Below are 115,343 nucleotides of genomic sequence, written 5' to 3' on the forward strand. Positions count from 1 at the left end.
TATCGCCGTCCTTTTTACAGGCTGTAAAAACAAGTGCAAAAGCGGTTAAATATATAATTGTTCTATTCATTTTTTTAAGATTAATTCCAACCTGGATTTTGTACTACATTATTTCCGCTCAATGATATTTCCTGCAATGGAACGGGATATAAGTAATCCCTTTTCGGATCGAAAGTTCTTTTACTCGCATCTTCTACGACTAAAATTTTATCGGCATTCAGATTCAAAGAGGCAGCAGTAGTTCCTACCCACTCCGTAACGTTATATTTGGCACCCAGCAAAGTTTGCGGTAATACCGTTTCTGCAATTTTCCAGCGCAATAAATCTGTGTAACGGAAACCTTCCAGGCAAAGTTCTACTGTTCTTTCTCTCCTGATTTCTTCGCGCATGCTCAGGTTATTAGTGGTTACAAAAGCATTGGTTAATTTGACTGGTAAGCCTGCTCTGGTTCTTAAGGCATTCACGGTTAAGTTTAAATCAGCGTCGCTGATAGCGCCATCCATTTCGTACTTTGCTTCTGCATAAATCAATAAGACTTCCGCATAGCGAATAAGTGGTTTATGAACAGTTGCGTTATTATTCGTTGTCCAATCGGCCGAATTAAATCCCTTTTTTCCAGCAAAAGCAGATCTTGTTCCTAAGGAAGTTCCCGGCACCCAGGCTCTCTGATAAGATTGTTCGCCACTTCTGTAAACTAAAGTGGTAATCCTTGGGTCTCTGTTATCCAGAACCGTATTATAACTTACTTCGTCTTTTTCATTCACAAAAAAGGCAGATTTTTTAGCAGATGGCGTATTGTCTGTATTGTAAGCTGGTAAACCATCTTTATACAAGAACATGCGGATTAAATTACGCGTAGGTGCAATTCTTCCGTTTTCCAGATCGCGCGAGGTATTATGTGTTAAACCCAATGCGGCAGTTAAACCGTATAGTTTTACAAAAACATTCTCTGTATTGCCTGCTCCTTCTCCATCATGGGTAAACATGCCCTGGTAATTGGCAAAAAGGGTATGCCCCTGCCCCATTACTGAGGTTGCCGCTTGTACGGCAAGCTGAAGGTTTTGCTGATAATTCGGGGTGTTAAAGAACTTACCTCTTGTACCTTCGTCCAGTGCAACTCTTGCTTTTAAAGCCCATGCTGCACTTTTAGTCACTCTGCCATATTGAGCAGCTGGTAATGCAGCTCTGGTTGGTAACCAAAGTGCTGCGTAATCAAGGTCATCATAAATGGATTGTACAACCTTAGCACGTTCTGTACGTGGCATAGTTAATTCCGGAGACTCTATAGTCAGCGTTTTCAGCAGCAAAGGCACATCTCCGTACTTTTGCACTAAAGCCGCATAAGCATAGGCCCTGAAAAAACGAGCCTCTGCAAAATATCTGTTTTTAACTGCATCGGTAACTTGTGCTTTCCCTGCTTTCTCCAGGATATTATTTGCCGTAAAAATCTGTCTGTACGGAACTGTCCAGTCATCACTTGTACCTGCAACGCCACGGTTACCGTTACTGATCACGTTTAAACCAGACTGATTCACGTTATCGTCCCCACGATTGTCTACAGTATAACCAATCAGTTGCTCATACATTCTGTTTGATGCATTTATTAAATCATTTTCAGTGTTCCAGAACTGATCATCTGTGAAAGATGTTTCTGGTAATCTGTCCAGCTTTTTACAGCTCAGGTTAAGTAACGTAACCATCAGAACAAAGATTAGTATGTTATATTTTCTCATCTCTACGTTTTATTTAATGATAATTCCTTTATAAAGTGATATTTACTCCAAATGATACCGAACGATAGAAAGGATAAGTTGACGCATTTACATTTTTGTCGTTATCTCCCAGTTCAGGATCAAATACACTCAGCACTTTCGTTCTTTCAAATAAATCCTGTCCGGAGAAGTACACTTTAAGGTTCTGAATATATTTCCTGTTCACTTTAAAATTATAGCCCAGCTGAACAGTTTTCAGGCGGATATAATTTCCATTCTGAACCCATTTATCAGAAGGCCTGAAATTATGCGCACTTGTTTGATACATGCGTGGGAAAAAGGCATCCGGATTATCTGGTGTCCAGTGATCCTGATGTATAGTCCATGGCATGTTTGAAGTTCCAAGAATTGGCGACAATGTGTTCTCTTCAATGAAGAAGGAACGTTTCAGCACACCCTGGAAAAACACAGAGAAATCAAATCTTTTCCAGCTTCCGCCTAAGTCTATTCCGAAAGTATATCTTGGATTGGTATTACCTAAGTAAACTAAATCTCCCGGTTTTTCTGGTGTACCTCCACCTGCATCAATCACCCCACTGCCGTCCAGGTCTTTGTATTTCACATCACCTGGCCCCGGGCTGGCAAAAAAAGGATATTTCACTTTAGTTTTATAAGCATCTGCTTCTGCCTGAGTCTGGAAATAGCCATCAGTTTTATATCCCCAGAGACTGTTTAAAGGATATCCTTGTAACAAGCCAACTCTGCCTCCCGAACCAATAGAGTTTTTACCGTCATATTTAGTCAGCTTATTTTGATTGTCAGCAATGCTGAAGCCAATATGGTAATCACCATTTTTAAAGATGTCCCTCCATTTCACTTCCAGTTCTGAACCCCAGCTTTTTAATTCACCTACATTACTGCTTGGAATACCTACTCCAATAATGCTTGGCAGGTTTAAAGTCGCTAACATATTCTTATTATACTTTTGATAGTATTCAGCAGTAATGGTTAACCTGTTTTTAAATAAGCTGGCATCAATACCAATATTACTTGATTCTACGGTTTCCCATGTTTTATTTCTGGATGCTAAGTCTTTTTGAAACAAATACTGCGCTTTTGTCCCGTTAAAAACCAGGTTTGGCTGATCGGTGATAGTAAGTCCACTGGTGATTAAAGAAATATAATCATACAGACCTAATACAGAACCGTTTCCTTGCTGTCCCCATGATCCGCGTATCTTCAGGTTATCTACAAAGCGCACATTATTTTTAAAGAATGGTTCTTCACTGATGCGCCATCCTGCTGAGAATGCAGGGAAGATCTGGAAGCGGTTATCCGGAGCCAGACGAGAACTACCGTCACGGCGTACTACAGCTTCCAGGAGATATTTCCCATCATAGTTATAATTTAATCTGCCGAAAAGAGAACCAATTGCCCAGGTTTCGATTTTATCACTATTCGTTTTATTTGCAGGATCTCCAAAATTCAAACTAAAGAAATCATTACTCACCATATTGGTTGCACTTGCCGAAATTTCATCCTTACGGTATTGTTCAAATGAAGCACCAGCAAGTAATTTAAAGTTATGTTTATCAGCCAGCTGCAAGTCGTAAGTAAACTGACCTGTCAGGTTATCCTGGTAACCTTTATTCTTGGTCACATCAAGCTGATTTGGCGTATTGATAGAGTTTCTAATCGTATTTGTACTCTTACCGTACCAGATTAATGTTCTTTTCTCTGATCTTAAGTTATACATATCCTGATTTCTGGAAGCAGATACATCGAATGCCAGTCCTTTAACCACGTTTTTAATGTTTAAACTGATTTTCCCTGTAAAGCTTTCGTAACTGCTGGTTTTAACACCTGCATTTTTCTCTATATCAATAGGGTTCAATTGTAAATCACCATTATATTGTTGACCTGTTACGTCTTCGGCTGGTGTAAAAACGGGTTGTCTTGTCCGTATACGGTATAATAAGTCTATAATGTTACCTGAATCGTAAGAGTTTTCATGGATTGTTGAATTTACATAACCTGCAATCAAACCTACACTTACATATTTATTGACTTGTGAGTTTACTGATAGCCTTAAATTCTGTCTTGAATTATCATCAGGGCCATAGCGCAACACACCGTCACGTTTAAAATAAGATCCGGATAACAGGTAATTTAATTCTTGTTTTCCGCCACCTACAGAAAGCGCATAGTTCTGTGAGGCATTCACCTTATCCATTCCTTCTTTAATCCAGTCTGTATTTGCGTAATAATCCCAGCGATCTGCGGTTAAGCTTGGTCTGTAGTTAAAGTTTGGATTTTTAAGCCATTCTACTTGCTCATCTGTAAATTCCTTCGCTCCTGTTGCATTAAACCTGGCTTCATCAATCAGTGCTTGTTCATCCCAGGAGTTTAATCGTTTGGGTTGTCTGGCAGTAATATTCAGACTGTAATTGTTACTGAAGTTAATTCTTGTTTTACCACTTGTAGATTTTTTAGTAGTCACTAAAACTACACCGCCGGCAGCTCTTGCTCCATAAATAGAAGCCGCCGCTGCATCTTTTAAAACGGATATGTTTTCAATGTCATCGGGATTCACCAGGGCAAGATCCATTTCTACTCCATCTACTAATACTAAAGCTTTAGTATCATTGGCAGAAGAAAAACCACGAATGCGCAAGCCATAGCTTTCAGCCCCCGGTTTACCACTATTCCTGGTAATAGTCACTCCTGGCGAAATCCCCTGAAGTGCGGCAATTGCATTTGGAACTGGCCGGTTTGTTAATACATCTCCGCTGATCTGTGCTACAGAACCGGTAAGGTTTACTTTTTTCTGTGTGCCATAACCAATTACAACGACCTCATTAAGTCCTTGCGCGTCTTCGTCTAAAATTACATTGACTGATGATTTCCCATTAAAGGAAAGTTCTTTAGGAAGATAGCCTACAAAACTGAAAATAATTACGCCATTTGGAGTGGCTGATGAGATACTGTACTGACCATTCGCATTGGTGAATGAGCCAATCGTGGTATTTTTAATTTTGACACTCACACCGGGTAAAGGTAAGCCTTGAATGTCTTTTACTGTTCCTGTTATCTTTTGTTGTGCGCCGGCAGTGAGGGAAAGGCAGCAGCACAGGGAGATACAAAGAAAATAGCTGTAAAGTTTATCCATAATTTTTAAATATTTGGTTGATTTGCTTGTTTAACCCAATTTTTGAAATTGGAAAGACTATTGATTTACTTATACAGGAAGGGCTTGATTAATTGGAGCGTTAATGGACGATACATAGGGATGCAGGCATCCCGGAGAGAGGTTTAGGGAAAACGTCATATTATATTTGGTTTTTAGTTTGATTAGGAATTGAAATTAAACAACAACATCTTAAATGGTTTAAGCTAAATCGGCAAAAACGGGCTAAAGGCCGCTTTTTCATCATTTCAAGCGTTTGAAATAATTTGATTCTAATGAGCCGGATAAATTGATTTGTGCCTGAAAAGGTGTTATAATAGATTTAAGACGCTTTTATTTATTTTTCAAAGGATGTAACTTCAGACAGCCCTCTACCGTCTTATTTATATAAATTAACGCATGGTACTGGAAATTAAAAATCTCACAAAGAAATACAACAAACATAAAACAGGGCTTACAGACTATTCCATTACGCTCGAAAATGGAATCCTGGGTTTGCTTGGGCCAAACGGAGCAGGTAAGTCTACACTGATGAAAATTATATCAACAATCAGTAAGCCTACACAGGGTACTTTGTTTTTAGATGGTGTGGATATTGTCAAAAACCCAGACAATATTCGAAAAATCCTTGGTTATCTGCCTCAGGATTTTGGCGTCTATCCTAATCTTAATGCTTATGAATTTCTAAAATATATAGCCGCAATGAAAGGTGTCGGTGGCCGGGGTTTAACTCAGCGGATTGAAATGTTACTGGAAGGTGTTAATCTGATGGCTGATGCAAAAAGGCCAATTGGAACTTATTCTGGTGGTATGAAACAGCGCATCGGTATTGCTCAGGCCTTATTAAATGATCCTAAGATACTTATCTTCGATGAACCTACTGTAGGGCTTGATCCCGAAGAACGGGTAAGGTTTCGCCAGTTGATTACAGAACTGGCAGATGATTGTATTATTATCCTTTCTTCACACATCGTTTCAGATATTGAGACTATTGCAGATGAGGTTGCTGTAATGCAGGGCGGAAAGTTAATCACAAAAGGCAGCCAGCCGGATATTATAAAATATGCAGAAAATAAGATTTTTGAGGTTCTTATTGAACCGGTTTCGCTCGCTGCATTTAAAAGTAAATACAGCGTGATTGATACGGCCAGACAGACTGACCAGGTACGTGTACGCTATATTAGTGAGCTGAACGCGATTGCGCCTTTCTCCACTCCTGTTAAAGTTGGTTTAGAGGATGCCTATTTATTTTTAACTCAAAGCCACGTTTAGCCTGTGAAATATTTCTACAATCTCCTGCAAGCCGATTATTTACAACGTACACGTAGTTATTCTTTTCTGATCACACTGGTTTTTACGGTGTATATGGTTAATATGGGTTTATGGATAGCCATGTGCTTTGCTCCTTTAACTATCGCACATGCTTACTTACTGCCGGTTTTATGGTTTTTACAGGTTACGCGCTGGTCAGATCTGACGACTAAGGAGAAAACAAACAGGGTGCATTATTTCACTTTTGCAGCTTACAGGCCTTTATTCAGGATCTTACCGGCACAAATTCTGTCTGGTGTGTTGTTAGCAATTGTGCTCGCATTACCGGTAATTTTAAGATATGCAATTGCAGGGGATGTATATTCGATTGTTAATATTATAAATGGAGCGATATTAATCATTTCCTTAGCTGTATGTATGGGAATTATAACAGGTGGTAAAAAACTGTATGAAATTATATTTTTTATGCTCTCCTATGCGGTCGTGAACAAGCTGACGTTTATTGATTACCTGGGCAGCATGTCTCATGATAACAGGATAGGTTATACTTTAATATTAACAGGGTTAAATATGACTGCTTTATTGATCAGTTTTATGGTTAGAAACTATCAATCAAGGCATTTATAGGATTTTTTTTAGCAATTGCGATTATGTATATACCTGCTGATAGTATAGCGCACAGCAAATACAAAACTTTTAAAGAAAGAGCTTTGCAAATAAATGGTGTCCAAAGCTTTAGTTATTGTCAGCGCCCGCCACTATCCAATGAAATGAGTACAACGAGTTTCTCTTTCAATGGCCAGAAGAACAACGATTTCGAACTTAGAAGTTCTTCAGCAGATGCTGATTATTTTAAAGTATTTGATCTGAAACTAATAGCGGGAAAAGCATTTTTAAGTAGTGATACCGTGAATGGCTAGGTTGTTAATGAAAAGATCATGGCCATATTATTCCGGTTTTTTGCCGGGGTCATTATATTTATATCTTTCATAGGGTTATTCGGATTAATTTCTTTTGTAGCTACTCAGCGCACCAAAGAAGTAGCGATCAGAAAAGTATTGGGGGCATCAACTTTTGAATTGGTAAAGATGCTCAATGGTTCATTTTTACTGATGGTTTTTCTGGCTAATCTGGTTGCATGGCCATTAGCTTACCTATTGGTTTCAAAATGGTTATCTGGTTTTGCTTACCGCGTTGAATTAGGGATGTGGCCTTTTGCGCTCGCGTTCTTTATTTCCATGTTGATTACTTTGATAACGGTTAGTATCCGTTCTTATCAAGCAGCTGTTGCCAATACAATTGATGCACTGAAACATAAGTAATATTATTTTTTAAAATAATGAGTCAGTATCATAATACCAATTGGTATATTTAAATCTCAAAAGAAGGTTTATATGAAAAACGATACCACTCAGATCAGGCAGGGCCTGATCGATCAGCTTGGAAAAACAGTTACAAATTCTCCGTCGGCTTTTATGCTATGGCTTGCGCCTATAGTACGCGAAATAGAACATGGAAGTATGACTTTTGAATACACAGTCAGACAGGAAATGACCAATCCGATAGGCACATTGCATGGCGGGGTAACTGCTGCTATTATGGACGATATGATCGGTGCCACCATTATTAGTTTGGGGAGAGAATATTTTTATACGACGATCAATAACGTCATAGATTATTTTTCTACAGCAAAAGCCGGAGATGTGGTTACTGGAAAAACAATGGTTATTAAGGCTGGTCAGCAGATCATCAATGTTCAGTTTGAATTATGGAATCTTAAAAAAGACAGGCTTCTGGCCAGGGGTTATTCTAATGCACTAAAGACCGATCACAAAATAAATGGAGCATAATAGGATCAATTTGGTGATCTGTTTGTAAATTGAAGTTTAATCTTTTCTTTATGCGAAGTCTCCTCTCCTGCTGTGTATTATTATTTACCATCATTTCTTTAAAGGCACAGACTCCTGTGAGTAAAGTTGCAGCGTATTCCCGACGTGTAGATCATGTTCTTGATTCTTGTATTCAAAAGAATTTCAATGGAGCGGTACTGATTGCAAAGAATGGAAAAATTGAATATCTGAGATATACCGGAATCGCAAACCGGCATTATGATATTAAATTTTCAGAAAAAACGAGGTTTAAGATATTCTCTGTAACCAAAACCTTTACTGCGGTTTTAATTATGCAATTATATGAACAGGGAAAAATTAATCTTGATTCTACAATAGCTGCGTATTATCCGGAATATAAAGGTGAAGCGGCAAAAAAGGCTACGATACGGAATCTTCTGACTTATAGCAGTGGAAGAGATATTAAAGAGATGAGGGATCTTTTTGAAGCTTATAGTAATGATATCTGGTCTGTTGATGAGTTTATCAAGAAGTTTTGCTCTGAAAAGTTGATCGACACACCAGGCACTAAGTTTAATTACAGCAATGGGGATTATATTATCCTGGGTAAGATCATTGAAAATATATATAAGAAACCTTATGAGGAGGTTTTGAGGGAAAAGATATTAAGACCTCTTCATATGGAGCAGACTGATTACTTGCACCATAATGATATCATTGTTAATATTGACGAAGGTTATGCTAATGATGGTCAGGACACCACTAAAATTCATATGCCGACTAATCATTATATAGATAATCATTTTTCTGCCGGGGCGATGTATTCTACACCGAAGGATCTATTGATTTTTGACCAGGCGATATTTAACCATACGATTCTCAAAAAAGAAACGGTTGATTTGATGCTTACTCCTTACGAGAACCTTGGCTTTGTGGCGATTGGCTTTTGGGTCTACCCAAAGAAGTTTGGCAAGATTAATACGCTGTTCGCAGAAAGACAGGGCGCCGGATATGGACATAATGCGAACTGGGTACACTTGATTGATCAGGGATTAACTTTTATTTTATTATCGAATACAAATACGGTGGAGTTGAACAAAATGCGGTTAAGTGTTATTTCTGCTTATTTAGGGCAATAGATAAGTATTTTTAAAGAATCAAATGCCCTTTTTTCTTCGTTTAAGGACAAATTAACGGGATATTGGATAAATAATCCCGATTTTACAGATCAGAGATATAAAATGATGAAAATTATTATAACTAGAATTCAACACTTTAGCAGCAAAAACCAAAATATCCTGCTTTATTATCACTTAAAACGTATTTATTCAAATTAAAATGATACTTTTGCATCACTGAAAACGGAAACGCTTCCAGTATTATTCTGAAAAGAATGATGATTCCGTAGCTCAGCTGGTAGAGCATTACACTTTTAATGTAGTGGTCCTGGGTTCGAATCCCAGCGGGATCACCAGATTTTAAATCAAAATTTCAAACCCCCATCAAACAATTGTTTGATGGGGGTTTTGCTTTTCCGGCAATTTCAAAACCGATAACGATTTCCATATAAATACTAATAAAAATGAGACTATTTGTCTGGATTTTGATACTATTCGGTCGAATTCAGATAAGTTATTTATTTAATTTTAAAAATCCATTAACAGCAAGTTATCAATGAGCAATAATAACCTTTCTGCAAAGCCGCATTATCCGATATTGGATGGATTACGTGGCGTCGCAGCTATTATCGTAGTAACTTTTCACCTGACAGAGCCGCTGGGAACCGGGCATCTGGATATTCTGGTCAATCACGGTTATCTGGCCGTTGACTTTTTCTTCCTGTTGTCGGGTTTTGTGATCGGTTATGCTTATGACGACCGCTGGCATAAAATGACCATCGGCACTTTCTTTAAGCGCCGGATCGAACGGCTTCAACCAATGGTGGTGTTAGGAATGAGCCTCGGGGCAATCGGATTCTATTTTACAGATTCAACGATCTGGCCGCTCATTCATACCATTCCCCTATGGAAAATGCTGTTGGTAATGCTCATCGGTTATACTGTTCTGCCTGTTCCCTTATCACTGGATATACGAGGTTGGCAAGAAATGCATCCACTCAATAGCGTAGGCTGGTCGTTGTTCTTTGAATACGTTGCCAATATCCTGTACGCCATTGGTGTCCGGAAGTTCTCAAAAACAGTGCTGGGTATTTTTGTGTTGATCGCAGCTATAGCGCTTGCCCATTTGGCCATTACTAACCCCAACGGAGATGTTAGCGGCGGTTGGACACTAAATCCGGAACAGGTATTTATCGGTATTACCCGGACCATGTATCCTTTCTTTGCAGGCCTGCTGCTATCAAGGATAGCTAAACCCACCCGTATTAAACACGCCTTTTTATGGTGCAGCCTCATGATCGCCCTTGTCTTATATATGCCACGCATAGGCGGCGCTGAGCATGTTTGGATGAATGGGATCTATGAATCTGTATCTATAATCATTATTTTTCCGCTCATTGTTTATCTGGGTGCTAGCGGCGTAGTACATACCCAGGCTGAACGCAGAATATGCAAATTCTTAGGTGATATCTCCTATCCTCTTTACCTGGTACACTATCCTCTGGTATATTTTTACGTTGCCTGGATCAGCAATCATAAAGGCGTGACTATCGTGCAGGTATGGCCCTTTGCGCTATTGATCTTGATAGGTGGTATTGTTTTGGCGTATGCCAGTTTGAAATGGTATGATGAGCCAGTTCGCAAATGGCTGAGAAAAAAACTTGGATAAGCCAGGAAAATAAAACAAAAATGATTGATTAATGTTGTTTTTTTCCTTGAAGAAGAAAAACATAACATTAAAATTCGTAAATTTTCATTTCTTTATTTTATCAGAAAACACAGGCCATCAAATTACACTTATGAAACTGACTCTTCTCTCATTGTTATTATTGATTTTATGTTGTACTGAACGATTATCCGCACAGGAGAATCAGGCCTTTAGGAATGCGCCGAAAGTTATCAATGATCCCGGTAATTTTTACAAATATGCTGAGCATAGCCGGAAATTCTCAGGAATTCCAAGTATTACTGTCACCTCGAATGGCACTTTATGGGCCACCTGGTACGCTGGTATGACATCAGGTGAAGATGCAAACAACTATGTAGTACTGGCTACCAGTAAAGATCAGGGAGTTACATGGAAGGAAATACTGGTGGTGGATCCTGATGAAAAAGGGCCTGTCAGGGCATATGACCCGGAGATCTGGATAGATCCGGCTGGTAAACTCTGGCTGTTCTGGGCACAGACAATAGGCCTGGAAGGTTCTGTAGCCGGAGTGTGGGCGATGACTGCTAATGATCCGGATTCCGAAAATCCGGTCTGGACTTCGGCAAAAAGGCTTTCCGACGGAATAATGATGTGTAAACCAACGGTTTTGTCGACAGGCGAATGGCTTTTGCCAGTATCTACCTGGAGGTTAACTGATGAGAGTGCAAAAGTGGTTGTGTCTACCGATAAAGGAGCAAACTGGACTGTAAAAGGAGCCTGTAATGTCCCTGAAGCTGATAGAGAATTTGATGAGCACATGTTAGTAGAGCGTAAAGACGGATCACTATGGATGCTGCTCAGAACCAGATATGGAATAGCTGAAAGTTTCTCCAAAGACAAAGGTAAAAGCTGGTCTGTCGCAAAGCCCTCAGCCCTCCTTCATACCAGTTCAAGGTTTTTCATCCGCAGGCTGAATTCGGGAAATTTATTGCTGATAAAACATGGCCCGATAGCAGTAAAAACAGGCCGGTCACATTTAATGGCCTTTATTTCTAAAGATGATGGTAAAACCTGGTCAAGAGGATTGCTGATTGATGAAAGGGCTGGTGTTTCCTATCCGGATGCACAACAGGCAGCAGATGGCAAGATTTATGTGACCTATGATTACAACCGGACTTTGGATCAGCAGATCATCATGACTGTCTTTACAGAAAAGGATATATTATCGGAAGATTACGACGCCGCTATGGTGAAAGTGTTTAATGAGAGAAAAATGATTAGTAAGAAATAAATATTTTAACGTGATGAAATAAGCTTTACATAGCTATCAATGTCTCTCTGAAATTCCTTCCATCCCGAATAAATTGTAAAAATGATAGTTCCACCATCCTCTACTGAATTAAAATCATTTTTTTTATACCATGCAATTCTTTCTGTCATGGAATCTGAATATTCAGAAGAATTTGTCACTCCAAAATGCTCCCAGAAATATGTTTGCTCAGTTAACCGGTTCAAAATTTTAAAATCAACAAACCTTTTTTCTCCATTAATTAAAATTCTGAATTCATATTCAATGGTCAGGTAATTACATTTTAATAAATTCTCATAAATTATCTTTTCCTGATTGGACCTGAATTTAGTCCCGTCTGAAGCAATGACTTTCAAGTCATTCTTTTTGTAAGTCAGCCTGCTGCCAAAGGTTTCAACGCCTTTTCCCTTTTCCACAGCCTTATTTATTTCCTTGAAAAAGTACCATTGATAATGTATGTAGGTTGAAGTATCAACTCTATAATTGGGGATAATCTGTTTTAAAATATCATTATTATGCTGTCTTCTCAAAAACTGATTAAACATAGTTTGATTACGAAATAATCTTCTAAGATGCTCATCTTTAACTATACATTCATATACTGAATTAGACCTGATTTCAACTGGGGTCGCCCTGTCACACATCAGCTTATCCAGCCTTTCCTTAATACGTTTCAGAATTTTTATTTCCTCATGTAAATTTTCCATGTATCAGACTTGTGATTAAAAATCATTAAGCAACATTGAAAACTATGGTATGAAATAGTTGCACCAATAAATGTATTAAATTATTTCTAAAAAAGAAATTGTATTTTAAATAAATTATTTAATGATTTCATATTTTGAAAAATAAAACATTTTAGCATAGGCTTTATCAAAAAAATGACTCTGAAAACAACTTATGCTATTTTTTCTTAACGTCTTTATCTACTTGCTTCTCTGCATTTTTAGCTTTCTTTTCCTGTAGTCTTTTCTCTTTGCGCTGCTCTCCTCCGGATTTCTTTTGATCACGTTTCTCTTCCCGGATTACTTTATTAATTTTCCTGTTATAAACCGCAGTTAAAATTCCCTGCCCCGTCCTGCTGAAAAACTTGATTTTAGGCTTATCACTTGTACCTGTTACTGCCACCGGAATACCGATCCAGCCAGCAGGCGGCAGTCCTACTTTTACCAGGATATCCAGTAATCCATTAAAACTCGTAGTTCCACTGATAGAAGGTCTGAGTACAGAAACCTTAAATTTAAATTCATCAATATGGATCAGATTATCCTTAATATGTGTTACTATATTGACTCCTTTCATATCGGGATTATTAAAAGCGTCAGCCCCTACATTATCACCGATCACAGAAAGCATTTTCAAATTTTTCACTGCTACATCCCGTAGATTTACAACACCTCCACCCTCTAAAGAAGGATAGATAGGATTCATATTCTGATCAAAATCACCTTTTAATTTATAATCCAAGGATACGATTCCACTCACGCTCTTTGCAGAGGTAGCCATTTCCCGCACCATGTCAATTTCTTTGTATGCCCTTTGCACGTTAAAATCCATCACCTTAAAGGCAACATCAAAGTTGGCTGTTAAAGGCGACTCATCCTTATAACGGGCATCAATGTTCATTCTGCTTCCAATAAGGTCGAATAATGTATTTTTCAAAAAGATCTGACCGTCCTTTACAGCAGCCTTCCCCTGTAGCTGATTAATTTCTATCCCTTTAAAACCCACTTTTTTTGCATTGACTGCTAAGGAAACATCCAGATTTTTCGGAACGATCACCACACCGCTGCTTTTAGGATTTTCGGCTTTCGCATATTCAACTTCTAAAGATTTATGCGCATTGTCACTACTCTTCAGCGCCATAAATTCATCAACCAGGATATAATTGGAATGTGACGCAAAGTTTCCGTGAAGAGTTCCTTTTCGCTCGATAAAATAATTAATGGTATTTAACAAATAACCGTTCAATGAAAAGTCAGATTTTCCATAAGTGGCGTAAAATTTCCTAAACCACATTTTTTCATTCTCGAATTCGAAGTTACCTTCTTTAATGTAAAATGCCTTTGGCAGATATGCAGTATTCGCTTTTATGTTTTTCAGGATCAGTGTACCTTTATTATCAAGTTTGCTGTACTGACCAGTAGTCGCATAACTTTGCCGCCCATTCAAAGAAAGGTCTGCCGTAATTAATCCACTAACATCAAATCCTTTTCTTGAAAAGACCTGGTAGATCCGCCCAACATTCAATATCCCTTTAGCACGCACTTTATAAAGCATATCTTCAAAGTTCTGTAAATCTGCATCAACAAATACAGGATTGCCTTCAAAATCAAATTTGAAAGGAGAAAGTTTCACCCCAAGACTGCTGAATGTTCCATCAGTATTCTGGATGTTAGCTGTAAGATTAATATTCTTTATCGGGTTCGGATAAGCTGTTGTTTTTAACCAGCCGTTCTTCAGATCAAGGTATCCACTGGATTTTGGAAATAATTTTTTACTCATGCTAAAGATACCGTTTGCCTTAACATCAGCATTCATCAGGCCTCTGATTTCAAGATCTTTTAAACCTAATGCGTCATCCAGTGTCTGGAGATTGACAGCACCTTTTATAGTCGCATTTACGTCCATCTCACTTAACCCTTTAGTTTTAACAACTGCCCTGAAATTGCTTTTCTGTCCAAGATCAAAAGTCAGTTTTTTCAGATCCACACCCAATTTTTCCGGATCTAAGGCGGGGAGATCGATATTCAGATCAACATTCAGATTTTTCATAGGCACCGGAGCCTTAGTACTGGAAATGACACCATCTTTAACCAGCAAACGCGCTATAAAATCCGGCTTCAAATTCCTCGGTTCACTAAATTGTCCTTTCAAGCTGAAAAACAGATCGCTATTTCCCTCCAGCTTAGTGTCCTTCGCCCATTCAAGATATTGTGGTGGAAGTACAGAAATCATATCACGAATAGTGGTCTTCTCTGAAGCAGCTTTGATATCAAGGTCATATCCATCCTTAAGGATACTCAGGAAGCCTGTAAATTTTAACGGGAGATCATTAATTCTTAGTTCATTTTTTTTGAGCACAAAAGTTAATGCATTGGTATTAATTCTTGTAACTAAGTCAGCACGCAAAGATTTTTGTCTTGCATAATAGATCCTGTCAAGGCTAAAATCCAATTGATTTATCCTAAGATCAGTTTTGAGATCAAAAATATCCTCACTCAACCCACCTTTTCCTATATAATTAAGTCCTTTGGCATCCACTAATATTTTAGCCGCATGGTCATTATATTTAATATGCCAGTTCTTAAATTTGATCAGCTCCAATTTAATGGACGTACCTTTTTCACTAGTATCTTTTGGACCTTTAGCAGGTTTGGAAACGTAGACATTATAATTGGCCTGCCCTTTACTATTAACATAAACATTTGCATAAGCATCATTTACATAAATTTCATCAATCTTAACTTCACCACCAAAAATCAGATTTTTCAAATTGATTCCCGCTGCCACTTCTTTGGCTGACAATAAAGTATCCTGTTGAAAGGGTTTGGATCCCAGAAGTAATAAATCATCCACAGATACCGTAAGAGAGGGAAAATGCCGGAAAAATGTAAGATGTACCTTTTTATAATCAAGTTTTCCAGCCAGACGTTTATTAGCAAATATCTTTACCTGTTCAGAAATAGTTCCAGGGAACAGTAACGGAATAATAAACATCAGAAATAATATAGATGCTACAAAAATCCCAACCCATTTTAAAGTCTTCAAAACTAGCTTTTTAATCTTCTCCATACATTTATAATGATTTCGGTTTATCAGTAGGTATTACAGATATTCACAGCTCTAAAACTATAATTCTGGCTTAAAGTTTTAGCGGACAGCAATTATTCCGAAATTTACAGTGTAATTGAAACCAGGAATTAGCTGAGTTCAAACCATTCACCCGGCTCAGCAAGCAACATCCGGATATCAAAAGTTGTCAACTGGTGACCAAAACGTTCAATGGGATTTGATGTTTCAACATACATAGGCGGCTTATGAAGTGAGCCATAATGAATCGGTACCACAAATTTAGCCTGTAGAATGTGAGCTGCAACCGCCGCTTCTTCAGGAGTCATTACGGCTTCAAGAGGACTTGACGGCTGAAGTAAAGGGAAGTCAACTACCGACCATTGACTGGAAGAAATGCAACATCAAAAGGGCCGTATTTATTTGCAATACGCCACCAATAACCATGAAACAAAGTGTCGCCTGCATGAATAATCCGATGTCCGCCACATTCCACAATCCAGGATAACTGCGGATCACCAAACCCATCAACTGCCGGTGCAGCACATATCCGGAATGCGCCAACCTTCCGTTCTTCCCACGCTTCAATAACTTCAGTTGCAAGATTGTACTCCGCAAACTTTGTTTCGGCATGAAAAGTCAGAGCGAGATCGGCTTCAGTTCCAGTTGCACGTGCAGTACGAAACACTGGTGCATGGTCTTGCAAGGCCCTTTTTATTGCACCAGGATCAGCGTGGTCCGCATGGAGATGAGTCACAAGCGCTACAGATGTACCACCCGGGCGTGAAACTTCTGGGAAAGGCTCATCTGGACTGCGGAGCTGTACTAACTGTGAGGTATCCTGAATATAATCTATCACCAACGTCTGGTCATCGCTCTCGATCTCCAACCCTGACCAGCCTAGCCGGCGCATTCTTATCCTTGTCTTTTTCATATTTTCTTGTTTTGATTGACGTTTCAATACTGTAACCAATACTATTACAGTATTGATCAAAAAAAACTACTTGAATTTTTTACAAAAACCTGCTAATGTCATACTGCTCAGCCTATTAATTATTGCATTATCAGCCTGACTATACAATTCCACCAAGTGGCTATTAATTTGTTTTCCAATCTTGCAACCAGGATCAGGATGATTGGTTTTTCCAAGCAGAGGAGCAGTATTTACAGCTTTATAAATATCAGAAAGCAATATAAGATTAGCAGGTTTTGCAAGTGACGCTCCCCCGCCTTTCCCTTCCCTGGTTTCAACAAGTCCTTCCTTGCTTAATACACTTAATGATTTGCGCACCATAGCAGCGTTAATATTAATGCTTCCGGCAATATCCGTCGACGATAAAGTGCCTTCAGAAGCCAGTAAAGTCAATATATGGATAGCGGTGGCAAACTGGACATTATTCATACTGTATCAATTATTATTACAGTACAAAACTAGTGATTTATTTAACAGCTGCAACTTTTATATTTTAATGTCATTGGCCAGAACGTCAGCAACCTGCCAGAAATAATTTTTGAGATCAAAATAGAAATTGATAACATTTTGGCTTAACTGTATCAGGCTATTTCCCGGTTTCTACTGACCCAATAGGCCAGTCCAATAATGATTACCATCAGGGTAATAAAGGAAACGAACAAATTCATTATTGAATCAGAAGGTACCGGGCCAAAAGTATTCAATAGCTGTACTAATACAAGCAAAAAAGCCAATGTCCAAAGTGCCCACTTTCCAGCCTTATTTTTGGCTTTAGTGAAACTCACATAAACATATATTCCTGCTAAAAATATTGCCAGTTCAATAATCAAAGTGACTGCTGGATGATTCCACAGGCCAAATCCCACTTTATAATCTCCAAAAGGTGTTAAAGGTAAATCTGTAGTGTGTACAATCAGGTCAAGAAACCAGTGACTTAAAACACATAGACCAATAACGATGGTGCCACGGGTGTCCCGCTTGAATAACCAGTAAATACCGCCCACAACGATCCCCCATACCACTCCCATAAACAAACTATGGGTATAAGGGTAATAAAGAAACTCAAAAGCATTCGTCTTCGTATAGCCAGGGACAACTGCTACCTTTTCAACGTGAAATAGCAGGAGAAATGGCCAAAGGATGTCAACAAATTGTGTGGCAATAAACAGGATTGCCAATGAAACTTTTGGTGCCGCTTTTTTAGCAGCAAAGGATAGTCCGAAGTGTCCGATAAACATAATAATCAGCTTTTAATGGTTAAGCAAAAATGATTAAAAACAAGCCATAATGCTCTTGACAAAAATCAAGAAATCATTGAAAGCTTAATATCGGCTATATAACGAAAGAACAAACTTCATTAATTAAATGACCTTCTGAACTCTAAAGGAGATGTATTAGTTTTTGCTTTGAATAACTTGCTAAAAGATTGCGGATGTCCGAATCCAAGTTCATAGGCGACCTCGCTTACTGATAAATTTGTGGCAGATAGTTTTTCCTTCGCCTTTTCTATAATCTTGTGATGGATCAGATGCTGGGTATTTTGCCCCGTAAGCGACCGTAACATATCACTCAGATAACTCGGTGATATATTCAGTTTTTCCGAAAGATATTGCACGGTCGGTATTCCCTCATTAGCAGATTTTTCGCTATTAAAATATTCATCTAAAATATCATCCAATTTTTGTAGCAGATCATTATTTACCGCTTTCCTTGTTATGAATTGCCTTTTGTAAAAGCGATTCGCATAATTGAGCAGCAACTCGACCTGAGAAATGATTACATCCTGGCTAAAATCATCTATTCTGCTGTTTAACTCTTCTTTAATAATTTTAAAAATGGACATAATAGTAACCTTCTCCTTATCCGACAAATGCAGTGCTTCATTTGCTGCGTATGAAAAGAACCCATATTGCTTTATTTTTTTTGCCAGCGGATAATTCCACAAAAAATCAGGATGTATCAATAAAGTATATTGGGAACATATTTCTCCTTCATTGTTCCCATGGTTACCAATAATTTGATTAGGTGCAGCAAATAACAAACCGCCCTCATCAAAATCATAATAATCCTGACCATATTTCAACTTACCACCTATACTTGGCTTATAGGATATTTTATAAAAATTGAGTACATGAGATTGTGGCAACTTTGATAAGATGATCCGGTTTGTCGCCCCATCGATCAGGCTGATTAACGGATAGGCCGGCGCAGGTAAACCAAAGGCCCGGTGCATATCTGATAAAGATTCCATTTTGAGATGGATGTTTTCTTCCTTTTTCATTTATTAAAGTTAAGGCAATTATAACCGGCAATACTTTTGATTACCGGTTATGGTTATTTTTTTTACCAGACAATTACTTTGTGTTGCCCTGAGCAGCTGCGGAAACCTGGTCCCACTCTTCCCAGCTTGCCAGCCTCTCCGCATAGGCAGTTCGCGTCCATGGTAAATTATGACTGCCCAAATTGATTCGCAAAGGTGGATTCTCTGCATCAACAACTTTAAAAATCGCTTCAGAAGTTGCATTAGGATCACCTCTTTCCATTTCGCTTAAACTATTAAAAAACTGAGTTTTAAAATCCTGATAAATATCAAGACCTGCTGCAAATTTTAAAGACTCCGGACTACCGAATTCAGTTGCATAAGCACCTGGCTCTATAATAGTTACTTTAATTCCGAAAGCTTCGACTTCTGCGGCCAAACTTTCATGAATTGCCTCGAATGCCCATTTTGAAGAGCAGTAATAGCCGATAACCGGCAATACTACATGGCCAAGGTTGCTGGATGTCCCAAGGATGTGGCCCCCGCCTTGCTTGCGTAACAAAGGTAATGCTGCCTGGATAACAGCAACCGGACCTAAAACGTTGGTTTCATACATCGCCCTGATCTCATCTGCGTTAGCCTCTTCTATCGTTCCTACTAAAGAATAACCCGCATTGTTTAGCACGATATCTAACCTCCCAAAATGAGCGTGTGCCTGTTCTACAACAGTCTTAACCTGTCCGGCATTGGTCACATCCAACTCCAAAGTCAGCACATGCTCACCGTATTTTTCTTTAAGATCAGCAATACTGGTCAATTGACGTGCTGTTGCTGCAACTTTATCTCCCCGTTTAAGGGCTGCTTCGGTCCAGACCCTCCCAAAACCCCGGGAACTACCTGTAATGAACCAAACTTTATTTGTACCTGGATTATTATTTTGTTGTGTCATAATTTTAGCTTTCTAATTTAACACAACAAATGTCTGTAAATGGCACTCCCCCCATGTAGCTCAATTGAGGACAATTGTAGCCAAATTGAGGTATTTTAAATTGCTGAATACTTTTTAGGTTTCATTCCGTTATGCTGTTCAAAGACTCTTGAAAAATGGCTCAGGTTAGTAAACCCCAACTGATAACCAACTTCAGAAACTGTCAGGCGTTTTTCCCTGAGTAGTCTTGCCGCTTTCTCCATCCGCATAAACTGGTAATATTCAAAAATCCCTTTACCAAATGTCTGTTTAAACAGCTTTCGAAGTTTAGGTTCACTCATGCCCATTTCTCTGGCAAGTGCGGCAATATTTGGTGGCTCGGCAAGATTAGATTGCAAGCGGGTCTTAACGGCATATATAGCTTTGATATCGTTGATATGCATACCGCCGATTGGCACAGCCTCCCGCTGCATCAGCAGTGCAAAAATATGACAAAGCAACTCTTCGCATTTCAGCTTGCAGTAATGACTTTCCAAACTTTCCGGTACAGGCACATGCAGCATTTCATTAGCCGTTTTGATCATTTCGGATGAGATATCCATCTCCAGTACAAAGTTACCACTGGCCTGCAAAACGCTGGCTACCACCGGATAATCTATATTTCCGAAGAGCTGGTTCAGATATTGCCGGGAAACACTAATGGTTACACTTCCAAAACTGGTATTCGAAGGCATATCGATGATAGAAGAAACTGCCTGCGTGCAAATCAGGACATTTGCGCGTTCGGGCAATAATTTAACACCTGGCTGGACAATTGGAGGAAAAACGCCACTCAACATCAATACTACATATTCCTGCTCTTCCATCGCTTCATTTGTCCACTCTACCAGCACATCCTCTTTCAGGTGATAATTCCGGATCATCACCCTCAACTCATTTCCCCAGGAAAAACCAGTCAGGAAACCACCACCATAGTTTTCAGGAATATGTATAAATCGCCCGCGGACGGTGGCGCCCAGGGCACGGACAAAGTCAGACATCATGCCCGGTCCATTGGCTAATATTTTCATTCTCGACTATATTATTATTTATTTCAGCTATTTTAATCCTAAAGCTACACTTTATTCAGTAAACATGCAGATCAGCAGGAGAAAATATGTATCCGATATTCAGCGATATGTATAACTCCCCTCACCCTACTGCCAGTAATTTTACAGCATAAAATAACGAATATGAAATCTAAAATAATTTTAATAACGGGCGCATCCAGAGGACTCGGAAAAATATGGGCAGAAGCTTTTTTAAAACGTGGCGATAAAGTAATCGCTACTGCGCGGAATATTGATTCATTAAAGGATCTTGTAGCTACTTATGGGGAGGCAATATTGCCCGTTAAACTAGATGTAAACGATCGTGAACAATGTTTTGCTGCTGTGAAACAAGCAGATGAATATTTTGGAGGCATCGACGTGCTGATCAATAATGCAGGTTATGGTTTATTTGGTGCTATTGAGGAGACTACCGAGCAGGAAGCCAGAGATCAGATGGAAACCAATGTATTTGGTTTATTGTGGATGACACAGGCCATTATCCCGGTTATGCGGGAACAAGGTTTTGGACATATTATACAGATTTCAAGTGTACTGGGCGTTGCAGCAACACCGATTTTAGGTATTTACAATGCTTCAAAATGGGCACTCGAAGGATTAAGTGAAAGTCTTGCGGCTGAGGTTAAGGGATTTGGTATAGCTGTAAGCATTGTTGAACCCAATGCATTTAGTACAGACTGGAATGCAGCTTCAGCGGTCAGAACAAAATCAATTGCACTTTATGACGGCATAAAAGAGGCCTTAAATAGCTATTTCACACCCGGCATGATCGGCAATCCGGAAGCCACTGCACCAGCCATTTTAAAATTAGTGGACAGTGAAAAACCACCATTACGTTTACTTTTAGGAAAGCTCGCTTTACCGCGCGTTCAACAGGTTTATGCAGATCGGCTGGCGGTTTGGGAATCCTGGAAAGAGGTCTCAGCAGCTGCACATGGTCATTAATTAGTTAAATTGAATAAAGATACAGTATCTCTTAAGCCAGATGCTGTATCTTTATGAAGATGAAGCATTTTAATTCAAGCGAACCGCATCAAAACAGTGGGATGCCGATGTCGGAAAACACCTTACTCAGGCTGATTACCTGTGTGGATATATGTCCGGATACCTGCGGTATTGCCAAAAATGAATATACCACTGATTTTTATACGATTGCATTTAAGAAAGTCATATCAGGCAGTCTTTATTACGGCCGGACAAAATACGATCATCAGGGAGGTTCTATGACTTATTTCAAACCTGGTCAGGCCGTTGAACTTAAGAATATCAAACTTGAAGGAAGTGGGTTTACAATCATGTTTCACCCCGATTTCCTGAACGGGGAGCAATTACATCAACTTATCAAAAAATATAGTTTTTTCGACTACGAAACCAATGAGGCCCTTCATATTTCATCCCGCGAAGAAGAAATTATGTGGGAACTATTCCGGAAGATTGAAACGGAATATCATAACAATCAGGACGAATATAGCAAAGAGATCATCCTTGGTCATATTGAAGCCATTCTCAAATATTCCCAGCGGTTCTATAAGCGTCAGTTTCTAAACAGGAACGAACTGACAGGTAAAGTAATTTCCAGATTTAATCAGGCAATACTACAGTATTTTGAGAACGGGGCATTACAGACCAACGGTTTACCCACCGTTACGGCTATTGCAGCACAATTAAAGATGTCTCCAGGTTATCTCAGTGACTTGCTAAGGCAGGAAACAGGAAAATCGGCAATTGACCACATCCACAGCTATCTGATTTCAGAAGCAAAAAACTTATTGGTTGGTGCCAATCTTACTGTAGCACAAATCGCCTATCAGCTTGGATTTGAAAACCCTCCTTATTTTTCCAGACTTTTCAGAAAAGAAACAGGGCTTAATCCTGTTGCTTATCGCAAACAGCATTAACAGACCAGATATGCTGCACCAAGAATTTGAACCCCCTGAAGAGTTACGCGACACTATAAAATGCTTTTGGTATAACAGAAGAGACGCCGAAGAATTAAAAGCTGATTTTGAGGTACTACCTGATGGTTACGCTGAAATTATTTTTCATTTCGGAGGTGCATGCAGCATTTCTTACCCTGGTGTTTTACAGCCATTGCCATCACCATTTATGATGGGACTGCTCAATCAACCTGTTCTTTTAAACGCGAAAAACCGTTTAGAGATTATTGCGATCAGATGCTTTCCATGGACCGTATTTGACTTACTTGAACTACCTTCCGGCAAAAACGGAGTCCACGTATTTGAACACCCTATCGCCCGGCTTCAACCCACACTGAGCAAATTGATTGATGCGGGTAAAATAGCTGAAGCATTTTTTCAGGTAAAAGAATACTTCCTCCAGGCATGGGCAAAAACCACTATTGAAGACAATACCTTGTTTAAAGCCGGAGTTGCGATGAGAGAAACAAAAGGCACTATGCCGGTAAGCGAGGTAGCAGCGGCAGCTCATGCCACAGTTCGTACTCTGGAAAGGAAGTTCAAACAGTCTTCCGGCCATACCGTAAAGGACGTGTCCGGTCTGATGCGTTTTGAACAGGTGCGAAACCAATTATGGCTTTGTCCGGATACTAACATAACCGGATTAGCTCATGAGCTGGGTTATACGGATCAATCCCACCTCAGCAGAGAATTCAAACGTTACAGCGGCACTACGCCAGCAGCATTCGCAAAAAAAGCAAAGAAAGGGAAACAAGTTGTAAGCACCGATTTTGTCGCATTTATACAAGCCTGAAGCCAGCGTATTCCAGAATTTTGTGTATCAATAATTCTATATGAAAGCTACACTTAAAAATAATAAATCAACACAAAATCAAGCTGTTTACGATGTGATCATTTCTGGCGCAGGGCCTGTAGGTCTGTTCCTTGCCTGTGAACTGGCGCTGGCCAAATGCTCAGTCCTTATTCTGGAAAAGGCAGAGGATCCACGATCACTCTTGAAACAATTTCCTTTCGGGATACGAGGACTTTTCGCGCCTACTATTGAATCACTTTACCGCCGCGGGTTGCTGGATGAACTTGAAATCCATAAGCATCTTAAAAATCCGCATTCAGGAGCCGTACAAGGTGCTAATCGTCAGGCAGGACACTTTGCCGGCATTCCATTTCATGATGGCAATATTGACACTTCCAAGTGGACATACCGCCTTGCCAGTGCTACAGAACCCAGTTTAATTTCTGAAATGCAGGAAATTGAAACTGTACTGGCCCGGCGCGCAGCAGCATTGGGTGTAGAAATCAGGCGCGGTCTTGCTATTACTGGTTTTCATCAAACCGCAGATGGAGTAACTGTTCAATCAGCTCATCAATCATTTCAGAGTAAATGGCTCGCAGGCTGCGACGGAAGCCGTAGCATTGTTCGCAAAACTGGTGGTTTTGAATTTGCCGGTACGGAGCCAGAATTTACAGGCTACACTACCCGGATTGATATCGCCGATCCCGAAAAGCTCAATCCGGGCCGAAACGTAACACCAACAGGCATGTATATGCAATCCCAGCCAGGATATGTAGTAATACAGGAATTTGACGGCGGAGCATTTCATACCTCAGAAAAACAGGTCACGCTTGAGCATATTCAAGAGGTTTTACGCCGCGTCTCGAATACCGATGTTACGATCACCACCTTACACACTGCAACCACCTGGACTGACCGGGCAAGACAAGCCACAACTTACCGCAACGGACGCGTAATTTTAGCCGGCGATGCCGCACATATTCACGCGCCACTGGGAGGACAAGGACTTAACCTTGGACTGGGCGATGCGATGAACCTTGGCTGGAAACTTGCTGCAACTATTCAGGAAAAAGCTCCGGAAGGCTTGCTGGACAGTTATTATACCGAACGACACCCAATCGGCCTACAGGTTCTGGATTGGTCACGTGCACAGGTTGCTATCATGCAACCAAGTCCGGCTGCCCGCGCACTGCATGCAATTTTCCGCGACCTGATGAATACGCGTGACGGTGCTACTTATATGGCAGCAAGAATGTGGGGTATTTTCACGCACTATAATCTTGGTGGCGACCATCCCTTAACTGGCCACAGCGTTCCCAACTTTGAATTCGAAGATGGCGTTAAAATTGGTGAACTAATGCACGATGGAAAAGCTATCCTTCTTGATTTTGACAGCAATGATGACCTTCAAACTCTCGCAAATGAATATGGTGACCAGATCAGGTATATTTCAGCAAATGTAAAAGACCGATTAACTGTAAGTGCCCTGTTGATACGCCCTGATGGGATTATTGCCTGGGCTTCTTCGAACAATATATCAGATTACGAAGAACTCAGGAAAGCTGCTGCCCGCTGGTTTGTTTTATAGTTGCAAAACGTACATCACTTCATCTGCGGATACACCGTCTGGCCAGGTTACTTCTTTTGTATAGGTATATTTAAAACCAAACCGTTGATTTGCAGCTTTGGAAATTTCATTGCCTGCTCTATGAGAAACAGTAATTGAACTGCATTTTTTCTCTCTTGCCCAGTCAATTCGTGCCTGATAAAATAACCTGGCCAGTCCTTTCCCCCGATGCTCCGGCCTAATGAAAGAGGAAAATAAAACTGCTGATGTTGCGTCATCTCTATCAATAGCCACACCAGTCAAACCGATTATCGAGTCTATATTATATAAAACAAATATGGCGCGTTTATCATTTTCTAATAAAGCGATCCAGTCATTTTGGCTATAAGTAACTTCTTTCAGGTAACTGCTACCAAACATTTCAGCATTACTTTGCAATGCTTCCAGTCTGATTGATTTATATTCTGCCCATTCCGAAGGCAGCAAACGGTGCAGAGAGTAATTATCTTCTGTATTACTTTTCATTGTTAAATATTTGCGGTTGATGCATTATAAATAAAAAATTGTAATTAGTAATCTTAGAACAACGATTTATTTCAAAATTTCTTCATATTGTATCAATTTACTATCATGGCAATGAAACATTTATTATTTATGTTAAACTTGCTATTCAGATAGCACAACCAAATATGAACATCAGTAAATCTATAACCTTAGTGTTTGCTTTGGTTCCTTCACTGCTTATTGCCCAGCCTAAAACCGGATCATCCTATAATTATAACCGTGCTCCGCTTGCTGCAAGTACTTATATACAACTCCCGCTGGGCAGTATCAAAGCTAAAGGATGGTTACTCAAACAGCTGGAGCTACAAAAAGACGGAGCAACAGGACATGCTGAAGAACTTTATTCAGAAGCTTCCGATCTTGGTGCAGGTTCTGACTGGCTTGGTGGCAAGGGTGAAAGCTGGGAACGTGTCCCCTACTATGTAAAAGGATTGGTTGCACTCGCCTATACACTGGATGATGCAGAGTTAAAGAAAAAGGCTCAGAAATGGATAAACTGGACTTTAGATCACCAACAACCTGATGGTACATTTGGCCCGGTAAAAATGAATGACTGGTGGCCCCGGATGCCAATGATGTATGCGATACAAAGCTATTATGAGGCTACAGGTGACAAAAGGGTCATTGATTTTTTTACCAGATATTTCAAATACCAGCTAAACAATCTGGATCAAAAACCGCTAACGGAATGGAGTAAATCAAGAACTGGTGATAATATAGAAATTGTATTCTGGCTTTATAATATCACCGGTGAAAAATCGCTTTTAACGCTTGCAGAGAAATTAAAATCACAAGCTTACCCATGGGCATCTATTTACACTAAGAATCAATTTTATTTTTATGGTGATGATTTCCATACCAAACATAGTGTCAGTGTGGGGCAGGCACTTAAATTCCCTGTACTCTATTCACAGCTGGAACAGACCGCATTTTACAGAGAAGCTACTGAAAAAGGGATTGCCCATTTAATAAGAGATCATGGTCAGGCATCAGGAATTGCTTCCGGAACTGAATTTCTGGCTGGAAAAAGTTCTTTTCAGGGAACTGAAACCTGTACTGTTGTGGAATGGATGCAAAGTCTGGAAACCGCAGCCAGAATAGTGCATGATGCACAGGTTGGAGACAGGCTGGAAAAGATTGCTTTTAATACATTGCCGGCACAGTTCAGCAGAGATATCAAATCTCATTTATATTATACACAGCCAAATCAAGTAGTCTGTAAACATGGAAACTCCGGCTTTGATGAGGATTATGATGGGGCGTTGCTTTTAAGCCCGTATTCAGGAATGGGCTGCTGTAGGTATAATATGCATATGGGCTGGCCGTATTTTGTAAAAAATAGCTGGACAGCAACTCCGGATAAAGGGCTGGCGGTAATTGCTTATGCCCCGGTTGAAGTCAACGCTTTTGTCGCAAACTCAGTTCCAGTTAAACTTCAAGTCGTTACTGATTATCCGTTTGAGGAAAAAATAAGAATTAAAATAGAGCTGGCAAAAACTGCTTTTTTTCCTTTGAAACTGAGGATTCCAGCGTGGTGCAAAAATCCACAAATTACTGTTAATGGTAAAAAATCGGCTGGCGTTAAACCAGATCAGATTTACACGATTAACAGAAAATGGGACACACAAGACGAAGTTGTACTCAACTTCCCTATGGAAGTAAAAGTAACTGAGCAGGTTAATAATTCTGTAACTGTAGAACGCGGTCCAATTGTATATGCATTGCAAATTGATGCAAAATATGATCAGGTTAAAAAACATCCGGTAAATGGTTTCTTTGATTATGAAGTGTCTGCTGCTTCTGCGTGGAATTACGGACTGGTTGTTAACCGGAATGACTTGGTAGGGTCTATAAAAGTTCAGCAAACTACAATGCCCGAAAATCCCTTTATCCAGGCTACTACACCAGTTAAACTGAAAATTTCAGCTAAAAAAATACCTGCCTGGACTTTGGCTTATAATCAGATGCATGCTTTAGAAGTACCAGCAAGCCCGGTTGCCTCTTCAGAACCAACAGAAGAAATTACACTTACCCCGTTTGGGAGTGAAAACATCAGGATCAGTAATTTCCCCGTTATTGGCATTCCCAAAAGTTCAGGAAAACAGTTTAAAGAAGATTTCAGCCACACAACGCTTAAAAACTGGTTGATTTATGGCGGAAGCTGGTATATTAAGGACGGGGCATTTCATTCTGCTTCCAATAAAGGTTCATGGGGATATGGGATACATGGGTCAAAAGCGATTGCCAGCGGAACACTGTTTGATGATCTGAGTTACGAAGCATTAATCCGGCTCAATTCAAAAGGCAATGCAGGATTATTGTTCAGAGTTACTGATCAGGTTATCGGCGCCGATGCTTACGATGGTTACTATTTAGGGATTAATGCATCGTCAGGAAAAGTGGAATTAGGTAAATCAGTTGATCAGAAATGGGTTTTATTGGCATCAAAAGACCAAAAACTGGAAACCGGAAAAGCATATAAAGTTAGAATAGAGGCAAAAGGCAGTTCTATTGAAGTGTATTTTAACGACAAAGCTACGGAACCTTTAATTTCAGTGACAGATACTACGTTTAAAAGTGGTACTATAGGTGTCAGAGCATATGATGCGCTGACAACCATTGATGATTTACTTGTTAAGGAGCTGAAGACGAGGAAATAGGTGATAGTTCTAACTACACCTGCGAATAAGGTGCAGGAACCAAAAAGCTATTACTGATTTTAGAAATCGTATTTGCATACTGAGGATCCCCTGCTAATTTTTTCCATTCAGGATCAGCTAAGAAGGCAGCCCAGCCTTTGTCATGTTCTTCCATACCGTTACATGTAATCATATACGTTATACGAGGTAACTTGTCACCAGCAATCACTTCACCAAAGAATACAGGATCCAGCTTCGCTCTTTTAAAAATAGAAAATTCCCCGTCATGGAACATCTTAATTTTCCTTTTTACAGCTTCTTCACTATAACCTTCATAAGTCCTTAATTCAAATATGCGGGCTTCACCTGATGGGATAACAATTTTGGGAAACCCATCAAATGCAATCATTAAAGAAGAAATAAAGCGGTTGTAGACTGGTTTATCGGCTGGTATGCTGTTATATGCAGCGCTATTTTTGATATAAGCTGCGTCCGCTTTTACTTTTAAATTTACAGAGATATAGTGATCAGGAGATGGATAAGGTATCAGTAAATAAACTTTAGCCGGTTCAGATTGCCGCCATTCCTTAAATACACCAACTGCTTTTATGCCATATTTATTCAATGCAGGAATTAGCGCTGTTTTAAAGTAATTGTCCATTTGCCCCTGATCAGCGCCAAAATGCATTTCATATTCACGCAATTCATATATTTCTTTTGATATCAGATCCTTATCATTGGCAATTGTAGGGTTAATGTTTAGCGCTAAACCGGCAGTAACCGCCATTGAAGATTGAAGAAATTTCCTGCGTTCCATATCGATTATGATTTAATGTGTAAATTGATCCGTATACCAATATATAATGAAAATAAATTCTTTTTGTAAAAGGGTTTATTTGTGATCATAGCTCATTTCTCGTTTTATCTGCCATTTCCCGTTCTTGTTTTCCCAAATTTCGGTAAACTTTGCAGTGGCTTCTAACTCTTCCTTTCCATTAACAGTGCCATAAAATTTGTGAACTCCAATAGCTAATGCGCCGAAATTACCTAAACGATAAACTTGCAGGCTTCCTTTAACCAGTTCACGTCTTGAAGAGTGTACCGGATCTGTGAAATTCCTTTTAAATGCAGCTAAATTATGTGCATAGTCTGATAATCCGCCCCTGTCATCATAAAATTCAAGATCGGGAGAAAAATGGCTCATGAAAGTTTCAAGGTCACGTTTATTATAAGCCGAAAACATAGTACTATCTAATCCGGACACTGTTTGATATAATGGGTCAACATGCTGAACTCCGTTATTTTGCGGTTGCGCAGCAGCTGACAAAGCGGCTATAGCGGTCAGCGTAATCAGTATGGTGTGTTTATATAAAGATTTCATATTCACTTTCCTGATTAGACCATCATCTTGATCAAAGGTTACACAGATTTCAAAAGTTAATCACTAATAATCAAACTCAGCTTTATGTTTTTTAATAAAATCAATCCATTTCACAGGCTGTTTTCCTGTAATTCCGAAGAAGTTATCAAACGTATCATCTGCACCGGGAATCGTACCTGCTGCATAACGTTTCCAATGGTTATATACACAATTCATATAAGCCATCTCCGCGCCCGAATCTCTCATTTGTTGCAGAAAGACTTCAGGAGAAAGCGGCTCATAGTGAAAAGGTTTCCCAACAACAAAAGTCATCAATTCTGCCATTTCATCAAAAGTTATCGCATCGTAACCTAACCTATAGGTTTGTTTGCCATGTATTTCAGGATGAGACAAAGACAAAGCAGCAACTTGCGCCACATCATCTACATCTACCCAACTCAATCTAGCCCCTTCAACATAGGCATGAATTATACCATTTTCAATTGTTCTTTTACCTCCATAACTCAATACATTTTGCATAAAAGTTTCCGGACGTAAATGCGTGTAAGAAAATCCGGACCACTCGATATATCTTTCTATCAACTGATGCCACGCCCAGTGTGCAACAGTAGTATCATCACGACCACAGGCCCCCAGATGCACTACATGCTGCACCCCTGCCTTTTTAGCATTATCTAATAAAACCTTGCTTTGACGTAACATATCAACGGTATAACCAGTAACTATCAAAACACGGTCAATATCTTTAAGTGCAGTCAAATGAGTACTTTCGTCATCAAAATCAAGGATAACTGTAGCAATTCCTTTAGCCGTAAACGGGGCTGCTTTCTCTGGAGAACGTACTGCGGCCACCAGCTCTACTTCTTTATTTGATAAAAGAAAATCGATTGTTTTACTACCTACCTGCCCGGTTGCTCCGGTGATTAATATTTTTGGGATTGTTGTATTCAGCATGAGAAATTTTATAAGGTTAAACTACCTGCATACAAAGGTAGCCTGCTCCCATACTATAAACAGTTGATCTAAAACAAGAAATTAACTTGATCTATATCAATCCTGGTTATTTACACAGCATAATTTTCTTCTTAATCCGGCTTAGGGTTTCCGGAGTGATGCCCAGGTAAGAGGCAATCAGATTCTGAGGTATTCTTTGAATGATTTCCGGACTGTACTTCGTCAGCCGTACATATTTTTCTTCCGCAGCGTCTGTAATAGAACTGATTAATCTTCGCTCTTTCGTAACCAGGCTATTCTGAAAAAGGAGGCGAAAATAACGATCCATAACCGGGACTTTTAAAGTCATTTCTTCGAAATCTGCGAGCGTGATTGTCAAAACTTCGGAATCTTCTATAGCATCTATGTTGAAAACAGCTTTTTCACCAGAAAAGAAACTGCTCATATCTGAGGTCCACCACCCCTCCCATGAAAACATATTCATATGCTCATCTCCTTTTTCATCAACATTGTAAGATCTGAGCAGACCTTTTACTACAAATGACATATACTTGCAGACCTCTCCTTCCTGAAGTAAATACTGTTTTTTCCGAAGCTTTTTATAGGTGAAAAAATCTTTAATAGTAATTTTCTCCTCTTCGGTTAGTGATACCTTTGCCAGAACATGAGAAAAGAAAACGTCAAACATATACAAATATAAGTGTTAATTTCAAGAAGCTATCTTTTGAGATAGCTTCCTGATCCATTACGATATAAGTATTGATTTAAATTTTTATATTATAAAGGATATAATACCGCAGTTGCCTGTTTATCTTTCGCCGATAAAACAGTAGCTCCGCTTCCACATTGTCCGCCATTCATTAAGGATAGCGCATCAGTTCCACCAACTCCTGGGACATCTATCGAAGTAGACTGGTTAGTATGCTTAATAGAAATGGTATGTCCGAATTCATGTGCAATAGTTCTTTGACGCTGTGCAAAAGAATTATTTTTGATCAGCTCCTGGTTAATCCAGACTGTATTACCTGCTTTACCGTTAGAGGTAGACAGATATGCCTGTCCACATGTAGTACCTCCGATTGTATTGTCTACTTTTATCAAAATATCATAATTATTATCTGTTACGATGACGAATTTAATTTTCGAGTTAGGCACTGTATTCCACTGCTGAATTGCTCCATTAATTTCCGCAGCCATACTTGTGATAGAAGCATCAACTTTGACGCGGATATTGGAACTATTCGTTACCAGGTAACCATTGTAATACTGTTCAGTTTTTGGCTTCCCGTTATCGTCAGGAACCTGCATATTTTTATCAAATACGATATCTCCGTCAACAATGTATCGAGCTCCATTTTCGACTATTTGTGCGTCTGTAAATCCAAGATTTTTGATGTAAGCAAGAACTTTATCTGTTTGCTTAGCACCCTGGTCCTGATTTGAAGGCATCTCATTTTTCTTCGAACATGAGGTAATTAAAATCGGAAATAGCGCAATCAGCGCGATGTTTTTAAATAAGTTTTTCATAGTTTAGGTTTTAGGTATATCGTAATGATTCTGCAATTTAACAATTACTATAGTAGTATATCAGAAAAAATACATTGTTTTATTTCATACCTTTAAATCATTTCCAATAAGAAATTATATAACCAGCGATTCCCTTAATCTGTATATGCCGCCTAAACGACGACTCAATCTCAAATTCCTGTTCCTCTCTTTATTCATCATTACTACAGTAACAGTAAATGCTCAATACACTGATAGCCTTTTATTAAACCAGCCAGTTAATAATTTCTGGAAAAGAGATGTTGTAAAAAAAACAACCGTTCCACTGATTTTATTTAGCGCTACTGCCTTTGCCTGGTCTCATCGCGAAACAGTCAGAGAAGTCAGAAACAGGTTTATTCCCGATTTCCATTACAGATATGATGATTATCTGCAATACGCACCAGCAGCAGCCGTGGTAGCTTTAAACGCTTTTAATGTTAAAGGAAAACATACGCCAAAACGAACCTTGATCTCTTATGCTTTTTCTATGGGAATTATGGGCGCAATGGTCAATGGGATTAAATCTACCAGTAAAATAGAACGGCCTGACGGGAGTTCAAATAATTCCTTTCCTTCAGGACATACGGCCACAGCTTTTATGAATGCAACTATGCTGGATAAGGAATATGGGCAATATGGATATCCTTTAATTGGTATCACCGGTTATGCAATGGCCACAGCAACCGCACTTGGCCGTGGTTTGAATAACAGACATTGGATCACAGATGTACTTGCAGGAGCTGGCGTAGGTATTATTTCTACAGAACTGGGTTATTTTGTAACTGACCAGATTATGAAAAACAGAGGCATGAATGCTCCCGTAAAAAACAACCCTGTCCCAATCAGCAATAATCCTAGTTTTGTAGAGCTACATGTGGGTTATGCAATTGCGACCAGTAAGAAACTCACAGGAACAGCACACGACAATATTTTCAATAAAGATGGTTTCAATATGGGTATGGAAGGTGCCTGGTTTCTCCATAAAAACATTGGTATCGGAGGGGAATTTGCATTTACCAGCTTCCCTTTGAACTCAGCCCATGCCAGTCTTGACCCTGATATTTTAGAAATCAGTAATGGTTTATATACGCAGGCCCTTGGTGTCAAATATTTGAATATTGGCCCCTATTTCAGTTTGCCTTTAGCGAATAACTGGTTCATCACTGCTAAAATAAATGCAGGGATCTCTTCCGGAAGTAACGGGAATTTTATCCTGGATATCAAACCAGAATATCAGGAAGAATTTGGAACAGCAGAATTACCCTATGCACGATATCAGCCAAAAACAGCAGCCAGCTGGTCTGTTGGCGTAGGTATCCAGAAACGCATTGGCAGGAATACTGCAATTAAAGCGTATACCAGTTATTTCGGATCTACCCACAAGTTTGACATAGATTTGCTGAATGATACAGATAACGATGGGCATTTGAGTTATCACCGTCTTCCGGAAAATGTTGGAAAAACCAAGTATAACAACATTACTTTTGGACTTGGAATTACTGCGTTTATCTGGTAAATTCAAGGTACCAGACTGGCACCCTGAATACTATACATTAATTTATTCTCTCACCAGTACGTCATGCGCTCCACCTTCTACGATGCTCACAGAAGAAACTAAAGTAAGTTTCGCATCTTGTTTAAACTTCGCAATGGATGTAAAACCGCAACTGCACATCGTTGATTTAATTTTTCCGACTGTAACGTCCAAATTATCTTTTAAAGATCCGGCGTAAGGAACATAACTATCTACACCTTCTTCAAATTTTAATCCAGTAGAACCGCCCATATCATAACGTTCCCAGTTTCTGGCGCGGTTAGAGCCTTCACCCCAGTACTCTTTCATGTAATTACCATTAACCAATACTTTATGGGTAGGGCTTTCATCAAACCTTGCAAAATATCTACCCATCATAATAAAATCCGCTCCCATAGCCAGTGCAATTGCCATATGGTAATCCTGAGCTATTCCACCGTCCGAACAAATTGGAATATAGATGCCTGTTTCTTCGAAATATTGATCTCTTGCTTCAGCAATTTCAATTAAAGCCGTTGCCTGTCCTCTGCCTATCCCTTTTGTTTCCCTGGTGATACAGATTGATCCACCTCCAACGCCAACTTTCACAAAATCAGCACCTGCTTCAACTAGATATAAAAATCCTTCTTTGTCAACCACATTTCCGGCACCAACTTTAACGCGGTCACCATATTCTGCTTTAATATATTCCAATGTTGCTTTTTGCCATTCAGAATATCCATCAGAAGAGTCAATACATAAGACGTCTACTCCGGCATTAACCAGTGCAGGAACTCTGTCTTTATAATCTCTTGTGTTAATACCAGCACCTACAATTAGTTTTTTAGTCTCGTCAGATAGTTCTAAAGGATTGTCTTTGTGATTATCATAATCTTTTCTGAAAACAAAAAATCTAAGATTATCATTTTCATCAACGACAGGCAGACTGTTTAATTTATGTTCCCAGATGATGCTGTTGGCTTCGCTTAGGGTAATTCCGATCTTTGCAGTAATCAAATCAGAGAAAGGAGTCATGAATTCTTTGACTTTCTTGTCCATTCCATCTGTACCTACTCTATAATCTCTACCAGTAACAATACCGATCAATTTACCGTCAGCAGTACCATTTTCAGTTATAGCAATTGTGGAATGACCTGTTTTCGCTTTTAAGGCAATAACGTCCTTCAATGTGTTTTCTGCGATCAGATTAGCCGTGCTAACTACAAAGCCAGATTTATGTTGTTTAACCTTTTCGATCATTTCTACCTGCTTCTGGATAGTTTGAGATCCAAAAACAAATGATAAACCGCCATTTTTCGCCAGCGCAATAGCCATCTGATCATCAGAAACTGATTGCATAATAGCAGATACGAAAGGTATATTGAGTTCTATTGTTGATTTTTCACCTTTCCGGTATTTAACCAGTGAGGTTTTTAAGGATACATTATCAGGTACGCAATCAAAAGATGTTAGTCCTGGTATTAAGAGAAATTCACTGAAAGTTCTCGAGGTTTCTTTTAAGTATTTTGCCATTTGCAAAGATAGACTCTTTAATGGAAAAAAACACAGAAATTTACGTTAGCATTTTGTAATTAATCGGTTAAATTTGCGGAATGAGTAACGGCGGGCCTTCTAATTCAATTTTCGACAAGATATTATCATTTATTGAGTACACTAATCAAAGTATTTTTCTAACCGGAAAGGCAGGAACCGGAAAAACTACACTCCTGAAAAGAATAAAAGAGGAGAGTTCAAAAAAAATGGTAGTGGTTGCCCCTACTGGTGTGGCTGCGATGAACGCTAAAGGCACGACAATCAATTCTTTTTTCCAATTACCTGCCGGTTCTTTTTTCCCGGGAGAAATTGGTTTGGAAGATTTACAATTGGGCATTACCTCCATTGACTCTATGGTCAATGATTTAAGTTACAATAGAGAAAAGACAGCGCTGTTCAATGAGTTAGAATTATTGATCATCGATGAGATTTCTATGGTTCGCTGTGATTTAATGGACATGATTGACGCTATCCTCCGTTCAGTGAGAAAAAACAATATTCCTTTTGGGGGTGTACAATTGTTGCTTATAGGTGATCTTTACCAGTTACCTCCGGTTACTAAAAGAGAGGAATGGGCATTTCTGAGCAGAGCTTATGCTTCTCCTTATTTTTTCGAGGGATATGTGATCCGTAGAAATCCGTTGTTACAGATAGAATTAACCACAGTATTTCGCCAAACAGAACCGGAATTCGTTAATATTCTAAATAGTATCAGAAATAATCAGATTACTGAGGCTGATTTAGCTTTGTTAAATAAAAGATATGATCCGGATTTTCTTGCGACGGATGAATTGAGCCCGATTATTATCACTTCACATAATGCAGAAGCGAATACTGTTAATAAGGCGAAATTAGACGAGCTTCCTGGTGAGGAGTATACTTTTACTGCTGAGACTAGTGGTGAGTTCAGAGATGCTGGTTTACAGGCAGAACAGACGCTGAAGTTAAAGGAAGGTGCACAGGTAATGTTCATTAAGAATGATACCGGGGATAACAGAAAATTTTACAATGGAAAGATTGGAAAGATCAAGTCTGTTAAAGATGGGGAAATTTACATTTCCTTTCCGCATGAAGATGATCTGTTACTAGAGAAGACTTCGTGGCAATCTTTTGAATATAAAACAGATACTGAAGAAGTTATTGTACAGCAGCAGGTTGGGGAATTTTCTCAGTATCCGATTAAACTGGCATGGGCAGTAACGATACATAAAAGTCAGGGTTTAACTTTTGACCATGCTATAATTGACGCGGGAAAATCATTTATAGCTGGCCAGGTTTATGTGGCTTTGAGTCGTGTGAGAACGCTTAATGGGTTGATTTTGAAATCGAAGATCAGCACGGAAAGTTTAAGGTCAAATACAGAGGTAATTAATTATATGAAATCTGTGCAGGATGATGAGCTGGATGATCTTCTGGTGAGCGGACAGGAAGGGTTTATCCTTCAACTGGTACTGAACCACTTTTCATTGAATAAGTTGCTGAGTGAGCTGGAAACGGTTACTTCGAGACCAGAAATTGTCAGATCAAATATCCCGGAATATGCAGTATTGTTTTCTCAATTGAGGAAATCAATTAAAAGTTTGATTGTTTTAGCTGATCGCTTCCAGGTTCAGGTGACTAATCTGCATAAACAAACTGGTTTTAACGATTTGCCGGCATTACAGGAAAGAATTGAATCGGCAGCAACGTATTTTAAAAAGGAGATTAATTTACAGGTTTTAAATCCTGTGAATAAAAATATCAGGATTAAGCCGAAAAACAAGGTTCAACAGGAGCTGCAACATCTTTTTCAGAAGTACAGACCGGTAGTTGAGCATCGGATTTCTTTGTTGCAGTTAGCACCAGGTTTGCTAAAAGAGCCAATTAAGGTTGAAAACTATGTTTCCTGGATTACGGAACATCATGCAAGAGCCAGTGTGAAGACAAAAACATCATCTGGAAATCAGCAGTCTACAACATTACAGTTATTTTAACGTCGTTTTTTTTATGAAGTATAGTGTGTATTAATATTTATTTTCTATCTTCGCACCTCCTTAAACAAGAGGAATTAATGATTCCGTAGCTCAGCTGGTAGAGCATTACACTTTTAATGTAGTGGTCCTGGGTTCGAATCCCAGCGGGATCACAGAGAATAGTATCAAAACTACGTAAAAGCTTGCAAATCAAATGATTGCAAGCTTTTTTGTTTACCGGGAATACCCAAAATATTCAGAAAATCACATAAAAAAAGTGAGTGATTCGGTGAGTAAATTTTGGGATATTCAACTCACCAGAATGAATGTAAATATTTGATTTACAAAAAGTTCACTCATTGAACGACTTGATGCGTTTAGACTGCAAGGCTAACTTTGTTTAACCTTAAATCAGTCATTATGAAAACGAATTTCAATCTGCTTTTCTATTTGAAGAAACCAAAAAACTATGTTAAAGGGGCTATCCCAATCTATTTAAGGATTACCGTAGACGGAAAACCTGCGGAACTATCAACTAGCAGAGAATGTGAACCCGAATTGTGGAATGCCAAAGCTGGACACATTGAAGGTACTAAAGAAGAGGCCAAAACCCTGAACAGCTATCTGGACAAGATGAAAGCCGGGGTTACTGCTTCTCATACACAGTTATGTAAGGAAGATGCAGAAATTACTTCTCAGGTGATTAAAAGCAAGTATCTCGGTAAAGCAGAAAAAATGCATACCATTTGCGAGGCTATCAAAATCCACAACAAAAACATGGCGGAATTGGTGGAAAAGGAAGACTATGCCGAAGGAACGCTAAAAAGATTTGAAATACTGGAAAGGCATGTTAAAGATTATTTATCCTTTAAATACCAGAAAAGTGATCTAAACATCAGGAGTATTGATTACGAGTTCATAGATGGCTTTGATTTCTACCTCCATACCTCAAAGGATAACGGGGCAAACACTGCAAGTAAGCATCTTAAAAATCTTGGTAAAATTGTACGTATCTGCCTAAAAAATAAATGGATTAGTAGTGACCCCTTCTTAGGATATAAGTTGACATCAAAACCCGTACTTCGGAATTACTTAACCCTGGATGAACTTCAAAGGATTGCAGATAAAAATTTCACTACTGAAAGACTTTCACAGGTACGGGACTTTTTCTTGTTTAGCTGTTATACAGGGCTGTCATATGCCGATGTGAAAAAGCTAAAACTATCAGATATACGTATCGGAATTGATGGGCAAAATTGGCTATTTAGTTATAGAAAAAAGACGGGTACACAGTTAGCTGTTCCCCTGCTGCCAGTTGCACTGGATATTTTGAACAGATACAAAAACTATCCATTTTGTATCAACTATGACAGGGCTTTGCCAATTTCCAGTAACCAGAAGATGAACGAGTATCTGGTAGAAATAGCCGACCTTTCAGACGTTTACCAAACATTGGGGAACCGGATTGCAAAGCGCACCTTTGCAACTACTGTAACCCTGTTGAACGGTGTGCCTATTGAAAGCGTTTCTAAAATGATGGGACATACTAATATACGTACTACCCAGCTTTACGCTAAAATGATGGATGAAAAGGTAAGTAAAGACATGGCACCATTGATGGCAATGTTCACAACAAGCTTTGAAGCAGGTATAAAAATGATGGAAGCAAAAGAAACAGCGGAATCACCGAATTTGACCTTAGTGCCGGAGCAGTATTACAAAGCAATTTAATCAATGATCATAAATACGCCCGAAGAACAATCTTTGGGCGTTTTCTATTTTAGACGGGACAGCACTGGGATTCTCACAGCCCAAAGTGGTAAGCAGAAAAACCAACGGCTACCACTCCGTATATGCTCCAAACGGGAACATGTGTGAAGGATTGTGCGATGGGGTTCCGTAGGCCGCAAATGAGTGCGGGGAGATTAAGCAGGTTTTAAATTAGATAGATATTAAGATTTACACGACTGGAAGGTAACTACCGGTTTCATCATCTTTTGAAAACTCTGAACCTATTGGCTCATCAAGAAGATGAATAAAGCTATCATCAAGGTTTAACACCTTTCCAATTGAGATGTATTGTAAATTTGTAACATCGTCAACGTATTCTTGCGTCTCATAATCGCTCATCATTGTCCAACCAGAATAATCTTCATCATCAATTTCTTCCCGGTATAATCTTCCGACAAGATACCCTTCATTCATGATATGGTTGGAAACAAAGCATTTTTTTGTGAATTTTTGAATCACCTCAGCTAAAGGATCTTCAACAATTAATTCTTCCAGCGTGTCATATTGAATAATATGCTCTCTCCTGAATACAATGGAATCTCCTTCACTTAAATCTTTAATATGAAACGGAGCGTTATCTAAAGTACCTGAATAATTACCATCTTCATCAACTGAATCCATAATAACCCACATTCTTTCCGCACTTGGGTCTTCGGGTTCATCAGATTCAAAAGAAAAGATTAGTTTCACTGTTGTTTCTCCAGGCTTTAACTTATCAATAATATCGTCAGATGGCCTATAGAAGGTATATGGCGCTTCCTCTCGAATTTCATTAGTGTTCTCTAATCTCCAACTAGGCATAAGATTTAATAATTTACAGGAAACTAATCCAATTTACGCTACTTGGTATTTTTATTTTTATGCTGGGCAAGCTTATTTATTATCTTTTTCTCAGTTTCAACCTGGATAACATTCAGTATTAGATTTGGATCAATATTGAAAATGTAAGCCATACGAAGAATCTCTGATACAGTAAACTTCTCAGGATCTGCTAATTTAACAGAGTACCGTTCCGAATTAATTCCAAGTTGTTTAATAACCTTGGTTGGGTATAATTCGGAGATGTCATACATTTTTTTGATTTTACTTGTTTCAAATAGTGCACCTATCGATGAAAGATCTTTTTCTGGATCATTATTAATAAGTTTCCAATTAGCCATATTCTTACGTTTTGAACTAAAGTCGTTAATTGGAAACTAATCATATGTTAAAAAGAACCATTAGTAATTTATAAAATACTTTTAGTTTGTTTTTGTGATGACTTATTACTAAGTTTGGATAATGATAGATTAAAAATTATTTTTAGCGTTTACTTCATAAAATATTGAAGCATTCGCACTTCGAGTCTCGTCTTAGAAACCTGAGAAATTTCAAATGGATACGAGAGGTAAGTGTAGTGCTCACGTCATAGGCGTGAGCCTGCTTTCCGTATCCGGGCTTCTCAGGGCCTCTAAGGCGGTAAGTGGGTTTCACGCCTTATTTTTTTGCGATCAACTCTCTTATATATGACTCATTTCACAGTTCAACCAACTAAAATGAGAATATATGGAAATGCACATCCTTTCAGCAGCAGATCAACAGGCAAACTATTTTAAAACGTTCGTCAAGTCCCTGGTTGAGAAATTTCAACCCTTACAGCTTTTCTGCTTTGCCAAAACCAATCTATTATCGGAAACCACTGGCTGTTTCCGGGATCAGGAGAATACTCATCATTGCAACTATTGTCTGTTAATGGTGACAGAAACCAGTGTCCGAATTGATCATGAGGTACAGGAGTTTACGAATGTACGCTACCGAAAAGGTAATGTTTCTATTATCTGTCATGGTCAGGAGTCCATTTTAGAGGCGATTAAAGCGAATAACAGATTTTTTATGACTGTTTATACTTCCGGAAAGCTTCTGTATTGTCACGATGGTATGAGCCACTTTGATTTTACCGGGAAATTTATCCCTACGCAATCAGCAAATAAGGCGCAGAAACATTTTAACCACCGTATGCCATTGGCGGAAGGTTTTTTACATGGTGCGGGAGAGTGCCTTGCCAAGAAGGATTTTAATATTTCTGCTTTCATGCTTCACCAGGTTGTAGAGCAATGTTGTATCCTCCTAATCCGGGTACATCTTGCTTACCGTTCAGAGGTACATAATCTACTTCGTATGCTACGGTTATGCGGTTCTTTTTCTGACAAACCCATTAAAACGTTTTTATCCGGTAACCGGGAAGATGAAAGGCTTTTTGACCTGCTGATGAAAAGCTATTCCGGTTCCCGTTATGGAACAGGTTTCTCTGTTTCGGGAGACGATGCCCAAAGCCTGTTTGATCGTACTTCATTTTTCGTAAGCCTAGTTAAAGATATGTGCAGGGCAAAAATTGAAGAGCTGGAACATGGAGGTCTCTTGTATAAAGAATTGAAAGGAGAAAGTGAGGTAACAATTGATTAAGGAAATGACCAACCCCGGAAAATATCATTACTATACACTGCCACTGGAAAAAGGCACGGTTAGATTAACCTTAGAGACCTTAAACAAACACTCTGATTTTAGATTTCCGGAGCGTCCATATCTGGTAATTAGAAAAAGGACAATATCGTTCCAGAATGAGGTGTTGATTTTAGGCATCCGTTTGGGAGAAGAAAAGGAAGAACGAGTATATATCAGGGTTTTGCAGGAAGAGTTAAGGGTCAGTTGCAGCGTGGACACTGATCATACCTATTTGAGCCGTTACGCCTATTTTGCTTTATATTCTTTTACTTGGTCGGGTGGTGGTTATAATTTTGGTAAATATTACTGGCCGGACTTTTTCGACGCCAAAACAGGCAAAAGCAAATACCTGACGGTCATCATTGACAGGGCGGGAACGGATATTAAAAGAAAGCCTAAATATGCCTTTTTTCATAAACCAGGGGATAAATTGATCTACCCATTTAGAAGAAAGAAAGCAATAACTACCGCTACGCCAGCACTTGAAAAAGATAATGTCAACCAGTTTAACCCTTACGCTATCGGCTATTGCCTTGCCGATACCCAATTAAGTTCAGCCCGCTCCGCTCATTTCCCTTTAATTGTGCGCTATAGAGGTATCTGGGACAAGAACCAGCGTGAGATCAAAGGCTTTAATCAGTTTGTGGTCACCCCTAATCAAGCCATTGCCAATTATTATACACCCATGCAGGAGAAGATCAATGTGCTTTGCCGAAAAATGCAAACACTTGCCCCCATCAAAATACCTGAATACCGTAGTACAGACAAAGAGAAACAGGCAGTCAAACGGGAGAATCTCAGAATGTTGAAATTAGTCTATGCCCTATGGCAAAAGGCCGTTCCACTGCTACAGACACAACCCTTTACGCATTATCTTTTTACCCATGGTTTGCGCAACGTGAAAGGGAAACCCCGAAAGCAGGATATGAAAGCCTGCACCTTTTCCAGTGAAAGCCCACGGCTTTGTTTTTTATTGGTGGGTAAAGGAGACTACTACGAACTGGAACTGCGCTTTAAAGCAGAAGGTAAATTTTACGTGCCGAACGAATGCAACCCTACGTTTTTTATCCATTCAACAGCAGCACCTTATCGGTTTTACCTGATGGATTCGATTACAGATTATCATGTGTTGTGTTTTTTTGAAAGGCACAATTTTAAGTTGTCCGTACTCAAATGCCACTATCAGGGTCATTTTAAAACATTTATAGATCGGCTTGCAGAAGCCTATGAATTAACAACTAAAGGAATTGACAGCCATGAAAAGGAAAAAAATCAATAAGAAGCTGAATTACCAGCCTACCAAGCTGCAAAAACATAAACTAGAGAACCCATTTGATGTAATGGATTATTTCTTTCATGATTTCCCTATCCATGAGACAAGGGATAACCTATGGGAATTGTATAAAGGATGGGTTTATAATTCATCACAATATGCCAATGAACAGATTACTAAAGACATGCTCTGCTTTTATACGCAGTTCAGCGAATTTTTAGATGCCTGTTATGTCTTCACCTCAAAGAAAGCCAAATGAGTATGAACTGGTAATTATCAAATTCCCGTTATGAAAAGAAGCACTGCACAACCAATTGTAATTCCCATGGACTTTAAAGTAGCTTGTAGTATTTATAAACTCGATATAGCGGAGGTGCTACAGATATTTATTGACCATGTGAGTATATATGACATCATTAACCAGACTTATCACGAGGGGTTTTCAGAGGCTTGCCATGCAATGATCTGGTATGTAAAGAAAAAAAGAAAGACTTCCATCAATAGCAAAGCAATGAAAAAATGCAGTGCATTATTCGGGGAAAATATCAGGCAGATTGAAATCTTAGCCAAGATGAAAAGAAGAGGTTGGAAAACCACTACCAAACGTGGTTATACCCGTTGTTTTGTCGAAAATATTTTCAATTCAATGGAACGCCTGCATACACCCTCTGATGTTTTGTATCTTGATGAATTTTCTACTTTGAAGTTAAGCAAGGATTTTTGTGTCCTTTGTGAAGCATACAACTGTTATCCAAAAGAATTTCTTGAATATTTTATGGGTTACATTTCCTTATCAGATGCCCACGCATGTGAGGGAATTAAAGGATATACAAATTTCATCTTTGAATTTTTCTTTAAGATCGCTAATGGTTTTGGAAGGGACACCCCTTTCATGTTTGATCTTACGGATGATGAAATTGATTTTTATCACCGAATGGAAGAAGTCAGACTCGAAGTCTACATTATCCGTGACCTGCTGGAAAGGGCAGATACTTTAAGAGATTTTTATCAAGCATATTATCAAACCATTAATCCAAACTAAGCCTAATCCTATGGAAACGACTATTCAACTTACCTTGTCAGAGGATTTTAATACCCTCTGCTCAATCTACCAGATTAAGCCGGAATTTTTTATTCAAACCTTCATTGATCAGGTATCCCTGCCGGAATATTACAGCCGACCAAATGATAAAAACTGATGGGGAACATTATTTTTCCTTCAATTTTTGGAAGTTGAATATTCCCATTATCGGGTGAACAGAGAACTTGAAAACAAGTTTCTTACCTCCTTTAACAGGGCTGTCAAGTACAATTTTGACGCTAACCCGGCACATAATGAAACTTCTTTAAATACCGGAAGAGAGATTATGAGGCAATGGCTAAAAGCGGTTTTAGCAGAGCGGGCGAAGTATATTACCGATAATTTGTAATAGCAATCCCGGGTACAGAATTACAAGCAAATGAATTAGTATCGCATGCCCTGATTTTGATCTTCACTTTGATCTTTACCTCTTTTCTTCTTTTTCCTTTTTGGTATAGGAGCTGATTCGGGCGCTACATATATGGGCTCCATCAAAATGCTCCACAAATCAACAGCGAATTTCCCTGTCGGGCTGGTCATTTCCCCAATACTTCCAAACAATCCTTCTGCCACCTCCATGCTGATGTCTTTCAGTATTTGAGAGCGTTCAGCTTGCTGGTTTGGAATGCCGTCCAAAATCTTCATCTGTGCCTTTTGTTCGGTTGTTCCATTTTTCATGGTATTGGCATAGGTTAAAGTATCTTTCAGCCCCCTGTCAAAATCAAACATCGTATCAAAAAGCTTTTCGCCGGATTGTTTAAACGCAGTTCGGTCAAACTCACCCAGTTTAGCGGAATGCTCCTTGTTCTTTCCCTTAGAGGTATTCTGTGGGCTAAGCTTAATCGTATTGGTGAGGTCTTTACGGCTCACAATGATCTGAATGTGATCCTGCCGTCCCTCTTTGCGTTCCCCCTTTTGCCGGGTTCCTTGTTTAACTTCCTTGTCGTCATGTTTATAATAGCGAAAGTTTTCATGTTTGGCGTACCATAGCAGGTCTTTATGGCTATTGATTCCTGGTCTTTTAAAGTTTCTGGCGTACTCGTCCATCACCTTAACGGCAAATTCTTTCAGCTTTTCCTTTGCGCCATGCTCACCGTAGGTCTGGTAAAGGTGTGCCAGTTCCTTTTGACTGGGACTAACGTTGATCAGGAAAAACTTACTGTCGTTACGGCCAAGTTTGGCAATGTTGCGGTCAATCTTCATTCTGACTTCCTGCCTGCTGATTTCGTTGCCCATACCGTTAAACCAGTTTTCATGACCTAGAACCCGGCCTTTTTCGGCCTGTAAACGGTTCTCTTTTTCCAGGTAGTTGACCAGTGCCCCGCTGCTGCCTTTGTTATTTCCTGTTTCCGATGCGGTGATGTTGATGAACATATTTATAAGTTTTCAAGTGAACGCCATAAATTGGTTTGCAGTTCTTCCTTTTTGACGCTGGATACAGGCCAGCCTAATGATTCCCTTTGCGTGATGTAATGTTCGATGATCTTTTTAAACCGTACTTTTAACAAAGCTTTTTCATCCATTTGGGCTTGTATTCTTGCGATGCCTTTATTGATCGCATTAACATGTGAGGAGAGCTGAACAGTCTTTTTTGCCTCTTCGGCCAGATACGCAGAAATAGCTTTAAAATAGATGCTGTGTTGTTTTGCTATAGCGGTCAATATTCCACTGGCGGTAAGGATGGGAAGCAGGAAATCACTTTCCTGGGTCTTAAAGAAAGCAATAATCCTGCTGTTTCCGCTAACCAGTTCCTTTTTGAGTAGTTCATCACCCAGGTCTAGGGGGTCTTTCTTACTCCGATAGAAATAATCTACCATCTGTACCACTACCAGCTTTTTTGTCCTGCCTAATTTTAAAGCGATCTTTTCGAGTTTTTGATCGGTGGCTACAGGGTAGCGCACCGATTTTGTATTCATGTCTTCCATGCGCTGACGTGTTTACCTGTTTGCTTTTTCAACAATTAACCTAACCCGGCTACCTCTTTGAGGATGCCAGGAAGGGGTAAATTCTATATATCCATAGTCAACAAGATCTTTAATGTTTTTATGATAGGTAGCTATTGACCTGATGCGTGAAAAACGCATTAACTTTGGCCTGCTTACCTGAAAGGACATTTCCGTCACATTGCTGTCACTGTAATAAAATAAGGCCATCAGCAGGCTGATATGGCTTGAATAAAAATGGTCTTCTAATGCTATTCGCTCAAAATAACCACTAAGGGCATGTTGCTGTATATGCTGATAATTCTTCATCTTATTCGCCTTTTAATAATTTTTCAATTTCTGCTTTGCTATAGAACATAGTGCCACCGATCTTTCGGTACGGTAAAGTACCGTTGATGCGAAGGGTCTGTAAAGTTCCGGGCGATATATTTAGCATCTTTCTAACCGCTGCGCTTCTTAGCCAGGCGGTAGTTTCCTGCTGATTCCCCTGTCCGATGATCTCCTTCATTTCCTTTAAAAAGTCCGTCTTAAACTCCTTTAAATCTTCCATAGTGATAATGTCCATTTTCATAATTGTTCTCCTTAATGTATTTCGTCCTTTAGTTGGTTAATATTGATGACATTGTATATCTGCATATATGGTATACCCGACAGTATACCATTTATGGCCTCCAAAGGGCTTGCAAAGCCCACAAGTATCCCCGGAGGATACTTGAAACCCCTGTAGCGATAGCACAGGGCAAGCAAGTAGGGCCACTGCCCAACTTCCGCTTGCTCAGCCCCTGAAAAGGGGGCTGACTGCATAAACCGCCTTTCTACCGCTATAGCTGTCCCCGATAAAGGCCTTACAAGCCCAATAGCTTTCCTCAGTTAAATGGCAGTGTCCGTTGTTTGATCTACAAAAACTCCCTATAGATGGTTATATCGATATACTTTAATAGACCCATAGATTCATGTAGATATATAGCCCATTACATAAATAGATATATATTGCTCCCTTATGATCTGTACACCTGGTACTGCTATTATTACTGATAACTGGCTATTTCGGTATATAGCGATACTGATACCTGACTACGTAGGTGGTGGGGTTTCTTTGGTAGGGTGAAATTTGGCATTGCCTTGAATTTCTTCCTGCGTTTTCTTCCTGCCTTACTTTATCCAGGTACTCAACTCAGCTATAGAAAAATAAAGTCTTTTGCCCCGTTTGTTTACAGGAATTTCTTTCCGGCTGACTTTAGTATATAATGTCGGTACAGAAAGACTGAGAAATTCAGCGGCCTGTTTAATTGTCAATAGATCAGCATAAGGTGGCGGTACCTTTTGGCTCTCTAATAATAAGTCTTTAATATTGTCCACCTTGTCATGCAGTGCACTGATGGCCTGTGGTAGTTCTTCAAATGTGTACTTCATATGCAGTATATTTTGTTTTATACTGCAATAGTACTGGCTTGTTTTGTACGGTTACAAGGGGTTAAACCGCGTCCTTACCGTTTCCCTACTAATATTTACCGTTTCTTTTGTTTCTTGTCGTTGGGAAAACTGTAGGAACTCGATCTATCATTCTGATTTCAATAATTGGTGATTTACAAGGTTTGGTGTCTTCAGAGATAATAGCGCCAACCCAACCTTCTGTGTATTCTTTCGGAGTCTCCCTTGTACCATAAAGAAAGTTCTTCGCTACCCATTTTTCAAGGTCAGATTTCAGGCAGCCTGTAATGAGATTGGCTTCAATCAATTGCTTAAAGGCATCCGCAAGCTGGTTGCCATTGCCTCTAAAAATCAACCGATTTGTAAGTGATTTGCTATCAGAAATTAATGCCGAAAGCTGTATTTGATCCTCCTCGGAAAAATAGGATTTCATTATTTTAAGAAAGTCATTGGCCGACTGTTGATCGAATTTGGGCATACCAGCGTCTGCATTATAAGGAATTGTGACTGAAAAATTTGAAAGAGCACAACTGTCGGTCTTCTGGCTAGCTTGCTTAGATTTCCATTCCTCAAATGTTTCAGCTGGGGTTAATATTGCTTCAACCTCATTGATTAGCTCATTCAGATACTTTTCCCGGATTTTAACAGAATCATTAAGGCTTTCTACAAATTCATCACCAATAAAAATATCAGTGTGATCGGATTGCAAATTCTTCACTATAAAAAGGTCGTCGAGACGAACGGAAAAAATAAAGTTGCGTGGATATTCTGCCTGAAGTTCACTGTAATGTTGGTGAAAATTTGTCCAGAATAATTTAAACCTTTCTTTTAACTTTTTAAGTTGCTCTAATTCCCTTTTTAAACTTATGTCATTAAGAGATAGCAGGTCTACCAATGCCATGTCTTCAGTACTCTAATTTCGCTTTTATAGCTATATGAATCGTAATACTGAGTTTCATGAACAATACTATAGGCAAGCTTACCCTCCTCAAAATTTATTCTAGTTTGCAGTTTCCCTTTAGTAACGATTTTAATATCGAAAGTCTGTATCTTGATTAAGAATAGGGCTAAGTTCTGCATATTGTAAAAAGACTTTTGCAAAAAAATCTAACTAAAATACCTAAACTTTCTCAATATATAAAATTCACCAATAGTCTTCCTAACGTGTATAATTCAATTGTTATTATTTAACTTGCAATATGGCATTTAAAACATTATTCTATAGCTGGCAGTCCGACTTAGATCCTGATCAACATCATTATTTGATCCGTGATGCACTTAAAAGTGCTATCAAGATTATCAATAAAGAGATTGATTTTGAATTGAGTCTTGACAAGGACACGCAAAAGACTAGCGGTAGCCCGGATATTGTCGATACAATCTTAAAAAAGATACGTATGGCAGATATTTTTGTAGCCGACGTAACCATTATCAATCCAGGGTACGCTGGAAGAAAAACCCCGAATCCTAATGTTTTAATTGAACTAGGTTATGCGATAAAAGCTCTTGGATGGGAGCGTATTATTTGCGTGGTAAACACTGATCAATGTCGACCAGAAGACTTGCCTTTTGACATCCGTAATAACCGCACAAGTACTTATAGTGTAAATAAAGCAGGTGTCAAGGGCGCGGAGAAAAACCTGACTGATATATTTACTATGGCTATACGCGCGATTTTAGATGATTATGAAGGTATCTTAGAGAGATTTACCAAGGATGAATATCTGGGACATGATAAGGCCATTTTTGAAAAATTCAACGAGATAGCCTCGCAGGTTGAGATCTTTGAAAGCTTGGATATTCTTTGCACTTCACTGTCAATCAACAAAACACATTACTATTTATGGAATCTGGTAGAAAATTTTCGTAAGGGGCTGGAAAATCATTTCCTTAATGTGGAGATTCAGGAAACTTTCGAAGCTTTTGCTGATTTACTAAATAAGATTCATTTATTGGCTGCCCAAAAATTATTTCCACAAAATCTATCGGGCATGAAATATATCGCAGAATACGAAACGCAAGGTATCCCAATTACACCTGAGATTCGTTATGAGGTTTATCAGACGCACTGGTATAAAATTCCAGATAGTCCGGCTGATGGTGATTGGAATGCCTATGGTATTCGTGTATCTGATCTTCAGACAGAGTTCAACCGACAGACTGAGCAGATCGAAGCGGCTTATAAAGCTTTCCGCTTATCCATTAAAAAACATCTTTTAATATAAAAAATAGAATCAGAGATCATAAATTGAATATACGTGACTCAATTTCCTTCAAGACATCCAAATCATAGTTTGGAATACAAATCGGAACTTTTTTTAAGGAACAAATTACCTACGGAATGGATCATAGATAAACCAACTGATTATGGTATCGATTTTAAAATTGAAGTCGTATTAAATGGTGCAGTTAATGGTCAGAATTTTTCAGTTCAGCTAAAAGCACATCAGAAAATAGAAAAAAGAAAAGGGATTTCGGTCAAATTGGAACGTACTACGGTTAATTTGTATCTGAGTAGATTAGAACCCTTGTTGCTGATATGTTATGTGGCAGAAGATATTGAAGCCTATTACTGCTGGTTTAATGAACGATCGGTTGACCTGACAAAAAAAAATAAAACCTTTTCTATTAGTTTTGATTCTTCAAAAAAAGTAAGTGAATTGGACTGGAATGAAATATCAAGTTACGTCAATACTATTTTTAGCAGAAAGTTTCTACTCCATGCCTTTCCAGAGTTTGACTTTTCGATGATGGGCAAAGGTGAGAAGGATGCTGCCGCCTATTATCTCAAAAAAGATTATGAAACTGCAAAATTTTTATTCGATAAACTTAATAAAGACAATCCAAATGCTTGCTGGTTGAATTCTATTGCAATGTGCCAATATGGGCTCTACCATTATAAAGATGCACTTGCATCGGTGAATGAAGCCCTGGAGATCACCGATCTCTTAGAAATCAAACTGAATAAGGCGTCAATTTTAGCTGAATACGGGATCGAAGCTAAAAATCGTGCTATGGTTATCGAAGCAAGTGGCATATTCAAGTCTGCAATAGATGAAATTGGAGAGGCACATCATTATTTTAATTATGCGAATACACTTACCGAACTAGGTCAATACGAAGAGGCAGAAAAACATTATAAAAAGGCACTCGATTTAAATCCAAATTATGCTGAATCCTGGAAGAACTTAGGGCATATTTATTCCTTCTACAGAAATCTGGAAAAAGAAATGCAATGTTACAATAATGCATTATCTATCAAACCTGATTTGCCACAAGCGTTAATATGTAAGGGAATAGCTTTAATCAAGGATTTGAATAATTTTAATGAAGGCATTTCATATCTTAAGAAAGCATTGGAAGCTGATAGTAAACTTTTCCTTAAATATACAAGTGGATATTTTTGGTTTGCTTACGCATATCTTAAAATTAGTGATTATGAGAACGGACTTAGATTCTTGGAAAAAGGACTTAAACAATATCCTGGTGATCCATATTTACTGAATCTTAAGAGAGACTACTTAAAGGATAATTGGCGAAAAAACATTATGCTGAGAGTTCAAGCGAAAGAATTCATGTTATACCGTCTTAGACTCCAATCCGACGATACATCGGCCTTAGAATGTCTTTGCAGGATTCTGCTTTATGAGAAAAATAAAACCGCTGCATTAGTCCAGCTGACAAAACATACTGTTATTTTCCAGCGTACTCAGATTACGGATATAAAAAACGAATCCTTTGATATAGAGCCCTATTTAAGCTCTTTATATAATTATCATAACTATTGCGAGTTTCGAAACGTGCATCCACTGGAAAAGGATCTTAATAGTCACTTATTTCCTCCGGTTTATATTGAATTCAATGAGTTAGTCGGATTAAAATTATTTCATGAGTGTTTACAATACATCAAGATTCACAAAAATGATAAATCATTTGAGAAAAATCTCTTTAAACACCTATTTGAGCAAGCATATCTTTATTATCCGAAAACGGCGCCATATATGATTACCGCTAATGTAAAAGAGCCTGAAGCTTTTGGTGAGCAAATGTGCAATGCTATCATACATATTCCTATACTAGCAATGAGAGAGGTAGGACGGATTAATGGGTATCTGAGGATAAAACTTGGATTAGATAGTAAAAAAATGGATGTGGCAATTAAAAACGCCAACGAAACTGCTGCAAGTAAGAAGATATTTGAGGCTTGTTTGGTTATGATACAAGAACGGTTTAGTTTTTTTTCAAAGTAATCTAATAATGTCGAGAATATATTTTGACACGAATGTTTTTAGCAATCTTAGGATTAATAGTTTGCCGCAATATCAGACGTTAAATCAATTAATTGTTGAACGAAAAGATAGATTGAGCGTTTATTTTTCAATTGGTCATATTAGAGATAAGCGTAAAGACCAGTCTGACTATAAATTTCTGGATTTCGAGTTCATGGAATTTTTAACAGGGGACAATTATTTGGCCTATGATCCAATTGAACGTCGTCCTGGCTTTTATCTTGCTACGCCAAAAATGGCTTTTGATGATGATAGTCCGGATAATGAGTATACTTCCGCAATGAATATATTTGAGCCATCTGAAGATGATGATCAAATGAACGCTTCGTTCAAATCAATGCTTAGGTCAATATTTGAGAACCTTCCTATAGGAATCGATAACAGTATATTTGAAAACTTGCCACAAGAGCAAAAGAAACTAGTGTCATCTTTCTTGCCATTAGAAGAGGGAGCTTCCTTTTTAGATCTAATGAACAATATGATACAATTTACCGAGGAACTTCATAAGGATAGTAATTTGTACAAGGATCTTAGGACAATGGTTGACAAGGGAATGAACAATGGGCAAATAACATTAAACGGAGATATCGATTTTAACGAAGCACTCAAGGATACTGCAATTCAGAAAACCTTTTTTGATTTTATCAAAGATACAATCTACTACAAGGACAAAGATAAGATCCCATATTATGATTTCTTTCAATTGGCCTATAATATGCTCGATGTATTAGGTATAAGCAAAGATAAAATCACTAAAAAAAATACCCTAGGGAATCTCCAGAATGATGGTTATCATTCTTATTTTGCTGGATATTGCGATTATTTTATAACTGACGATAAGACAATAACTTCAAAAGCTAAAGCTTTATATAATCTCCTCGGCATTAAAACTCAGGTGCTTTCCGTCGACGAATTTAATGAAGTTCTACCAGAGCTTCTCAGCGATAAAAGAGACGATTGGGATTCTTTGTTGAACAAGCTTGCATGGGATTTTAAAAACGCAGAAAGAAAAGAGCCAATAATTGTAGATGGAGTTATTACATCGAGATTGGGGCGAAATCACAGATATCTTGATTTCTGTGATTCTGTTATTGAGATTTCATCTAAAGATTGCCGTAAACTAATTGCATTTAAAGGAGACGCACATTCTCTCTCAGACCCAAGCTATAGCGAATGTAAAAAAATAATTCATTGCGCACTATTAATATTGGGAAATGATGATGAGTTGAAGCTTGAATTTGACTACCAAAAGTTTAATAGTGATACAAATGTGCCTTTATCAAGGCAATGGAAAATTAGTGAACAGTTTTCCATTGAACTTAATTTTCATCCTGAGATAAACGGGAAATATGGATTGGCATTTATCTTCCCTCGGATTGAGAATAAACCAATAGGAAGATGGAGAAAGCTCCAATTAGCTATTATTGAACAATTTCGTAAACTAATATTCAAAAAAAACAATAATTAATTTGGTGAAAATTGTTATTATTTTCAGCTCTTATTTCTTAAAAACCAACTTGCAATTATTTGACAACTTACTTTCCATAAGGATTGCGACCAACGAAATTATTCGTCTTCATTTATGATATCTGTGAAGTCAAACTCTAAAAAATCAGTTATTGACCATTCTATATATTCGTCGAAGGATTCCAAGCTGTCAACGGGAGGATTATTAATATGATTTAGGTTTATATTAGCATCAGCAATGATCTTATGAAAATTGATCATTCTGGACTCCATATTTTTGTAAAACACTTCATGGTCAGTCTCTCCCTTAACTAACTTCTCGTAATTTTCCAGATGTGAGTGCTGTAATTCCTTCTCTTGTATCAAATTATAGATAAGGCTAAGTGTTGTAATGGAAGCATCTGAATGACATGTAAAGTCTTCGATCTTATATTTCAGGAATAGACATAGCACTTGTGTTTCAGGATGAGAGATATTCTCACAATAACCGCATACCTTATCCAATATGACAGTTTTCTTAAGCAAACCATCACCTGCGGTTTTATCTTTGATTTTACCAGCACAACATAAATCTGCATTCCAATTATCAAAAAATTCACGAATATACGCGCTCCTATATAGCCATGATAAGTGATCCATAGCTAGATTACTTAACGCCAACACATAATTTAGATTTGCTGCAATTTCGATAACCTTAGTAATCCGTTCAAAATACTTTTGTTGTATAATCTCCCATTTCTCATATAATCTATCTTTTAGGTAAGATCCACCAAACCAAAATAGATTTGTTAGATTTTTGGTAAAGTCATGGGTTAGAATAATGAGTTCTATGGAAAGAATTTTTGAGTAGCCAACAATTCGTGCTTGAATGTTGTCTGGTTCTCTCTCAATTATATTAGTAATATTTTTATAGAGAGTTTTTATTCTTTGCGTAGATGTTCCTTCTTCATCATAAAAAAGCTGACAGGCTTTCTCAATCTCAAGAAATGACCCTAAATCTTTCCCTTCTAATAATTTTTTATTTTCAGAATCATAAGTTTCTTCATTTAATATTCCCAACAAATATTTTGCTTGAAGAAGGATATAATTAAGGATTGCTTTTTGATCTGGTTCAAACGATGACGATTTACGATCGGCTTTTTTAAGATAGTCAATTGCCTTATAAATCTGTGCTTTATGAAAATAAGCCATTCCGCAAACATAATTGAATATTGGGGACATCTCCCTACCTCCTAGATATGTGCGTTGCTCTATTTCAATAATCCTTTGAAATTCAAAATCATTTAATAGCCTAAAGCCACAATTTTCAATAAATGAAAGATTCTGCTCTACGCTGTAGACTTCGTTGTCTTCATCAATCATTATACCTGCACCTAGTTGTTTTCCGGCAGCTGTATTTTTTATGTGAGAATTGAGTCTTCTAAGCAATAAACCGTTATGCAATGTATCCTCATAAATAGAATGTATAGCAAGTTCATCAAGATTTTTTGAAAAGTGAAAGGTGTATTTGCGTGGCAAAGGGGAATTTTGATACTTTTTAATCATTGATTGATAAATTTCTTTTGCATTTGCAAAAAGGAATCTATCCTCACGCTGATCATAAAGTATATAATAAGCTGGCATTCCATAGTTTAACAAGTAATTAATATTATTTACCTCTATACCAAATGACAAAGATAAATCTGTATTAGCTTTAATATGACCAGTGGCTTTCAACTGTATAATAAATCGAAAATTCGTATAATAATCATTTTCCTTAATCTCCACTATCAAATCAACCCCTTTGTCTCTAACTAGTTCATGCCTAATTTCAAACAGTGAATTATGGAACAATAAAGCCAATTTATTTCTAGAAATTGTTTCTAGACTTTCATTGGAGCTTGATTTAGGTAAAGTTGAGCGATAATCCATATAAACAGCTATTTGTTTTTATAAACTTAATAAATAAAATTATTTTTGATTGTGCTAAAACCTAATGGCAATCATTAAGCTTGATTAGATTACCTGATAATATCATTTCAAAACTATCAATATGGCATTTAAGATTGCCCTATGCAAGAATGTAGCATTAATTTTTTAAATTTATTTGTTTTTGTGCGTCTCTTGCCATACTCGATTGATAACGAAGTGGTAAGAAATTGCGCAAATATTTAAAATTTAAACTTTACAAGATGATCGATAAAAGTTTAATTGAATACTTAAAGGAAGCCAGCAACGTAAGTGCTACGGAGTTAATAAATGCTTATGTTGAAAATGAGGAAAAAATACTTGGTAATATCAACGTAATAAAAGGGATCAAATCAGAGTTCTATTGCGATAATCTTCAAAAAGCATCTGAAGTGTCAAAATTTCTAAGTATTTATGCTGATTTCACATCAGTATTCATGCTACCGAACAACAAAGATGAGCATCTTATGCATTACTATCCACCGGAAGATTATCGCTTCATTAAAAGAAATATCACTTTTCCTGCAAATTTTTTGAATGGGCACATTCCAGAGCCACATGATATTATTCCAGCTTACACGACGTATAGTGATGATAATACAAGAAATCTAATGACTGAATTACACCCTTTCATGAGAAGTGGAAGACTAATGATTCGTCCTATTAGATCGATTATACTTTATAATGCTCCCGGTATAAAACAGAATGCAATAATTTACTATGCAAATTCAGATACGCCAAACAACGAATGGAAAATAAAAGAGCGAAATGAGAAAGATAGTTTTGTAATTGAAAACGGATGGGGAAATTCAAAATCAAAAATCCTATATGAAATTACATTACCATTTATAAACAATATTTCATCAGAAACCCTTAATTCGATATTAGATGATGAAATTGATCTGCTAAGTAACTTCAGAGTAACGTTAAAAGACGTGTTAAACTCAACCTTGGACTTAGGAAACAATGATATAAATAGTATTTATAATGATAAACTAAGACCAGAAATCGAAACCATCAACCGTAAATTTAAAAACATTAAGAATATTCACAAACTTGGTACAGGCACTACCCTTGCAGCAATTACAATTAGCTTAATTGCTATTAATACCGATATGGCTACAAATTTTCAAACAATATTTAACACGTTTGCAGGTACAAGCACTTTAGGTTTTTTGGCTTCTGAAATCAAATATAGAACAGAGGAAGATAAACTTAAAGATAATCCGTATTTTTTACTTTGGAGAATTAATAAAGCAAATACGATTCAACTTTAATAATTATCAGTGATAATCAATTATTCAAATGGGAAGTAAAATAGTCACTCTAAAAAAGGTTCCAAATCTGGATTGGGCGGTCGCGTTGTGGGGAGGAAAACCGGTGCCAACAAAACAAGAAAAATATAAGCCACTTGTTGGCTATCAAGGCATAATGCAAGATGGCGAAACTGAGAAAATATTTGATGACTTGTACATCCGTAATCCTGACAAAGATATTGTTCAAGAATTTGAAAAAAAATTAGGCAACTTTTTGAGAGAAAATATTACCGATGAAATGCCTTACAAGATGCCAGTAGAAGTTATATTAGCTTTTACCATTAACAAAAAAAGATTTTTTGATGTGGACGTAGATAACCTTTGCAAAACAGTCTTAGATGCTATGAAAGGAATTGTTTTTGACGATGACAGTCAAGTGGTACGTCTATTAGCACTAAAAGATACACACCCCTTTGACACAAACGGTATTTCAATCGGGGTTAATAAACTTGAAGATGTTTCTAAGGGATGGTTTAACAAAGTGCATCTATTCTATATGGATGAAAAAGAGACCTAAGATTAGGGTGAGCAGTAAGGGCAAAAAACAGCAATTTGTCGAATAAAGACAAAATCAGCCAGAAAGGGAAAAGAATCAATGATGGCATTTTTGAAATTTAGTCAGTATAGGCGAATTTTTATAAGAATCGGTAAACCTTACATAGGTTTATCCATAGAAAGATTTTAAATCATTGGATAAAGAAAGGCATAAAGCTGAATTAATAATCTTGAATTCGATTAACTTTAAGTTTCAAATCTAAATAGTATAATGGGGCATTATAAAGAAATGTACGGATATAATAATCAAGGTGGTAATGATTTTGGAGATGATAAGTGTTTATGTGAGGGGCATTTGAAAGATGATGCTATCGCAGAGTATATACGTAAGAATTCAGATGATGGAGTTTGCAGTTATTGTGGAGAATATACTAAAATAGCTCTGGCAAGAGATGTTTTTTCGTTTATAAAAGGTGGAGTATTTGCTTTTTATGGAGAAGTAAATGATGAGGGTATGGCATATGAAACCGAAGAAGATGGTTATCATGGTGCTCCGAAATTTGACACGGAGGATATGTTGTACTATGAAATCGGTTTGGAGACAGATAATGATAACCTGTGGAAGGATATTCTTTTAGTATTTGGTAATCAGGAATGGTGTGAAAAAGATCCTTACGCTGATAGAGAAAATGTAGAACTAGAATATAATTGGAATCAATTTAAACAAGTTGTCAAACATAAATCCCGCTATGTATTCCTGGGTTCTAATCAGTTCAAAGAAAGTATGAATCAGTTACCTGTAGATGAAATTCTTGATGATATTGGTAGACGTGTTGATAATCTTAATTTGTTTAAGTTGTTACCTATAGGTACTCTCTTATATAGATGTAGACAACACAAAAGCTCTGAGATATTAACTCAGGCTAAACAACTCGCTGCGCCACCTTATCATTTAGCCAATACGTCCAATAGAATGAGTCCTGCGGGTATATCTATGTTTTATTGTGCTTTTGATGTACCGACCTGTCATGCCGAAACTATAGATGCAACTGACATTGTAAAGGATCAGGTTACAACTGGTGTTTTTCAGAATAAAGAAAAGCTCTTTTTATTAGATCTAACTAAATTGCCCGCTTTACCAAGCATCTTTGATCCTGCAAAACGAAATAATTATTTTTCAATTATGTTCTTAGAAAAGTTTGTGCAAGATTTGAGTAAACCAATAGAAAAAGATGGCAGTGAGCATATTGAGTATGTTCCTACACAAATCATAACAGAATATTTTCGATATACTTACGAGGATCGAACAGGCGGAAGTGTTGATGGCATTATATATCCAAGTTCTAAATTAGGTGGCAAATATGCATGCGTATTGTTTTATGATCATGTGGAATCTATAAAAAAGTTGGAATTTGTTGACACAAAGTTGGAAACTACACCCATTTTTAAAAATTCTAGTAATTGAACACCTTAATAACCTCAAATTTTTGAGCTATTAGATAGCAGCATATATTTTTAAAGATTAGCTGAGATAATTTATGGAAAATTACGCAAAGAAGCTTATTACTAAGCTTTATGATAAAAAGATAAAAAAAACGCTTGACAGCAATTTGAAAGAGTCAACAAAAACTTGTTTATATGGCTTTATGGACTACTTAAATGCCTTAACTAAAACCCATGTTAAAAAAGATGTTTCCAACAATGCAGAATATATCATTGGTACAATATTTAAAAATATAGGATTGATTCGAAAGCAGGTTGAATACAATAATTTTATGAAAGCGAGTTTATCTTTAGCTAATAACAAATTTAATGGATTGGTTAAAATTATTGAAGGTGATGACCCTAAAATGAAACATAATACCATTATGAAATTTTCAGATTTGATTAATGACTATATTAAAGATTTAAAGCCATTCATAGAATATTTTGAGAGAAAGAAAAAGCCTGACTTTATCTTATTTAATGGCTGGAAATCATATAATAACGAAACCTACGAGCTGGCAATGATTAGCAATAATCTATACTGGAATGGGTTCTACAAAGAAAATATTTTTGATCAAAAAATGGCTATTAATATTGCATGTTTTACTCTCAGGCAGGCATTAGAGATCAAGTTTAAAAGGATATGTGGTATTTACGATATCTACAATCGGAAGTTTGATGGCCCTAAATTAAGACACGATTTTTTTCCCGAATTTATTGACGACAATTCTGATCTACTTGAATTACCTTATGTACATTTGACTGATCTCATTAAAGTTTACAAATGGACTAATCTCACTATACATAATGCAGAAAATCCGATGATATGGGAATTAAGATTTGCGCTTGATTATGTAAACCCCTTTTTCAAGTGGGGCGAATTAGTAAACAAGAACGGAAGCTCAGTAAAATCGGTTCATGGAGCAGTGATCATAAAAGATTATGATGAACTTAAAAAAAGACTAATGGATAAAATTAACCAAATTAGCAATGATATTTTTTGTATTGAGTTTATAAAGCCAGAAGCATTTATAGAATAATAATTAACATCTATAAAGCTCTAAATAATTTGTTTTTTAGTCCTATAAATTTGAAAATTCCTTTAAAATGACTATATTTAATTATAGCAATTGCAGCTAAAACGTATCTAAAAAAATGGTGAGCGATTAGGTGAGTCAAAATCGAAAACCGCATAAAATACTATTTAAACGCTGATATTTGAACTGGGTTCGAATCCCAGCGGGATCACAGAGAATAGTATTAAAAACAATTAAAGCCTTGCAAATCAAATTATTGCAAGGCTTTTGTTTTTACGGGGTTTACCAAAATATGCATAAAATCGCATATAAAATGTCATTAGGCGATTTGTCTTTATCTTAAAAAAGCTCCCCTAATCTCTACTCCAAGTCTGGACATTTAACCCATGAAATTTTTGCCATCCTTAAAATTTTCACCTCATCCCATTTACACAGTTTTCCGGATACGCCCAAGTCCCTTATTAATTACATTCATTAACCGCTGTCTCAACCCCTCATCACCCTTATCCATCATGCTTATTAACAACTTCTTTTTCTTCAAATATTTTTTAGCATGCTTTTGATCAAACTTTAAAACCCAATCAATATTATCAATCAGGTCGCAATACTTAACAGTCTGCGCAGTAGCACTTATATTCACCAAACGTTCAGCTTCCCGGGCTTTTCGCTCCGGTTTACCCCAATCAGGATAAGCAGTAGCAGTAAAAACATCAGTAAGCTCTTTTACACAATTGGTTATCAAATCCGCATCTATAATTGTATAACCAATACTAATCAAAACTCTGCGGAGCTCTTCTTCACTAACATCAGTATCTTCCAGCAGATCATGGCAAAGGCCAATTTCATAACCAAAAGCAACAGCTGGTTTTGCCATTTCAGCTACGGCAATCAAGTGATCAAAATACGGTTTCTCCGTACGCCTGATCAGTTGCCCGCCGTGCTTAACCCCTACCCAGTCCGCTAATTTCTCAGCAGCTATCATTTGATCTTATCAAGTTTGAAATAACCTAAATGAATTTCGTCTTTTTCCTGCCCTGATGCCGGCGTAATCAAAATATGGTACTTGTCTTTAAATTCATCGGCCAGGATATCTTCTATTTTATAAATATCATCGACGTCTACCCCATATTTTTCATCAATATGTGAACCTGCTCCTTTAACCTTATTATTTTTAAAGAATACAGTTTTCTTGGCATCCTGAATCGCCTGTGTACGTTCATCATGAACACTCAATACCGTATAATGCTGCTCTTCTAATATATCAGGCTGATAACCACCCAGATTAATAAAGAAAAGCTTCTTAGAGGAAATTAAAGAAGCTTCAGTTTTTAAAACAACCTTAACCTGATAGCCGTCTACCATAGTTACTTCGCGCCAGCCATCTAAATGAATGCTCTGACCAGCCTCTGGCCAAAAAGAACGAATCGCTGGTACCAGCTCTTTTAAATTACAACCGATACCAAAAAAGAAATCGTGCTGCTCTACATTTCTTTTTGGTGCTTTAGAGCCTAATAAAATCATGAATAATTTAAGTTCTCCGGATATTTGTTCGTTCATTTTATGCTATTAATTGTTTAATAATTGCAGCCGAAGCTGCCTCACTGAAATCCAGGCCAGAATAATCAGGATTGTAGCCTCCAATATAAGGCACGGCCATGATGTATATACGCTCATTAAGGGCTCCATAAGCATCAACAATCTGAAAATTATCATTAATCGTAATCCCTGAAACTTTCAAATAATAGTCATCATTTTGATCCTGCATTACCTCTTTACCATCGGCCAATGCTTTTTGACCCTCTTGTGATGAACGAAACCTGAGTTTAGCAGGACTAACAGTCTTTCCGCTTAGTAAACTTTTAAAAGGAAAATCTTCAAAAGCAAGATGAGGCTGACCAACACAATCGATATAAGTATTAAAATATACAGAATGCTCCTCTCCCGCCTCGTCAGTGTAATGATACGTAGCGCCACCTTCATCCATAGCTTCAATTTCACTATCATCACCAACAGGAATAAGTTCAAGCACACCTGCCTCATACATCGCTAATATTTCTTCACTGGAACTTTGAGGAATATAAGCAATCACGATGGAAATCAGTGGTGTCAGAGATTTGTGTAAACGCATCATATCTTCTGCTGACAGATACTTAGCAGGATAATTTAAAGCGAAACTTAATACACCCAGCATTTCCTTCCAGTATACGGACTTTTTTCTCAAGATTGATTTTTCAGCTTCGGCATACTCAGCTTTGAGCAGTTGAAAAGGATTAAGCCGTTCTCTTAAATCCATCATTGCGGTAACGAATTCTTCCAGGCTCATATCTTTTATCTTCTCATAAAACTCTGGTTCCTTTTCTTTTATAGGGAGTTTGAAATCCTTTTCAAATATGTAGTCTAATGATAAAAACCCATTATTTGAAGCGATATGTTCAGCAATCTCTTCTGCTGTTAACAGCGAATCGTTAGCTAAATGGGAGTCTTCCAAATGGAATCTAACTGCGGGCAGCATTCCGTTCCGTGTATGTAATACCAATTTAAAATTTGGGCTGTGATCAAGTAATTGATAAAAAAGATTACCATTATTATCCTTGTCAAAGGTTCCATTGTAACGTGCAAGTGTTCTGATCGCATCAACAGCAGTTAAAGACGAACCTTTAATCGCAACCGGATGATCAAGTTTTACAGCCAGTTTAACTGGTGGGTATGGTGAATCAAAATAGCCTGGAACTTTACCTTCATATTTTTTTGGCCAGTTATGCCCCGTGCAAATGATAACGTGATCAAATTTGAATTGTTCCTTATCATTTATCTCTACAACTACCGTCTCCTGATCCGGATAATCGATAATATCTGTGACTGTACTATTATAAAATATCTGATATTCTATGCCATTCTCACTTGCCATCTTTCGTAAAAGATCAAACTGAGAAGTCAAGTACTGACCGAAAAGCAGCCGCGGAAGAACTTTATATTCATTGAAACGTAAGGGATCAATATGAAATTTGTCGAGCGTATCTTTTGGAACAGATTTAATCCAGTCTGCAAGTGAAGTGACTAATAATGGAATCTCATTACTTGATACATTTGTAATATGCTCGTCTAACGCCCCTTCAGTACTATAAGGCATCCCCGCTCCTAATTTGTTCTTCCGCTCAAATATATTAATTACTATATCTGTTCTGCCCGATTCTATCAATCGTTTGAACATGAATAAACCGCTCGGGCCACCGCCGAGAATACCAATTCGTTTTTCCAATTTTTGAAGGCTTAAATAAAGAATATAGCATCAACACCGTTGGCGATTAAATGTTTTATCAGAACCTATTTTAAAGAAATATGAGCCGGATAACAGGATTTTCACAAATCTTTAATTGTTAACATAATTCCTGATCTTTCTTGACATCACTCTTCCGGTCACACCACTAATTACTATATCCAATTAAAAGAATCAATTTATCTCTTTTGTAGCATTATTAGCTATTCTTATCTAATGCAAAAGAAAGAATGACAACCTCCTCCCCCTGCTCAACATCCCAATAGTAGTAAGTATCAGCGGATCGTTAACAAACTGATGGAAGCCGGTGTTGCGGGTGTAAGTTTAACTGTCATCTCGCCAGAAGGCACATGGAATGGTGTTGGCGGCATGGCCGATATCCAAAACAAAATACCGATGTCACCTAACAATACTTTGCGTATTGGCAGTATGACAAAAATGGTAAAGCGTTTTATTTTCCAAATCAAAAAGTGACACTAGTCATCCTGACAAATTATCGTTCTGGCGACCCGAATTCGCAGGTGAAGAAAATACTGAATGCGAAAGAAACATTCAATCTATTGTTTTAACCTTTACAACCCTGGCCCCCACTCAAAGGACTTACTGGCCCCCTTTAGCTATCACACACCTGGCTAACTTTGCTAACACACTCCAATAATAGAGTTTTATTATAAATCATTAGCTATGAAAAAGGTCACATTAATAACTTTACTATTATGCGCAGTATTTATTACAGTACATGCGCAACAAATCTCAAAAGCCATAAACGTTACTAAAACGCCGCCTAAGGTAATTTTCAAACAATTGATCAATACAGAGGATCTAAAAAACCAGGAAGTCACGGTAGTAGTCGTAACAATTGCTCCGGGAGAGGTTTCAAGCCCGCATATACATCCGATCCCTACAGTTGGTTATGTATTGGAAGGAGAAGTAGAAATGAATTTTAATGGTAAAACCCATCGTTTTAAAAAAGGGGAAGCTTTCTATGAAGTTCCCAATGAAACGCATAAAGGAACAAAAAACCTGAGTGCAACAAAAGATGCCAAACTACTGGTATATTTTATCGGCACTAAAGGAAAACCATTTATAGCACCCGCCCGTTAATAATGGCAGCGGCCAAATTATTTTTATCTGGTAATCTGTGCAAGGATATTAACCGCTCCTTCCATCTCCTGCTCAGTTAAAGACGCAAATCCAAAACGCAGGCTGTTGTCATTGAGATCGCCTGCTTTTTGAAAAGTTGTCCCAATCAATAAGAGGCCATTGTGCGCAGCATCAGCAAGCACCTTTCTAACCGGATATTTAGCTTTAAACCGAAGCCAGATAGCCATGCCTCCTTGTGGTTTAGTAAATTCTACAGCATGGCTTAGTTTTCTGGTTAACAAATCACAAATCAGATCGCATCGCTGTGCATACAATTTGTTAGATTTACTGATATGCCGGGTCAGGTCGCCATTGATGATCATCTGCGCAAGCATATATTCCATAAAAGTATCGCCCCTGAGGTCAATAAGCCGCCGCAAGTAAATGGCTTTCTTTACAATATCAGGGGCTGCGATCAAATATCCGACTCTTACAGAGGGTGCAATTAATTTAGTAAACGATCCGATATAAATAATTTTGCCATTGTGGCTGGCACTAGCCAGGGGAAGTATGGGGCTCTTCTTATAATGAAAGTCATAATCGTAGTCGTCCTCTATAACAAAGAAATCATATTGTTCAATCAATTCGAGTAATCTCAGTCTTCGGTTAGCGGACATCGTTACTGTGGTTGGGTGATGGTGATGCGGAACAATATATAAAAGCTTAACAGCCTGTTTTTGTAGAACAATTTCTAAATGATCCACATCAATTCCGTCCTGGTCTACAGGAATGGTAATGATATTCGCTCCGGTATTGGCCATGATCTCTGTGGCAAATAAATAATTAGGATCACTAACAACCACGTTATCTCCGGGTTTCAAAAGTACCGTTGCAGCAATATAAATAGCCATTTGCGCACCACGCGTAATTAAAATATCTGTTTTACTAATATTAAGTCCACGTGTTTGGTTCAGAAAAACGCTCGTTGATTCCCTAAGCAGCTCTAAGCCACCTTCATCACGCATGGCCATCAGCCGTTTTATTATTTTGCTGCGCTCCGGATCCCGGTATAACTCACCTATTTCTTTAAATGGAGCTAACTCAGCGTCCGGAAAACCGTCGTTAACTACAATATCTTCAGTGGTTAACGTTCTTACTTCAGGAATCGCATGGCTTACCTTGCTTTCAGATGCAGCTGGAATAAAATGATTTTTAGGCTGAAATGATCTTGGTTTGATAACAGGCAACACAGGAATTACCCTATAACCTTTTCTGGGTATGGCTTCGATCCATTCCTGAGATAAAAGTTCTTCATAAGCATTGACCACTGTCTTTCTGTTTACATTTAGCAACTCCGCCATTTGTCTGGTCCCAGGAAAATAGGTACCTGGCTGAATAGTCCCCTCTTGTATCAGGCTGATCAGCCTGCTGGTGATCTGCTTGTAAATAGGAAAGCGTTTATTTCTGTCAGGGATGATCAGGTTTTGGAAAGGCAGCATATATAAATAAAGATGATAAAAGTACAATTTTTTTAATTATTCACTGGACCACCTCACTTCAATTGACTGGTCCCCAAAAGTAAATTTGCCTGCTTTAACTTTGCTTTTAAAAAAAGATAAATCATGAAAAATTCTTCAGGGCTTGCCCAATTATTTTTACGCCTCGCCCTTGGTCTTGGCTTTTTATTACCTGTTATGGACAGATTAGGTTGGTTGGGAGCTAACGGTTCGAGTGGTGTTTCCTGGGGTGATTGGAAACATTTTATTGATTATTCTAATACTTTAATGCCCTTCCTGAACAGGCCATTTGCAAATATTATGGGATTGATCGCTACAGTTTCCGAGGCAGTGTTTGGTATCTTCCTGATCATTGGTTTAAAGATTAAATATATCTCTTTAGGTGCCGCAGCGTTGACACTTGGTTTTGGTTTATGCATGGCCATATTTGTAAGGATCGGCGCTCCTTTCGCCTATCCTGTATTTGTTTTCACAGGAGCTGCTCTTGTACTCTCGGGAATTGGTCATTATAAATGGAGTATAGAGAATTTTACAACTGCTAAAAAAGCATAATTCATTAAACTACTTTAATTTTTATTCAATTTTTCACCCGTTCCTTTGCTTAACGGAATGATTGAAATGGTTCAACATCATTAAACAAACAGTTTATGCAAACAATAGAAGAATCAATAGCTCAATATGGCAAAGCCTGGAGCACAAAAGGACTTGAAAACATAAAAATAGCTTTAAAAAATTGCTGGACGCCGGTAAGTACATACGTTGATACACAAAACGATATGATTACGGGCATCGATGATCTTGCCGCTCATATTAACGAATTACATGAGCAAACTCCAGGAAATAAATTACAACAGCTTTCCAAGGTTGATCATCACCATAATAGTGGACGTTTTAGCTGGGAGTTTACGGGTCCGGATGGTAAAAAAATACCAGGCATGGATTTCCTGGAGTTCAACGATCAAAATCAGATCAAAAGCATTGTAGGGTTTTTCGGCCCTTTTACTGATCTTTAAAAATGTCTGTATGGAGGCCGGTCGTATTTAAACATGACCGGCCTCTTTTATTTATTAAATAAATTATCTTTGTAAGGCAATAAGATGCCTAAAAAAAGCAACCATATCCCTGTGAATACACTACCTTCCGGAACAAGGGAAGGAATAATTATTTTCAGAACATCCTGTAATGGCCCCCCCGATGTCAAAGAAGTCGGGCGACCACACCGTGACAATGGTCATCTATTTATTCTACAGGAAAAGGGAACGACACATATTGAAATTGACTTTGAAAAACACAGCATAGAAGAATCATCTGTTATCTATATCAACCCCGATCAAATACATCATTTGATAGGTTTTGAAAATGCAACATTTACCAGCTGGATAATCACCAGTGAAAATCTACAGCAGGAAAACCTGAAATTACTGGCAGACCTCACCCCTGTAAGCGCTTTGATTTTAAACCAGGAGACACTCTCTATCATTTCAGCAACAGCTGCCCTTTGCATACAATTTTCTGAAAGGAAACACGAGAAGCTCTTTAATTCCATCCTGAAAGAAAGTTGTAACACCCTGGTCACTTTAGTTGCATCCCAGTATTTATCTGAAGCTAAAACCACAAATAACTATTCACGTTTCGAGGTGATTACCAAATCATTCAAATCTTCTTTAGCGCATCATTTTATGAAGATAAAAAGCCCAATGGCATATGCTCAACAGCTGAACATATCTACTCCGTATCTGAATGAATGCGTCAAAACTGCAACCGGGCATCCTGTTTCTTATCACATACACCAGCGTATTATACTGGAAGCCAAACGCTTGCTTTACCACTCCAGTAAATCCATAAAAGAGATTGCCGGTGAACTCGGTTATGATGATTATTCTTATTTTACACGGCTATTTGTAAAAACCACAGGGATGACACCTTTAGCTTTTCGGACTAAAAACCTCGAATAGTCCTATACTCACTGCGTATCAGCATTGTTTCCACCTGGCATTGGCTGTTCCTTTGTATCAAATTAAGAAGGTTATAAAAATGGAAGCATCAAAAACAATCAATCTATTACAAAATAAAGAAATAGCAATCGTAGGTGGTGGCCCGGGGGGCTTAACATTAGCCAGGCTTTTACAGCTCAAAGGGGCCAATGTGAAGGTTTATGAACGGGATTGTGGCAAAGAAGCACGCATACAAGGTGCAATCGTTGATTTACACTTTGACTCCGGCTTGAAAGTTATGGAAGAAGCAGATTTGATGGATGCTTTCAAAGCGAATTACATGCCTGGGGCTGACAAGTATCGCATGGTTGACAAAGATGTAAATGTACTCATAGATGAGCATAATCAAAGTTCCGATGCCGGTTTTGGTGACGAACATTTTAGACCAGAGATTGACAGAGGCGCGTTAAGAAATATGTTAATAGATGCGCTTCTTCCAGATACCGTTGCCTGGGATAGTCAGTTTGTAAGCATGGAGCTGGTAAATGAGAGCTGGGAACTTAAGTTCAAAAATGGCACAACAGCTACTGCGGATATTGTAATCGGAGCCGAAGGATACCGCTCAAAAATCCGTCCTTACCTAACAGACATTAAAGCACTGTATTCAGGGGCAACTATTATCCAGGGAGAGATAGATTATCCTGAAAAAGTTTGTCCTGAAATTTATGCATTGGTTAATAAAGCCAATCTTATTGCAATGGATAACGGAAAAACTATTGCTGTGCAGCCAAGAGGTGATGGTGGCCTGACGTTTTATGCTTCATCTCTGTATCCTGAAGACTGGATCAAAAACAGTGGTATTGATTTTAGTGATAGTGAACAAGTATATGCTTACCTGGTTAAATATTATGAAGGTTGGAACCCAATATTTTTCACACTCTTTGAAGCCTGTAAACATTTTGTTCCAAGACCACTGAACTATTTCCCTTTAGACCAAAATTGGGATACAAAACAAAACCTTACACTGATTGGAGATGCAGCTCATTTGATGCCTCCATCAGGTGAAGGGGTTAATACGGCCATGATGGATGCTTTAGATTTAAGCGACTGTCTTACCAGTGGTGAATTTCAAAATGTACAAGCTGCCATTGCAGCCTATGAAAAGCGAATGCGGACAAGAGCTACCCTATTAGGGAAAGAGGCGCTCGAAGGGATAAAAGATTTTGCTTCCCCTTCTGAGGAATCAATTAAGAAGCTTATTGAACAGTTTAGCCAGAATGCAAACCTGTAAAAATTTGAAACCTCTTTCAAGAACTTAGCCAAAAAAAGGGAGTTTTAAGGCTCCCTTTTCTATAATTTTAATTTATAAATATAAAATGGCGCTTTGCCGCTATCTGGTTTACCGGTAAATGCCGTAGTCGTATTGAGTTGGTTAGTGGAGATATATAACCAGCCATCAGCCGCCAGGTACGCATTATCAGGCCATAACAGTTTTTCATTGTCCTGTATCACATGGCTTAGTTTGCCATTGGTATCCAGTTTGGTAATAGCATGCTCTTGCAAATTGGTAAAGTAATGATTACCTGCTGCATCAGTAAGTGCACCATCACTAAATGGTTTGTTACCGGCTTTGGTTATCGCATTACCGATAGTTTGATTATCCTTCCCTTCTCTGAAAAGCTTTGCAGGTACTTTATACCAGATGCTACCGTTCATGGCACCAAAAAACAAAGTTTCTTTATCGGCAGATAATGTAATGGGGTCAATACCAACACGGGCAGGCTTGCCTCCAAAATAAACAACACTTCCGTCAATCACCATATCTTTATCTTCTGCCTGTAAAGATGGATGTCCGCTGAATCTCGTTGCTTTTTTTGTTTTAAGGTTAAGGGCAATGATACTTGGATTGGTAATATCTGCTAAATAAGCCCAGCCATGCTCTTCATCAATCGCTACATCTTGTGCAAAAGTTCCTTTAGGCGCGACATCAGCAGACAGTTCTATCTTTTCAACAACTTTGTTTTTACTGATATCGAAAGCCCAGAGCCTTGTTTTGACTAATTCCAGGCCCATATCTATTACCCACAGCTTATCATGCTTGTCAAAGATCAGCCCCAGCATGGAATCAAATGTAGCGTTACTTGCTTTTTTATTATTTTTCTGATAACCGGCGTTTGGATAAGGAAGTGCTTTTCCATTTACAATTTCAACCAATTGTGTTTTTTGGCTTCCCAGCGGATGGATGGTTGCAAATACCCTTCCCCCGGCAGAAACAGCTACATCACCAGGGCGGACGTCCATAGCAGCTACAGTTTCCAGTTTGGCCTGATTTATTGCTTGTGCAGATAGCCTGTTGGCTATGAAAAATATCGTTGCAAAAAATATCAATTTTAGTTTCATTTTTTCTATTTAATTAAGTTAAATTTTTTCTTCAGTGCAAATATCAACTGATTTACACCCATTAACCTGTATAATTAAGCTATATAATAGTACATTTCAGCTAAACCGCATTACTTCATTGTCACAAAACGTATATTTACAAATCATTAAACAGATACGCAGATGAACAGAGAAGCACTATACGAGCCTTTTGAAATTGTATATAAGAAGCTGGATGAATGCCCTAAAGGTGAACACAAGCACTTATTTTTCGAACTTGTTTATGTTTTATCCGGTACAGGCAAACAGTGTATCAACGGCAATAAATTCAATTACCATGCAGACCACATGTTCCTGATCACACCGGATGATTGCCATTCTTTTGAGATTGAAACAACCACAGAATTTTTCTTTCTGCGGTTTGGCAATGTATACATCCGTTCACAGGACTTTCACACTGATGATATCAAAAGATTGGAATATATTCTGCAAAATGCGAGTCATCAGCCGGGTTGCATTCTCAAAAACATCTCAGATAAGCCTTTGGTTCGTACGCTGATTAGTGCGACAATGGCAGAATACGTCAACCGCGATCTTTACAACAAAGAATTGGTAACTAAAATGGTAGATACCATGATTGTAGTGGTTGCCAGGAATATAGCCAAGTATATGCCCAGTGCGATTAAGGAAGATGCAGAAGAAAAAGCGCTTGAACTTTTAAATTATATTCAAGCCAATATTTACAGCCCGGAAAAGCTGAGAGCAGAAAGTTTAAGCAGTAAATTTGGTGTCTCAGAACATTATTTTGGCAAATATTTTAAGAAACACACCAATGAGACCTTACAGCAATATATCGCCAATCTCAGGATCAGACTGGTAGAAGCACGGTTGCGTTTCAGTGATATGCGCATCAATGAAATAGCTGGTGAACTCGGTTTTACCGACGAAAGCCATCTGAACAAATTTTTCAAATCTCAGAAAGGAGTAAGTCCTAAAGCATTTAGAAATAAGATGAACGAAGCTCAGATTTCTAATTAAGGTAATTTACCGTTTATGGAACAAAATATCAATTTCAAATATAAAAACAAATATTTATCTTTTCCGTTTTTATAACTAAGCCAATTTTTATTTCTAAATTATGACTAAGTCACTTGATGTTCCCGAATCAAATGCAGACGTGATTGCCGCCAGTGAAGTACGTTTAAGAGCATTACTTATCGCTACTTCTGATGTTATCTACAGCATGAGCGCTGACTGGCGGGTGATGAGGGAACTTGATGGACGTGGTTTTTTAAAAGACGCTAAAGAACCTACAATTGATTGGAAATCCAATAATGTCCACCCGGAAGATTTGGATAAAGTAAATGCAGCTATTGATGAAGCCATAAAGGAAAAGAAAATATTTCAGTTGGAGCATCGTGTACTTCGGGTTGATGGTACACCAGGCTGGACGTTCTCAAGAGCAGTCCCTATATTGGATGATCAGGATCAAATTATAGAATGGTTCGGTACAGCAAGTGATATAACCGAACGTAAAAATACTGAAGAGGCCTTAAGGATATCAAGAGTGCTGTCAGACCAGCAGAAAAGAGTGTATGAAACAATTACATCAAACACGCCTGATCTGATGTACGTTTTTGATCTTAATTACCGTTTCACCTATGCGAATAGTGCGCTTCTTTCCATGTGGGGTAAAACCTGGGATACTGCCATTGGTAAAAAATTACTGGAAAATGGATATGAACCATGGCATGCCGAAATGCATGAAAGAGAGATCGATCAGATTATAAAAACCAAACAACCTATCCGGGGAGAAGTATCTTTTCCCCATGCCATTCTGGGCCGCCGGGTATATGACTACATTCTAACACCAGTACTTAATGAGCAAGGTGAGGTAGAAGCTGTAGCAGGCACCACCCGTGACATCACTGAACGTAAACAATGGGAAGAAGCACTTGCTACAGGAGCAGAAGAATTACAAGCCATTAATGAAGAAATGGCGGCTACCAATGAAGAACTGGCAGCTTCTAACGAGGTATTAACCACAACAAATGAAAAGCTCGCTTTGGTCAATCAGGAGCTGCTTATCGCCAAGCAAAAGGTCGAAGAAGCACAAGCTGCCTTTCGATTAGCGGTCAGTGCCGCAAATTTTGGCACCTGGTTTATTCATTCCGTTACCAGAGAATTCATCACCGACGCCCGCTTAAAAGAATTATTTGGTTATTACCCTGAAGAACCGCTCTCCATTGAGCAGGCAACGGCACAGATCACAGAAGAATACCGTGATTATGCTTCATCAACGCTCGAAAATGCTATTTACAATAATGGTGACTATGATATTACCTACCCTGTAATAGGTTTTCATGATCATAAATTACGTTGGCTCCGGGCCATAGGAAACTTGAAAGTAGATCCATCGGGTACATTTTCTGCTTTCACCGGGGTGGTAATGGATATAACAGAACAACATTTAGCCGCAGCAGAAATCAAACATGCAGAAGAAAATCTTCGTATGGCAATCGATGCTGCCGGGCTAGGCACTTATTATATCAATGCCGCAGAACGAATTTTTGTCGTATCAGCTAAGCTAAAGGAGTTCTTTGGCTATTTTCCAGAGGATGAAGTTACTTATGATGCCGCTATTAACCAGATCCACCCAGATTACCGTCAGGAAGTTGTAAACTCAATAGAATCTGCTTTTACAAAAGGTACACGATTCGATATGGAGTATCCGATCATTGGTTATCACGATGGCAAAACACGCTGGGTTAGAGGAATTGGTGAAGTTCAGCACCGAGAAGGCACAAACTATTTTACTGGACTAATTCATGAGATTACGGAGAAAAAATTAGATGAAATCCGTAAAAATGATTTTATAGGGATGGTAAGTCACGAATTAAAAACACCCTTGACTTCGATGAAAGGATATATTCAGTTGCTACTTGTCAAATTGAAAAAACAAGAAGACGATTTCTTTATAGGAGCACTGGAGAAGGCAAATGGTCAGGTCACCAAAATGACCAGCATGATTAATGGGTTTTTAAACTTATCCAGATTGGAATCAGGGAAGATACATATTGACCTTAAAAAGTTTGACCTTGCTCTTTTAGTCAAAGAAGTTGAGCTGGAATTTTTGGCCACTACTTTAGGCCACCAACTTTTATTTGAACCAATTGAATCCAGCTTCGTGAATGCTGATAGAGAAAAGATTGGACAGGTAATCCATAATCTGATTAGCAATGCTATTAAATATTCACCTTCAGGCAGTAGTATCAGTATTGCGTGCTACTCAGCTAATGGACTTGCAAACATCAGTATAAAAGACCATGGCATGGGTATTAAATCAGATGATCTTCCTAAAATATTTGATAGGTATTACCGCGTGGAAGGTAATCACATGTTCTCCATTTCTGGTTTTGGGATCGGTTTATATTTATGTTCTGAAATAATTAACCGGCATGAGGGAAAAATATGGGCAGAAAGCGAATTTGGTAAAGGGTCTACATTTGGTTTCAGTCTGGCTAAAGTATATAATCAATAAATAGATTATGCAGATTTATGCGGATCAATTCCCGGCTTGGCGTAAGCCAGACGCCCAATAGGTTGTGGAAGAAAATACGTATCCAATCCCGCAACTGTCATTGTTTTTGCTTTAACATGATCAACTGTTCCATCATCAGTTATCATCGCATCATCAGCTAATATCTGAACAATTTCTCCAATCAAAATAGTTGTACCATTCAGCTCTACATCAATAATCTCTCTTAACTCCAAGCCAATACGAATAGTCGATTGCTTTACAAAAGGTGCTTTAAAATGATCTGCATACAACTTTTGAAATCCACAGGTATCAAATTCAGATATACCAGCAGCATAAGAAGCACTGGTCTGGTGTGCCTGCATATACCACTCTGGCAATACATTATTCAAAGTATACTGACCTGTTGATTTAATATTGTTGAGGGTATCATTGTGCGCTCTTTCCGGTCGTATAACCAAACCCAAAAGCGGCGGGTTAGCACCGAGATGAAAGACCGAACTAATAATACATAAATTGGTGATACCTTCTTTGCTGATGGTCCCCAGAAGATTCAAAGATTTATATCCAACTAAGCTATTGATCAGGCTTATTCTATATTGTTTTTCCAGTTGATAAATCTGTTCACTCGGAATGCTTATCATATTATATAGTATTGGTTTTGTAACGAATAATAGAGTCAAACATCAATCCGAACTTACGTGCATTGGAAATACGGATTCTTCCTGTCATTACCTTTTCGGCTGGACAGTTTTTAATCTTATTAAACAACTTTTTATAGTATACATAAGCAAGGTAAACGCCATTTCTGGAAGAAGATGGTAATTGCCGGATTCCATTTAGTGCCAATCTGAAATCTTCTTCTATATCATTTTCTATAATTGATTTTTCAAGATTAGAAAAAGTGGCTAAATTCACATTTGGAAAATAATTACGGCTTAATGTATAATAGTCAGCACTTACATCTCTGAGGAAGTTTATCTTTTGAAATGCAGAGCCCAGTTTCATTGCCGAATCCTTTAGCTTTTCATATTGTGTTTTATCCCCTTCAGTAAAGACCTGCAAACACATTAAGCCTACCACCTGAGCAGAGCCGAGAATATATTGATCATACTTTTCAGGTGTATAATATTCTTGCTTCAGATCCATTTCCATACTTTGAATAAATAATTCTATAAGTTGCTTTTCAATATGATATTTGTTCACAACTTGCTGGAAAGAATTCAGTACTGGGTTCAGGCTGATTCCATCTGCAATAGCCTCAAAGCAATCTCTTTTAAATTTTGATAATAAAATGCCTTTATCATATTCATGAAAACTATCTACAATTTCATCTGCTAACCTCACAAAACCATAAATGGAATAAATAGGTTGACGGATCTTTTCATCTAAAAAATAAATACCCAATGAGAAACTTGTACTGTAACGTTTGGTTATCATTTTACTGAACTCGGCCGATAAATTATCAAATATTTCTTTCATAGGTTATTAAGAAATTATCCTTGTTTTAGATTCATGAAAGCTTTCAAGTTTTGTCAGTAACCTGATTAAATCCATTTTTTCCAGGTGTGAAAGTGGCTCGGTCACATCCCTTGATGCTTTTTTTATATTCTGCATACTTTCATTCAGCATTTGAGTCCCTTTTGAAGTAATGTGAATCATTCTGTTTCTTTTATCACTATCTAATGCTGACTGCTCAACCAGTCCATTGTTAATTAATCTATTCACAATTTGCATTCCCGCCGATTTTTCATGAATATTTAGTTTGATAAGAGCCGTTTTAGTCATACTGCCAAATGAAACCAGGCTGATTAAATAAATAAATTCATCGGGGGTAGAAAAAGATGTATTTGCTATTGCAGCTTTTGCATTTAGTTTGGCGTACCTGTAAAGATGTACCAGCGAAGTATTAATTACGCTATCAGCAGAACGTCCATTTGTCTTCCCCTCCCATTCAGGCTCCTCAATAATTTGAGGAGAGCTTTTATAATGTTGGTTCATCCACTGTGCAAATAAGTATCCGTCCTGACTTTTATGATCAGATTCCTGTTCATAAATCTTAATTAAGCCTATAACCTCACTTATTAAATCGTAATACATAATCTTCAATCAATTTAATACAATTATAGACTATTAAGTACAATAAAACACTAATTGTTTGAGATAAATTACAAATAAATTTGATTTTAGTACATAAACATACTATTCAGCAAGATTGCTATTAAGCTGGCCACCGAATAGCAATCTTAATACCTTATATTTTTTCTTCATGTTTATCAGGAATTCGATCTTAAGGTCAACCACAATTGATAGACAATTAACCGACAAGTTTGTCTCCGCTAGATTACTGATTTAGGATAGATAATGTTTTGTGAAACTTGCACCAGGTAATTATATGCATTCTGGTCGTCCTTAAAACATTGTTCCAGCAATAAAGCAGATTGCTCCTCACCCAAAGCTATTGCCATATGCTGCAAAGAACTAAAGCTCTGAATTTTTCGCTGAAAAATCTGCTGGGAAATGTGCAGGATAGAAATATCCTTTTCCACTGATGGAACTTTTCCTTTAACCACATCTTTACAGTGTTCAAAAAAGTGCTGATCAAGCGTTGAAATGGCCCCAGCCTTTTTCGATTTCTTTATTTCAAGACACAGTTTTAAACGCTCAATGTGCAAGTGCTGATCGGAAGAATCTGGTGAAATCCCCATGCGCAGTTCATCTGTTAATGCAGCGGCTGAAAGTTTTTTCAAGCAAAGAATGTACTTCTTTTCGGCGACAAAAATTTCGCTTAATTTCTCTAAGTAAATATTTTCAAGTATCATTTGTTAGCTAATATTGAGTGTCTGGAACACCTTTGTAAGAAAAATGTTTGTATCCGTAGTATCACAGCCTCTTATAAATCAAATAGAGTTCGCTTAATTTATACTTGGCTTATCCGGAATAATCCATTTCCAAAACTTGAATTAGCGCCTTAGCCACAGGCCCTGCCGATAACGGGTTCTGCCCTGTAATCAGTAGTCCATCAGTTTCCACATTAACGAGAAAAGGAAGCAAAGCAGATTTAAAATCAGCTCCAAGTTCAATAAGTTTGTCCTCTAGTTTGTACGGAATATTATCCGATCTTCCTACCAATTTTTCTTCTGTATTAGTAAAACTTGTCAGCTTTTTACCAGCTAATAATCCCGGCGAAAGCTCTGCTGCCTTAATCAAAGCCGCCGGGCCATGACAAACCGCTGCTACTGGTTTGTCCAGATCAAAGAACTCCATGATCAATTTTGCACTTAACTCATTATCAGCCAGGTCCCAGATTGGGCCGTGACCACCAGGAAAAAAAACCGCATCAAAATCAGTAGCAGATAACCCGACCAATGTATGCGTATGCGTAAATGCACTTTGGGCAAATTCATCATCCACAAATCTGCGGTTAGCACCGGTAATATGCTCAGTTAGTTCACTCATCGTATCCACAGGCGGCTTTCCACCTAATGGACTTGCTAAAGTGACCTGGTATCCCTGGTCAATAAATTCATAATAAGGATCAGTAAACTCTCCAAGCCATACACCGGTTTTACTATCAGTATTTTCCATTTGCTGATGGGAAGTCAGTATCATTAGTATTCGCTTCATAATAAATAAGTTTAGGCTATCAGTTTAAAGTGTATATAATACTTGCTCGTCCGTATAATAGGTTTTTCTTGTGCCTTTTTTCTCAATCTGAATCGCAGCACCAGTTGGGCTTTTTTTTATATCAGCGCGATGCACCCTTAAAAAATCCTTCACCTCACCATTTAGTGCGTCCGGAAGTTTTTCGGCAATATCGGCAGCCTCTTTAGACAACACATGATTGATTGCCTTTAGCAATTCCTTTACTCCAGCTTCAGGAATCGCTTTAGCTATAGAAAAAGGCGAGATTCTGGCTTCCCAGAGAATTTCATCTGCGTAAGTATTACCAATCCCTCTAATTAAATGCTGGTCCATCAATAAGGTCTTGATTTGTACTTTCTTTTTTCCCAGCAGGTCTTTAAAAGATGAGAGATTTAAAGACAAAGCATCAGGTACATCAGGATCTTCTGGATTCAGCGTTGGTGTTGCTGCTTTTTGAAAATCTGTTAAGGCAAAACCGTCTCCGCCTTTAAAATGAAAGGAAACAATTTGAAATTTAACCTCTTCTTCGTCCAATGCTTTAAGCTCACCATGCAGCATTAAATGCAGGCCTAATACCACATCGTTATCAAAATGCAGTTGTAAAGTCTTTCCTGCCCTGGAGACACTTTTCAATTGATGGCCTTCTAAAACATGCTTCAATTCTTTACTTGAAACATTTAACTTTTTAGCCACACTCACTTCAACAGTTTCCAGGATTTTATTTTTAAAACGCTTTTGCAAATTCTTAGCAAAAACCTCCAAATCTGGTAATTCAGGCATAATGACTATTAATTAAACCAACTTATTATTTAAGTTTATTAAGCAGCTTTTCAACTTCAATTGCTGATGTTCCAGCCGATTTAACTGCTTGCTTTAATTGATCGGGTGTAACCTTAAATTTTTTAGACCAATATTCCACTTCATAATTTTCTTTTACATTGATTCTCTCTCTATCAGGACTTCCTGTTTTCTTTTTGTCATCCATAATAATTTTATTTTTCAGCTATAACATCCTTATTTTAAAGTTGTTTTTTAACTATTTGAAATTTCTTTTGCAGTTGTTAGTTAGTCCATGTTGATTGTACTCAAATTGGCATAATGCTGACTTTGGGGAGCAGCTACAAAAAAATAAAAATTGTGCAGGAGAATTAAGATAAGTTTTCATGATAGCGGTGAACAAATGTGCTAAGGCCGAACCACCTACAGAAACAATTTAACAGCTTAATTTTGGGTTTATGTTGTTATCCAGCATTTGTTTATCTGCCCATTCCTTTAAATGATTAATAAATGGGATTAATTCCTGTGCAACAGGAGTTAATGAATATTCAACCTTAGGAGGTACTTCCAGATAGACCTTCCTGTTAACTAATTTGTCATCTTCCAATTCCCTTAATGTCTGAGTGAGCATTTTAGGTGTAATATCTGTAAATGCTTTTCTAAGCTCGCCGTAACGCATAACTGACTGGTTATGCAGATACCACAAAATACGCCCTTTATATTTCCCACCAATTCTTTTAAAGGCATAATCAACTGAACATATTGGTTTTTCAGAATTCACATTTATCATTTAATATTATTCTAGCTGATTATCAGATTAGTATACTTTAAGTACGTAGGTTACAAAATTGTGCATACTTGACACAAAGATATCATTCAAATACCTTTAATTAAAAAAATAAATGAAAAGAAGACAATTGTTAAAGTATGCTGGCGTCTTAGGAATTTTGACATCACTACCAACTTATAAATTAAATGCTCAAGCTCCAATACCAGGTTTGGGAGTAAATTCTCCCTCAGGCTATGTTAAGTTTAAATTAGGAAAACTTGAGCTGCTTGTGGTCACCGATGGCCACATATTTATCCATCCTGCACAGCCAATTTTCGCCCCTGGCATTAATACCGTAAAAGTAAAAGAGGCGTTAGCAGAAAATTTCATGTTAGATGATGCAGTAGATGCAGCAATTAACATCTTAGTAATTAAGAAGGAAAAAAGGATTATCATTATCGATACCGGTAGTGGATCGGCAATCGGTGATCAAGCAGGTAGATTTATAAAGAATTTAAATTCTGCGGGGATAAAGGCTGATGATATTACTGATGTATTTGTAACGCATTTACATGTAGATCATATTGGTGGAATCTTAGATGTTGATGGCAAGCTTATATTTAAAAATGCAAAGTATTACCTGTCTCAAAAAGAATATAACTTTTGGATGTCTGAAAATCCTGATTTCTCGCAAAGTAAAAATAAGAATTCAAATGAGGGAAGTATTGTATTAGCCCGTAATATCATTGCTGCGGTTAATGATAAATTAAAACTTTATAATTTTGGCGAAACGTTATTCGATTGTATTACAGCAAATCTGGCCGAAGGTCATACACCCGGTCACCCGGTACTTAAAATCGTTTCAGAAAACGAATCATTGACACATATTGTAGATACTGTTCATACCACTTTATTGCTTTCTCATCCTGAATGGGGTACAGAATGGGATATAGATTTTCATAAAGGCGTATCTACCAGAACAAAGATATTGAGGGAACAATCAAAGTCAAAAGGTCTGACAATGTCTTGCCATCTTCCCTGGCCTGGATTAGGTTATATCACTAAAAAAGGTGATGGTTATAGCTGGGTCCAGATGCCAATATCTACGCCATATATTTAAAATCCTTTTTAAGGATCAGGGTAATGAAGTATCAGCATTGCCCTGATCTAAATTGACGCTCTGAAAACAGAAAAGCGTTTAAAAGCTTCCTAAGTTAATTAATCACGTTTTTACTATCCGGGTATAACCTTTTGTTTTTTGAGTTCATCAAACAGGTCAAAAAACATTTGTTCGGTTTCTATATACTCGTGAAAACCTAATCTTCTTGCCTTACTACCGTCAGAAAAAAAGTCATAGTCCCATGAAAACACAAAGTCACCAAATCCCCATGATGACAAATTTTCGTAGCTATGTTTTTCTAATTTGTATTTCTGCTGCATACTTTTCCATACAGAAGCCTTATCGTTCATGATTGTTTGTAAAGGCATTTGCAACGGCGGAGCCACTTCCATTTCAAAGTAATTCGCAATTTTAGGCCATAATTCGTTCCAACGTATCAGATCACCATTAGTAATATTAAAAGCTTGATTAGCACATTGAATATTGGTTGCAGCCCAGACAGTAGCCTTGGCAAGTAACCGGGAATCAGTGATATCCATTAATTTGTCATAAGCACCAGACTTTCCCGGGAAGCGAAGAGGGAGGCCAAGTTCTTTTGACATGGTTGCATAAACAGCGATAACCAGGACCAGATTCATAGGATTCCCTAAGGCAGTCCCCCCTACTACCGATGGCCTCAATGCCGACCATGTCCAATTCTTTCCGGCCTGATGCTTTTCCAGGAATTGTTGTTGGTCAACATTAAACTCCGGTGGCATGTGTCCACCATCGTTTTCCTTAGCAGGTGTTTTAAACGGCCCATAATGAGCACCATATACTTTATATCCCTGCATCAGGCTGATATGTTCTAAATTATCAGCAATACTTTCGATAATATTGACAACATTGACAAGCATTGTTAAGTTAGGCTCAACCAGTTCACTCCAGGTCGGTTTATCCTGATAAGCTGCATAAAAAATATGTGTAACGTTAGTTAAAGGAAGTAATTTTTTTTTGCAATCATCTGCATTAAGCAAATCGACACAGATATAATTTGTTTTACTGGTGTTGTGCCCTCCCCGGCGTGACAGCCCTATTATATTCCAATCTCCTAATTCTTCAAGATAAGCAATAAGATTACTACCAATCACGCCATTGGCACCAACTACGAGTGCTGTTTTATTATTTTTCATTGTTTTTTATTATTATAAACTGGCATGATCAACGTAATCTAACACGATCATTTCTGCCACTATTGATTAAAATTGATATAGCAAAGATGGGTAGAAGTAATATGCGTTTATTTGTAATAATCTATGTTAATTTTGTAATAATCTATGAAAAGATATAAACAATTTGCACCTGTTCTAATTTCTGATTTTGAGGTATCAGATTGGATCCATCCTGTACACAACCATAATCATTATGAGATAATTTATATCAAAAATGGAATAGGAAACCACATTATAAATTCCAAATCCATTAAATACAATGATGGTTGTATTTTTCTATTAGGCCCGGAGGATGAGCACTATTTTGAAATAGAAAGAATAACAAACTTTGTATATTTAAAATTTACTGATTTATATATTCATCAGGCGGAAGGTATATTTAATTCGGGTCTTCGTCATTTAGAATACCTAATTAAAAGCAGGGAAACACATTTATCTGGTTTTGTTTTTAATGACGAAGATCAGGTAACGATAAATAGGATTTTTGATGTAATTATATCTATGAAAAAAGAAGTCCTGAGAAATGAAGACCTTATATGGATGCAAGTGTTAACGCTGGCCCACCTCCTACAGCGTAATATGCGGGAAATCAAATCAAACACACATAGAACAAAAGATATGCAGGCAGTATTCTGTTATATTCATAAGAACATATATTATCCTGAAAATTTAAGAGCGCAGGTCATGGGTGAACATTTTAGATTTACCAAAGATTATATTGGTCAGTATTTTAAGAAAAATACCGGCATGACCATAAGAGAATACATAAGTGATTACAGAGGTAATTTGATAAGTCAAAGAATTAACACTGGCCGGTTTAGCTTAAAGCAAATTGCGTCAGAATTTGGTTTGACAGATGAAAGTCATGTCAGTAAGTTAATTAAACAAAAGCGAGATCATACGAGAAAAACATAAAATGGTTCAGCACAAATATTTTAAACAAAAATGACCAGGGATTGTAGTTAATTAATCAGCAGAATAATAACTTCAGTAATTTTTTTTACGCTGTTATTTTTCACTGCAAATCTCTTACTTTTGCCTCTTTGTTTATATATCGTTAACATCTCTTCTACATTTGAAAATGCGTAAAAATTATAAAAATGCTAAGCGTAACCTTATTTTCGGTTTTGGCGCCAGTCTATTTGTTTTGTTATTGAGTTCAGTAATTTCTTATTTAAGTATTTTGCAATTGCTGGATAGCCAGCAATGGGTAGAACATACCTCACAGGTCAGCTCATCTCTGGAAAACTTGATTTCAAGGATGAAGGATGCCGAAACAGGACAGCGTGGGTATTTATTAACAGGTGAAGAGACATTTTTGGAACCCTATACTGGTTCAAAGGATGACGTTTTCAACTTTTATAACACTGCTCAACAGTTAACCAGTGATAACAAATCACAGCAAAATGATTTCCCGCTCCTTAAAAGATTAATTAATGAGAAGTTTAACATCATCGAAAGAACAATCACAGACAAAAAGCAAGGTCGTTCATCTACGATCAGCACTTTGGTCAGGGGAAAGGCTATCATGGATTCTGCCAGAATTGTCATAAAGACAATGAATGATCGTGAAGTTAAACTTATGGTTATACGCAATGCAAAAATGAACAAGTTTGCGTCATTGACACCGATTTTTATAGGGTTTGCTGCTCTGATTGCTTTGCTAATGACACTTTTTTTTTACAGGAAAATCCAGAAGAATAATTCAATGGCTGAAAAGCTTGAGATGGAGTTGTCAGAACAAAAAAAAACGATGGAGAGGCAAATTGATAAGATTTCGGATGTGGCAGAAAAAATTTCTAAAGGGGACTATTCTGTACGTATAGATAAGCGGGATCTCCTTTAAAATACTATTTTTTATTATAAGATACCCCCCTGATAAACAATTTAAAGTCAATTGAATGTCGATCTGCTTGAAGCAACAAAAGCCTGTTTCCAGAAAAACCTGAGTAGTTAAGAAATGTGAACTAGTAAATCTCCAGCTTATTATTTTCCTTAACCCGATGTAACTCCAGACCATAGGTTTTTAAGTTATTTTCCTTATCCTTCGCAAATAAAGGAGCTAACCCGTCATCAGTTATTAAGCTCACCAGTTTTCCATTCGGATGAATAAATAATTTATAACTTTTTAGCGGTTGCATTTCTCCCTTAGATGAAACTACTCTTTGTGCAATTGACTGTAGATATTCTTTTTGTTTTGCCGCATCGTAATACATCGAAATCATTTCTCTTTCACGCGATTTTTTATATAGTTGCAGATATTCATCAGAATTTCCCTGATCGATTACCTGATGTACATTTTTATAACAGGCCAGAACTTCACTTAGCAACTTAGCAGGATCTTCTTTTGTAAAATCCTGAGAATTATCTAAACCTTCCAATGTATATGATACATCTGCATCAAATGTCCATGTATGGATTAAAGAGTCTACCGGATGGCCAATAGCCGGAAAACTACATCTTTTCACCTGATTAACAGGCGCAGGCTCTCCATTTTCTGTATAGATAATATCTATGAAATAATCCTTCACCTCCCGGGGTGTTATCTTAGTATGTTTATTTAAAGATTTTACAATCAGCGTTATACTCTGGATTCCTTTTTTTGATATAAACGGATTCAGATATTCATTCCCGCTAATCACACCGTCTTTCCTATTGCTGCGAATGCTTATACCATTTAAAATAATGTCAAAATCACCTCTTAAATCATAATTGGCCAAATAAGTATGCTTCGCTGTAGATTTATACTGATTAACCTGATCTTCTTGTTTAGCCTGAATGCAGCTAAAATTGATCAGTAGCAGCCACACGAGCTGAATGTGTATTAAAAATTTCAATTCCATCTGATCATAATTTTAAAGCTTGATTTTTGATAACAGAAACGCAGTATCCAGTTTACTTGTTACAAAAGTAAAATTCATCTTTTCACCATGTTGGGCCCATGCTGTCGGGATCGTATCTGGCAAGTGATTCACATCAGAAAAAATCAAATCCGAAAAAAACTTTGTATTGTTTTCTATTTTAAAATACCCTTTAGCATCTGTAAATGTAGATTTTGGATTTCCAGGCGTATTTTCTTTGACCAGTATATTCGCCAATGGTTTCTTAGTTATTTTATCATAAACATATCCATGATAGTATGGCTCCCGTGTTCCAGAACAGCTGAATAGAAAAATCGCAGCTAATAAAGTCATTCTACGCAATATCATAATACTATTTACTGAAATTTATTAATTAAATTCAAAAATAGATATTAATAATTATTAAATAAATAACTGATCAGAAGATTAAAGGCAAAAACTTTAAACCATTATCAGTTGTTTAGCTCGCATGACTAAGCAACGAAAACCCTCTTATCTTAATTTTGAGAAGGAAAGTTATCCGTGGAAACCGGACATAGACTATCGGGGAACCCCAGAAGCCTACCAGGTGGGAAAAGGAGAACAAGGAGTATTAATCTGCGAGCCCTACAAAACAGAAATAGGAAGACACTGGCGATTTAAAACGCCTGACATAGCTACTAAAAGCAGTGAGGAAATATTTAAACTTTTCCAGGAATACTTAATTAAAAACGATTTCGTAGGCGCTGACATGGCAAGAAAATTCCTGCAAATGGGCTACACCCGTGCCAGACGTTATGCGAATTACAAAAGTGGAAAAAAATACGACAAAGAAAATGATTATGCCCAGCTTGAACGGGGAACGGGGGAAATAGAAAAAGCAGCATCAGCAGCCATCTTTTATACAAAATGGAAAGCTGCTGAAGCCGATACCAGCTATGCTAAAATGAAAACAGCGTGGAAGAAAGAGCGGGGTTAGTGAATCTAAAAATGTAAAAACATTCTGCAAGCCGGATTTGTAGTTATAATAGTAAACTCAAATAAAATAGTATGGGACAATTAAATAATCGAAATATCGCCGTTTTATCTGAAAGCGGTTTTGAAGAAACAGAATTGACCAGTCCGGTTGAAAGATTAAAACAAGAAGGTGCCACAGTTCATATCATCTCTTCCAAATCAGGAAAAATTCAAGCTATGAAAGGTGATCATGAGTGGACTATTGAAGTCAATGTCGACAAAACGATCGCCGAAGCTAATCCAGAAAACTACGATGGGTTACTTATCCCTGGCGGAGTATTAAATCCTGATGCCTTAAGAAAAAATGATCAGGCAGTTGCATTTGTTAAAGCTTTTTTTAGTGCAGGGAAACCTGTAGCAGCTATTTGCCATGGTCCCCAGGTTTTGATAACCGCCGAAGTAGTCAAAGGCAGAAAGATGACTTCTACGAAAACTATAAAAATTGACCTGGTCAATGCAGGTGCGCATTGGGAGGATGAGGAAGTAATTGTTGATGAGGGACTTGTGACCAGCCGGAGCCCGGAAGATCTTCCTGCATTTAACGATAAGATGGTCGAAGAATTTGCTGAAGGGGTCCACGAAGAGCAACATTCCTGATAACTCATTAAAAATGGAGCCCTGAGGCTCCATTTTTAGCTTTTAGCAACTTGTAGTGCTAAGATTGAATAAGGTTTGTTTAACTGATTCAAACCATTCTTGTTTAATTATACTAAGCACGATTACATCCATTCTCTGCCCCTTTCCATCTATTGATCTGTTCCTTAAAACACCCTCTTCTACACAGCCTATACTTTTCATTGCATTTATACTCCGTTTATTTAAATTATTAGCACGGAACCCTACCCTTTCAACATTTAAAACATCAAATGCAAACTCTAAAAGCAAATATTTACAATTTTTATTGATACTGGTCCCCCGATATTTCTTTCCATACCACGTATAACCCAATTCAAGGGTATTCGTTATAGAATTTATCATATAAAAACGCGTGCTCCCAACAATTTTATTGTCTGTTTTGTCCACAACAATAAATGGATATTCAGTTTTTCCGGCTCTATGGGTTAAAGCAGTAGTGATATATGCTTTTAAGTTCTCACCACCACTTGCACCAAATGCATTAAAATCCCAAGTTTCCGGTTCGTTTGTAGCATACTCCAGTAAAGCATCAAAATCTTCTGCCTTTAATGGCCGCAACAGAACGCGCTCGTTTTCTAAAATATAATCTTTCTCAAAGTCTATCATTTCTTAACCGATTTTTATTTCCACCAATAATAATAGTTATGTAACCCGTCATACTCAAAACCACAACGCGGATAAAGTTTGTTACCGATGTCGTTCGTCTTTTCGGTTTCCAACATCAGTCCGCAAGCACCTGTTTCATCGCACCGTTGCTTGCTTTGGTCAATTAAAGCTATCGAAAGTCCTTTGCCTCTGTAATCCGGATGAACAAACAGATCGCTTAACAGCCATTGCTTTTCTAGTTTAGCATAGTGGTAGAGTTCATATAACTGAACAAAACCAGCAGCCTTACCTTCTGCATAGATTAAAAAGATGTGGGACTGCTCCTGAGTTAAACGGTCTTGTATAAATTGTTTACATTTTTCATAATCTGGTTGCTGCCTGTAAAAAACCCGATATTGGTTAAACAGATTTGCTGCTATGTCCAAATCTTCAAGTGTTGCTTTTTTAATATTGAAATCCATTTTTAACTATTTTGATTTATAGTTCAAAAGTATTTTTTAATAGGACTACATTTGTACTCCAGTTTTCAGATAAACAGTAGTCCAGATGTTACCATATGAACATGTCATTTTCATAGAAAAAGAAAGTAAAATTTCCGTTTACAGACAAATAGCCATATCCATAATTAATGCGATCAGAAATGGGACATTAAAACCCGGAACACATTTGCCTGGCAGTCGTGAATTATCGAAAACTCTGGGTGTACACCGTAAGACAGTAATTGCTGCCTATCAGGAACTGGAAGCTCAGGATTGGATTGTTGTTTTTCCCCGGAAATATGTTGCCGTATCAACGTGTATTCCTTTGTTAAAGCCTCGCAGTTGGAGCCCTGCAAACCAGTTAAAAGCTTACAAGAATGAATTAAGCATACCTTTTAGAGTTGTTGAAGAAAGCAGTGAAGTCATGCCTGCCCCCGACTTCATGATCAATGACGGCCGGCCCGATGTAAGAATTTCTCCTATAAACGATCTGCTAAAAACTTACCGGACACTTACTTACCGTAAACACGCGATAAAAGATGCGCATATAGGAACCGCGCAAGGGACCTTAAAGTTAAGAGAGCAGCTCGTAACTTATTTGTCGGAAACAAGGGGGTTGAACATATCAACAGATAATCTGCTGATTACTCATGGGGCACAAATGAGTATTTATCTGGCTTCCCAACTGCTTTTAGACAGTTCTGCGAGCATTATTACAGGCAAACCCAACTATCAGATTGCAAACCGGACTTTTAAAGAAACAGGAGCAAAAATAATTGAAGTAAATGTTGACGATAATGGTATTGATGTAACAGCTATTGAAAAAATATGCAGGAAGAAAAATATCCGTGCCGTGTATGTAATTCCGCATCATCATTATCCCACAACAGTGACATTAAGCGTGGAAAGAAGAATGAAATTGCTGGCACTTTCTCAGCAATTTTCTTTTGCCATCATTGAAGACGATTATGATTACGATTATCATTATACTTCATCCCCCTATCTGCCTTTGGCAAGTGCCGGACATAGTGGAAATGTAATATATATTGGTTCATTCTCCAAAATGTTAGATCCATCGCTAAGAGTTGGATTTATGGTTGCACCAAAAAACTTTATAGCGCAATGCACAGCCTTACGAAGTATTATTGATGTGGGAGGTGATGGTTATATGCAAAATGCACTGGCAATTCTGATCAAAGAGGGTGAATTGAAAAGGCATCTTAAAAAAGCCAAAAAGATTTATCATCACCGCAGAGATTTTTTGGATGCCTTACTAAAAGAGAAATTACATCCATACATTTCTTATACGCTACCGACGGGTGGAATGGCAATTTATATCAAGTTATTACCAAAATACCGTGTTAACGGGTTAAAGGAACTACACCTGCTAAGAATTGTAAAAGTTTACCAGGGACAAAATGCATTTCGCTTCGGTTTTGCTTCTATGAACGAGGAAGAATTGAAAACTGCGGTTGACACTTTAGAGAATACCCTGGAAAGGAATAAATTTTCTTAAACAGCGTATAAAAAAAACAATGCTTTAATACCGCAATAATCGGGATTTCGAATCTCTCGAAAACAACTGAAAATATTCGCCGTACTGGCGAATGCGTTCTGAACCTTCCTTCTATTCATCATGCCTCTGCCGTTAATCGCTTAGCCTTAACGACAGGTACTTTTCCGGTTCCACCGGGCAAAGCACAGAAAGGATATATCTATAAAGCTGAGAAATTTGATCTTGCTAATCTTACGCCTGTCCAATCCGAAACTGTCAATCCTCCAAGAGTTAAAGAATGTCCGGTACAAATGGAGGCTGTCATGGAGAATTTGCAAGGGATTGCGGAGGATGATGAACAACAACGTGGACGCCTGGTTACTATTGAACTGCGCATACTACGTGTCTACCTCGATGAGTTAATCATTATGGATGGTAATCCTAATCGGGTTGATCCAAATAAGTGGCGGCCAATGATCATGAGTTTTCAGCAATTTTACGGTCTTGTTAAGCAGGTACATACTTCCACCCTATCATCCATAGCTGAAGAATTATATCGTAGTCCTGATGTTGAACGGGCAAAGAATTTCACAAAAGCAAGTTAGGTGGAGTAACTTAATTCGTTTCTAAACCATCAATGTACGCCCCGATAGCTATAACATAACATTCTTCCAGATAATCTTCTGTTCGCTGTAACCATTCCGCCCCAACTTTATAAAGCAAAATTTCTCTACCGTCCTCAAAACGAACTTTCCATACTTTGAGCTTTTTAAACGTTGTGGAGAGAATTTGTATTATTTTAGAAGTTCCGTCTGCTAGTTTTATTTTGTATTCCATTAGATTATCAGCTTAAGCCTATATTCAATTGATTCCAGGAGTATAACGCTGCATAGTCAAAATAGTTACTCCTACTTTAGAATTTATTCACCAGATAACTTTCCATTTAATAAAAAACAATTATCTATCCTTCCTGTTAAAGTTTACAATATCAACACTATATGTTATGACCAAATCATTTTTCACAGTAGCTATAGGTGCTTCCGCAGGAGGTTTGTCTCCTTTAATTGATTTTTTTGACCATATCCCTATCAACATAAATTGTGCTTTCGTTGTAATTACCCATCTAAAGCGTGACCATCGGAGTTCACTAGATGAGCTTTTATCAAAGCATACTTCCCTGCCTTTAATAAGAATGGAAAAAGATATGCAATTGGAGGTGGGAAATATCTATTTGCTTATTGAGAATACAGCAGTAAAGATAACAAATGGATATCTTAAAGTGGAAGCCAGAGATGATAAGGTTGCAAATTCTAGTGTGAATATATTTTTCAAATCTCTTGCCGATGATTGTGGGGAAATGGGGATTGGCATAATTTTATCAGGTGGTGGATATGACGGGCTTGAAGGTGCAAAAAGAATCAATGAAAGAGGTGGAAAGGTAATGGTACAAGACCCAAGTACGGCCGAAATACAAGGAATGCCACTATCAATCATCGATTTCGATCATCCTGTAGCCGTACTCAAACCAGCTGATTTAGCCAAAAAATTAATTCATATGTGTGCTCCGCCTGCTAATAAACAGACTGCTGAATAATTTTCTTCCGGATGGATTCATATCTACTTATTCCACACTTAAGACGATCAGTTCAGGAGCCAGATTAGCACCACCAGTAGCTACAGCTATATATTGTATACCATTTAACAGGTAGGTGATTGGTGCAGCTGTCGCATTGCGTGGCAGGTCGATTCTTCCAACTAGTTTACCTGTAATTTTATCATAAGCAACAATACAAGGATCTATGATTTGGAACTTCGGACCTGATGAAGCTCTGCCACTCATTTCCTCACGTTGCGTGCTTCCTTCCTGAGCAACAAAAAGGAGTGTTTTAGTAAGCAGGACATGACTTCGTGCAGAACGACCAACAGGAAAATTGGACAATTTTTTCAATGCGGGAACTATTGTTGCAAGATCGCCCATTGGTTTCATCCACTTATGTTCACCTGTATGCATATCAATTGCAGTCAACCTTCCATACGGTGGTTTCCAGAGTGGAATACCATCCAGAGTTTCCATAGCAACAGTTTTTCCATAATAGCCAATACCAGGTGTTTGTGATTTTTCCAATCTTACGGTGTATGGAATAGTATTAGAGGGTACATAAAACATTCCCGTTTCAGGATCGAAAGCAGCACCTGCCCAGCTGGCACCTCCTGCAATACCGGGCATCAAAATAGTCGGTTTTTCTAAAATAGGTGGAGTAAATAGAGTTCCATAATTGTATTTTTTCAATATCGCAAGTGCCGAATCGCGCAATACCGGTGTATAATCTACAAGATCGTCTTCCGTAACACCCTGACGGTCTATAGCTGCTGGTTTACTTGGAAATGGCTGCGTGGCAGAAGACTTCTCACCGGGAACATTTGACTGCGGTACAGGACGCTCATTAATATCCCAAACTGGTTTTCCTGTAACACGGTCAAAAACATAAACAAAACCCTGCTTAGTAATTTGTGCCACTGCTTTGATAGGTTTACCTTTTGTAGTGATATTGATAAGATTCGGTGCTGCTGGTGGATCGTAATCCCACAAACCATGGTGTACAAACTGGAAGTGCCAGATACGCTTGCCGCTTTTTGCATCTAGAGCGACAAGGCTCTCTCCAAAAAGTCCGTCACCGTGGCGGTTTCCACCATAATTATCGTTGGACGGGGTACTGAAAGGCAAATAAACGTATCCCAGTTCCTCGTCGGCACTTATCGGAGCCCAAACATTGGCACTGCCTGTCTGTTTCCAGGAACCATTTTCCCAGGTATTATTTCCAAACTCGTCTTTTTGCGGAATAGCATTAAATAGCCACAGTTGTTTTCCAGTTCGAACATCAAAACCACGTACAGCACCGGGAGGCATGGTTGTACTAACTGGTACATCATGAACCTTGGTACCAATAACTACCACATCCTTACAGATAACAGGTGCCGAAGAAACACCATATAACTTTCTGCTAACTTCTCTTCCAAGTTCCTGAGTCAGATCAATCCTGCCATGATTACCAAAAGTGGAGATGGGTTTACCATTTTTTGCATTTAGTGCAATCAGGTAACCGTCTCCTGTTCCTATCAGGATACGTTCGTCACTGCCACTTTTCCAGTAAGCTACGCCACGATGCACAAAACCATTATTGGAAGGCGTCCCGTTTTTCCAGGTCCCCGGATCATAAACCCATTTAGTTTTACCTGTTGATGCATCTATCGCGGCAGCCTGAGAAAGAGATGTGCTAATATAAAGCACGCCGTTAATCATCAATGGTGTAGATTCCCAAACCCAGCTTTTAATTTCCGGATGAGTCCTTGTGATATCTTCTTCAACGGAGCGCCAGGTCCAGGCAATATGAAGTTTCTTGAAATTTGCAGAATCAATTTGATCAAGAGGAGAATATTGGGAACTACCTTTGTCGCCTCCGTAATTTGGCCATTCATCACCAGGCTGTGAAACTTGAGCTGTACTCGTTAAAGAGCCTGTTAAGATAGCCGTCAGTACTATGGAGAATCCGATTAGTTTTGCTTTCATATTAAATTTCATTACAACGTTAAACCTCCATCTACTACCAGGTTATGTCCTATTATCATACTTGCAGCATCACTGCAAAGGAATAAAACGACACTTGCAATTTCTTCAGGAAGACCTAAACGACCCGCAGGCACCTGTTCCAACATACCTTCCAGCGCTTCTTTCTGTCCGTCGGCAATCATCTGATCTGACATGGCGGTTTGAAATAACCCCGGACTTACGCTGTTAATACGTATTCCCCTACCAGCATATTCTACAGCTGCACTTTTAGTTAAACCGATAACCCCATGCTTAGCGCCGTGATAAATACCCCTTTGCGCTCCGGCACGAATACCGCCTATAGATGAACAATTTACGATTGCGCCACTTCCTTGCTTACGCATATATTGCAATTCATATTTCATGCAGCTCCATACCCCTTGATAATTAATGCTGGTAACGCGGTCAAAATCATTTCTGGTTTGGTCGGCAGCTTCTGCCAATTCATTTTGTACTCCGGCGTTATTATAGGCAAAATCCAAATGACCAAATTCAGCTACTGTCTTTTCCACCATTTGTTCAACCTCTTTTTCATCAGACACATCGCATTTTATTGCCAATATTTCAAATCCTTCAGCTTTTAATAATTGAGCCGCTGCATTTACAGATTGCTCTTTCCAATCAGCTAGAACCACTGAAGCTCCTGCTTGTGCAAATGCTCTTGCTGTCGCGAACCCGAGTCCTGATGCAGCACCTGTAACCAATGCTACCTTATCTTTCATTATATTCATAACCTGTTTTTTATATTTACAGTTACAAAGTTCAGCCAATTATTACCCATAAAACTTATACAGAATACAGACTTACTTACCATTTTTACAGGTTTAGTTACAGAAATTTACCGGCGCTAAGAATAACATTAAATTTGAGCCAGATTTTAGTTAAAAATTATGGATGAGATATTGAGAATAAATACGGTTAGTGAACATGATAAATTTTATCATCAGGAAAACTTGCATCCGCTGGTAAGCATAATCAATTTTACAGGTACCACACCTGAGATCTATGCTTCCAGAATGAGCTTTGGATTTTTTGCAGTTTACCTGAAAGATGTGGAATGCGGTAATATAAAATACGGCCGTCATACTTATGATTACCAAGATAGAACATTGGTATTTGTTGCACCCGGACAAATAATTAATGTTGATATCAATGCGGATTATATGCCTCAGGGTTATGCACTTCTTTTTCATCAAGACCTTATACATGGCACATCACTTGGTAAAGACATGGATGACTACACATTTTTTTCCTATGAATCGCGTGACGCGCTGCACTTATCAGAAAAGGAAAGAAAGATTGTTCTCGACTGCTTTGATAAGATCAAGTATGAATTGGAGCTAGGAAATGATAAACACAGTAAAACTTTGATCAGCAATAATATCGAATTATTCCTTAACTATTGTCTACGCTTTTATGACAGGCAGTTCGTTACCCGCGCCGATGCCAGTCATGGTCATATTGAAAAGTTTGAGCGTTTATTGAAAGACTATTTTAACTCCGACAAACCTCAGACCATAGGTTTGCCTGCTGTTACTTACTGTGCCGAAGAGCTTCATCTTTCCCCCAATTATTTTGGCGATATGGTAAAAAAAGAAACTGGAAAAACAGCTTTGGAATATATTCAACTCAGAATAATAGATATAGCCAAGAAAAAGATCTTAGACAGGAGTAAAACTATAAGCGAGATTGCCTATGAGCTAGGTTATAAATATCCACAACATTTTACGCGTATATTTAAAAATAGCACTGGTTATTCTCCAAATAGTTACAGGCTTCTTAATTAAAGGGATCAAATACATACTTCATTTTAAACTGAAGCGTATTTATACTAAATGGTAGAACTTAGTAAAAATTTTAAACTATGACTACGACGGACTTAATGATTTTAAACTTTGAGGAGATCAGAAGAAGAAGCTCTATCCTTTGGAAGGCAATGCCCGAAGCACTTTACAACTGGCAACCAGACTATAATGCTATGACCAGTATTCAAATGGTACGTCATGTTCTGGAAGGAGAGTTTGATTTTCATAAGCTCATAGAAAACAAAGGATCGGATGGCTTAAGCTATACCTCTCCATGGAAAAACAAGCCATTTACAAGTGTTTCAGAAGAAATAGAATTCTCAAAACCTTTCAGAAAAGTTTTTTTGGAATGCATTCGCTCATTTTCAGCCGATGATTTGTCCGGTATAATAATTATCCGAAAAGAACTGGGCCAGTTAAGGAATTTAGGCGATTTCATTCAACGGATAGCTTATCATGAAGCAGTACATACAGGACAATTTCTATCCTATATGAGAACATTGAATATTAACAGGCCAAAGATCTGGGATTAAAATTTCACCAGCACCAGATTTGGCTATAACAAATCTGGTGCTGGTATGGTTATGCGGGTGCAAAATATAAGCTAATGCTATTCGAAGAAGTCAACTTTTCCGTTATCTACATCATAAACAGCCCCTATGATCTTAATATCTTTTTGCTGCTCTAAATCAGATACGATCTGACTTTCCTTTCTGATTCGTTCAATAGTTAATTGTACATTCAGTTTAGTAACATTATTTACAAATGCAGGGTTTGAGCCATTTCTGTTTGCATGAGTACTTTTCTCGCTTTCTATGGCCGGAAGTACTTTTTCCAGTAATCCCGTAAGATTTCCCATTTTCACGTTATTGCAAGCCCCAACAATAGCACCACACTTTGTATGTCCAAGTACGAGTACTATTTTCGTACCTACCACTTTAGTGGCAAACTCCATACTGCCTAAAATATCCTCGTTGAGAATATTACCTGCAATCCGAATGCTGAAAATATCACCAAGTCCCTGGTCGAAAATCAATTCAGCAGACGTGCGACTATCCATACAACTTAAGACAGTGGCGAAAGGAAACTGTCCGGCAGAAGTCTCATTAACCTGTTGCAACAGATTCCGGTTTGCTTTTAAATTATTCACGAACCTCTGATTTCCTTCTTTTAAAATTTCAAGTGCCAGATCAGGAGTTAAACTACTTTGTGTTTCTTTTGAATGTGTACGCATAATCAATCTTTATCAAGTTTATAGGATATAAAATATTGAGGCTTTCTTCAACGCTGTATCTGTAGGCAAATTGATAAAAAGACGCACTAATATAATAACGCTATGATAATATTTGATGGTTTTTACTGCTTATTATCAAACTATAGTCAAAAACACGTCTTCAGAAAACGCTTCTTCGCTCAGGCTGTAAGAATAATAATTCACTGGTATCTCAATAGAAAGTGGCAACCCTCATTGTTAACACTGATTATCATCATGTTATACCGCCAACTAAACTTATAACTTTATACTCAATAACACATAGGTACAGGTAAAAAAGAGTGCGCGGGTTATAAGCAACGCTTTTTTCAAGGAATAACCCCAGATATTACCGGCATTACATTTGAAGTTATGGGGCAAAAGAAAGACATAAGCTCACCAAGCATTAATGATATTAACTCTCGTTATCCGGTGGAAATACAAGAAGAGGAATTTCAATATGCCTTGAAAGTCTCTGCGTATGACTTCCAATAAATATCCTTTCCAGAATGTGGTGCCTGTGATGGACTACGGCTATCATGTCTATATCCTGCTGATCAATAATCCAATCCAATCCATTATCAACATCTATATTCCACACTTTTTCAAATTTGATCTGAGGATGATTTATTTTCTCAATAACTTCACTCATAAAAACATCCATCTTGTACTGCTGCTTACTATCCACATTAACTTCTTTATTGGTAATATGAGTAATGGTGATCTCAGCATTCAATAGAACGGCAAGATTAATCAATGATTTCAGTGGGCCTAATTCATTTCTATCTAAATTTGTAGCAAATACAATTTTCAGGATTTTCTTAAAACCAGCAGCATATGGAATGAATAGAATAGGAAAATCTGCTTTTTCAATCATTTCTTTACTATTGCTTCCTAATAAGAATTGAACCAATCCACTAGCTCCAGCCATTCCCATAACCACCAGGTCTATTTCATTTTCTTTAATTAGGGCACTTACCACCTGATGAACGGTACCTTTATTACTCTCATATACTATCCTGGGATGTAAACTTTGATCCTCGTCCAAGGAAGAAGGGTCACATAATTTTTCAACCAATGCATCTAAATTGCTTATCGCTTCTTGCTTTAAGGTTGAGTAGTCCATTATAGGCCAGGTAACCTGTGCTGCAATAGGCATTTCTGAAGTTACTTTGATCGCATTACACAACAGAACATCTGCCTTTAAGACTTTTGCCAGGCTTACAGCATAATGTGCTGCGTTTTCAGCTGGCAAAGAAAAATCAGTTGGTACCAGGATAGTTTTCATGATATATAGTTTTAGATGTACATCTTAACAAATTTTATAAAAAAAGCCAGAATAAAATATGATAATGATCACATAAACTGCATAGCTAATTACATTAAAAGGCAATATTATTGACATTCATTGAATGAATAATATTTGATTTACCCGAAATCTGGACACAATTAACCCCGGTTTGGAAACATATGTTCTTAGTTTTTGCGGGATTTTTGTACTGTAAATTAAAAGAAATGAAAAAAACAATTTTTATTACCGGAGCATCAACAGGTTTAGGAAAAGCCACCGCCAGATTATTTCAGTCAAAAGGTTGGAATGTAATTGGTACGATGCGAAATCCGGAAAAGGAAACAGAACTCAACCAGTTGGAAAATGTTATTTTGTTGCCACTTGATGTAACCAATCCGGAACAAATTAAAAATACCGCAGCCAAAGCTATTTCTTTATACCCGGTTGATGTAGTATTTAACAATGCAGGATATGGTTTAATGGGCGCACTTGAAGCATTAACTGACGAACAGATTTTAAGACAGATTAACACTAATCTTTTAGGTGTGCTGCGCGTCACAAAAGAATTCATTCCACATTTCAGAGAAAAGAAAGGCGGTTTATTTATCAGCACAACTTCAATGGGCGGACTTTTTGGATTTCCATTACACTCTATTTATCACGCAACAAAGTTTGCTATAGAAGGCTGGTCAGAAAGCATGTCGTTTGAATTAGGTATACACAATATCGGTATCAAAACTATTGCTCCTGGCGGCATTGCAACTGATTTTATTGGAAGATCTCTCGATAGAAGTTCTCACTCTGAATACCTCGGAATAGAGAACAAGTTATTTTCAACTATAGACGGAATGATGGAGATGGCTTCAACTGCTGAACAAATTGCTGAAGTAGTTTATGAAGCAGCCACTGATCAGAAAGATCAAATTCGTTATTTGGCTGGCGAAGATGCAAAAGCTATGTATGCACGCCATTTGGAAATTGGCAGCGAAGAATTCAGGAAAGAAATCAAAAAGCAAACCTTAGGATAAAACTAATAGAGTTAATTGACAGAAAATTGCTTTGCTTGTTGTAAATTTATAAAGCCCATTCCAATGAAAATCATTAATTCCATATCAGAAAAACATCGTTTGGTATCCTTACCAGAGCCGTTACACCCATTGGTAAGTGTAGTTAATATTTCGGATATGCGTTTTAAAGACGATCCGATTTGGAAACACTTTTCTGTCAATTTTTATTGTATTTCCCTGAAAAGGAATATTGCGGGGAAGACAAAATATGGCCAGCAATATTATGATTACGATAAAGGGGTAATGACCTTTCTTGCGCCTAAACAGATCCTGTCTTTAGATGCTGACCAGATGGATATACTCACCCCAGCAACCGGATATGCCTTATTTATCCATCCCGATTTCCTATACAAACATCCACTTGCGGCTGCGATCAAAAACTATGGGTTCTTTTCCTATACGGTAAATGAAGCATTACATCTTTCGGAAAAAGAAGAAAAGAACATTGAGGAGATATTTCATAAGATCGCGGAAGAATACCAGCATATTGACCGGCATACGCAGGATATCATACTTTCGCAAATTGATCTGTTGTTAAATTACTGCAACCGGTTTTACCAGCGCCAGTTTATTACCAGGAAAGCTGCAAATCATGATGTCCTAGCCAAAATGGAACTGCTGTTAAACCAATATTTCAACGATGAGAAAACGTTAAAAACGGGGCCCCCTACTGTTGAATCACTAGCAGATCAACTTCATCTGTCATCTTATTACTTGAGTGATCTTTTACGGTCTCTTACCGGGCAAAGTGCCCAGCAGCATATTCAGGAAAAACTGATTGAAAAAGCCAAAGAATATCTTTCAATAACCAACCTTTCAGTTGCTGAAATTGCTTATCAATTAGGTTTTGAGTATCCACAGTCGTTCAATAAACTTTTTAAAAAGAAAACCAATATTTCTCCGTTAAAATTCCGGCAATCATTTAATTAATAGCTTGCGGGTATGTCTAAGTTTAAACCATCATAAAATTGGAAAAACGCAGGTTTTTGACCGTAATCCAAATCAAACAGACAAGCAGCATCTACCTGAGTGTTACTAGTGTAGGTTAACCATGAATCTTTATCTCCCACGTTCCACAAAGTAATACCCCAGCGCTGATTTGCTGGGACGTATTTTCTGTATAACATGGCTACGTCCTTATATTTCTGCTTTTGTGCATCTAACGCAGCCGCAGAAAATGGTAAGCCGGGCTTGTTTAACGAGATGTCCAGTTCAGCGATATGAATTAAAAGACCTGTAGATTTCATTTTGATCAGTGCATTTTTAATATTGGCGAGCGAGGTATTAATATTGATGTGGAATTGCATTCCGATGCCATCTATAATAGGTTTTCCATTAAATGTTATTTGTTTCAGGGCCATCACTATTTTATAAATGGAGTCTAGTTTTTTGGCAGAATATTCATGGCCATAATCATTGTAAAAAAGCTTTAAATCTGTATCTCCCTGTGCCTCGGCGGCCTTTCTCGCATAAGTAAAGGCTTTCTGCACGTATGATTTTCCTATAGTCCTGTACCAGATACTACCCTTATCCTCTCCATTGGAAATGTTTTGTGTGGCGCGATAATCTCCATTGTCATCCAATGCTTCGTTGACTACATCCCACGATTTCAGGAGTGGTTTTCCATTATTATCTTTATAAATAGATGCAGGGTTATCATAATTGGCAATAACGGTCCTGATGTGCCTGCTGAGAATACTATCCATTTGCTGAGCTCTGGTAGTTCCGTTAGGCAGGGTTGCTGTTTCCAGGTTTTTCACCCAGTTCGGGAGTCCGCGATGCCAGACCAGGGTATGCCCATGAATACGTTTCTTTCCAAAATCCAATGCTACATTTTCTATGGTTTTATCCGAAAAATCAAAATTACCTTCCTGAGGCTGTAGATTGATCATTTTCATCGCATTTTCTGGCGATACACTATTGTACTGTTTTTTAACAAGATCTCTATAAATCCCATCAGCAGCAAGCAGCTTTACATTAACCGCTGCCCCAATTATCACATTTGGATTCGCGAATTGCAGCACCTTACCTGTATCGGCCAAAACCTGAACGTTTTTCACTCCGTTATCCTTAGAAAGTTCCTTTTGTAGCGCATCCTTTGAACAGCCTGGATGCACAATACCTGTAAGTACCAGGAACCCCATAGAGATTTTCATTATAAATTCTTTTTCGCAAGTCATATATTATCTGAAACGTTTTAATAGTCTTTGGTAACAATACTTAAATTAGAGTAACTTAAAGATATGAAAAAACCGATCTGTGTTGCAGTCTTATATCAACATCAACAAGCGCCTGCGAAAGATGGGATTATTAAACCTATGAAATCTGGTGGATATTCTGATAGCGGAGCTGACATCGCCTATTCGCTCCATACACAAAATATTAAAATTGTAACACCTGTCGATTCTCCGAATGTAGCATACTATTATGACTGGGTATTTCCAGATACTGAAGCAGGTATCAGATCAGCAATCAGCAAAGGGGCAAATACATTCTGGCTAAATACTGTTTTGTACCAGGGCCATCCTATCGATGCTTTTTATGGAAAAGTGTGGCTGGTAGGCCAACGTACCGGCGACACAGATTTATATGATGATAAATTTTACACCAACAATTTACTTCGGAGCAAAGGTCTGCCTGTACCGGATGCGCTGATTATCAGTGCAGCTAACAGAAATGATTATCAACTTAATTTCCAATATCCGGTTGTAGCAAAACCGATCCGTGGACGGGGAAGCCAGGGAGTTGCCATGGTTAATGATAAAATTGCATTGGATGAACTGTTAACAGCACTGTTCTCCAGTGATCTTTATGGAACATCTGTTTATGCAGAGCCTTATTTGAATGGTCAGGAGATTACATTGACCGTAATGCCACCAGGTACTTATATCATTAATAATAACGAAGTAATCAAAAATAAGCATTGGAGTTTACCAGCAGTGAAACGCTTTAATCACGCTCATGGAATTGCACCTTACAATGGATTGGTAGCGATTGTAAACAACAGCGTGGTTTTAGATGAAGAGGAAGAAAATACTGAAGAGATTATCCTGGTTAGTGCACAATGTGCGGAAGCTGCATCAATTATAGACGCAAAAGCCCCGATCAGAATAGATTGCAGGGCTGATGACAATGGGAAGTATTTTCTGTTTGATCTGAATATGAAACCTAATATGACTGGCCCGGGGAGGCCTCAGAGATCAGATCAAGATAGCTTAAGTGCGCTTGCCGCCAGGAAAATTGGATGGGATTTTAATCAATTATTACAAAACATATTGAAACAGAGATGGGAATAGCTTTCATATATCTAACAAGAAAAGGTTATCTGCTATCGCTCCTGCTGATATTTTGGTGTACTTCTTCTTTCGCAAAAATCACAAGAATCGAGGTCACAAGTACAGCACCTTATAAAAATGGAAAAGCATTTGGCAATGCAGGATCGTACCAGCAAATTAAAGGTTACGCTTATGGAGAGGTTGACCCCACCAATCCACTGAATGGCAGGATACAGGATATTGCATTGGCTCCAGGAAACTCAAAGGGCATGGTTGAATATGTCAGTGAGTTTATTCTACTTTGCCCGGTGGAGAAAATCAAAAGTAATGGACTTCTTTTTTTGAGTCTTCCCAATAGAGGAAATGCTTTTGGCGCCGATGAAGCCCTGTTAAAAAGGGGTTATGTAGTTTTGTGGTGCGCCTGGCAGGGAGACGTCCTTCCCGGTGAAGGGAGGCTCACGATGAAGGTCCCGGTAGCCACAGCAAACGGAAAAGAAATATCAGACTGGCTTCGTACAGAATACAGCGTAGTTAAACCAGTAAAGACACTGAATTTAAGCAGCGGCGTTTTTACAGGGCTCGCGCACCATAGTTATGAGACAGTAAGCCTCGACAATAAGAAGCTGATATTAACCAAAAGAATACATGAAGAAGATCCCAGAATCCCGCTTGACAACAATGATTGGGCATTTTCTGACTGTACTTATGTTCCTTTTCCGGGTACTCCAAGTACAACCAATATCTCCATAAAAACTGGTTTTGATCCAAATTATATCTATGAGCTGGTATATCAGGCTAAAAACCCTTTAGTATTGGGTCTTGGGTTTGCGGCAATCCGCGATATGACTTCTTTTCTGAGAAAGGATGAGATTAACCTGGATTCTTCTTCAAATAGAATACCTGTTAAGGCCACAATTATTCAGGGCGTATCACAATGCAGCAACTTCATCAGGACATTTCTGGATTTGGGGTTCAACCAGGATGAAGAAGGGAAAAAGGTTTTTGATGGTGTTGATGCACATATTGGTACGCGCCGCATCTCACTAAATGTACGTTTCGGCCGGCCAGGTGGTGGTGGAATGCAACATGAAGAGCATATTTTTCCAGTGAACTTACCTCCTTTTACCTGGGACGATCGTTTAGATGTTATTTCAGGCACTACAGGAGGTATTCTTGCACGTTGTGCTCAGACAAATACTTGTCCGCTGATCATACAGACATTAAGTTCTACAGAATATTGGCAGTCGAGGGCATCTTTGACGAATACCGAGTCCGATGGAACAAAAGATTTGCCTATTCCGGAAAACGTAAGGATTTACCTGATTAATGGTACAGAGCATTCACCAATGGATTTTATTGATCCGATAACGGGTTTCAATACGAATAACAATCCGGTAGCACCGACACTTCGCGCTTTGTTAGTCGCATTGGAAAGATGGGTACTGAAAGGCACGCGGCCACCGGAAAGTACTTATCCTACTTTAGCAAATGGTACGCTAGTCCAAGCTGACAAAGCAGGTTTTCAATGGCCTGCTATACCCGGAATTCCGTTTAAAGGTTTGGTGAACAACCCTCCTCTTTTAGATTTTGGCCGGAATTTCTCTGCCAGAGATCTTTCGGGTGAATTAAAGGAGCCGCCTAAAGTTGTAAAGGACAAAAGGTATGTTGTACTGGTTCCAAAAGTAGATGCAGATGGCAATGAAGAAGGCGGGATACAAAATATAGCAATCAGGGTTCCTTTGGGAACTTATACAGGCTGGAGTCTTCGGAAAAAAGGTTATGGAGAGGGTGATTTAGCTTCTCTCAATGGAATGTTTATCCCTTTTAAGCTAACCAGATCTGAGCGTATTGCAGCCGGAGATCCAAGATTATCTCTGGAGGAACGTTACGCCAGCAATGCGCAATATATCGCGGCGGTAAAGAAGGCTGGTGAAGACCTTGTTAAAGCAGGTTTTTTACTTCAGGAAGATGTAACGCCGGAAATTGAAAATGCAATAAGGAACTATCCTGTAAAAAAATAGTTCTTTGGATTTAACCTGGTCAGGTCTGAGACTTAGACTGACCGGGTTAAATTATTTCCTGATAGCCGTATTCGGCTTATAAGCTGAATACCATTTACCCAATGCTGTCAGGTTGCCGTTGGCATCCACCAGTGCAGAAGACCAGAGCCTTGAACTGGTTGGTGAACCTGAAAACCAACTGTACCGTTGTACAAAATCCAGTGCTTCAAGCTTGGGTAATAATCTTTGCATAAAGGCCAGAACCATCTCCGGCGTATATGGATTCTGTGCCATAGTAGTCGCATTATTTGCAGCAGTGGCAAATTCAGTGATCCAGATCGGTTTTTTATATTTATCATGCAGATCCTGTAAAACTTTGATAAAGGCTACATCATCAGTGCCTACATACATATGTACACAGATAAAATCAACACGTTTATTTTGCGCGATTGCCTGATCCAGAAAGTCATACATCCATTGCCGGGTTGGCCAGGCTGTTGCAGGGCTACCTAAAGGCAGGCCTATGGACTCTAATTTAGGCCATGCTGCAAGGGCATCCTGTACAGACATGTTTGACTGGTCGCCCAGATCGGGCTCGTTGAATCCCAGAATAAATTTTGCTTTTCCCTGTGTTCCAAGCTGTTTAGCGTAAGCAATATTGGCATCACTTACATTTGACCTGCCCCAGAACATGGGCACAAATTCACAGTTTTGGGGCGCATTCTGAAGTGGAAGATCTGTCCCCCAGGTATAGTACCAGTGGCTTTGCAGGTTAATAACATTTCCCCACCATGTACCGTTCTGATTATTCACATTGAAATCAGTTCCCTTTTTACCGGCAACTACGACGGTATTATCTGGTGACGAATTATTATCCGGCGATGAATTGTTATTCTTACTACATCCCGCAGCTACTGCACAAAAGAAAAGAAGTCCTAGCTTTAATGTCCTGACCATAATGTGAAATTAATGATTAATGTTTCTCCCGTTCGGAGTATTTAAAACAAGTTTTTCAAATGTTATAAAATCTTTGTCCAACTTGGTAAGCAACTGCTTTTTCACTGATGGTTCCTTGATAAAAGAATAATTTATACTATTATAAACGATCTTTTTGATATCATCATAAGTAAATTCCGGATATCTGCTGGCCAGTAATACATATTGATCAGTCAAGTTGGTTCGCAGTACTCCTGCATCATCCGAACTGATTACAATAGGAACATTAAATTCTTTATAAAGAGTTACCGGATGACGGTCACCTTTCACTTTCAAAATGAATTCATTACTGAACAGGTTTATTTCTACAGCTATCCCCTTTTCTTTCATATAGTTCATTAAGGCGTAGCTATTTGCTTCATATGGCATATCTACACCGTGTCCGATACGCGAGGCACCTGCATCATAAACAGCCGAGTTAATGTGCCAGGTTAATTCTTCTGGCTTAACAAGACCAAGTGTAAGTTCACCTGCATGCAGCGTATATTTAACCAAAGGATATTTTTTATGGCAGTATTTGAACATCTGCATATGTAACCAGTAGTCACGCATAGCTACCTCATTATTTTCTGGAGAAAGGATGTTTACACCAACTATAAGCGGGTTTTTACTGGCGGCCTCAAAAGCCAGCAGCAATCGTTTGAACACTTCACTGGCTTCCAGAATTCTTACGGTATAAGTCTGGTAACGCATGATAAATGAAGCATCATCGATATGCAGGGAATTATGTAATTTATTAATTGTATTTACGCTGAAGTTATCCGCACAGGAAACGATATTTTTTTCCAGCAGCTTACTATAAAGTGTATCCAGCAGTGCCTGTGTATGCTGTTCATCTTTTTGCTGAAGTACATTATGAAATTTTGGATCGAACTGTGAGCTCAGCTCATCTATACGGTCACATTTAACCGAGCCAAGCATGGTTTCTATATAACTGACATGTTCTTTGACTGCCCGGTTTTTTATTTCCAGTAATCCGGAGTCGATATCTTTTTCACTTGCAATATCAAAAGCCGGGAAAGTTTCAAAGAATTGTTTATCGGAAGGAATACTGACGTTATTATAGTCTTTAACAGACCATTTCTTTAACATCCTGAATTTATATTCATCTAATTGCCGATTTTTTGCCAGCTCGCTGAATCTGCTCCAGTCTTTATCATTTGATGGTTTCTGTTCTGATATCTGAAGTGTTTCCCGCTGTATGAAATAGTCTTTTTTAACCACATAATTAATGAAGCTTTCTGCATAAACAGAGCCGCTGTAATGATGGTGAAGATCACCTCCCTTGGGCATTTGCGAAAAGAAAGCAGTTAGCTTTGCCGGATTGTTTCTGATTTTTTCCAGGTAGTTACTGATCGATTGGGCATGGGCATGAAATAAAAAAAGGGCAAAGAATACAGTCAGATACTTTCTCATTAACTATGATTGGATTGTTAGCAGATAAAAACAGTTAGTAATATCCAAACATACTATAGATATTTCAAAATATATGCATTAGTAATCAGTAAACGGATCTTATTTATTTAAATTATTGTACAGATATAATTTATTTTTCTATCTTCGCCCCTCCTTAATCAAGGAGAATGATTCCGTAGCTCAGCTGGTAGAGCATTACACTTTTAATGTAGTGGTCCTGGGTTCGAATCCCAGCGGGATCACAAAGAATAGTATCAAAAAGAACTAAAACCCTGCAAATCAAAAGATTGCAGGGTTTTTGCTTTTACGGGATATATCAAAATATGCAATAAATCGCATATAAAATGAGCGTCATTAGGCGCGTTGTTCTTTATTTCATCAAACTCCCCTAACATGAATTAATCACTTGATATTCAGCCAGTTCATAATATGAATATCTTGTATATATTGAACTGCAAAGCTATTTTTGTTTAACCTTAATGTTATCATTATGAAAACCAATTTTAGCGTACTTTTCTTTTTGAAAAAGCCAAAAAACTACACAAAAGGGGCTGTTTATTTTATCTTTTTAAGAATTACTGTAGACGGAGTTCGTGCGGAAATGTCAACAAGCAGGAATTGTGAGCCGGAGCGATGGAATGCAAAAGCTGGGAAAGTCATCGGCACAAAGGAAGATGTTAAAACCCTGAATGCTTATCTGGAAAACATGAAAGCAGAGGTTTATGCAGCCCATACCCTGCTTAGTACGGATAGAACCGAAATAACTGCCAATAGTGTTAAATGCAAATACTTAGGAAAAGAAGAACACAGACACACCATACTAGAAGCCATTAAAATCCACAATAAAAACATGGAGGCATTGGTAGAAAAGGAAGATTATGCCGAAGGAACGCTAAAAAGATTTGAGATACTGGAAAGACATGTCAAAGATTACCTGTATTTTAAATATCAGAAAAGTGACCTTAACATCAGGCATATAGACCATGAGTTTATAGATGGTTTTGATTTCTACCTCCATACCTCCAAGGACAACGGAACAAACACGGCAAGTAAGCACCTTAAAAATCTTGGAAAAATTGTCCGTATCTGCATGAAAAATAAGTGGATCAGTAGCGATCCTTTCTTTGGCTACAAGCTGAAATCAAAAGGCGTTATACGGACTTACCTGACCAAAGATGAACTGCAAAGGATTGCTGACAAAGTTTTTACAACTGTAAGACTGTCACAGGTAAGGGACTTTTTCCTGTTCAGCTGTTATACTGGTCTATCTTATGTTGATGTCCAAAAGCTTAAACTATCCGAGATACGTGTCGGAATCGATGGGGAAAGATGGCTGTTCAGCTATAGAAAAAAGACAGGTACAAGAGTGGCAGTTCCTCTGTTGCCAGTTGCCAGAGATATTCTGGACAGGTACAAAGATCATCCATTTTGTATTAACTATGACAGGGCGTTCCCAATTCCCAGCAACCAGAAGATGAACGAATACTTGACAGAAATTGCCGTCCTTTCAGACGTTGCCCAAACATTGGGCAACCGGATTGCAAAGCGCACCTTTGCCACAACTGTAACCCTGCTAAACGGGGTGCCGATTGAAAGCGTTTCCAAGATGATGGGACATACCAATATTCGTACAACCCAGCTTTATGCCAAAATGCTCGATGAAAAAGTAGGTAAAGACATGGCACCACTAAAGGCAATGTTTGCAACGAGCCTTGAAGTAGAGATAAAAGCAATGGAAGCAAAAATAACAGCGACATTACCAAATTTGATATTAGCGCCTGAACACTACCACAAAGCAATCTAATTACTGATAGCAAACACGCCCGAAGAACGGTCTTTGGGCGTGTTTTCGCCCTGCAAGGGTTAGCGCTCGAGTTAGCACCACCCAAACTGAGAAGTACAAAAACCGACGGCTACCACTCCGTAAATGCCAAAAGCGGGAATAGCTGGTGGCCTTTAGGCGTAGGGATTCCGCAGGCCGCACCGTGCGGGGGGATTAAGCAAGTGGTTTATTTCGAGCACTCACCCAAAATTATAAGTATTGCTATAAATTATCGATAATATACTTTGTGCGTTCAGCCAGTACAGCTTTTAGCCATCGCCTCATGATCTCCCTTCCACCTTTTACAGATTTAACCATATCCTCTGGATTGACATCAAGATTGCACCTGATAGCATCGTTAAATAAATTAAGATACTGGCTTTCCAAATCCTCATTCACCTCGTATTTAGATTCTTCTATATCCAAGAAATTGAGAAAGAAGAATGTTGCCCAACGGTTGCTTCCCATGGGGTTACTGTAAAATGAAGGAAAGGAAACCTGATCAATAAAACTCTGTACAAAAACCTCTGGCTTGATCTGGTATATACTACAAAGTGTGTGAAAATCTTCTGGCAGGGTAATATTGATTGCTGTTTCCATGATGGTAAATTTAGTTTTTGGTGATAGACTGATAATGTGATAAATAAAAATCTCTTAAGATGCTTGCCCGTTCCTTTAGCTCACGTACGGTATAGAGTTCCAGATGTAATTCTTCCATTCTTTCATAAAAATCAAGTTCAGCGTCAGTTAGATCAAACATTTCCTTAGTATCTCTCCCAAAACCATTGGCAATGTTCGAGAAAAAAGAGAAAGTATAATTATCATAGATAACCTTCAGTCCTTTATGGGCATGGGCATCCGCTACTGAAATTCTACCCATGAAATGTTCCAGAAATTCTTTTGGATAGCAATTATGGGCTTCACAGAGTACACAAAAATCTCTGCTCAATTTGATAGCAGAATATTCATCAAGATATATCGTGTCTGAAATGATATATACCCGTTCCATTGCCTCAAAAATCATGTTTACAAGGGGTCGAGTTTTCTTTCTTTTAACAATGCTCAAGCCTGCCTTTTTTGTGGCCAATACTTTAATGTTTGATAGACAGGATATGAGTAATGCTCTGCAATTCCTCATGGCTTTGCTTTGTACAAGCCGTTTCCTTTTTGCTCTTACGTAAGAACCAACGGTTCTGGTAGCCTCTGAAAACCCCTCGTTGTAAACATCGCTCATGGTATCATACAGGGTTACATGATCAACGAAAACCTGTAACACTTCTATTATCTCAATTTTATATATCGCACAGGCCACATTAAATTCTAAAGGGACTATGATTTGTTGATTGTTAATTCGTTTCATAAATCATTTTTTAGGTTTTGTCATTTCAGAATAGACATAACAGGCATTGACCATTTCTAGGAACTGGGTGTAAAAGCACATCATATTTTTTGTTAGGTCTTCATCTGTATATGTTGCGGAATGATAAATCCAGCCTTTGTATAGTTCCCATAAATTGTCTCTTGTCTCATGAATGGGGAAGTCTGCAAAAAAATAAGACATCAATCTTAAAGGGTTTTCCATTTGTGAGGCTGTCAACCTAGCAGGCTGATAGTCCAATTGTTTTTTTATTTTCTTTGTTTTCATCAAGGTGGATTTTAATAAAATTCTTTGAAATCTACCGAATCACCGTTGCACAGCAGGTAATTCAGCGATAGGCTGGCATAATAACTGAGATATTTTTCACCCTGATGTGAACTACAACTGACCAGAAGAAACCCTTCTGTGACCTTGATTGATACCCTTTGTTCTATTTCTTTGGGTACGGTTACCGCCAGCAATAAGATACCGCCCTTATAAGAAATTATACGAACCTGATTTTCACGCTGTGGTAGCTTTAATGAGTCGTAATTCGCACAGCGATCAACTGTTTTGCGTAACAGTATTCTCGTTCCCTTTTTAAAGGGCAGCATAAAGAATTGTTTACCGTAAAACGGAACGTCTATATTCAGCTTATCCATGAATAGCCTCACTTTCTTGTGCTATTCTTTTATACAACGAAGCCTCGTTTTCTAGCTTCTGAATTTTCTCTTTACACATGGACTTAGCAAGATCAACGAAATCTGTAATCCTATCATATAAGTGCTGTGCATCCTCAAATTCAACTGAGAAATGATCACCATAACGTGCTTCTGAGTAGCTTTTGATCAAAATCTCAAAGAGCCTTTCATCCTCAGCATTTCCTGATCGTAGCATCTTAAACGGCTTGTTGGAAAAGCAGTTACATAGATTTAAAAGACGTTTTAAATTATGAATCTCTGAACGGTATGCGATATGCACTCTGATCAGTACAATACAGCATTGTTCTACGGCCTGATGGAGCAAGAAAGTGCATACATTATATTGTTGATTCACTAGACATTGATGTGAGCCAGTAAGAAAACCCTCAACTAATGGCATTCGATGACGTAGTTGTTTTTTAGCTTTTATCCCGGCTTGTGTAGGGATAAATCTGACCGGTAAATCTGGTTGGGTCATACCATCATGGCTGTATAATAAATACCCGGTATTATAAACCGTAATAAAGAATCTATTGTTGGCCTTGATAGCCTCTAGGATAGTTTCTTTTCCGTGGCAAAGAATCGTGATTACGCCATGTTTATAATGAAAATTGGCAAATTCCTGGATCTCGTGATCAATCCGAGTAGCGCTTGCTGTTACGATCAATAAACAATAATTGCTACTATGATCAGTTTTATAATCTATAAAACAGCCATTGGATTGCTCTAATAAACTCTTTTTTGCAAAGCAGAAAACTTGTTGGGGCTCAAACTTTTGGACTAGCGATTTGACAAACGTCTTAAAATAAAAAGAGTGTTCATCTGCTAGGGATAAGGGGTACATTTCCATATATCATCTCATTTATAGTTAATAAACTGTTCAAATGAGTCTGAAATTGGCGGAAATGATAAATGTGGAATCCGCCAACCATGGTTACATTAAAGTTTCTGACGCCTTACGTTAACATGGATTTACAGCAGATCCCACATCTATCTCAATGCGCAAATATAGCACATCTACGCATAGATATGGCATTACTCTGCTGTCCTACGTTAACGGCGTCAGATTTTGTAACCGTAAGACTCTTTAAAATATTATTATTGTTGTGTTTAAATCATAATCTAATATAGATAAAAAAAGAACAAACCCTGCTATATCAGGGTGATTTATTTTTCTTTTATGGCTTACTTAGCTCATAGAATATGAGCGAAATATCCAAAATAGAGCAATACGTTATAGATAAAGTGAGAGAGATAAGGATGAAGGCAGACATTAGCCAGAGCAATTTGTCGGTGGGTATGGAATTAAATTCAAAATTTGTAGGGAACGTAGAGAGCAGTAAAACCCCGGATAAATACAATATCAATCATTTGAATAAAATTGCTGAGATACTTCAATGTTCTATAAAGGACTTTTTCCCAGAAAAGCCTATTGCGAGCGAAATTCCAAAGAAAAAGAATATCACTAAATAATCCTTAATTGGGTATAATCAAAGTAGTAATAAAGAGCCTTTAAATAAGGGTATTTATAGACAACCGTAACCAAACGCTTGCGGTGGATTGTTAGTCTTTTATATTTATAGTTCACTAATTTAAATAATTACGACAAATGATGAAAAAGTTTCTACTACTGGCCTTGGTCTTTAATAGTTCCTTGGCTATTGCCCAATCATCGGACTATTGCTTTCAGTCTAAAGGTAATTGGACTCCGTTACATGAGGCAGTATGTTTTGATTCTCAAATGACCTTTGAGATGGGTGCTTTCTTTGCTAGTAAGTTTGATAAAAACTATAAACAACCAATGTATTGGGCGCTAAATAAGGAACGTCAATTAAAAGTTGTTGATAGCGCATTTGTAATGAAAGAAATGACTGGATCAATGCAAGGGATAACCCGAGTTTCATTTAATATTACCAATAATCTAAGGATTTCTGTAGCAACCCTTCCATTTGATAAAAACAGCTTTGATAAGGCGCAAATAGTTTTGATCGCCAAAACTGATGGCGAATGTCAATTAGTTTGTGACGGTATATTTAACAAGGTCAAAATAAAAGCAGAAGACAATATCAGTATGTATGCAGTAGAGCCAATCGCTAAAACAATTATTGTTAATGATAAAAAAATGGATTTGACAATTACTTTATACTATCAAGATGGAATGACATTAAAGTATATAAATGTCAATAATATCATGATTAAGATTTAATACTTATTTTTAAGAAGCCCTTTGATAGCAGAATCAGACCATATCCTTGCTTATGTTTATATGGATTGCTGTGCTATTAATAAAACGGTAGCTGTATGGATATAAGGGCATTAGTGTTAAAATGTGAGATGGACATAAGTTCTAAGAATAAGCACCAAAACTGTAAAACCTCGTTGTTGGAGTGACAAAGGGTTTGAAGTTATCGCCCCCCCTTTGTTTGCCCGATCATTGCCATAGCCAATCAAATGATTTGCAAATTTCACTTCATATGGTTATTCAGTAGCAGATAAGCAAAGATCATAAAAACCAAAGCCAGTAAACACAAGATTATTCTGGTCAAAACAGCCCTAATGTATTCCACGCTCCTAAGCTGCTCGGAGAAGAACAAAAAGCGATATTCTTTTTTGAGGGGCTTTGGCCATTTTTCCATATTCTGATTGATGTTGACTAAGCCATTTTTCAGTGATGTATTGATTTCAGATAAATCCGATTTAGGTGCTTGGATGACAATGTTACCAAATTTGTTTTCAAAGTCAGTAATTAAGGCTTGTGTTTGTTCTTCCTTTGCCGAAAGTGCTTCGTTCTTTGTAGCCAGTTCCTTTTCCAGTAGTTCCGTCCTTTTGATCAGACTTTCTACCACTTCGTCTATAATTGTTTTATCAGGTGTTTGCTGATTGCTCATGTGATGTTCCTTTCTTTAAATGTTGAGTTTAAAAATCATTAGTTTTCTTACCTTGTATTGGTGCGGGCTTGTCCCTTACGTTGCCTGTTACGGCCATAAATAGCCTCATCATCAACGTCATCTGATATATCAATTTTGGGATTTGGTGTGTCCAAATATTTGGTTTGCGGCTCGTGCTGCAAGTATTGCGTTTGTGGTTCCTGATTTAAATAATGGGTTTCATGCTCGGACTGCTGTATTACTTCCCTAAGCTGGTCGACTAGGCTCTTTAGTTGTGCTATTCTTTCTTTTGGCTGCTGCTTTTGCTTCTCCCGAACATTGTCGGTGATCGTTTTACTTATTTTCCCATAACTCAAACTGCGGTCAACCTCCGATCCCTTGAACTGGTATTCGCCTTTACCAAAACTGACCCCTTGTACTTCCACTGTTCCACTTTTATACTTATACAGCATGCTGATACCCTGCTTACCCAATTGCTTTTGCAGTTCGTCTACACTTTTAACTGTCGGCAGGATTGCTTTGATCTGATCGTAAATTTGGTACTTTACTTTATCCGCTCCTTTAAGCCGCTGACGGTTTACCCTGTCTTTGCCCTTTGCCATATGGAAACTGTACTTTAAGGTAAGTGCTTTGCTTACTTTTACATTGTTCCACCGCTGACTAGAATCGCTTATCGTTTTGCCCTCATTGTCCACCCGGTTATAAACCAAATGCAAGTGTGGGTGATTGGTGTCGTGATGCCTGACCATTAGTACTTGCGTACCCGAAATCTTCATCTTTTTTAGGTACTCCTTGGCAATGCTCACCATTAGATCATTGGTAAGTTTTGGGGCATCCTCCGGGCTCCAGTTTAGTGCAATATGGCCTACCGCTTGTCCTAAGCCCGGCCGCATTTTCCGTTGCATGTTAAAATCGGCAATGGTGTGCGCTACTTCACCTATACGCAGGCCGTCCGCATCTAGTACAACAGCACCTTCTTTCAACATGCAGTATTCCACACAGCCTTTAAAACTTTTGCCGGACTTAGGTATCTTTCCCATCATCGTTGTTCAGATATTTAAGAGTCTGATCAATCTCCGTTAACAGGTTGTCGCACTTGATCACAATACTTATAATTCCACTGTTATGCGCCAACTTGGTCAGCTGGTTCAGGTTGTTGGCCATGCCTGCCAGCAGGTGCAGGACACGCCTGTCCTCTGCGCTTACTCTCTCTACAACCTTAGCTTTCAGGGCAGCCGCCCTGATCCAGTCGCTGATCCGCATGCCCGCCTGCCGGGCTTTGGATTCAATCAGGAAACGCTCTGTAGCGGTCAGCCGGACACGGATGCCGTTGGCTCGTTTGATCCTTTTTTGCGGTGCGCCGCCTCTATGTTTTGGGCACTTATCTGTCTTATTTACTGGGGCTTTAAAACCCGTGTTTAATGTTGTACTGGTCATAGTTTCTCACGTTTAAAATGACTTATCCGCTCTTGCTTCTGCACCCTGCATCTTCATGCGACCATCGGGAGCTTGAAGCAAGTTGTCCCCTTGCCGCAGGCTTGGGGGAGTTTTTGTGTAACAAAAACACAAACTTGCTTCCTACAAACCGCATAAGTTTGGCGTGCTGAAAGCCTCGCCTTACTTCCTGCGGTTTCCATTACCCGGATAGCTCCTGAAAGGAGCATCCGGGTACATGCTACGCCGGGTTTTCCGGCTCCTTTTTCATTGGTCTGATGGCCGCTCAGACACGAGCGGCCACCAGACCAGGCTTCCCTTTAGCGGATGGTAGGATGGCTGATAACGGATATACCCAAATTCATCCAGTTCACGGATGCATTTGTGATAGGTCGCAATAGATGCTATTCTGGAAAAAGCCATCAGCTTTTTGCGGGTGATAGCAAAAGGATTTTCAAAACCGCTTTGCTGCCAGCAGACAAACAGTGCGGTAAGCAGGCTGATATGGGTGGCCAGCGTTCTGCCATCCGCCCCCATACGCTTAACCCATTTGCTATAATCAGCTGCCTTATTTTGGATTCCTGTGACTGTCATGGTTGACCTCCCCCTAATAGTCTGGTGATGTCCTCTAGTTTATAATACATCATCCCGCCGATCTTTGTGTAACTTAAAGTCCCGTTAATGCGCAGATTTTGTAATGTGCCTGGTGAAATATTCAGCATCTTGCGTACTTCTGCACTTTTAAGCCATTCCTTGGTCTTTTCCTGCGACTTCACAATAGCTTTAATATCATTCAGCAGTTCGGTTTTAAACTGCTTTAAATCGTCCTTTGTGATGATTTCTACTTGCATCCTTATCCTCCTTTATATGATGATTGTATATGTTCCCGCTTCCTTTTGGATGGCAGGTATCAGATTTGTCCTGTTACATAGTTATATATGCAGCTAACTAGCTATACAGTTATATAGCCTATCAGCTATTGAGTTATTTAGATATATAGCCTATTGCTTATGTGCTGTTAGTTATCTGCCGTCGCATGATTTCAAGTACTTTGCTACGCTCGAAAAATACGCGCTTATGCAGCCGTAAAAAGGGTAGCCCCTTTTTCATCCAATCTGTCAGCGTGACCAGTGATATGCCAAATTCATCGGCCAGTTCCTGTTTGGATAATAGTTGTTCTTCCTTTGGCAGCTGGTTGCTGCCTGTTCTGAAATGTTCCCTGAGTTCTGCCCTTACTGCATTACGGATGCACTGGCTAAGGGCTTGTTCGTTAATGATTTCCATAGCCTTTGAATTTGGTTCAAAGAAATGCTATAGAATTCGTGATTATTGACCACGGAATTTCTTGTGGTTAAATTAGAGAGGTATTTGATAAACTGGTAACGCTTTCAAACAGCTGAATGATAAGTTGTTATTAAGTAAGACAAGGCAAACTTAAATAAACTGGCAGAGTGTCGAAATCAACTACGCTTTTTAGCGGAAACGATCTTTAAAAGTTTATCCTTTTCGTCAATCTCCTTGTATTTCTTGCCTATATTTTTCTTATCGGCTGGAAAATAACGATGCATAGTATTGAAATTAATTGGCTCATTATTCTTCTCCCGGAAGAACTTGCAGATCATTCTGCGCCAGATAATTTGATCGGCAGGATACAATAGTTCTATGCCATCGGCAAGTTTAATATCCTGCAACTGATGTATAAGGTCATAAAAGGTATGCAGCCTCCCAGCTCTGATATTGATATAGCCTTCTTTTTCGAGGGTAGTCGCCTTTTTTAGTTTTTCTTTTAGCCTGTCAATCTCTGATTGCTGCTTCCTGATTTCAGCATGTTGATCGGCAATAATTTCTGGTAAGGTCTTTTGGGTATTCCACATGTCAATCGAGCGAAGATATTTTTGGAAACCTGTGAGTTTTTCCAATATCTCCATATCCAGCGCATGACTTGAATTAAATGGGTTTTTATGGTCAAGAAAATTAATACGCCGTAATACGACCTGCCATACAAACGTGAAAAACTCTTGTTCACCTTGCGGTTCCTTTCTTAAATAATAGTTTAGATGATATTGATAAAAGGCAGGGTATTCCTGTTCGGGCAGTGTGAATAGTTTTTTTATGAAAAGATTATCCTCGTAGCCACTTTTAAGTCCGGTGAATATCCCTACATCATATGAATGTGGATTGAGGTCAAAAGCTTCGTGCGGTTTGAAATATTTGTTGGGCATAGCTTCGAGTATTAATTCTTCTTATATGGACGATAAAAATTATTTTATCCAAACTTAATGACTTGTTAGGAAACGTGGAATTTTGCATTTTAGCCACCTGATGCAAATCTATGCTAAAGTCGGCTTTTGTTAATATGGACTTCTACTACCACCAGAATAAACAATTGTTTTGGCTGTATCAGTTTTAACTTCTGATAAACCGATTCCCTTTTTGATTACTGGTTTCTTGATAGTGTACGTTTTTATTTTTGCAGTTTCATTGTAAAAGTAAACGTCGTTTGCTAATAGAAT

Annotated in this window: 119 protein-coding genes, 3 tRNA genes and 1 pseudogene (2 of these 123 only partly in view); 56 read left to right on the plus strand and 67 right to left on the minus strand. The window is 38.1% G+C overall.

What is annotated here, in order from left to right; genetic code table 11:
• The 3 genes in view from HDE70_RS10495 to HDE70_RS10505 are tightly spaced (at most 28 nt apart) and all read right to left on the minus strand, a layout consistent with a single transcriptional unit that may run on beyond the window.
• On the minus strand, positions 1-70 hold the start of the coding sequence (locus HDE70_RS10495; RefSeq protein ID WP_183889886.1) for a hypothetical protein. It extends 443 nt beyond the left edge of the window; the window shows 70 of its 513 coding nt (coding positions 1-70); its start codon is at positions 68-70; the stop codon falls past the left edge of the window.
• Between the two features lie 10 nt (positions 71-80).
• The gene (locus tag HDE70_RS10500) at positions 81-1,733 is read right to left on the minus strand and encodes a RagB/SusD family nutrient uptake outer membrane protein (protein ID WP_183889888.1); all 1,653 of its coding nucleotides are present in this window, start codon (positions 1,731-1,733) and stop codon (positions 81-83) included.
• 28 nt (positions 1,734-1,761) lie between these two features.
• On the minus strand, positions 1,762-4,881 hold the full coding sequence (locus HDE70_RS10505) for a SusC/RagA family TonB-linked outer membrane protein (RefSeq protein ID WP_183866911.1): 3,120 nt from the start codon (positions 4,879-4,881) through the stop codon (positions 1,762-1,764).
• Between the two features lie 417 nt (positions 4,882-5,298).
• Here HDE70_RS10505 and HDE70_RS10510 point away from each other — a divergent pair, with 417 nt between their 5' ends.
• From HDE70_RS10510 to HDE70_RS10550, 9 genes are all read left to right on the plus strand, one after another.
• Positions 5,299-6,171 carry an ABC transporter ATP-binding protein gene (locus HDE70_RS10510; protein ID WP_183889890.1) on the plus strand — a complete coding sequence of 291 codons (873 nt, stop codon included), beginning with the start codon at positions 5,299-5,301 and terminating at the stop codon, positions 6,169-6,171.
• Between the two features lie 3 nt (positions 6,172-6,174).
• Complete coding sequence (locus HDE70_RS10515; RefSeq protein ID WP_183889892.1) at positions 6,175-6,798, plus strand: hypothetical protein; 624 nt, start codon at positions 6,175-6,177, stop codon at positions 6,796-6,798.
• 23 nt (positions 6,799-6,821) lie between these two features.
• Positions 6,822-7,091, plus strand: a complete 270-nt coding sequence (locus HDE70_RS10520) for a hypothetical protein (protein ID WP_183889894.1) — start codon at positions 6,822-6,824, stop codon at positions 7,089-7,091.
• Positions 7,092-7,109: 18 nt separating this feature from the next.
• Positions 7,110-7,493 carry an ABC transporter permease gene (locus tag HDE70_RS10525; protein WP_183889896.1) on the plus strand — a complete coding sequence of 128 codons (384 nt, stop codon included), beginning with the start codon at positions 7,110-7,112 and terminating at the stop codon, positions 7,491-7,493.
• 72 nt (positions 7,494-7,565) lie between these two features.
• On the plus strand, positions 7,566-8,021 hold the full coding sequence (locus HDE70_RS10530) for a PaaI family thioesterase (protein WP_221270614.1): 456 nt from the start codon (positions 7,566-7,568) through the stop codon (positions 8,019-8,021).
• A 50-nt stretch (positions 8,022-8,071) separates the two neighbouring features.
• Positions 8,072-9,160: a serine hydrolase domain-containing protein gene (locus HDE70_RS10535; protein WP_183889898.1), complete on the plus strand. Its 1,089-nt coding sequence runs from the start codon at positions 8,072-8,074 to the stop codon at positions 9,158-9,160.
• Positions 9,161-9,419: 259 nt separating this feature from the next.
• Positions 9,420-9,495: transfer RNA gene (locus HDE70_RS10540), tRNA-Lys, on the plus strand.
• A gap of 200 nt (positions 9,496-9,695) precedes the next feature.
• Entirely contained in the window at positions 9,696-10,808 is a 1,113-nt protein-coding gene (locus tag HDE70_RS10545) for an acyltransferase family protein (protein ID WP_183889900.1), read from the plus strand.
• Positions 10,809-10,938: 130 nt separating this feature from the next.
• Positions 10,939-12,078: a sialidase family protein gene (locus HDE70_RS10550; protein ID WP_183889902.1), complete on the plus strand. Its 1,140-nt coding sequence runs from the start codon at positions 10,939-10,941 to the stop codon at positions 12,076-12,078.
• A 5-nt stretch (positions 12,079-12,083) separates the two neighbouring features.
• Here HDE70_RS10550 and HDE70_RS10555 read toward each other — a convergent pair whose 3' ends face one another.
• The 9 genes from HDE70_RS10555 to HDE70_RS10595 form a co-directional block, all read right to left on the minus strand.
• Positions 12,084-12,803: a hypothetical protein gene (locus HDE70_RS10555; protein WP_183889904.1), complete on the minus strand. Its 720-nt coding sequence runs from the start codon at positions 12,801-12,803 to the stop codon at positions 12,084-12,086.
• 196 nt (positions 12,804-12,999) lie between these two features.
• On the minus strand, positions 13,000-15,891 hold the full coding sequence (locus HDE70_RS10560; RefSeq protein ID WP_183889906.1) for an AsmA-like C-terminal region-containing protein: 2,892 nt from the start codon (positions 15,889-15,891) through the stop codon (positions 13,000-13,002).
• 128 nt (positions 15,892-16,019) lie between these two features.
• On the minus strand, positions 16,020-16,217 hold the full coding sequence (locus tag HDE70_RS10565) for a hypothetical protein (protein ID WP_183889908.1): 198 nt from the start codon (positions 16,215-16,217) through the stop codon (positions 16,020-16,022).
• Between the two features lie 44 nt (positions 16,218-16,261).
• Positions 16,262-16,822: an MBL fold metallo-hydrolase gene (locus HDE70_RS10570; RefSeq protein WP_183889910.1), complete on the minus strand. Its 561-nt coding sequence runs from the start codon at positions 16,820-16,822 to the stop codon at positions 16,262-16,264.
• A gap of 66 nt (positions 16,823-16,888) precedes the next feature.
• A complete protein-coding gene (locus tag HDE70_RS10575; protein WP_183889913.1) occupies positions 16,889-17,290 on the minus strand; it encodes an Rrf2 family transcriptional regulator in 402 nt (133 codons plus the stop codon).
• A 152-nt stretch (positions 17,291-17,442) separates the two neighbouring features.
• Positions 17,443-18,099, minus strand: coding sequence for a metal-dependent hydrolase (locus HDE70_RS10580; RefSeq protein ID WP_183866891.1), 657 nt, complete (start codon positions 18,097-18,099; stop codon positions 17,443-17,445).
• A 119-nt stretch (positions 18,100-18,218) separates the two neighbouring features.
• On the minus strand, positions 18,219-19,142 hold the full coding sequence (locus tag HDE70_RS10585) for a helix-turn-helix domain-containing protein (protein ID WP_183889915.1): 924 nt from the start codon (positions 19,140-19,142) through the stop codon (positions 18,219-18,221).
• Between the two features lie 73 nt (positions 19,143-19,215).
• Positions 19,216-20,070: an SDR family NAD(P)-dependent oxidoreductase gene (locus HDE70_RS10590; protein ID WP_183889917.1), complete on the minus strand. Its 855-nt coding sequence runs from the start codon at positions 20,068-20,070 to the stop codon at positions 19,216-19,218.
• A gap of 95 nt (positions 20,071-20,165) precedes the next feature.
• Complete coding sequence (locus tag HDE70_RS10595) at positions 20,166-21,119, minus strand: helix-turn-helix domain-containing protein (RefSeq protein WP_183889919.1); 954 nt, start codon at positions 21,117-21,119, stop codon at positions 20,166-20,168.
• Between the two features lie 162 nt (positions 21,120-21,281).
• On the opposite strand from HDE70_RS10595, the gene HDE70_RS10600 reads away from it, so the two are divergent.
• The 4 genes from HDE70_RS10600 to HDE70_RS10615 are packed head-to-tail and all read left to right on the plus strand — an operon-like array spanning position 21,282 to position 25,476.
• Entirely contained in the window at positions 21,282-22,103 is an 822-nt protein-coding gene (locus HDE70_RS10600) for an SDR family NAD(P)-dependent oxidoreductase (RefSeq protein ID WP_183889921.1), read from the plus strand.
• A gap of 59 nt (positions 22,104-22,162) precedes the next feature.
• Complete coding sequence (locus HDE70_RS10605; RefSeq protein ID WP_183889923.1) at positions 22,163-23,056, plus strand: helix-turn-helix domain-containing protein; 894 nt, start codon at positions 22,163-22,165, stop codon at positions 23,054-23,056.
• Between the two features lie 10 nt (positions 23,057-23,066).
• Positions 23,067-23,888: an AraC family transcriptional regulator gene (locus tag HDE70_RS10610; protein ID WP_183889925.1), complete on the plus strand. Its 822-nt coding sequence runs from the start codon at positions 23,067-23,069 to the stop codon at positions 23,886-23,888.
• Between the two features lie 40 nt (positions 23,889-23,928).
• Positions 23,929-25,476, plus strand: a complete 1,548-nt coding sequence (locus tag HDE70_RS10615) for an FAD-dependent monooxygenase (protein ID WP_183889927.1) — start codon at positions 23,929-23,931, stop codon at positions 25,474-25,476.
• Here HDE70_RS10615 and HDE70_RS10620 read toward each other — a convergent pair.
• On the minus strand, positions 25,471-25,980 hold the full coding sequence (locus HDE70_RS10620; RefSeq protein WP_183889929.1) for a GNAT family N-acetyltransferase: 510 nt from the start codon (positions 25,978-25,980) through the stop codon (positions 25,471-25,473). The two genes, HDE70_RS10615 and HDE70_RS10620, sit on opposite strands and share 6 nt — an antisense overlap.
• Positions 25,981-26,144: 164 nt before the next feature.
• On the opposite strand from HDE70_RS10620, the gene HDE70_RS10625 reads away from it, so the two are divergent.
• Positions 26,145-28,679: a beta-L-arabinofuranosidase domain-containing protein gene (locus HDE70_RS10625; RefSeq protein ID WP_183889931.1), complete on the plus strand. Its 2,535-nt coding sequence runs from the start codon at positions 26,145-26,147 to the stop codon at positions 28,677-28,679.
• 13 nt (positions 28,680-28,692) lie between these two features.
• On the opposite strand, the gene HDE70_RS10630 is transcribed toward HDE70_RS10625, so the two are convergent.
• The 5 genes from HDE70_RS10630 to HDE70_RS10650 all read right to left on the minus strand — a co-directional run bounded on the left by HDE70_RS10630 (position 28,693) and on the right by HDE70_RS10650 (position 32,520).
• Positions 28,693-29,475, minus strand: coding sequence for an NIPSNAP family protein (locus tag HDE70_RS10630; protein WP_183889933.1), 783 nt, complete (start codon positions 29,473-29,475; stop codon positions 28,693-28,695).
• A 75-nt stretch (positions 29,476-29,550) separates the two neighbouring features.
• Positions 29,551-30,039: a nuclear transport factor 2 family protein gene (locus HDE70_RS10635; protein ID WP_183866880.1), complete on the minus strand. Its 489-nt coding sequence runs from the start codon at positions 30,037-30,039 to the stop codon at positions 29,551-29,553.
• A gap of 63 nt (positions 30,040-30,102) precedes the next feature.
• On the minus strand, positions 30,103-30,993 hold the full coding sequence (locus HDE70_RS10640) for an SDR family oxidoreductase (protein ID WP_183889935.1): 891 nt from the start codon (positions 30,991-30,993) through the stop codon (positions 30,103-30,105).
• Positions 30,994-31,099: 106 nt separating this feature from the next.
• Positions 31,100-31,681 (minus strand): Crp/Fnr family transcriptional regulator, encoded by a 582-nt coding sequence (locus HDE70_RS10645; protein ID WP_183866878.1) that lies wholly within the window; start codon positions 31,679-31,681, stop codon positions 31,100-31,102.
• 89 nt (positions 31,682-31,770) lie between these two features.
• The gene (locus HDE70_RS10650; protein ID WP_183889937.1) at positions 31,771-32,520 is read right to left on the minus strand and encodes a M57 family metalloprotease; all 750 of its coding nucleotides are present in this window, start codon (positions 32,518-32,520) and stop codon (positions 31,771-31,773) included.
• A gap of 145 nt (positions 32,521-32,665) precedes the next feature.
• Here HDE70_RS10650 and HDE70_RS10655 point away from each other — a divergent pair, with 145 nt between their 5' ends.
• The gene (locus HDE70_RS10655; protein WP_183889939.1) at positions 32,666-34,057 is read left to right on the plus strand and encodes a phosphatase PAP2 family protein; all 1,392 of its coding nucleotides are present in this window, start codon (positions 32,666-32,668) and stop codon (positions 34,055-34,057) included.
• A gap of 42 nt (positions 34,058-34,099) precedes the next feature.
• On the opposite strand, the gene HDE70_RS10660 is transcribed toward HDE70_RS10655, so the two are convergent.
• Positions 34,100-35,587 (minus strand): IMP dehydrogenase, encoded by a 1,488-nt coding sequence (locus tag HDE70_RS10660; RefSeq protein WP_183866875.1) that lies wholly within the window; start codon positions 35,585-35,587, stop codon positions 34,100-34,102.
• 80 nt (positions 35,588-35,667) lie between these two features.
• Here HDE70_RS10660 and HDE70_RS10665 point away from each other — a divergent pair, with 80 nt between their 5' ends.
• The 3 genes from HDE70_RS10665 (at position 35,668) to HDE70_RS10675 (ending at position 39,291) form a co-directional block, all read left to right on the plus strand.
• The gene (locus HDE70_RS10665) at positions 35,668-37,581 is read left to right on the plus strand and encodes an ATP-dependent RecD-like DNA helicase (protein ID WP_183889941.1); all 1,914 of its coding nucleotides are present in this window, start codon (positions 35,668-35,670) and stop codon (positions 37,579-37,581) included.
• A gap of 79 nt (positions 37,582-37,660) precedes the next feature.
• Positions 37,661-37,733 (plus strand) — tRNA-Lys (locus HDE70_RS10670).
• 247 nt (positions 37,734-37,980) lie between these two features.
• Positions 37,981-39,291, plus strand: a complete 1,311-nt coding sequence (locus HDE70_RS10675) for a site-specific integrase (RefSeq protein WP_183889943.1) — start codon at positions 37,981-37,983, stop codon at positions 39,289-39,291.
• A 228-nt stretch (positions 39,292-39,519) separates the two neighbouring features.
• Here the strand turns inward: HDE70_RS10675 and HDE70_RS10680 are convergent, their stop codons facing one another.
• Positions 39,520-40,152 (minus strand): DUF2185 domain-containing protein, encoded by a 633-nt coding sequence (locus HDE70_RS10680; protein ID WP_183889945.1) that lies wholly within the window; start codon positions 40,150-40,152, stop codon positions 39,520-39,522.
• 38 nt (positions 40,153-40,190) lie between these two features.
• On the minus strand, positions 40,191-40,511 hold the full coding sequence (locus tag HDE70_RS10685) for a hypothetical protein (RefSeq protein WP_183889947.1): 321 nt from the start codon (positions 40,509-40,511) through the stop codon (positions 40,191-40,193).
• A 385-nt stretch (positions 40,512-40,896) separates the two neighbouring features.
• On the opposite strand from HDE70_RS10685, the gene HDE70_RS10690 reads away from it, so the two are divergent.
• Genes HDE70_RS10690 through HDE70_RS10705 form a run of 4 tightly spaced genes read left to right on the plus strand, consistent with a single transcriptional unit; the run spans position 40,897 to position 44,147 of the window.
• Positions 40,897-41,793: a HEPN domain-containing protein gene (locus tag HDE70_RS10690; protein WP_183889949.1), complete on the plus strand. Its 897-nt coding sequence runs from the start codon at positions 40,897-40,899 to the stop codon at positions 41,791-41,793.
• Positions 41,794-41,797: 4 nt separating this feature from the next.
• On the plus strand, positions 41,798-43,111 hold the full coding sequence (locus HDE70_RS10695; protein ID WP_183889951.1) for a hypothetical protein: 1,314 nt from the start codon (positions 41,798-41,800) through the stop codon (positions 43,109-43,111).
• Positions 43,089-43,364 carry a hypothetical protein gene (locus HDE70_RS10700; protein ID WP_183889953.1) on the plus strand — a complete coding sequence of 92 codons (276 nt, stop codon included), beginning with the start codon at positions 43,089-43,091 and terminating at the stop codon, positions 43,362-43,364. Before HDE70_RS10695 ends, HDE70_RS10700 begins: the two co-directional genes overlap by 23 nt.
• A gap of 30 nt (positions 43,365-43,394) precedes the next feature.
• Complete coding sequence (locus HDE70_RS10705) at positions 43,395-44,147, plus strand: hypothetical protein (protein ID WP_183889955.1); 753 nt, start codon at positions 43,395-43,397, stop codon at positions 44,145-44,147.
• 423 nt (positions 44,148-44,570) lie between these two features.
• Here HDE70_RS10705 and HDE70_RS10710 read toward each other — a convergent pair whose 3' ends face one another.
• The 6 genes from HDE70_RS10710 to HDE70_RS10735 form a co-directional block, all read right to left on the minus strand.
• Entirely contained in the window at positions 44,571-45,560 is a 990-nt protein-coding gene (locus tag HDE70_RS10710; RefSeq protein WP_183889957.1) for a DUF5712 family protein, read from the minus strand.
• Between the two features lie 2 nt (positions 45,561-45,562).
• The gene (locus HDE70_RS10715; RefSeq protein WP_183889959.1) at positions 45,563-46,111 is read right to left on the minus strand and encodes a BfmA/BtgA family mobilization protein; all 549 of its coding nucleotides are present in this window, start codon (positions 46,109-46,111) and stop codon (positions 45,563-45,565) included.
• A gap of 12 nt (positions 46,112-46,123) precedes the next feature.
• Positions 46,124-46,438: a hypothetical protein gene (locus HDE70_RS10720; protein WP_183889960.1), complete on the minus strand. Its 315-nt coding sequence runs from the start codon at positions 46,436-46,438 to the stop codon at positions 46,124-46,126.
• Between the two features lies 1 nt (position 46,439).
• A complete protein-coding gene (locus tag HDE70_RS10725; RefSeq protein WP_183889961.1) occupies positions 46,440-46,700 on the minus strand; it encodes a helix-turn-helix domain-containing protein in 261 nt (86 codons plus the stop codon).
• 581 nt (positions 46,701-47,281) lie between these two features.
• Positions 47,282-47,542, minus strand: a complete 261-nt coding sequence (locus HDE70_RS10730) for a helix-turn-helix domain-containing protein (protein WP_183889962.1) — start codon at positions 47,540-47,542, stop codon at positions 47,282-47,284.
• 88 nt (positions 47,543-47,630) lie between these two features.
• The gene (locus HDE70_RS10735; protein WP_183889963.1) at positions 47,631-48,461 is read right to left on the minus strand and encodes a hypothetical protein; all 831 of its coding nucleotides are present in this window, start codon (positions 48,459-48,461) and stop codon (positions 47,631-47,633) included.
• 298 nt (positions 48,462-48,759) lie between these two features.
• On the opposite strand from HDE70_RS10735, the gene HDE70_RS10740 reads away from it, so the two are divergent.
• From HDE70_RS10740 to HDE70_RS10750, 3 genes are read left to right on the plus strand one after another with little or no spacing between them, the layout of a single operon-like run.
• Positions 48,760-49,785 (plus strand): hypothetical protein, encoded by a 1,026-nt coding sequence (locus HDE70_RS10740; protein WP_183889964.1) that lies wholly within the window; start codon positions 48,760-48,762, stop codon positions 49,783-49,785.
• 33 nt (positions 49,786-49,818) lie between these two features.
• Complete coding sequence (locus HDE70_RS10745) at positions 49,819-51,810, plus strand: tetratricopeptide repeat protein (RefSeq protein ID WP_183889965.1); 1,992 nt, start codon at positions 49,819-49,821, stop codon at positions 51,808-51,810.
• Between the two features lie 7 nt (positions 51,811-51,817).
• Complete coding sequence (locus HDE70_RS10750) at positions 51,818-53,317, plus strand: hypothetical protein (RefSeq protein ID WP_183889966.1); 1,500 nt, start codon at positions 51,818-51,820, stop codon at positions 53,315-53,317.
• A 98-nt stretch (positions 53,318-53,415) separates the two neighbouring features.
• Here the strand turns inward: HDE70_RS10750 and HDE70_RS10755 are convergent, their stop codons facing one another.
• The gene (locus HDE70_RS10755; RefSeq protein ID WP_183889968.1) at positions 53,416-55,227 is read right to left on the minus strand and encodes a DUF4365 domain-containing protein; all 1,812 of its coding nucleotides are present in this window, start codon (positions 55,225-55,227) and stop codon (positions 53,416-53,418) included.
• Positions 55,228-55,487: 260 nt separating this feature from the next.
• On the opposite strand from HDE70_RS10755, the gene HDE70_RS10760 reads away from it, so the two are divergent.
• The 4 genes from HDE70_RS10760 (at position 55,488) to HDE70_RS10775 (ending at position 59,599) form a co-directional block, all read left to right on the plus strand.
• Positions 55,488-56,540 (plus strand): hypothetical protein, encoded by a 1,053-nt coding sequence (locus HDE70_RS10760; RefSeq protein ID WP_183889970.1) that lies wholly within the window; start codon positions 55,488-55,490, stop codon positions 56,538-56,540.
• Between the two features lie 28 nt (positions 56,541-56,568).
• The gene (locus HDE70_RS10765) at positions 56,569-57,096 is read left to right on the plus strand and encodes a RusA family crossover junction endodeoxyribonuclease (protein ID WP_183889972.1); all 528 of its coding nucleotides are present in this window, start codon (positions 56,569-56,571) and stop codon (positions 57,094-57,096) included.
• A gap of 249 nt (positions 57,097-57,345) precedes the next feature.
• Entirely contained in the window at positions 57,346-58,539 is a 1,194-nt protein-coding gene (locus tag HDE70_RS10770; RefSeq protein ID WP_183889974.1) for a HEPN-associated N-terminal domain-containing protein, read from the plus strand.
• A 73-nt stretch (positions 58,540-58,612) separates the two neighbouring features.
• Positions 58,613-59,599, plus strand: a complete 987-nt coding sequence (locus tag HDE70_RS10775; protein ID WP_183889976.1) for a hypothetical protein — start codon at positions 58,613-58,615, stop codon at positions 59,597-59,599.
• Between the two features lie 424 nt (positions 59,600-60,023).
• Here HDE70_RS10775 and HDE70_RS10780 read toward each other — a convergent pair whose 3' ends face one another.
• The 3 genes from HDE70_RS10780 to HDE70_RS10790 are packed head-to-tail and all read right to left on the minus strand — an operon-like array spanning position 60,024 to position 62,855.
• Positions 60,024-60,578 carry a hypothetical protein gene (locus tag HDE70_RS10780; protein ID WP_183866873.1) on the minus strand — a complete coding sequence of 185 codons (555 nt, stop codon included), beginning with the start codon at positions 60,576-60,578 and terminating at the stop codon, positions 60,024-60,026.
• Entirely contained in the window at positions 60,575-61,153 is a 579-nt protein-coding gene (locus HDE70_RS10785) for a DUF1543 domain-containing protein (RefSeq protein ID WP_183866872.1), read from the minus strand. The genes HDE70_RS10780 and HDE70_RS10785 overlap by 4 nt, the downstream gene beginning before the upstream one ends.
• Position 61,154: 1 nt before the next feature.
• Positions 61,155-62,855, minus strand: coding sequence for an FAD/NAD(P)-binding protein (locus HDE70_RS10790; RefSeq protein WP_260160348.1), 1,701 nt, complete (start codon positions 62,853-62,855; stop codon positions 61,155-61,157).
• 300 nt (positions 62,856-63,155) lie between these two features.
• Between HDE70_RS10790 and HDE70_RS10795 the strand changes: the two genes are divergently transcribed.
• Both HDE70_RS10795 and HDE70_RS10800 read left to right on the plus strand, forming a co-directional pair.
• A complete protein-coding gene (locus tag HDE70_RS10795; RefSeq protein WP_409339005.1) occupies positions 63,156-63,347 on the plus strand; it encodes a serine hydrolase in 192 nt (63 codons plus the stop codon).
• Between the two features lie 210 nt (positions 63,348-63,557).
• On the plus strand, positions 63,558-63,977 hold the full coding sequence (locus HDE70_RS10800; RefSeq protein WP_183889978.1) for a cupin domain-containing protein: 420 nt from the start codon (positions 63,558-63,560) through the stop codon (positions 63,975-63,977).
• Between the two features lie 23 nt (positions 63,978-64,000).
• Here the strand turns inward: HDE70_RS10800 and HDE70_RS10805 are convergent, their stop codons facing one another.
• Positions 64,001-65,455: a PLP-dependent aminotransferase family protein gene (locus HDE70_RS10805; protein WP_183889980.1), complete on the minus strand. Its 1,455-nt coding sequence runs from the start codon at positions 65,453-65,455 to the stop codon at positions 64,001-64,003.
• 123 nt (positions 65,456-65,578) lie between these two features.
• Here HDE70_RS10805 and HDE70_RS10810 point away from each other — a divergent pair, with 123 nt between their 5' ends.
• The 4 genes from HDE70_RS10810 (at position 65,579) to HDE70_RS10825 (ending at position 68,698) form a co-directional block, all read left to right on the plus strand.
• Positions 65,579-66,025, plus strand: a complete 447-nt coding sequence (locus HDE70_RS10810) for a DoxX family protein (protein WP_183889982.1) — start codon at positions 65,579-65,581, stop codon at positions 66,023-66,025.
• Between the two features lie 95 nt (positions 66,026-66,120).
• On the plus strand, positions 66,121-66,486 hold the full coding sequence (locus HDE70_RS10815; protein WP_183889984.1) for a nuclear transport factor 2 family protein: 366 nt from the start codon (positions 66,121-66,123) through the stop codon (positions 66,484-66,486).
• An 84-nt stretch (positions 66,487-66,570) separates the two neighbouring features.
• Complete coding sequence (locus HDE70_RS10820; RefSeq protein ID WP_183889986.1) at positions 66,571-67,428, plus strand: helix-turn-helix domain-containing protein; 858 nt, start codon at positions 66,571-66,573, stop codon at positions 67,426-67,428.
• A 79-nt stretch (positions 67,429-67,507) separates the two neighbouring features.
• Positions 67,508-68,698, plus strand: a complete 1,191-nt coding sequence (locus tag HDE70_RS10825; RefSeq protein ID WP_183866865.1) for an FAD-dependent oxidoreductase — start codon at positions 67,508-67,510, stop codon at positions 68,696-68,698.
• 59 nt (positions 68,699-68,757) lie between these two features.
• On the opposite strand, the gene HDE70_RS10830 is transcribed toward HDE70_RS10825, so the two are convergent.
• Positions 68,758-69,807, minus strand: a complete 1,050-nt coding sequence (locus tag HDE70_RS10830; RefSeq protein WP_183889988.1) for an L-dopachrome tautomerase-related protein — start codon at positions 69,805-69,807, stop codon at positions 68,758-68,760.
• Positions 69,808-69,969: 162 nt separating this feature from the next.
• Between HDE70_RS10830 and HDE70_RS10835 the strand changes: the two genes are divergently transcribed.
• A complete protein-coding gene (locus HDE70_RS10835) occupies positions 69,970-70,824 on the plus strand; it encodes an AraC family transcriptional regulator (protein WP_183866863.1) in 855 nt (284 codons plus the stop codon).
• A gap of 100 nt (positions 70,825-70,924) precedes the next feature.
• Positions 70,925-73,327 (plus strand): PAS domain S-box protein, encoded by a 2,403-nt coding sequence (locus tag HDE70_RS27285; RefSeq protein ID WP_260160349.1) that lies wholly within the window; start codon positions 70,925-70,927, stop codon positions 73,325-73,327.
• A 5-nt stretch (positions 73,328-73,332) separates the two neighbouring features.
• Here the strand turns inward: HDE70_RS27285 and HDE70_RS10850 are convergent, their stop codons facing one another.
• The 8 genes from HDE70_RS10850 to HDE70_RS10885 form a co-directional block, all read right to left on the minus strand.
• On the minus strand, positions 73,333-73,968 hold the full coding sequence (locus HDE70_RS10850) for a flavin reductase family protein (RefSeq protein WP_183889990.1): 636 nt from the start codon (positions 73,966-73,968) through the stop codon (positions 73,333-73,335).
• 1 nt (position 73,969) lies between these two features.
• A complete protein-coding gene (locus HDE70_RS10855; RefSeq protein ID WP_183866861.1) occupies positions 73,970-74,806 on the minus strand; it encodes a phytoene/squalene synthase family protein in 837 nt (278 codons plus the stop codon).
• A 6-nt stretch (positions 74,807-74,812) separates the two neighbouring features.
• Positions 74,813-75,424 carry a MarR family winged helix-turn-helix transcriptional regulator gene (locus HDE70_RS10860; protein ID WP_183866860.1) on the minus strand — a complete coding sequence of 204 codons (612 nt, stop codon included), beginning with the start codon at positions 75,422-75,424 and terminating at the stop codon, positions 74,813-74,815.
• Between the two features lie 239 nt (positions 75,425-75,663).
• On the minus strand, positions 75,664-76,146 hold the full coding sequence (locus HDE70_RS10865) for a DUF892 family protein (protein WP_183866859.1): 483 nt from the start codon (positions 76,144-76,146) through the stop codon (positions 75,664-75,666).
• 109 nt (positions 76,147-76,255) lie between these two features.
• Entirely contained in the window at positions 76,256-76,951 is a 696-nt protein-coding gene (locus tag HDE70_RS10870) for a type 1 glutamine amidotransferase domain-containing protein (protein ID WP_221302035.1), read from the minus strand.
• Positions 76,952-76,975: 24 nt separating this feature from the next.
• Complete coding sequence (locus tag HDE70_RS10875) at positions 76,976-77,749, minus strand: DNA-formamidopyrimidine glycosylase family protein (protein ID WP_183889992.1); 774 nt, start codon at positions 77,747-77,749, stop codon at positions 76,976-76,978.
• Between the two features lie 25 nt (positions 77,750-77,774).
• Positions 77,775-77,954: a DUF3606 domain-containing protein gene (locus HDE70_RS10880; RefSeq protein ID WP_221270611.1), complete on the minus strand. Its 180-nt coding sequence runs from the start codon at positions 77,952-77,954 to the stop codon at positions 77,775-77,777.
• Positions 77,955-78,182: 228 nt separating this feature from the next.
• A complete protein-coding gene (locus HDE70_RS10885; RefSeq protein ID WP_317617404.1) occupies positions 78,183-78,527 on the minus strand; it encodes a helix-turn-helix domain-containing protein in 345 nt (114 codons plus the stop codon).
• 121 nt (positions 78,528-78,648) lie between these two features.
• Between HDE70_RS10885 and HDE70_RS10890 the strand changes: the two genes are divergently transcribed.
• Positions 78,649-79,635: an MBL fold metallo-hydrolase gene (locus HDE70_RS10890; RefSeq protein ID WP_183889997.1), complete on the plus strand. Its 987-nt coding sequence runs from the start codon at positions 78,649-78,651 to the stop codon at positions 79,633-79,635.
• Between the two features lie 113 nt (positions 79,636-79,748).
• Here the strand turns inward: HDE70_RS10890 and HDE70_RS10895 are convergent, their stop codons facing one another.
• Positions 79,749-80,807 (minus strand): SDR family oxidoreductase, encoded by a 1,059-nt coding sequence (locus tag HDE70_RS10895; protein WP_183889998.1) that lies wholly within the window; start codon positions 80,805-80,807, stop codon positions 79,749-79,751.
• A 144-nt stretch (positions 80,808-80,951) separates the two neighbouring features.
• Here HDE70_RS10895 and HDE70_RS10900 point away from each other — a divergent pair, with 144 nt between their 5' ends.
• On the plus strand, positions 80,952-81,761 hold the full coding sequence (locus HDE70_RS10900) for an AraC family ligand binding domain-containing protein (RefSeq protein ID WP_183890000.1): 810 nt from the start codon (positions 80,952-80,954) through the stop codon (positions 81,759-81,761).
• Between the two features lie 166 nt (positions 81,762-81,927).
• Positions 81,928-82,692 carry a CHASE3 domain-containing protein gene (locus HDE70_RS10905; protein WP_183866853.1) on the plus strand — a complete coding sequence of 255 codons (765 nt, stop codon included), beginning with the start codon at positions 81,928-81,930 and terminating at the stop codon, positions 82,690-82,692.
• Positions 82,693-82,813: 121 nt separating this feature from the next.
• On the opposite strand, the gene HDE70_RS10910 is transcribed toward HDE70_RS10905, so the two are convergent.
• Positions 82,814-83,689: a hypothetical protein gene (locus HDE70_RS10910; protein WP_183890002.1), complete on the minus strand. Its 876-nt coding sequence runs from the start codon at positions 83,687-83,689 to the stop codon at positions 82,814-82,816.
• A 12-nt stretch (positions 83,690-83,701) separates the two neighbouring features.
• Entirely contained in the window at positions 83,702-84,040 is a 339-nt protein-coding gene (locus tag HDE70_RS10915) for a hypothetical protein (protein WP_183890004.1), read from the minus strand.
• A 136-nt stretch (positions 84,041-84,176) separates the two neighbouring features.
• Between HDE70_RS10915 and HDE70_RS10920 the strand changes: the two genes are divergently transcribed.
• Together HDE70_RS10920 and HDE70_RS10925 are read left to right on the plus strand one after the other, a co-directional pair.
• Positions 84,177-84,665 carry a DUF4385 domain-containing protein gene (locus HDE70_RS10920; protein WP_183890006.1) on the plus strand — a complete coding sequence of 163 codons (489 nt, stop codon included), beginning with the start codon at positions 84,177-84,179 and terminating at the stop codon, positions 84,663-84,665.
• 71 nt (positions 84,666-84,736) lie between these two features.
• Positions 84,737-85,300, plus strand: a complete 564-nt coding sequence (locus HDE70_RS10925) for a type 1 glutamine amidotransferase domain-containing protein (RefSeq protein ID WP_183866849.1) — start codon at positions 84,737-84,739, stop codon at positions 85,298-85,300.
• 42 nt (positions 85,301-85,342) lie between these two features.
• Here HDE70_RS10925 and HDE70_RS10930 read toward each other — a convergent pair whose 3' ends face one another.
• Both HDE70_RS10930 and HDE70_RS10935 read right to left on the minus strand, forming a co-directional pair.
• Entirely contained in the window at positions 85,343-85,945 is a 603-nt protein-coding gene (locus tag HDE70_RS10930) for a GNAT family N-acetyltransferase (RefSeq protein WP_183890008.1), read from the minus strand.
• Between the two features lie 14 nt (positions 85,946-85,959).
• Positions 85,960-86,406, minus strand: a complete 447-nt coding sequence (locus HDE70_RS10935) for a GNAT family N-acetyltransferase (RefSeq protein ID WP_183890010.1) — start codon at positions 86,404-86,406, stop codon at positions 85,960-85,962.
• A gap of 85 nt (positions 86,407-86,491) precedes the next feature.
• Here HDE70_RS10935 and HDE70_RS10940 point away from each other — a divergent pair, with 85 nt between their 5' ends.
• From HDE70_RS10940 to HDE70_RS27290, 3 genes and pseudogenes are all read left to right on the plus strand, one after another.
• Positions 86,492-87,940 (plus strand): PLP-dependent aminotransferase family protein, encoded by a 1,449-nt coding sequence (locus HDE70_RS10940; protein ID WP_183890012.1) that lies wholly within the window; start codon positions 86,492-86,494, stop codon positions 87,938-87,940.
• A gap of 44 nt (positions 87,941-87,984) precedes the next feature.
• A pseudogene (locus HDE70_RS27495) lies at positions 87,985-88,242 on the plus strand (flavin reductase family protein); the annotation flags it as partial.
• Positions 88,243-88,524 carry a hypothetical protein gene (locus HDE70_RS27290; RefSeq protein ID WP_260160362.1) on the plus strand — a complete coding sequence of 94 codons (282 nt, stop codon included), beginning with the start codon at positions 88,243-88,245 and terminating at the stop codon, positions 88,522-88,524. It begins immediately after the preceding pseudogene.
• Between the two features lie 10 nt (positions 88,525-88,534).
• Here HDE70_RS27290 and HDE70_RS10950 read toward each other — a convergent pair whose 3' ends face one another.
• Positions 88,535-88,756 carry a hypothetical protein gene (locus HDE70_RS10950; RefSeq protein ID WP_183866845.1) on the minus strand — a complete coding sequence of 74 codons (222 nt, stop codon included), beginning with the start codon at positions 88,754-88,756 and terminating at the stop codon, positions 88,535-88,537.
• Between the two features lie 166 nt (positions 88,757-88,922).
• Here HDE70_RS10950 and HDE70_RS10955 point away from each other — a divergent pair, with 166 nt between their 5' ends.
• Positions 88,923-89,513, plus strand: a complete 591-nt coding sequence (locus HDE70_RS10955; RefSeq protein ID WP_183866844.1) for a chemotaxis protein CheB — start codon at positions 88,923-88,925, stop codon at positions 89,511-89,513.
• Positions 89,514-89,540: 27 nt separating this feature from the next.
• On the opposite strand, the gene HDE70_RS10960 is transcribed toward HDE70_RS10955, so the two are convergent.
• Together HDE70_RS10960 and HDE70_RS10965 are read right to left on the minus strand one after the other, a co-directional pair.
• Positions 89,541-91,487 carry a pyrroloquinoline quinone-dependent dehydrogenase gene (locus tag HDE70_RS10960; protein WP_221302036.1) on the minus strand — a complete coding sequence of 649 codons (1,947 nt, stop codon included), beginning with the start codon at positions 91,485-91,487 and terminating at the stop codon, positions 89,541-89,543.
• A gap of 11 nt (positions 91,488-91,498) precedes the next feature.
• Positions 91,499-92,257, minus strand: coding sequence for an SDR family NAD(P)-dependent oxidoreductase (locus HDE70_RS10965; protein ID WP_183890016.1), 759 nt, complete (start codon positions 92,255-92,257; stop codon positions 91,499-91,501).
• A 159-nt stretch (positions 92,258-92,416) separates the two neighbouring features.
• Between HDE70_RS10965 and HDE70_RS10970 the strand changes: the two genes are divergently transcribed.
• Together HDE70_RS10970 and HDE70_RS10975 are read left to right on the plus strand one after the other, a co-directional pair.
• Positions 92,417-93,313 carry a helix-turn-helix domain-containing protein gene (locus HDE70_RS10970; RefSeq protein WP_183890018.1) on the plus strand — a complete coding sequence of 299 codons (897 nt, stop codon included), beginning with the start codon at positions 92,417-92,419 and terminating at the stop codon, positions 93,311-93,313.
• Positions 93,314-93,390: 77 nt separating this feature from the next.
• A complete protein-coding gene (locus HDE70_RS10975) occupies positions 93,391-93,864 on the plus strand; it encodes a DinB family protein (protein ID WP_183866841.1) in 474 nt (157 codons plus the stop codon).
• A gap of 77 nt (positions 93,865-93,941) precedes the next feature.
• On the opposite strand, the gene HDE70_RS10980 is transcribed toward HDE70_RS10975, so the two are convergent.
• Together HDE70_RS10980 and HDE70_RS10985 are read right to left on the minus strand one after the other, a co-directional pair.
• The gene (locus tag HDE70_RS10980; protein ID WP_183890020.1) at positions 93,942-94,565 is read right to left on the minus strand and encodes a carbonic anhydrase family protein; all 624 of its coding nucleotides are present in this window, start codon (positions 94,563-94,565) and stop codon (positions 93,942-93,944) included.
• A gap of 433 nt (positions 94,566-94,998) precedes the next feature.
• Positions 94,999-95,871 (minus strand): universal stress protein, encoded by an 873-nt coding sequence (locus HDE70_RS10985; RefSeq protein WP_183890022.1) that lies wholly within the window; start codon positions 95,869-95,871, stop codon positions 94,999-95,001.
• 227 nt (positions 95,872-96,098) lie between these two features.
• Between HDE70_RS10985 and HDE70_RS10990 the strand changes: the two genes are divergently transcribed.
• A complete protein-coding gene (locus tag HDE70_RS10990) occupies positions 96,099-96,902 on the plus strand; it encodes an SDR family oxidoreductase (protein ID WP_183866838.1) in 804 nt (267 codons plus the stop codon).
• Between the two features lie 63 nt (positions 96,903-96,965).
• On the plus strand, positions 96,966-97,871 hold the full coding sequence (locus HDE70_RS10995) for a helix-turn-helix domain-containing protein (protein WP_183890024.1): 906 nt from the start codon (positions 96,966-96,968) through the stop codon (positions 97,869-97,871).
• Here the strand turns inward: HDE70_RS10995 and HDE70_RS11000 are convergent.
• On the minus strand, positions 97,868-99,121 hold the full coding sequence (locus HDE70_RS11000) for an endo-1,4-beta-xylanase (protein WP_183890026.1): 1,254 nt from the start codon (positions 99,119-99,121) through the stop codon (positions 97,868-97,870). The genes HDE70_RS10995 and HDE70_RS11000 overlap by 4 nt on opposite strands.
• Positions 99,122-99,184: 63 nt before the next feature.
• Between HDE70_RS11000 and HDE70_RS11005 the strand changes: the two genes are divergently transcribed.
• Together HDE70_RS11005 and HDE70_RS11010 are read left to right on the plus strand one after the other, a co-directional pair.
• Positions 99,185-100,237: an ATP-grasp domain-containing protein gene (locus HDE70_RS11005; RefSeq protein ID WP_183890028.1), complete on the plus strand. Its 1,053-nt coding sequence runs from the start codon at positions 99,185-99,187 to the stop codon at positions 100,235-100,237.
• The gene (locus tag HDE70_RS11010; RefSeq protein WP_183890030.1) at positions 100,228-102,237 is read left to right on the plus strand and encodes an alpha/beta hydrolase domain-containing protein; all 2,010 of its coding nucleotides are present in this window, start codon (positions 100,228-100,230) and stop codon (positions 102,235-102,237) included. Before HDE70_RS11005 ends, HDE70_RS11010 begins: the two co-directional genes overlap by 10 nt.
• Positions 102,238-102,288: 51 nt before the next feature.
• Here the strand turns inward: HDE70_RS11010 and HDE70_RS11015 are convergent, their stop codons facing one another.
• Together HDE70_RS11015 and HDE70_RS11020 are read right to left on the minus strand one after the other, a co-directional pair.
• Positions 102,289-103,173 (minus strand): glycosyl hydrolase, encoded by an 885-nt coding sequence (locus tag HDE70_RS11015; protein ID WP_183890032.1) that lies wholly within the window; start codon positions 103,171-103,173, stop codon positions 102,289-102,291.
• 9 nt (positions 103,174-103,182) lie between these two features.
• A complete protein-coding gene (locus HDE70_RS11020) occupies positions 103,183-104,628 on the minus strand; it encodes an adenosine deaminase (RefSeq protein ID WP_183866832.1) in 1,446 nt (481 codons plus the stop codon).
• 169 nt (positions 104,629-104,797) lie between these two features.
• Between HDE70_RS11020 and HDE70_RS11025 the strand changes: the two genes are divergently transcribed.
• Positions 104,798-104,870: transfer RNA gene (locus HDE70_RS11025), tRNA-Lys, on the plus strand.
• Positions 104,871-105,118: 248 nt separating this feature from the next.
• Positions 105,119-106,432, plus strand: a complete 1,314-nt coding sequence (locus HDE70_RS11030) for a site-specific integrase (protein ID WP_183890033.1) — start codon at positions 105,119-105,121, stop codon at positions 106,430-106,432.
• A gap of 240 nt (positions 106,433-106,672) precedes the next feature.
• Here HDE70_RS11030 and HDE70_RS11035 read toward each other — a convergent pair whose 3' ends face one another.
• From HDE70_RS11035 to HDE70_RS11055, 5 genes are read right to left on the minus strand one after another with little or no spacing between them, the layout of a single operon-like run.
• Positions 106,673-107,050: a hypothetical protein gene (locus HDE70_RS11035; protein WP_183890035.1), complete on the minus strand. Its 378-nt coding sequence runs from the start codon at positions 107,048-107,050 to the stop codon at positions 106,673-106,675.
• A 10-nt stretch (positions 107,051-107,060) separates the two neighbouring features.
• On the minus strand, positions 107,061-107,810 hold the full coding sequence (locus HDE70_RS11040; protein WP_183890037.1) for a hypothetical protein: 750 nt from the start codon (positions 107,808-107,810) through the stop codon (positions 107,061-107,063).
• A gap of 3 nt (positions 107,811-107,813) precedes the next feature.
• Positions 107,814-108,095: a hypothetical protein gene (locus tag HDE70_RS11045; protein WP_183890039.1), complete on the minus strand. Its 282-nt coding sequence runs from the start codon at positions 108,093-108,095 to the stop codon at positions 107,814-107,816.
• An 11-nt stretch (positions 108,096-108,106) separates the two neighbouring features.
• Positions 108,107-108,469, minus strand: coding sequence for a hypothetical protein (locus HDE70_RS11050; RefSeq protein WP_183890041.1), 363 nt, complete (start codon positions 108,467-108,469; stop codon positions 108,107-108,109).
• Complete coding sequence (locus HDE70_RS11055) at positions 108,462-109,358, minus strand: HEPN domain-containing protein (protein ID WP_183890043.1); 897 nt, start codon at positions 109,356-109,358, stop codon at positions 108,462-108,464. Before HDE70_RS11055 ends, HDE70_RS11050 begins: the two co-directional genes overlap by 8 nt.
• Positions 109,359-109,711: 353 nt before the next feature.
• Here HDE70_RS11055 and HDE70_RS11060 point away from each other — a divergent pair, with 353 nt between their 5' ends.
• Complete coding sequence (locus HDE70_RS11060; protein WP_183890045.1) at positions 109,712-109,981, plus strand: helix-turn-helix domain-containing protein; 270 nt, start codon at positions 109,712-109,714, stop codon at positions 109,979-109,981.
• A 136-nt stretch (positions 109,982-110,117) separates the two neighbouring features.
• The gene (locus HDE70_RS11065) at positions 110,118-110,714 is read left to right on the plus strand and encodes a hypothetical protein (RefSeq protein ID WP_183890047.1); all 597 of its coding nucleotides are present in this window, start codon (positions 110,118-110,120) and stop codon (positions 110,712-110,714) included.
• A gap of 259 nt (positions 110,715-110,973) precedes the next feature.
• On the opposite strand, the gene HDE70_RS11070 is transcribed toward HDE70_RS11065, so the two are convergent.
• The 8 genes from HDE70_RS11070 to HDE70_RS11105 form a co-directional block, all read right to left on the minus strand.
• Complete coding sequence (locus HDE70_RS11070; RefSeq protein WP_183890049.1) at positions 110,974-111,396, minus strand: hypothetical protein; 423 nt, start codon at positions 111,394-111,396, stop codon at positions 110,974-110,976.
• A gap of 47 nt (positions 111,397-111,443) precedes the next feature.
• On the minus strand, positions 111,444-112,439 hold the full coding sequence (locus HDE70_RS11075; protein WP_183890051.1) for a relaxase/mobilization nuclease domain-containing protein: 996 nt from the start codon (positions 112,437-112,439) through the stop codon (positions 111,444-111,446).
• Positions 112,420-112,833 (minus strand): plasmid mobilization protein, encoded by a 414-nt coding sequence (locus tag HDE70_RS11080; RefSeq protein ID WP_183890053.1) that lies wholly within the window; start codon positions 112,831-112,833, stop codon positions 112,420-112,422. Before HDE70_RS11080 ends, HDE70_RS11075 begins: the two co-directional genes overlap by 20 nt.
• Before the next feature lie 264 nt (positions 112,834-113,097).
• Positions 113,098-113,424 (minus strand): hypothetical protein, encoded by a 327-nt coding sequence (locus HDE70_RS11085; RefSeq protein WP_183890055.1) that lies wholly within the window; start codon positions 113,422-113,424, stop codon positions 113,098-113,100.
• Positions 113,421-113,681 carry a helix-turn-helix domain-containing protein gene (locus tag HDE70_RS11090; RefSeq protein WP_183890057.1) on the minus strand — a complete coding sequence of 87 codons (261 nt, stop codon included), beginning with the start codon at positions 113,679-113,681 and terminating at the stop codon, positions 113,421-113,423. The genes HDE70_RS11085 and HDE70_RS11090 overlap by 4 nt, the downstream gene beginning before the upstream one ends.
• A 157-nt stretch (positions 113,682-113,838) precedes the next feature.
• Positions 113,839-114,114, minus strand: coding sequence for a helix-turn-helix domain-containing protein (locus HDE70_RS11095; protein ID WP_183890059.1), 276 nt, complete (start codon positions 114,112-114,114; stop codon positions 113,839-113,841).
• 176 nt (positions 114,115-114,290) lie between these two features.
• Positions 114,291-115,052, minus strand: coding sequence for a hypothetical protein (locus HDE70_RS11100; RefSeq protein WP_183890061.1), 762 nt, complete (start codon positions 115,050-115,052; stop codon positions 114,291-114,293).
• Between the two features lie 129 nt (positions 115,053-115,181).
• Positions 115,182-115,343 carry the 3' portion of an RNA-directed DNA polymerase gene (locus HDE70_RS11105; protein ID WP_183890063.1) on the minus strand. 1,458 nt of this gene lie beyond the right edge of the window, so the window shows 162 of its 1,620 coding nt (coding positions 1,459-1,620); the start codon falls outside the window, past its right edge; it ends in the stop codon at positions 115,182-115,184.

Origin of the sequence: Pedobacter cryoconitis (genome assembly GCF_014200595.1) — a bacterium.
GTDB classification, from domain to species: Bacteria; Bacteroidota; Bacteroidia; order Sphingobacteriales; family Sphingobacteriaceae; genus Pedobacter; species Pedobacter cryoconitis_C.

Bases quoted from the DNA above. Each gene is read 5' to 3' on its own strand.
- HDE70_RS10500 (WP_183889888.1), bottom strand. From the start codon at position 1,733: ATGAGAAAATATAACATACTAATCTTTGTTCTGATGGTTACGTTACTT.
- HDE70_RS10505 (WP_183866911.1), bottom strand. From the start codon at position 4,881: ATGGATAAACTTTACAGCTATTTTCTTTGTATCTCCCTGTGCTGCTGC.
- HDE70_RS10510 (WP_183889890.1), top strand. From the start codon at position 5,299: ATGGTACTGGAAATTAAAAATCTCACAAAGAAATACAACAAACATAAA.
- HDE70_RS10520 (WP_183889894.1), top strand. From the start codon at position 6,822: ATGTATATACCTGCTGATAGTATAGCGCACAGCAAATACAAAACTTTT.
- HDE70_RS10525 (WP_183889896.1), top strand. From the start codon at position 7,110: ATGGCCATATTATTCCGGTTTTTTGCCGGGGTCATTATATTTATATCT.
- HDE70_RS10530 (WP_221270614.1), top strand. From the start codon at position 7,566: ATGAAAAACGATACCACTCAGATCAGGCAGGGCCTGATCGATCAGCTT.
- HDE70_RS10535 (WP_183889898.1), top strand. From the start codon at position 8,072: ATGCGAAGTCTCCTCTCCTGCTGTGTATTATTATTTACCATCATTTCT.
- HDE70_RS10545 (WP_183889900.1), top strand. From the start codon at position 9,696: ATGAGCAATAATAACCTTTCTGCAAAGCCGCATTATCCGATATTGGAT.
- HDE70_RS10550 (WP_183889902.1), top strand. From the start codon at position 10,939: ATGAAACTGACTCTTCTCTCATTGTTATTATTGATTTTATGTTGTACT.
- HDE70_RS10555 (WP_183889904.1), bottom strand. From the start codon at position 12,803: ATGGAAAATTTACATGAGGAAATAAAAATTCTGAAACGTATTAAGGAA.
- HDE70_RS10560 (WP_183889906.1), bottom strand. From the start codon at position 15,891: ATGGAGAAGATTAAAAAGCTAGTTTTGAAGACTTTAAAATGGGTTGGG.
- HDE70_RS10565 (WP_183889908.1), bottom strand. From the start codon at position 16,217: ATGACTCCTGAAGAAGCGGCGGTTGCAGCTCACATTCTACAGGCTAAA.
- HDE70_RS10570 (WP_183889910.1), bottom strand. From the start codon at position 16,822: ATGAAAAAGACAAGGATAAGAATGCGCCGGCTAGGCTGGTCAGGGTTG.
- HDE70_RS10575 (WP_183889913.1), bottom strand. From the start codon at position 17,290: ATGAATAATGTCCAGTTTGCCACCGCTATCCATATATTGACTTTACTG.
- HDE70_RS10580 (WP_183866891.1), bottom strand. From the start codon at position 18,099: ATGTTTATCGGACACTTCGGACTATCCTTTGCTGCTAAAAAAGCGGCA.
- HDE70_RS10585 (WP_183889915.1), bottom strand. From the start codon at position 19,142: ATGAAAAAGGAAGAAAACATCCATCTCAAAATGGAATCTTTATCAGAT.
- HDE70_RS10590 (WP_183889917.1), bottom strand. From the start codon at position 20,070: ATGACACAACAAAATAATAATCCAGGTACAAATAAAGTTTGGTTCATT.
- HDE70_RS10595 (WP_183889919.1), bottom strand. From the start codon at position 21,119: ATGAAAATATTAGCCAATGGACCGGGCATGATGTCTGACTTTGTCCGT.
- HDE70_RS10600 (WP_183889921.1), top strand. From the start codon at position 21,282: ATGAAATCTAAAATAATTTTAATAACGGGCGCATCCAGAGGACTCGGA.
- HDE70_RS10605 (WP_183889923.1), top strand. From the start codon at position 22,163: ATGAAGCATTTTAATTCAAGCGAACCGCATCAAAACAGTGGGATGCCG.
- HDE70_RS10610 (WP_183889925.1), top strand. From the start codon at position 23,067: ATGCTGCACCAAGAATTTGAACCCCCTGAAGAGTTACGCGACACTATA.
- HDE70_RS10615 (WP_183889927.1), top strand. From the start codon at position 23,929: ATGAAAGCTACACTTAAAAATAATAAATCAACACAAAATCAAGCTGTT.
- HDE70_RS10620 (WP_183889929.1), bottom strand. From the start codon at position 25,980: ATGAAAAGTAATACAGAAGATAATTACTCTCTGCACCGTTTGCTGCCT.
- HDE70_RS10625 (WP_183889931.1), top strand. From the start codon at position 26,145: ATGAACATCAGTAAATCTATAACCTTAGTGTTTGCTTTGGTTCCTTCA.
- HDE70_RS10630 (WP_183889933.1), bottom strand. From the start codon at position 29,475: ATGGAACGCAGGAAATTTCTTCAATCTTCAATGGCGGTTACTGCCGGT.
- HDE70_RS10635 (WP_183866880.1), bottom strand. From the start codon at position 30,039: ATGAAATCTTTATATAAACACACCATACTGATTACGCTGACCGCTATA.
- HDE70_RS10640 (WP_183889935.1), bottom strand. From the start codon at position 30,993: ATGCTGAATACAACAATCCCAAAAATATTAATCACCGGAGCAACCGGG.
- HDE70_RS10645 (WP_183866878.1), bottom strand. From the start codon at position 31,681: ATGTTTGACGTTTTCTTTTCTCATGTTCTGGCAAAGGTATCACTAACC.
- HDE70_RS10650 (WP_183889937.1), bottom strand. From the start codon at position 32,520: ATGAAAAACTTATTTAAAAACATCGCGCTGATTGCGCTATTTCCGATT.
- HDE70_RS10655 (WP_183889939.1), top strand. From the start codon at position 32,666: ATGCCGCCTAAACGACGACTCAATCTCAAATTCCTGTTCCTCTCTTTA.
- HDE70_RS10660 (WP_183866875.1), bottom strand. From the start codon at position 35,587: ATGGCAAAATACTTAAAAGAAACCTCGAGAACTTTCAGTGAATTTCTC.
- HDE70_RS10665 (WP_183889941.1), top strand. From the start codon at position 35,668: ATGAGTAACGGCGGGCCTTCTAATTCAATTTTCGACAAGATATTATCA.
- HDE70_RS10675 (WP_183889943.1), top strand. From the start codon at position 37,981: ATGAAAACGAATTTCAATCTGCTTTTCTATTTGAAGAAACCAAAAAAC.
- HDE70_RS10680 (WP_183889945.1), bottom strand. From the start codon at position 40,152: ATGCCTAGTTGGAGATTAGAGAACACTAATGAAATTCGAGAGGAAGCG.
- HDE70_RS10685 (WP_183889947.1), bottom strand. From the start codon at position 40,511: ATGGCTAATTGGAAACTTATTAATAATGATCCAGAAAAAGATCTTTCA.
- HDE70_RS10690 (WP_183889949.1), top strand. From the start codon at position 40,897: ATGGAAATGCACATCCTTTCAGCAGCAGATCAACAGGCAAACTATTTT.
- HDE70_RS10695 (WP_183889951.1), top strand. From the start codon at position 41,798: ATGACCAACCCCGGAAAATATCATTACTATACACTGCCACTGGAAAAA.
- HDE70_RS10700 (WP_183889953.1), top strand. From the start codon at position 43,089: ATGAAAAGGAAAAAAATCAATAAGAAGCTGAATTACCAGCCTACCAAG.
- HDE70_RS10705 (WP_183889955.1), top strand. From the start codon at position 43,395: ATGAAAAGAAGCACTGCACAACCAATTGTAATTCCCATGGACTTTAAA.
- HDE70_RS10710 (WP_183889957.1), bottom strand. From the start codon at position 45,560: ATGTTCATCAACATCACCGCATCGGAAACAGGAAATAACAAAGGCAGC.
- HDE70_RS10715 (WP_183889959.1), bottom strand. From the start codon at position 46,111: ATGGAAGACATGAATACAAAATCGGTGCGCTACCCTGTAGCCACCGAT.
- HDE70_RS10720 (WP_183889960.1), bottom strand. From the start codon at position 46,438: ATGAAGAATTATCAGCATATACAGCAACATGCCCTTAGTGGTTATTTT.
- HDE70_RS10725 (WP_183889961.1), bottom strand. From the start codon at position 46,700: ATGAAAATGGACATTATCACTATGGAAGATTTAAAGGAGTTTAAGACG.
- HDE70_RS10730 (WP_183889962.1), bottom strand. From the start codon at position 47,542: ATGAAGTACACATTTGAAGAACTACCACAGGCCATCAGTGCACTGCAT.
- HDE70_RS10735 (WP_183889963.1), bottom strand. From the start codon at position 48,461: ATGGCATTGGTAGACCTGCTATCTCTTAATGACATAAGTTTAAAAAGG.
- HDE70_RS10740 (WP_183889964.1), top strand. From the start codon at position 48,760: ATGGCATTTAAAACATTATTCTATAGCTGGCAGTCCGACTTAGATCCT.
- HDE70_RS10750 (WP_183889966.1), top strand. From the start codon at position 51,818: ATGTCGAGAATATATTTTGACACGAATGTTTTTAGCAATCTTAGGATT.
- HDE70_RS10755 (WP_183889968.1), bottom strand. From the start codon at position 55,227: ATGGATTATCGCTCAACTTTACCTAAATCAAGCTCCAATGAAAGTCTA.
- HDE70_RS10760 (WP_183889970.1), top strand. From the start codon at position 55,488: ATGATCGATAAAAGTTTAATTGAATACTTAAAGGAAGCCAGCAACGTA.
- HDE70_RS10765 (WP_183889972.1), top strand. From the start codon at position 56,569: ATGGGAAGTAAAATAGTCACTCTAAAAAAGGTTCCAAATCTGGATTGG.
- HDE70_RS10770 (WP_183889974.1), top strand. From the start codon at position 57,346: ATGGGGCATTATAAAGAAATGTACGGATATAATAATCAAGGTGGTAAT.
- HDE70_RS10775 (WP_183889976.1), top strand. From the start codon at position 58,613: ATGGAAAATTACGCAAAGAAGCTTATTACTAAGCTTTATGATAAAAAG.
- HDE70_RS10780 (WP_183866873.1), bottom strand. From the start codon at position 60,578: ATGATAGCTGCTGAGAAATTAGCGGACTGGGTAGGGGTTAAGCACGGC.
- HDE70_RS10785 (WP_183866872.1), bottom strand. From the start codon at position 61,153: ATGAACGAACAAATATCCGGAGAACTTAAATTATTCATGATTTTATTA.
- HDE70_RS10800 (WP_183889978.1), top strand. From the start codon at position 63,558: ATGAAAAAGGTCACATTAATAACTTTACTATTATGCGCAGTATTTATT.
- HDE70_RS10805 (WP_183889980.1), bottom strand. From the start codon at position 65,455: ATGCTGCCTTTCCAAAACCTGATCATCCCTGACAGAAATAAACGCTTT.
- HDE70_RS10810 (WP_183889982.1), top strand. From the start codon at position 65,579: ATGAAAAATTCTTCAGGGCTTGCCCAATTATTTTTACGCCTCGCCCTT.
- HDE70_RS10815 (WP_183889984.1), top strand. From the start codon at position 66,121: ATGCAAACAATAGAAGAATCAATAGCTCAATATGGCAAAGCCTGGAGC.
- HDE70_RS10820 (WP_183889986.1), top strand. From the start codon at position 66,571: ATGCCTAAAAAAAGCAACCATATCCCTGTGAATACACTACCTTCCGGA.
- HDE70_RS10825 (WP_183866865.1), top strand. From the start codon at position 67,508: ATGGAAGCATCAAAAACAATCAATCTATTACAAAATAAAGAAATAGCA.
- HDE70_RS10830 (WP_183889988.1), bottom strand. From the start codon at position 69,807: ATGAAACTAAAATTGATATTTTTTGCAACGATATTTTTCATAGCCAAC.
- HDE70_RS10835 (WP_183866863.1), top strand. From the start codon at position 69,970: ATGAACAGAGAAGCACTATACGAGCCTTTTGAAATTGTATATAAGAAG.
- HDE70_RS27285 (WP_260160349.1), top strand. From the start codon at position 70,925: ATGACTAAGTCACTTGATGTTCCCGAATCAAATGCAGACGTGATTGCC.
- HDE70_RS10850 (WP_183889990.1), bottom strand. From the start codon at position 73,968: ATGATAAGCATTCCGAGTGAACAGATTTATCAACTGGAAAAACAATAT.
- HDE70_RS10855 (WP_183866861.1), bottom strand. From the start codon at position 74,806: ATGAAAGAAATATTTGATAATTTATCGGCCGAGTTCAGTAAAATGATA.
- HDE70_RS10860 (WP_183866860.1), bottom strand. From the start codon at position 75,424: ATGTATTACGATTTAATAAGTGAGGTTATAGGCTTAATTAAGATTTAT.
- HDE70_RS10865 (WP_183866859.1), bottom strand. From the start codon at position 76,146: ATGATACTTGAAAATATTTACTTAGAGAAATTAAGCGAAATTTTTGTC.
- HDE70_RS10870 (WP_221302035.1), bottom strand. From the start codon at position 76,951: ATGAAGCGAATACTAATGATACTGACTTCCCATCAGCAAATGGAAAAT.
- HDE70_RS10875 (WP_183889992.1), bottom strand. From the start codon at position 77,749: ATGCCTGAATTACCAGATTTGGAGGTTTTTGCTAAGAATTTGCAAAAG.
- HDE70_RS10880 (WP_221270611.1), bottom strand. From the start codon at position 77,954: ATGGATGACAAAAAGAAAACAGGAAGTCCTGATAGAGAGAGAATCAAT.
- HDE70_RS10890 (WP_183889997.1), top strand. From the start codon at position 78,649: ATGAAAAGAAGACAATTGTTAAAGTATGCTGGCGTCTTAGGAATTTTG.
- HDE70_RS10895 (WP_183889998.1), bottom strand. From the start codon at position 80,807: ATGAAAAATAATAAAACAGCACTCGTAGTTGGTGCCAATGGCGTGATT.
- HDE70_RS10900 (WP_183890000.1), top strand. From the start codon at position 80,952: ATGAAAAGATATAAACAATTTGCACCTGTTCTAATTTCTGATTTTGAG.
- HDE70_RS10905 (WP_183866853.1), top strand. From the start codon at position 81,928: ATGCGTAAAAATTATAAAAATGCTAAGCGTAACCTTATTTTCGGTTTT.
- HDE70_RS10910 (WP_183890002.1), bottom strand. From the start codon at position 83,689: ATGGAATTGAAATTTTTAATACACATTCAGCTCGTGTGGCTGCTACTG.
- HDE70_RS10915 (WP_183890004.1), bottom strand. From the start codon at position 84,040: ATGACTTTATTAGCTGCGATTTTTCTATTCAGCTGTTCTGGAACACGG.
- HDE70_RS10920 (WP_183890006.1), top strand. From the start codon at position 84,177: ATGACTAAGCAACGAAAACCCTCTTATCTTAATTTTGAGAAGGAAAGT.
- HDE70_RS10925 (WP_183866849.1), top strand. From the start codon at position 84,737: ATGGGACAATTAAATAATCGAAATATCGCCGTTTTATCTGAAAGCGGT.
- HDE70_RS10930 (WP_183890008.1), bottom strand. From the start codon at position 85,945: ATGATAGACTTTGAGAAAGATTATATTTTAGAAAACGAGCGCGTTCTG.
- HDE70_RS10935 (WP_183890010.1), bottom strand. From the start codon at position 86,406: ATGGATTTCAATATTAAAAAAGCAACACTTGAAGATTTGGACATAGCA.
- HDE70_RS10940 (WP_183890012.1), top strand. From the start codon at position 86,492: ATGTTACCATATGAACATGTCATTTTCATAGAAAAAGAAAGTAAAATT.
- HDE70_RS27290 (WP_260160362.1), top strand. From the start codon at position 88,243: ATGGAGAATTTGCAAGGGATTGCGGAGGATGATGAACAACAACGTGGA.
- HDE70_RS10950 (WP_183866845.1), bottom strand. From the start codon at position 88,756: ATGGAATACAAAATAAAACTAGCAGACGGAACTTCTAAAATAATACAA.
- HDE70_RS10955 (WP_183866844.1), top strand. From the start codon at position 88,923: ATGACCAAATCATTTTTCACAGTAGCTATAGGTGCTTCCGCAGGAGGT.
- HDE70_RS10960 (WP_221302036.1), bottom strand. From the start codon at position 91,487: ATGAAAGCAAAACTAATCGGATTCTCCATAGTACTGACGGCTATCTTA.
- HDE70_RS10965 (WP_183890016.1), bottom strand. From the start codon at position 92,257: ATGAATATAATGAAAGATAAGGTAGCATTGGTTACAGGTGCTGCATCA.
- HDE70_RS10970 (WP_183890018.1), top strand. From the start codon at position 92,417: ATGGATGAGATATTGAGAATAAATACGGTTAGTGAACATGATAAATTT.
- HDE70_RS10975 (WP_183866841.1), top strand. From the start codon at position 93,391: ATGACTACGACGGACTTAATGATTTTAAACTTTGAGGAGATCAGAAGA.
- HDE70_RS10980 (WP_183890020.1), bottom strand. From the start codon at position 94,565: ATGCGTACACATTCAAAAGAAACACAAAGTAGTTTAACTCCTGATCTG.
- HDE70_RS10985 (WP_183890022.1), bottom strand. From the start codon at position 95,871: ATGAAAACTATCCTGGTACCAACTGATTTTTCTTTGCCAGCTGAAAAC.
- HDE70_RS10990 (WP_183866838.1), top strand. From the start codon at position 96,099: ATGAAAAAAACAATTTTTATTACCGGAGCATCAACAGGTTTAGGAAAA.
- HDE70_RS10995 (WP_183890024.1), top strand. From the start codon at position 96,966: ATGAAAATCATTAATTCCATATCAGAAAAACATCGTTTGGTATCCTTA.
- HDE70_RS11000 (WP_183890026.1), bottom strand. From the start codon at position 99,121: ATGACTTGCGAAAAAGAATTTATAATGAAAATCTCTATGGGGTTCCTG.
- HDE70_RS11005 (WP_183890028.1), top strand. From the start codon at position 99,185: ATGAAAAAACCGATCTGTGTTGCAGTCTTATATCAACATCAACAAGCG.
- HDE70_RS11010 (WP_183890030.1), top strand. From the start codon at position 100,228: ATGGGAATAGCTTTCATATATCTAACAAGAAAAGGTTATCTGCTATCG.
- HDE70_RS11015 (WP_183890032.1), bottom strand. From the start codon at position 103,173: ATGGTCAGGACATTAAAGCTAGGACTTCTTTTCTTTTGTGCAGTAGCT.
- HDE70_RS11020 (WP_183866832.1), bottom strand. From the start codon at position 104,628: ATGAGAAAGTATCTGACTGTATTCTTTGCCCTTTTTTTATTTCATGCC.
- HDE70_RS11030 (WP_183890033.1), top strand. From the start codon at position 105,119: ATGAAAACCAATTTTAGCGTACTTTTCTTTTTGAAAAAGCCAAAAAAC.
- HDE70_RS11035 (WP_183890035.1), bottom strand. From the start codon at position 107,050: ATGGAAACAGCAATCAATATTACCCTGCCAGAAGATTTTCACACACTT.
- HDE70_RS11040 (WP_183890037.1), bottom strand. From the start codon at position 107,810: ATGAAACGAATTAACAATCAACAAATCATAGTCCCTTTAGAATTTAAT.
- HDE70_RS11045 (WP_183890039.1), bottom strand. From the start codon at position 108,095: ATGAAAACAAAGAAAATAAAAAAACAATTGGACTATCAGCCTGCTAGG.
- HDE70_RS11050 (WP_183890041.1), bottom strand. From the start codon at position 108,469: ATGGATAAGCTGAATATAGACGTTCCGTTTTACGGTAAACAATTCTTT.
- HDE70_RS11055 (WP_183890043.1), bottom strand. From the start codon at position 109,358: ATGGAAATGTACCCCTTATCCCTAGCAGATGAACACTCTTTTTATTTT.
- HDE70_RS11060 (WP_183890045.1), top strand. From the start codon at position 109,712: ATGAGCGAAATATCCAAAATAGAGCAATACGTTATAGATAAAGTGAGA.
- HDE70_RS11065 (WP_183890047.1), top strand. From the start codon at position 110,118: ATGATGAAAAAGTTTCTACTACTGGCCTTGGTCTTTAATAGTTCCTTG.
- HDE70_RS11070 (WP_183890049.1), bottom strand. From the start codon at position 111,396: ATGAGCAATCAGCAAACACCTGATAAAACAATTATAGACGAAGTGGTA.
- HDE70_RS11075 (WP_183890051.1), bottom strand. From the start codon at position 112,439: ATGATGGGAAAGATACCTAAGTCCGGCAAAAGTTTTAAAGGCTGTGTG.
- HDE70_RS11080 (WP_183890053.1), bottom strand. From the start codon at position 112,833: ATGACCAGTACAACATTAAACACGGGTTTTAAAGCCCCAGTAAATAAG.
- HDE70_RS11085 (WP_183890055.1), bottom strand. From the start codon at position 113,424: ATGACAGTCACAGGAATCCAAAATAAGGCAGCTGATTATAGCAAATGG.
- HDE70_RS11090 (WP_183890057.1), bottom strand. From the start codon at position 113,681: ATGCAAGTAGAAATCATCACAAAGGACGATTTAAAGCAGTTTAAAACC.
- HDE70_RS11095 (WP_183890059.1), bottom strand. From the start codon at position 114,114: ATGGAAATCATTAACGAACAAGCCCTTAGCCAGTGCATCCGTAATGCA.
- HDE70_RS11100 (WP_183890061.1), bottom strand. From the start codon at position 115,052: ATGCCCAACAAATATTTCAAACCGCACGAAGCTTTTGACCTCAATCCA.